General features: G+C 63.2%; 100 protein-coding genes, 2 tRNA genes and 1 riboswitch. Of the genes, 56 read left to right on the forward strand and 46 right to left on the reverse strand.

Annotated features, from left to right (window positions below; translation table 11 throughout):
* Nucleotides 1–157: 157 nt before the first annotated feature.
* Together NKH43_RS26595 and NKH43_RS26600 are read right to left on the reverse strand one after the other, a co-directional pair.
* Nucleotides 158–234: transfer RNA gene (locus tag NKH43_RS26595), tRNA-Arg, on the reverse strand.
* 47 nt (nucleotides 235–281) lie between these two features.
* A complete protein-coding gene (locus tag NKH43_RS26600; protein ID WP_023722341.1) occupies nucleotides 282–974 on the reverse strand; it encodes a winged helix-turn-helix transcriptional regulator in 693 nt (230 codons plus the stop codon).
* 337 nt (nucleotides 975–1,311) lie between these two features.
* On the opposite strand from NKH43_RS26600, the gene NKH43_RS26605 reads away from it, so the two are divergent.
* The 6 genes from NKH43_RS26605 (at nucleotide 1,312) to NKH43_RS26630 (ending at nucleotide 4,730) form a co-directional block, all read left to right on the forward strand.
* Nucleotides 1,312–1,638: a DUF1330 domain-containing protein gene (locus NKH43_RS26605; RefSeq protein ID WP_023677873.1), complete on the forward strand. Its 327-nt coding sequence runs from the start codon at nucleotides 1,312–1,314 to the stop codon at nucleotides 1,636–1,638.
* Nucleotides 1,639–1,765: 127 nt separating this feature from the next.
* Complete coding sequence (locus NKH43_RS26610) at nucleotides 1,766–2,290, forward strand: hypothetical protein (protein WP_502906516.1); 525 nt, start codon at nucleotides 1,766–1,768, stop codon at nucleotides 2,288–2,290.
* Between the two features lie 193 nt (nucleotides 2,291–2,483).
* The gene (locus tag NKH43_RS26615; RefSeq protein WP_023722343.1) at nucleotides 2,484–3,056 is read left to right on the forward strand and encodes a TetR/AcrR family transcriptional regulator; all 573 of its coding nucleotides are present in this window, start codon (nucleotides 2,484–2,486) and stop codon (nucleotides 3,054–3,056) included.
* Nucleotides 3,057–3,142: 86 nt separating this feature from the next.
* Nucleotides 3,143–4,168 carry an alpha/beta fold hydrolase gene (locus NKH43_RS26620; RefSeq protein WP_352860747.1) on the forward strand — a complete coding sequence of 342 codons (1,026 nt, stop codon included), beginning with the start codon at nucleotides 3,143–3,145 and terminating at the stop codon, nucleotides 4,166–4,168.
* A gap of 86 nt (nucleotides 4,169–4,254) precedes the next feature.
* Nucleotides 4,255–4,545: a DUF768 domain-containing protein gene (locus NKH43_RS26625; RefSeq protein WP_023722345.1), complete on the forward strand. Its 291-nt coding sequence runs from the start codon at nucleotides 4,255–4,257 to the stop codon at nucleotides 4,543–4,545.
* A 41-nt stretch (nucleotides 4,546–4,586) separates the two neighbouring features.
* Nucleotides 4,587–4,730, forward strand: a complete 144-nt coding sequence (locus NKH43_RS26630; RefSeq protein WP_198023575.1) for a glycine zipper domain-containing protein — start codon at nucleotides 4,587–4,589, stop codon at nucleotides 4,728–4,730.
* 72 nt (nucleotides 4,731–4,802) lie between these two features.
* Here the strand turns inward: NKH43_RS26630 and NKH43_RS26635 are convergent, their stop codons facing one another.
* A complete protein-coding gene (locus NKH43_RS26635; protein WP_352483482.1) occupies nucleotides 4,803–5,966 on the reverse strand; it encodes a M20 aminoacylase family protein in 1,164 nt (387 codons plus the stop codon).
* Nucleotides 5,967–6,236: 270 nt separating this feature from the next.
* Here NKH43_RS26635 and NKH43_RS26640 point away from each other — a divergent pair, with 270 nt between their 5' ends.
* Both NKH43_RS26640 and NKH43_RS26645 read left to right on the forward strand, forming a co-directional pair.
* Nucleotides 6,237–7,415: a D-alanyl-D-alanine carboxypeptidase family protein gene (locus NKH43_RS26640; protein ID WP_352548874.1), complete on the forward strand. Its 1,179-nt coding sequence runs from the start codon at nucleotides 6,237–6,239 to the stop codon at nucleotides 7,413–7,415.
* 4 nt (nucleotides 7,416–7,419) lie between these two features.
* A complete protein-coding gene (locus NKH43_RS26645) occupies nucleotides 7,420–8,538 on the forward strand; it encodes a CobW family GTP-binding protein (RefSeq protein ID WP_352860689.1) in 1,119 nt (372 codons plus the stop codon).
* Between the two features lie 210 nt (nucleotides 8,539–8,748).
* Here NKH43_RS26645 and NKH43_RS26650 read toward each other — a convergent pair whose 3' ends face one another.
* From NKH43_RS26650 to NKH43_RS26670, 5 genes are all read right to left on the reverse strand, one after another.
* Nucleotides 8,749–9,036 (reverse strand): sulfurtransferase TusA family protein, encoded by a 288-nt coding sequence (locus tag NKH43_RS26650; protein ID WP_023721143.1) that lies wholly within the window; start codon nucleotides 9,034–9,036, stop codon nucleotides 8,749–8,751.
* Nucleotides 9,037–9,041: 5 nt separating this feature from the next.
* Entirely contained in the window at nucleotides 9,042–10,367 is a 1,326-nt protein-coding gene (locus tag NKH43_RS26655; protein ID WP_352860749.1) for a L,D-transpeptidase family protein, read from the reverse strand.
* A gap of 244 nt (nucleotides 10,368–10,611) precedes the next feature.
* Complete coding sequence (locus NKH43_RS26660; protein WP_023721141.1) at nucleotides 10,612–11,562, reverse strand: acetyl-CoA carboxylase carboxyltransferase subunit alpha; 951 nt, start codon at nucleotides 11,560–11,562, stop codon at nucleotides 10,612–10,614.
* Nucleotides 11,563–11,661: 99 nt separating this feature from the next.
* Nucleotides 11,662–12,579 carry a site-specific tyrosine recombinase XerD gene (locus tag NKH43_RS26665; RefSeq protein WP_352495633.1) on the reverse strand — a complete coding sequence of 306 codons (918 nt, stop codon included), beginning with the start codon at nucleotides 12,577–12,579 and terminating at the stop codon, nucleotides 11,662–11,664.
* Nucleotides 12,576–12,725 carry a hypothetical protein gene (locus tag NKH43_RS26670; RefSeq protein WP_023721139.1) on the reverse strand — a complete coding sequence of 50 codons (150 nt, stop codon included), beginning with the start codon at nucleotides 12,723–12,725 and terminating at the stop codon, nucleotides 12,576–12,578. The genes NKH43_RS26665 and NKH43_RS26670 overlap by 4 nt, the downstream gene beginning before the upstream one ends.
* A gap of 162 nt (nucleotides 12,726–12,887) precedes the next feature.
* On the opposite strand from NKH43_RS26670, the gene NKH43_RS26675 reads away from it, so the two are divergent.
* From NKH43_RS26675 to NKH43_RS26700, 6 genes are all read left to right on the forward strand, one after another.
* The gene (locus NKH43_RS26675; RefSeq protein ID WP_352483486.1) at nucleotides 12,888–13,490 is read left to right on the forward strand and encodes a shikimate kinase; all 603 of its coding nucleotides are present in this window, start codon (nucleotides 12,888–12,890) and stop codon (nucleotides 13,488–13,490) included.
* Complete coding sequence (gene aroB / locus NKH43_RS26680; RefSeq protein ID WP_352483487.1) at nucleotides 13,487–14,608, forward strand: 3-dehydroquinate synthase; 1,122 nt, start codon at nucleotides 13,487–13,489, stop codon at nucleotides 14,606–14,608. Before NKH43_RS26675 ends, aroB begins: the two co-directional genes overlap by 4 nt.
* Entirely contained in the window at nucleotides 14,605–15,501 is an 897-nt protein-coding gene (locus NKH43_RS26685; RefSeq protein WP_023721135.1) for an HlyC/CorC family transporter, read from the forward strand. The genes aroB and NKH43_RS26685 overlap by 4 nt, the downstream gene beginning before the upstream one ends.
* A gap of 40 nt (nucleotides 15,502–15,541) precedes the next feature.
* Nucleotides 15,542–16,351, forward strand: a complete 810-nt coding sequence (locus NKH43_RS26690) for an alpha/beta hydrolase (protein ID WP_352860692.1) — start codon at nucleotides 15,542–15,544, stop codon at nucleotides 16,349–16,351.
* Nucleotides 16,352–16,505: 154 nt separating this feature from the next.
* The gene (locus tag NKH43_RS26695) at nucleotides 16,506–16,739 is read left to right on the forward strand and encodes a type II toxin-antitoxin system Phd/YefM family antitoxin (protein WP_023721134.1); all 234 of its coding nucleotides are present in this window, start codon (nucleotides 16,506–16,508) and stop codon (nucleotides 16,737–16,739) included.
* A 2-nt stretch (nucleotides 16,740–16,741) separates the two neighbouring features.
* Nucleotides 16,742–17,134, forward strand: coding sequence for a type II toxin-antitoxin system VapC family toxin (locus tag NKH43_RS26700; RefSeq protein WP_245278670.1), 393 nt, complete (start codon nucleotides 16,742–16,744; stop codon nucleotides 17,132–17,134).
* A gap of 5 nt (nucleotides 17,135–17,139) precedes the next feature.
* On the opposite strand, the gene NKH43_RS26705 is transcribed toward NKH43_RS26700, so the two are convergent.
* Entirely contained in the window at nucleotides 17,140–17,442 is a 303-nt protein-coding gene (locus NKH43_RS26705; protein WP_023721132.1) for a BolA family protein, read from the reverse strand.
* A 133-nt stretch (nucleotides 17,443–17,575) separates the two neighbouring features.
* Here NKH43_RS26705 and NKH43_RS26710 point away from each other — a divergent pair, with 133 nt between their 5' ends.
* The 6 genes from NKH43_RS26710 (at nucleotide 17,576) to NKH43_RS26735 (ending at nucleotide 23,286) form a co-directional block, all read left to right on the forward strand.
* Nucleotides 17,576–18,205 (forward strand): J domain-containing protein, encoded by a 630-nt coding sequence (locus NKH43_RS26710; RefSeq protein WP_036238769.1) that lies wholly within the window; start codon nucleotides 17,576–17,578, stop codon nucleotides 18,203–18,205.
* 123 nt (nucleotides 18,206–18,328) lie between these two features.
* Complete coding sequence (cobS, locus tag NKH43_RS26715; protein ID WP_023721131.1) at nucleotides 18,329–19,315, forward strand: cobaltochelatase subunit CobS; 987 nt, start codon at nucleotides 18,329–18,331, stop codon at nucleotides 19,313–19,315.
* A gap of 11 nt (nucleotides 19,316–19,326) precedes the next feature.
* Nucleotides 19,327–21,225, forward strand: coding sequence for a cobaltochelatase subunit CobT (cobT, locus tag NKH43_RS26720; protein ID WP_352860694.1), 1,899 nt, complete (start codon nucleotides 19,327–19,329; stop codon nucleotides 21,223–21,225).
* Nucleotides 21,222–22,247 carry an esterase-like activity of phytase family protein gene (locus NKH43_RS26725; protein WP_352860696.1) on the forward strand — a complete coding sequence of 342 codons (1,026 nt, stop codon included), beginning with the start codon at nucleotides 21,222–21,224 and terminating at the stop codon, nucleotides 22,245–22,247. Before cobT ends, NKH43_RS26725 begins: the two co-directional genes overlap by 4 nt.
* Before the next feature lie 191 nt (nucleotides 22,248–22,438).
* Nucleotides 22,439–22,807, forward strand: a complete 369-nt coding sequence (locus NKH43_RS26730; RefSeq protein ID WP_352860751.1) for an ArsR/SmtB family transcription factor — start codon at nucleotides 22,439–22,441, stop codon at nucleotides 22,805–22,807.
* Nucleotides 22,804–23,286 (forward strand): SRPBCC family protein, encoded by a 483-nt coding sequence (locus NKH43_RS26735; RefSeq protein WP_352483490.1) that lies wholly within the window; start codon nucleotides 22,804–22,806, stop codon nucleotides 23,284–23,286. Before NKH43_RS26730 ends, NKH43_RS26735 begins: the two co-directional genes overlap by 4 nt.
* A gap of 55 nt (nucleotides 23,287–23,341) precedes the next feature.
* Here NKH43_RS26735 and NKH43_RS26740 read toward each other — a convergent pair whose 3' ends face one another.
* From NKH43_RS26740 to rpmB, 3 genes are all read right to left on the reverse strand, one after another.
* Complete coding sequence (locus tag NKH43_RS26740) at nucleotides 23,342–24,013, reverse strand: spermidine synthase (RefSeq protein WP_023721126.1); 672 nt, start codon at nucleotides 24,011–24,013, stop codon at nucleotides 23,342–23,344.
* Between the two features lie 83 nt (nucleotides 24,014–24,096).
* The gene (locus NKH43_RS26745) at nucleotides 24,097–24,777 is read right to left on the reverse strand and encodes a queuosine precursor transporter (protein ID WP_023721125.1); all 681 of its coding nucleotides are present in this window, start codon (nucleotides 24,775–24,777) and stop codon (nucleotides 24,097–24,099) included.
* A gap of 82 nt (nucleotides 24,778–24,859) precedes the next feature.
* On the reverse strand, nucleotides 24,860–25,156 hold the full coding sequence (gene rpmB, locus NKH43_RS26750; RefSeq protein ID WP_352860698.1) for a 50S ribosomal protein L28: 297 nt from the start codon (nucleotides 25,154–25,156) through the stop codon (nucleotides 24,860–24,862).
* Between the two features lie 175 nt (nucleotides 25,157–25,331).
* Here rpmB and NKH43_RS26755 point away from each other — a divergent pair, with 175 nt between their 5' ends.
* From NKH43_RS26755 to NKH43_RS26780, 6 genes are all read left to right on the forward strand, one after another.
* Nucleotides 25,332–25,715 carry a hypothetical protein gene (locus tag NKH43_RS26755; protein ID WP_352860700.1) on the forward strand — a complete coding sequence of 128 codons (384 nt, stop codon included), beginning with the start codon at nucleotides 25,332–25,334 and terminating at the stop codon, nucleotides 25,713–25,715.
* A 58-nt stretch (nucleotides 25,716–25,773) separates the two neighbouring features.
* Nucleotides 25,774–26,565 carry a DUF3108 domain-containing protein gene (locus tag NKH43_RS26760; protein ID WP_352495630.1) on the forward strand — a complete coding sequence of 264 codons (792 nt, stop codon included), beginning with the start codon at nucleotides 25,774–25,776 and terminating at the stop codon, nucleotides 26,563–26,565.
* Between the two features lie 40 nt (nucleotides 26,566–26,605).
* The gene (yddG, locus tag NKH43_RS26765) at nucleotides 26,606–27,511 is read left to right on the forward strand and encodes an aromatic amino acid exporter YddG (protein WP_352495629.1); all 906 of its coding nucleotides are present in this window, start codon (nucleotides 26,606–26,608) and stop codon (nucleotides 27,509–27,511) included.
* On the forward strand, nucleotides 27,511–28,179 hold the full coding sequence (locus NKH43_RS26770) for a lysoplasmalogenase family protein (protein ID WP_352860702.1): 669 nt from the start codon (nucleotides 27,511–27,513) through the stop codon (nucleotides 28,177–28,179). The genes yddG and NKH43_RS26770 overlap by 1 nt, the downstream gene beginning before the upstream one ends.
* A 180-nt stretch (nucleotides 28,180–28,359) precedes the next feature.
* Complete coding sequence (locus NKH43_RS26775; RefSeq protein WP_352860704.1) at nucleotides 28,360–28,722, forward strand: MerR family transcriptional regulator; 363 nt, start codon at nucleotides 28,360–28,362, stop codon at nucleotides 28,720–28,722.
* Nucleotides 28,719–29,318, forward strand: a complete 600-nt coding sequence (locus NKH43_RS26780) for a short chain dehydrogenase (RefSeq protein ID WP_352495626.1) — start codon at nucleotides 28,719–28,721, stop codon at nucleotides 29,316–29,318. Before NKH43_RS26775 ends, NKH43_RS26780 begins: the two co-directional genes overlap by 4 nt.
* A gap of 170 nt (nucleotides 29,319–29,488) precedes the next feature.
* On the opposite strand, the gene NKH43_RS26785 is transcribed toward NKH43_RS26780, so the two are convergent.
* On the reverse strand, nucleotides 29,489–29,917 hold the full coding sequence (locus NKH43_RS26785; RefSeq protein ID WP_352483497.1) for a cupin domain-containing protein: 429 nt from the start codon (nucleotides 29,915–29,917) through the stop codon (nucleotides 29,489–29,491).
* 20 nt (nucleotides 29,918–29,937) lie between these two features.
* Entirely contained in the window at nucleotides 29,938–30,705 is a 768-nt protein-coding gene (gene gloB / locus NKH43_RS26790; protein WP_023721117.1) for a hydroxyacylglutathione hydrolase, read from the reverse strand.
* Between the two features lie 98 nt (nucleotides 30,706–30,803).
* On the opposite strand from gloB, the gene NKH43_RS26795 reads away from it, so the two are divergent.
* The 3 genes from NKH43_RS26795 (at nucleotide 30,804) to NKH43_RS26805 (ending at nucleotide 34,420) form a co-directional block, all read left to right on the forward strand.
* Nucleotides 30,804–31,574, forward strand: coding sequence for a class I SAM-dependent methyltransferase (locus tag NKH43_RS26795; RefSeq protein WP_352483498.1), 771 nt, complete (start codon nucleotides 30,804–30,806; stop codon nucleotides 31,572–31,574).
* A gap of 130 nt (nucleotides 31,575–31,704) precedes the next feature.
* Nucleotides 31,705–33,537, forward strand: a complete 1,833-nt coding sequence (locus NKH43_RS26800) for an ABC transporter ATP-binding protein/permease (protein ID WP_352860706.1) — start codon at nucleotides 31,705–31,707, stop codon at nucleotides 33,535–33,537.
* 76 nt (nucleotides 33,538–33,613) lie between these two features.
* Nucleotides 33,614–34,420, forward strand: coding sequence for a DUF1194 domain-containing protein (locus NKH43_RS26805; protein WP_352860708.1), 807 nt, complete (start codon nucleotides 33,614–33,616; stop codon nucleotides 34,418–34,420).
* A gap of 18 nt (nucleotides 34,421–34,438) precedes the next feature.
* Here the strand turns inward: NKH43_RS26805 and NKH43_RS26810 are convergent, their stop codons facing one another.
* Together NKH43_RS26810 and NKH43_RS26815 are read right to left on the reverse strand one after the other, a co-directional pair.
* Nucleotides 34,439–35,464 (reverse strand): RNA polymerase subunit sigma-70, encoded by a 1,026-nt coding sequence (locus NKH43_RS26810; protein ID WP_352860709.1) that lies wholly within the window; start codon nucleotides 35,462–35,464, stop codon nucleotides 34,439–34,441.
* A gap of 41 nt (nucleotides 35,465–35,505) precedes the next feature.
* Complete coding sequence (locus tag NKH43_RS26815; RefSeq protein WP_352591154.1) at nucleotides 35,506–36,252, reverse strand: SDR family NAD(P)-dependent oxidoreductase; 747 nt, start codon at nucleotides 36,250–36,252, stop codon at nucleotides 35,506–35,508.
* A gap of 235 nt (nucleotides 36,253–36,487) precedes the next feature.
* Between NKH43_RS26815 and NKH43_RS26820 the strand changes: the two genes are divergently transcribed.
* Entirely contained in the window at nucleotides 36,488–36,808 is a 321-nt protein-coding gene (locus tag NKH43_RS26820) for a DUF1330 domain-containing protein (RefSeq protein WP_352591151.1), read from the forward strand.
* Between the two features lie 28 nt (nucleotides 36,809–36,836).
* Here the strand turns inward: NKH43_RS26820 and metW are convergent, their stop codons facing one another.
* The gene (gene metW / locus NKH43_RS26825; RefSeq protein ID WP_023721109.1) at nucleotides 36,837–37,451 is read right to left on the reverse strand and encodes a methionine biosynthesis protein MetW; all 615 of its coding nucleotides are present in this window, start codon (nucleotides 37,449–37,451) and stop codon (nucleotides 36,837–36,839) included.
* A 172-nt stretch (nucleotides 37,452–37,623) separates the two neighbouring features.
* Entirely contained in the window at nucleotides 37,624–38,793 is a 1,170-nt protein-coding gene (gene metX, locus NKH43_RS26830; protein ID WP_292661143.1) for a homoserine O-acetyltransferase MetX, read from the reverse strand.
* A gap of 92 nt (nucleotides 38,794–38,885) precedes the next feature.
* Nucleotides 38,886–38,963, reverse strand: a riboswitch (SAM riboswitch).
* A gap of 138 nt (nucleotides 38,964–39,101) precedes the next feature.
* Between metX and hisC the strand changes: the two genes are divergently transcribed.
* Together hisC and NKH43_RS26840 are read left to right on the forward strand one after the other, a co-directional pair.
* The gene (gene hisC, locus NKH43_RS26835; protein ID WP_352860710.1) at nucleotides 39,102–40,211 is read left to right on the forward strand and encodes a histidinol-phosphate transaminase; all 1,110 of its coding nucleotides are present in this window, start codon (nucleotides 39,102–39,104) and stop codon (nucleotides 40,209–40,211) included.
* 6 nt (nucleotides 40,212–40,217) lie between these two features.
* Complete coding sequence (locus NKH43_RS26840; RefSeq protein ID WP_352860711.1) at nucleotides 40,218–41,153, forward strand: prephenate/arogenate dehydrogenase family protein; 936 nt, start codon at nucleotides 40,218–40,220, stop codon at nucleotides 41,151–41,153.
* 131 nt (nucleotides 41,154–41,284) lie between these two features.
* Here the strand turns inward: NKH43_RS26840 and NKH43_RS26845 are convergent, their stop codons facing one another.
* Nucleotides 41,285–42,286, reverse strand: coding sequence for a DUF2125 domain-containing protein (locus NKH43_RS26845; RefSeq protein ID WP_352860712.1), 1,002 nt, complete (start codon nucleotides 42,284–42,286; stop codon nucleotides 41,285–41,287).
* A gap of 114 nt (nucleotides 42,287–42,400) precedes the next feature.
* Here NKH43_RS26845 and NKH43_RS26850 point away from each other — a divergent pair, with 114 nt between their 5' ends.
* Entirely contained in the window at nucleotides 42,401–42,934 is a 534-nt protein-coding gene (locus NKH43_RS26850) for a gamma-glutamylcyclotransferase (protein WP_023721103.1), read from the forward strand.
* A 45-nt stretch (nucleotides 42,935–42,979) separates the two neighbouring features.
* On the opposite strand, the gene NKH43_RS26855 is transcribed toward NKH43_RS26850, so the two are convergent.
* A complete protein-coding gene (locus tag NKH43_RS26855) occupies nucleotides 42,980–43,960 on the reverse strand; it encodes a quinone oxidoreductase family protein (protein ID WP_352860713.1) in 981 nt (326 codons plus the stop codon).
* A gap of 319 nt (nucleotides 43,961–44,279) precedes the next feature.
* On the opposite strand from NKH43_RS26855, the gene NKH43_RS26860 reads away from it, so the two are divergent.
* Nucleotides 44,280–45,227: an aldo/keto reductase gene (locus NKH43_RS26860; RefSeq protein ID WP_352860714.1), complete on the forward strand. Its 948-nt coding sequence runs from the start codon at nucleotides 44,280–44,282 to the stop codon at nucleotides 45,225–45,227.
* 77 nt (nucleotides 45,228–45,304) lie between these two features.
* A complete protein-coding gene (locus NKH43_RS26865) occupies nucleotides 45,305–45,925 on the forward strand; it encodes a LysE family translocator (protein ID WP_352483509.1) in 621 nt (206 codons plus the stop codon).
* 27 nt (nucleotides 45,926–45,952) lie between these two features.
* Here the strand turns inward: NKH43_RS26865 and NKH43_RS26870 are convergent, their stop codons facing one another.
* Both NKH43_RS26870 and NKH43_RS26875 read right to left on the reverse strand, forming a co-directional pair.
* Nucleotides 45,953–46,753: a lysophospholipid acyltransferase family protein gene (locus tag NKH43_RS26870; RefSeq protein ID WP_023721099.1), complete on the reverse strand. Its 801-nt coding sequence runs from the start codon at nucleotides 46,751–46,753 to the stop codon at nucleotides 45,953–45,955.
* 108 nt (nucleotides 46,754–46,861) lie between these two features.
* Nucleotides 46,862–47,770, reverse strand: a complete 909-nt coding sequence (locus NKH43_RS26875) for a LysR family transcriptional regulator (protein ID WP_352483510.1) — start codon at nucleotides 47,768–47,770, stop codon at nucleotides 46,862–46,864.
* 134 nt (nucleotides 47,771–47,904) lie between these two features.
* Here NKH43_RS26875 and NKH43_RS26880 point away from each other — a divergent pair, with 134 nt between their 5' ends.
* Nucleotides 47,905–48,525, forward strand: coding sequence for a pyridoxamine 5'-phosphate oxidase family protein (locus tag NKH43_RS26880; RefSeq protein WP_352483511.1), 621 nt, complete (start codon nucleotides 47,905–47,907; stop codon nucleotides 48,523–48,525).
* Between the two features lie 16 nt (nucleotides 48,526–48,541).
* Here the strand turns inward: NKH43_RS26880 and NKH43_RS26885 are convergent, their stop codons facing one another.
* From NKH43_RS26885 to ftsE, 3 genes are all read right to left on the reverse strand, one after another.
* Nucleotides 48,542–49,306, reverse strand: a complete 765-nt coding sequence (locus tag NKH43_RS26885) for a YdcF family protein (protein ID WP_352483512.1) — start codon at nucleotides 49,304–49,306, stop codon at nucleotides 48,542–48,544.
* 88 nt (nucleotides 49,307–49,394) lie between these two features.
* Nucleotides 49,395–50,378, reverse strand: a complete 984-nt coding sequence (locus tag NKH43_RS26890) for a cell division protein FtsX (protein ID WP_023721095.1) — start codon at nucleotides 50,376–50,378, stop codon at nucleotides 49,395–49,397.
* Nucleotides 50,371–51,030, reverse strand: a complete 660-nt coding sequence (ftsE, locus tag NKH43_RS26895; RefSeq protein ID WP_023677923.1) for a cell division ATP-binding protein FtsE — start codon at nucleotides 51,028–51,030, stop codon at nucleotides 50,371–50,373. Before ftsE ends, NKH43_RS26890 begins: the two co-directional genes overlap by 8 nt.
* A 235-nt stretch (nucleotides 51,031–51,265) precedes the next feature.
* On the opposite strand from ftsE, the gene NKH43_RS26900 reads away from it, so the two are divergent.
* The 3 genes from NKH43_RS26900 (at nucleotide 51,266) to NKH43_RS26910 (ending at nucleotide 52,950) form a co-directional block, all read left to right on the forward strand.
* Nucleotides 51,266–51,556, forward strand: coding sequence for a hypothetical protein (locus tag NKH43_RS26900; protein WP_352860715.1), 291 nt, complete (start codon nucleotides 51,266–51,268; stop codon nucleotides 51,554–51,556).
* A gap of 180 nt (nucleotides 51,557–51,736) precedes the next feature.
* Entirely contained in the window at nucleotides 51,737–52,279 is a 543-nt protein-coding gene (hpt, locus tag NKH43_RS26905; RefSeq protein WP_023721145.1) for a hypoxanthine phosphoribosyltransferase, read from the forward strand.
* A 299-nt stretch (nucleotides 52,280–52,578) separates the two neighbouring features.
* A complete protein-coding gene (locus NKH43_RS26910; protein WP_023721093.1) occupies nucleotides 52,579–52,950 on the forward strand; it encodes a response regulator in 372 nt (123 codons plus the stop codon).
* 19 nt (nucleotides 52,951–52,969) lie between these two features.
* On the opposite strand, the gene NKH43_RS26915 is transcribed toward NKH43_RS26910, so the two are convergent.
* Nucleotides 52,970–53,920, reverse strand: coding sequence for a DMT family transporter (locus tag NKH43_RS26915; protein ID WP_352860716.1), 951 nt, complete (start codon nucleotides 53,918–53,920; stop codon nucleotides 52,970–52,972).
* A 221-nt stretch (nucleotides 53,921–54,141) separates the two neighbouring features.
* On the opposite strand from NKH43_RS26915, the gene NKH43_RS26920 reads away from it, so the two are divergent.
* Nucleotides 54,142–54,999, forward strand: a complete 858-nt coding sequence (locus tag NKH43_RS26920; protein WP_352860717.1) for a LysR substrate-binding domain-containing protein — start codon at nucleotides 54,142–54,144, stop codon at nucleotides 54,997–54,999.
* Nucleotides 55,000–55,077: 78 nt separating this feature from the next.
* Here NKH43_RS26920 and NKH43_RS26925 read toward each other — a convergent pair whose 3' ends face one another.
* Nucleotides 55,078–57,690, reverse strand: coding sequence for a TIGR02302 family protein (locus NKH43_RS26925; RefSeq protein WP_352860718.1), 2,613 nt, complete (start codon nucleotides 57,688–57,690; stop codon nucleotides 55,078–55,080).
* Nucleotides 57,691–57,902: 212 nt separating this feature from the next.
* Entirely contained in the window at nucleotides 57,903–58,844 is a 942-nt protein-coding gene (locus tag NKH43_RS26930) for a threonine/serine dehydratase (protein ID WP_023721089.1), read from the reverse strand.
* 49 nt (nucleotides 58,845–58,893) lie between these two features.
* On the opposite strand from NKH43_RS26930, the gene NKH43_RS26935 reads away from it, so the two are divergent.
* A complete protein-coding gene (locus NKH43_RS26935) occupies nucleotides 58,894–59,196 on the forward strand; it encodes an ArsR/SmtB family transcription factor (protein WP_023721088.1) in 303 nt (100 codons plus the stop codon).
* Nucleotides 59,197–59,212: 16 nt separating this feature from the next.
* On the opposite strand, the gene lysA is transcribed toward NKH43_RS26935, so the two are convergent.
* The 3 genes from lysA to argH all read right to left on the reverse strand — a co-directional run bounded on the left by lysA (nucleotide 59,213) and on the right by argH (nucleotide 62,175).
* Nucleotides 59,213–60,481 carry a diaminopimelate decarboxylase gene (gene lysA / locus NKH43_RS26940; RefSeq protein WP_352817697.1) on the reverse strand — a complete coding sequence of 423 codons (1,269 nt, stop codon included), beginning with the start codon at nucleotides 60,479–60,481 and terminating at the stop codon, nucleotides 59,213–59,215.
* Between the two features lie 16 nt (nucleotides 60,482–60,497).
* Complete coding sequence (locus NKH43_RS26945; RefSeq protein ID WP_023677931.1) at nucleotides 60,498–60,704, reverse strand: hypothetical protein; 207 nt, start codon at nucleotides 60,702–60,704, stop codon at nucleotides 60,498–60,500.
* A 70-nt stretch (nucleotides 60,705–60,774) separates the two neighbouring features.
* Nucleotides 60,775–62,175, reverse strand: coding sequence for an argininosuccinate lyase (argH, locus tag NKH43_RS26950; RefSeq protein ID WP_352860719.1), 1,401 nt, complete (start codon nucleotides 62,173–62,175; stop codon nucleotides 60,775–60,777).
* 35 nt (nucleotides 62,176–62,210) lie between these two features.
* Between argH and tlpA the strand changes: the two genes are divergently transcribed.
* On the forward strand, nucleotides 62,211–62,894 hold the full coding sequence (gene tlpA / locus NKH43_RS26955; RefSeq protein WP_352483519.1) for a thiol:disulfide interchange protein TlpA: 684 nt from the start codon (nucleotides 62,211–62,213) through the stop codon (nucleotides 62,892–62,894).
* Nucleotides 62,895–62,896: 2 nt separating this feature from the next.
* Here the strand turns inward: tlpA and NKH43_RS26960 are convergent, their stop codons facing one another.
* Nucleotides 62,897–65,329, reverse strand: coding sequence for a bifunctional diguanylate cyclase/phosphodiesterase (locus NKH43_RS26960; RefSeq protein WP_352860720.1), 2,433 nt, complete (start codon nucleotides 65,327–65,329; stop codon nucleotides 62,897–62,899).
* Between the two features lie 292 nt (nucleotides 65,330–65,621).
* Here NKH43_RS26960 and ugpB point away from each other — a divergent pair, with 292 nt between their 5' ends.
* The 4 genes from ugpB to ugpC all read left to right on the forward strand — a co-directional run bounded on the left by ugpB (nucleotide 65,622) and on the right by ugpC (nucleotide 69,934).
* Nucleotides 65,622–66,932 (forward strand): sn-glycerol-3-phosphate ABC transporter substrate-binding protein UgpB, encoded by a 1,311-nt coding sequence (gene ugpB / locus NKH43_RS26965; protein ID WP_352860721.1) that lies wholly within the window; start codon nucleotides 65,622–65,624, stop codon nucleotides 66,930–66,932.
* 185 nt (nucleotides 66,933–67,117) lie between these two features.
* Complete coding sequence (gene ugpA, locus NKH43_RS26970; RefSeq protein ID WP_352860753.1) at nucleotides 67,118–68,002, forward strand: sn-glycerol-3-phosphate ABC transporter permease UgpA; 885 nt, start codon at nucleotides 67,118–67,120, stop codon at nucleotides 68,000–68,002.
* Between the two features lie 8 nt (nucleotides 68,003–68,010).
* Entirely contained in the window at nucleotides 68,011–68,859 is an 849-nt protein-coding gene (gene ugpE / locus NKH43_RS26975; RefSeq protein WP_352860722.1) for a sn-glycerol-3-phosphate ABC transporter permease UgpE, read from the forward strand.
* Nucleotides 68,860–68,866: 7 nt separating this feature from the next.
* Entirely contained in the window at nucleotides 68,867–69,934 is a 1,068-nt protein-coding gene (ugpC, locus tag NKH43_RS26980) for a sn-glycerol-3-phosphate ABC transporter ATP-binding protein UgpC (protein ID WP_352860723.1), read from the forward strand.
* A gap of 22 nt (nucleotides 69,935–69,956) precedes the next feature.
* Here ugpC and NKH43_RS26985 read toward each other — a convergent pair whose 3' ends face one another.
* The 3 genes from NKH43_RS26985 to NKH43_RS26995 form a co-directional block, all read right to left on the reverse strand.
* Nucleotides 69,957–71,039, reverse strand: coding sequence for an ABC transporter ATP-binding protein (locus NKH43_RS26985; RefSeq protein WP_352860724.1), 1,083 nt, complete (start codon nucleotides 71,037–71,039; stop codon nucleotides 69,957–69,959).
* Nucleotides 71,036–72,619: an ABC transporter permease gene (locus NKH43_RS26990; RefSeq protein ID WP_352860726.1), complete on the reverse strand. Its 1,584-nt coding sequence runs from the start codon at nucleotides 72,617–72,619 to the stop codon at nucleotides 71,036–71,038. The genes NKH43_RS26985 and NKH43_RS26990 overlap by 4 nt, the downstream gene beginning before the upstream one ends.
* Before the next feature lie 169 nt (nucleotides 72,620–72,788).
* On the reverse strand, nucleotides 72,789–73,796 hold the full coding sequence (locus tag NKH43_RS26995; RefSeq protein WP_352860727.1) for an iron ABC transporter substrate-binding protein: 1,008 nt from the start codon (nucleotides 73,794–73,796) through the stop codon (nucleotides 72,789–72,791).
* A 202-nt stretch (nucleotides 73,797–73,998) separates the two neighbouring features.
* On the opposite strand from NKH43_RS26995, the gene NKH43_RS27000 reads away from it, so the two are divergent.
* Nucleotides 73,999–74,541: a sigma-70 family RNA polymerase sigma factor gene (locus NKH43_RS27000; protein WP_352860729.1), complete on the forward strand. Its 543-nt coding sequence runs from the start codon at nucleotides 73,999–74,001 to the stop codon at nucleotides 74,539–74,541.
* 1 nt (nucleotide 74,542) lies between these two features.
* A complete protein-coding gene (locus NKH43_RS27005; RefSeq protein WP_352847588.1) occupies nucleotides 74,543–75,181 on the forward strand; it encodes an NrsF family protein in 639 nt (212 codons plus the stop codon).
* 9 nt (nucleotides 75,182–75,190) lie between these two features.
* Here NKH43_RS27005 and NKH43_RS27010 read toward each other — a convergent pair whose 3' ends face one another.
* The 7 genes from NKH43_RS27010 to NKH43_RS27040 all read right to left on the reverse strand — a co-directional run bounded on the left by NKH43_RS27010 (nucleotide 75,191) and on the right by NKH43_RS27040 (nucleotide 80,615).
* Entirely contained in the window at nucleotides 75,191–76,069 is an 879-nt protein-coding gene (locus NKH43_RS27010) for a 3-hydroxybutyryl-CoA dehydrogenase (protein ID WP_023721073.1), read from the reverse strand.
* Nucleotides 76,070–76,183: 114 nt separating this feature from the next.
* Nucleotides 76,184–77,113 carry an electron transfer flavoprotein subunit alpha/FixB family protein gene (locus NKH43_RS27015; RefSeq protein ID WP_352817710.1) on the reverse strand — a complete coding sequence of 310 codons (930 nt, stop codon included), beginning with the start codon at nucleotides 77,111–77,113 and terminating at the stop codon, nucleotides 76,184–76,186.
* A gap of 21 nt (nucleotides 77,114–77,134) precedes the next feature.
* On the reverse strand, nucleotides 77,135–77,884 hold the full coding sequence (locus tag NKH43_RS27020) for an electron transfer flavoprotein subunit beta/FixA family protein (RefSeq protein WP_023677947.1): 750 nt from the start codon (nucleotides 77,882–77,884) through the stop codon (nucleotides 77,135–77,137).
* Nucleotides 77,885–78,093: 209 nt separating this feature from the next.
* On the reverse strand, nucleotides 78,094–78,897 hold the full coding sequence (locus NKH43_RS27025) for a rhomboid family intramembrane serine protease (RefSeq protein ID WP_352641379.1): 804 nt from the start codon (nucleotides 78,895–78,897) through the stop codon (nucleotides 78,094–78,096).
* Nucleotides 78,898–78,922: 25 nt separating this feature from the next.
* Nucleotides 78,923–79,504: a cob(I)yrinic acid a,c-diamide adenosyltransferase gene (locus tag NKH43_RS27030; RefSeq protein WP_352860731.1), complete on the reverse strand. Its 582-nt coding sequence runs from the start codon at nucleotides 79,502–79,504 to the stop codon at nucleotides 78,923–78,925.
* A gap of 29 nt (nucleotides 79,505–79,533) precedes the next feature.
* Nucleotides 79,534–79,725: a twin transmembrane helix small protein gene (locus tag NKH43_RS27035; protein WP_023677950.1), complete on the reverse strand. Its 192-nt coding sequence runs from the start codon at nucleotides 79,723–79,725 to the stop codon at nucleotides 79,534–79,536.
* 23 nt (nucleotides 79,726–79,748) lie between these two features.
* A complete protein-coding gene (locus NKH43_RS27040; protein ID WP_352860733.1) occupies nucleotides 79,749–80,615 on the reverse strand; it encodes an SDR family oxidoreductase in 867 nt (288 codons plus the stop codon).
* Nucleotides 80,616–80,672: 57 nt separating this feature from the next.
* Here NKH43_RS27040 and NKH43_RS27045 point away from each other — a divergent pair, with 57 nt between their 5' ends.
* Nucleotides 80,673–81,527: a YihY/virulence factor BrkB family protein gene (locus NKH43_RS27045; protein ID WP_031194564.1), complete on the forward strand. Its 855-nt coding sequence runs from the start codon at nucleotides 80,673–80,675 to the stop codon at nucleotides 81,525–81,527.
* On the opposite strand, the gene NKH43_RS27050 is transcribed toward NKH43_RS27045, so the two are convergent.
* On the reverse strand, nucleotides 81,494–82,384 hold the full coding sequence (locus tag NKH43_RS27050; protein WP_352860735.1) for a DMT family transporter: 891 nt from the start codon (nucleotides 82,382–82,384) through the stop codon (nucleotides 81,494–81,496). The two genes, NKH43_RS27045 and NKH43_RS27050, sit on opposite strands and share 34 nt — an antisense overlap.
* A gap of 145 nt (nucleotides 82,385–82,529) precedes the next feature.
* The gene (gluQRS, locus tag NKH43_RS27055) at nucleotides 82,530–83,405 is read right to left on the reverse strand and encodes a tRNA glutamyl-Q(34) synthetase GluQRS (protein WP_352860737.1); all 876 of its coding nucleotides are present in this window, start codon (nucleotides 83,403–83,405) and stop codon (nucleotides 82,530–82,532) included.
* 122 nt (nucleotides 83,406–83,527) lie between these two features.
* Between gluQRS and NKH43_RS27060 the strand changes: the two genes are divergently transcribed.
* Both NKH43_RS27060 and NKH43_RS27065 read left to right on the forward strand, forming a co-directional pair.
* A complete protein-coding gene (locus tag NKH43_RS27060) occupies nucleotides 83,528–84,169 on the forward strand; it encodes a DNA-3-methyladenine glycosylase family protein (RefSeq protein WP_352860739.1) in 642 nt (213 codons plus the stop codon).
* Nucleotides 84,170–84,298: 129 nt separating this feature from the next.
* Nucleotides 84,299–84,856 (forward strand): HNH endonuclease, encoded by a 558-nt coding sequence (locus tag NKH43_RS27065; RefSeq protein ID WP_023677956.1) that lies wholly within the window; start codon nucleotides 84,299–84,301, stop codon nucleotides 84,854–84,856.
* A gap of 229 nt (nucleotides 84,857–85,085) precedes the next feature.
* Here NKH43_RS27065 and NKH43_RS27070 read toward each other — a convergent pair whose 3' ends face one another.
* Both NKH43_RS27070 and NKH43_RS27075 read right to left on the reverse strand, forming a co-directional pair.
* Nucleotides 85,086–85,604 carry a disulfide bond formation protein B gene (locus NKH43_RS27070; RefSeq protein ID WP_023721064.1) on the reverse strand — a complete coding sequence of 173 codons (519 nt, stop codon included), beginning with the start codon at nucleotides 85,602–85,604 and terminating at the stop codon, nucleotides 85,086–85,088.
* Nucleotides 85,605–85,633: 29 nt separating this feature from the next.
* Nucleotides 85,634–86,221 carry a YqaA family protein gene (locus NKH43_RS27075; RefSeq protein WP_023721063.1) on the reverse strand — a complete coding sequence of 196 codons (588 nt, stop codon included), beginning with the start codon at nucleotides 86,219–86,221 and terminating at the stop codon, nucleotides 85,634–85,636.
* A gap of 369 nt (nucleotides 86,222–86,590) precedes the next feature.
* On the opposite strand from NKH43_RS27075, the gene NKH43_RS27080 reads away from it, so the two are divergent.
* From NKH43_RS27080 to NKH43_RS27100, 5 genes are all read left to right on the forward strand, one after another.
* A complete protein-coding gene (locus tag NKH43_RS27080) occupies nucleotides 86,591–88,450 on the forward strand; it encodes an ABC transporter ATP-binding protein (RefSeq protein ID WP_352860740.1) in 1,860 nt (619 codons plus the stop codon).
* A gap of 213 nt (nucleotides 88,451–88,663) precedes the next feature.
* The gene (locus NKH43_RS27085) at nucleotides 88,664–89,356 is read left to right on the forward strand and encodes a CPBP family glutamic-type intramembrane protease (RefSeq protein WP_352860742.1); all 693 of its coding nucleotides are present in this window, start codon (nucleotides 88,664–88,666) and stop codon (nucleotides 89,354–89,356) included.
* Between the two features lie 157 nt (nucleotides 89,357–89,513).
* Nucleotides 89,514–89,598, forward strand: a tRNA-Leu gene (locus tag NKH43_RS27090).
* Between the two features lie 93 nt (nucleotides 89,599–89,691).
* Nucleotides 89,692–89,910: a DUF6538 domain-containing protein gene (locus NKH43_RS27095; protein WP_352860744.1), complete on the forward strand. Its 219-nt coding sequence runs from the start codon at nucleotides 89,692–89,694 to the stop codon at nucleotides 89,908–89,910.
* A gap of 64 nt (nucleotides 89,911–89,974) precedes the next feature.
* Nucleotides 89,975–90,337, forward strand: a complete 363-nt coding sequence (locus NKH43_RS27100; RefSeq protein WP_352860746.1) for a hypothetical protein — start codon at nucleotides 89,975–89,977, stop codon at nucleotides 90,335–90,337.
* Nucleotides 90,338–90,588 lie beyond the last annotated feature (251 nt).

The raw sequence follows: 90,588 nt of genomic DNA on the forward strand, positions 1-90,588 counted from the left end.
TCACCACCGTGCCATGGCCGCTCGCCCTTCAGAGCAAGCGCCGTTCTCTCTCCAAAACTTTTTGCAGAACCTTCAGGACACTATCAGTTCATGCGAAATTCGCCGTACTAATTTACCAAAAAGTACGGCGGCTTGTTGGCTAAGTGCTTGAAAAACTTGGTGATCCCGACAGGAATCGAACCTGTGACCTACAGATTAGGAATCTGCCGCTCTATCCTACTGAGCTACGGGACCATCGCTCCCGACACATAACCGCTTCGGATCGTTTCGCCAAGAGGCAGCTAGGCTGCTCGCTTGGGTTCGACAGCGAACGGGCTCAGGCCCAGCCAAGTCTGCATTTTGCGGGCGATATCCTGATCGCCCGTCAGAATGACTTTCGGCCCGGCCTTCTCGACGGTGATCAGCCCCATCCAGATTTCGGTCATGGTGTGCAGGTCGGTCGAGACGTAGAGATCGACATCGAACCCCGGATCGTACCAGCAGAGGTCGACCTCGCCGTGCTTCTCGACGATCAGCCACCACGACCGTTTGGAGGCGGGGAGCTCCTGGTACAGAAATTGTATCACCGTGCGCCCGTCGGGCAGCGGCGACGCGTTTAGATTGCGCCGCATGTCCCACATCAGCAGCGACGGATCGAGGTTCTTCAGCGACAGCCGCGACTCGACCCATTTCTGCCCCCAAAAGCCCATCGCCTCGACCACGGACCGCAGATCCCTGCCTGCCTCGGTCATCCGGTATTCGAAGATGCCTTTCTCGCCGCGCACCTCCTTGCGCTCGACGATCCCGGCCAGCTCGAGCTCCTTGAGCCGTTGCGACAGAAGGGTCGGCGACATTTTGGGGACGCCGCGGCGCAGATCGTTGAAACGGGTCGAGCCCGCCACCAATTCGCGAAGCAGAACCATGGTCCAGCGGGTGCACAGCACCTCCGCGGCCATCGATAACGGGCAGAACTGCTTGTATCCGGCCTGGGTCATGATGTTGCCTTCCCCTCAAACTCAGCCGGGAGCATAGGCCTTTCCCAGCGGTGCGGCGAGTACAGAAACTGTACCGGCCCAAGTGTGGTGGATTTGAAGTTCCTGCTTTCTGGGTGGCATCAGCGTTAGGAACTTCAAATCCACCACACTGGAAATCCAAGCACTTGCTGGTGTGGCTTTTGAATCCGAAATTCGCTCGCTGCGTTGCTCCAAAGTGAATGCGAATTTCGAATTCGCCGCACCAGTACAGATCGCGGACTGGCTGGCGCCGGCCTTGCCATGCGACCCCTCTGCCGCTGCACGGGATACCCCTGTGCACGACCAGGAGACATGACCTATGACCGCTTACGTTATCGCAGACATCAAGGTGAGGGACCCGAAGTGGATGCCGGCCTATGCCGCGTCGGTCCACGACCTCGTTCACAAGCACGGCGGCAGATATCTGTCGCGCAGCGGCAATGTGAAGACGCTCGAAGGCAAGCCGCTCGACACGACGCTGATTGCCTTGATGGCGTTCCCGACCGAGGCCGCGGCGCGCGCCTTCACCGACGATCCCGCCTACGCACCCTTCGTTTCGGCCCGTCAGGGCGGCAGCGACAGCCGTTTCCAGCTGATCGACAACTCCGATCTGGCCGGAACCATCCCGTATCTGCCGAAGGGATGATCTTCCCCTGCATTCGTCGCATCGGGACAAGGATCTCCCAGCAACAACAGCCACAGCGCCCACCTGCCGGACCTCCTTACTTCCGGCGGCCGGCCGGGCTGTGCTTTTCAAGAAGAATGGAATGACTATGACAATCAACTTTCGCAACAAATTCCTCGCTGCCGCGGCGCTGCTGTCGGCCTGCACTGCATTGGCGCAGGCGCATCAGGCAGCGCCCGCGTCCGGTCCCAATCCGCTGGCCGACAAGGTACGCGCCGCCAACAGCCGCTTCGAGAATGTGGCGGCGGCGACCGCCGAGGGCTATGCGCCGATCCCCTGCGCCAGCGGCATCACCGGCGGCGCCATGGGCATCCACTACGTCAATCCCGGCTACCTCAAGGACGACGCGGTCGATGTCGCCAAGCCCGAAGCGGTGATGTACGAGCCGATGGCCGACGGCACGCTAAAACTGATCGCGGTCGAATACATCACCTCGAAAGGCCCGGCCTCGCTCGATGGGCATCTGTTCAACTTCAACGGCGCGCCCAACCGCTATGGCCTCGGCCCGTTTTACGAGCTGCATGTCTGGGCCTGGAAGGGCAACCCGACCGGCGCGTTCGCCGACATGAACCCGAACGTGTCGTGCGAACCGACGACTGCTGCCAGCCAGTAAGCAGCCGGGCCAGGCGGCGCCAACGCCGCCTGGTTTTTAATCTCACAGAGGGGCCAAGCTCCGGGAGATCGCGATGCAACCTGGCATCGCTAGCGTGCCTGTGTGCCCATCGAGCTGTCTTTGCAAAAAGAGTCGCTTGACTGGCGATGTAAAATGCTCATTCTAGAATGATCATTTTACATTGGGTTGCTCCATGACCAGACCGCGACTATTTGACGAAGCCACTGTGCTGGGTGACGCGATGAACGCGTTTCGACGGGCCGGTTTCGCGGGAATTTCGATCAAGGATCTGAGCGATGCCACCGGCCTGACGTCTGGCTCGATCTACAATGCCTTTGGCGACAAGGAAGGTCTCTATCGGGCGGCCTTCGGCCACTATATCGATGCCGTCATCCGACACCGTATCGAGACCTACATCGGCGAAGCAAGCGATCTGGATGGTTTGGAACAGTTGTTCCTGTCGTTGTTGCTGCCCGCCCCGGAATCCGGCGACCTCGGCTGTTTGTTAACGAACGCTGCTGTCGAGTTCGGTGCGCAACCGTCGGTCGCCTCGGAAGGTCTCGCGGAAGGCTTCGCCGTGCTGGAAGCCGCCATCCGGCAGGTCGTGGAGCGCCAGATCGGTGGAGGGCAGGTCGATCTCCACGTCGTCAGGCTTCTGCTTCTCTACCAAGGCATTCTCGTGCTGATCCGCGCCGGCCGAGACGTCTCGGCCTGCCCGGCCGTCATTCGATCAGAATTCGAGCAGCTAAGGAAACTTCTGCCATGATCACCCTTTCCCGCAGGGCGGTGCTTCTCGGCACCGCCGGCAGTCTTCTTGCGCCTTGCCTGCCGGTCTTTGGCGCGTCGCCGGCCATGCCGCCGGTCCGATACGTTCGCTCCAACGGCATCGATATGGCTGTTTATGAAGCCGGCAAGGGACCGGCGGTTGTTTTGCTGCACGGCTTTCCCGAACTCGCCTTTTCCTGGCGTCACCAGATCGCGCCGCTCGCGGCCGCCGGCTACCACGTCATTGTTCCCGACCAGCGCGGATATGGTCTGACCGACCGGCCGTCCAAGGTCGAGGATTATGACATGGTCCACCTGACCGGCGATCTCGTCGGTCTCCTCGATGCTCTCGGCGTCGAAAAGGCCGTGTTCGCGGGCCATGACTGGGGCGGCCTGGTCGCATGGCAGATGCCGCTTTTGCATCAGAGCCGGGTCACTGGCGTCATCGGTGTCAACACGCCATTCAGTCCCCATGAAATGCTGTGGCTGCATCCGAGCCTCACCAAGGGGCTGACCGCCCCGGACAAGCCGTTCGTGGCCAACCCGGCAAAAGACCCGATCGCGCAGATGCGCGAAGTCTACAATCCCGACATGTATGTGCTGATGTTCGAAGATGGTGATCTCGCGGACCGTTTGATGGCGCACGACGTGGCGCGGGTGTTCAGGAGCAATATGCGCAAGGGTGTTATCACCGCCGCGCAATACGCCAAGCTGCCGCCGCAGGCCCGACACATGACATTCCTACAGGCGCTCTCGCAGCCGGAGCCGAAGACGCTGCCCGGCGAGCTGATCCTGACGCCAGACGAGCTTGCTTTCTATGCCGAGAGCTTCGGGCGCACCGGTTTCACGCCGGGCATCAACTGGTACCGCAACTTGTCCCGCAATTGGAGAGCCGGCTTGAATGTCGACCAGACGATAAAAGTGCCTTCGCTCATGATCGGCGCTGAGGACGACGTCGTGTTATCTCCAGCGATGATGGATGGAATGGACGCCCACATCGCCGATCTCGAAAAACATGTGGTCGCCGGCTGTGGACATTGGTCACAGCAGGAGAAGCCGGGCGAAGTCACCACGCTAATGGTCGATTGGTTGAAGCGGCGGGTTCCTGCGTAGCCGACATGGCGAGCGGTGCAAAGACGGTTAAGATAGCGGAACTTTCGGGATGCCGGCGCGCTTTAGTGTCCCGAAGGAGACACCGCATGAGCGCCACAAAAGAGTTCTTTGAAACCTGGCTGCAGGAGAATGTCGGCAATCTGCCGGCCGAGAGCGAGGTGAGCGTCGCCGTCCTGGCGCAGCAATTCGAGCAGGATGCCGATGCTGCCGGCTACGGCCACGAGGTTCGCGAAGACGAGCTCGGCAACATCCAGGAGGCGATCGAGGCAGCCCTGAAGAAGGCAAGGACAGGCGAAGAGCCGCAGGCTGCCGACGACAATGAGCTGGCGCCGGTTATGGAGGCGCTGGAGGTCGAGGATCCGAAGAGCGGACCGTAGCGGTTGCGGCTCTTCCCTTCCACGCTACATGACCGGGCATAATGGATGCCAAACACCTCACACTCGGCGTCGTGATCGGCGTGGCCATCGGCGTCGTGTTGGACAACATTGTTGCGGGCATTGGTATAGGTATTGCTCTGGGCATTGCCTTCGGCCTTGCCCGGAAGTCGTCCGGCCGGAAGTGACCAGCAGAACATGTCCTGCCCGATTTTGCCGCCCAGAGGTGCGGCGGTCGCCGCACCGCCGATGCCGAACGGCTACGCCGCCAGCGCCGTCTCCGCCAGCTTCACCCAATAGCTCATGCCGTGCGGGATGACCTCGTCGTTGAAGTCGTAGGCCGGGTTGTGCAGGCCGGCGGTATCGCCATTGCCGATGAAGATGAAGGCGCCCGGCCGCGCTTCCAGCATGTAGGAGAAATCCTCGCCGCCCATCACCGGCTGGATGGCGCGGTGCACATGGCTGTCGCCGGCGACGTCGGCCGCGATGTCGCTGGCAAAGACCGTCTCTTCCGGATGGTTGAAGGTGACGGGGTAGTTGGCATTGTAATCAACCTCGATTGTCGCGCCGAAGGCAGCGCCCACGCCTTGGCAAAGCGCGCGGATGCGCTCTTCAGCCTTCTTGGCGACCTCCTTCTTCAGCGTGCGTACGGTGCCGGCGATCTCGGCGCTCTCGGGAATGATGTTATAGGCGTCGCCGGCATGGAATTTCGTCACCGAGACGACCACCGCCTCGACCGGATCGGTGCTGCGCGAGGCGATCGTCTGCAATGCGCCGACAAGCTGGCTGGTGATGACGATCGGATCGATGGTGCCGTGCGGCATCGCCGCGTGGCCGCCCCGGCCCTTGACGGTGATGGTGAATTCGGCGGTCGCCGCCATGATCGGACCCGGCCTGATGGCGAACTGGCCGACCGGCAGGCCCGGCATGTTGTGCATGCCGAACACCTTGGAGATGCCGAAGCGCTCCATCATGCCGTCCTTGACCATCTCGTTGCCGCCGCCGCCGCCCTCTTCGGCCGGCTGGAAGATAACCGCGACGGAGCCGGCGAAATTGCGTGTTTCGGCGAGGTATTTGGCGGCACCCAAAAGCATCGCGGTGTGGCCGTCATGACCGCAAGCGTGCATCTTGCCCGGGACGGTCGAGGCATAGGATTTGCCGCTGATCTCGTTGAGCGGCAGGGCGTCCATGTCGGCGCGCAGGCCGATCGTCGAGCCTTCGCCGTGGCGGCCGCGGATGATGCCGACGACGCCGGTCTTGCCCAAACCCGTCACGATGTCGTCGCAGCCGAAAGCCTTCAGCTTCTCGGTGACGAAGGCGGCGGTCTTGAAGACGTCGAAATTCAGCTCCGGCGTCTGATGCAAATGGCGGCGCCAGCCGGCCACCTCATCCTGCATTTCGGCGGCTCGGTTCAGGATCGGCATGATGGTTCCATTTCGCTGTTGGAGCAGGCGGTCTTGACCTGCTGCTGTGCAATTGTGCCTGCTGCCCTGCAACCATGCACGCTGCTTTGCATTGTGCTGCTGCTTCCACATTGTGATCGGCAGCACTTTGCCATGTTGACGTCACATAGAGTAAATAGCACCGCGACTGTGGTCCGGGAACAGAGAGCCGGACCATTATCCTGGCGATCGTGTAACGAAATCTTACGGAGCCAGGGGCGACTGCGGCAAGAGGCTATTTCGGTTTTCATGATGCGCTATAGGCATTTCCTCAAACTGTTGGTGGCGGGCGCGGTGGTGCTTGCGGCGCTGGCCGGGCCTGCCTTGGCCAATCCGACCATCCTGTTCGACCTGAACAGCGGCAAGATCCTGCAGCATCAGGAGGCGTTCAGGCGCTGGTACCCGGCATCGCTGACCAAGCTGATGACCGCCTATGTGGCGTTTCGTGCGATTGCCGCGGGCGAGGTCCAGCTCGATTCGCCGATCAAGGTGACGAAACATTCCGCCGGCGAGCCGCCGAGCAAGATGGGCTTCAAGCCGGGTTCGGTGATGCGGCTGGACAATGCGCTGAAGATGATGCTGGTCAAATCGGCCAACGATATCGCCATGGCGGTCGGCGAGAATATCGGCGGTTCGCAAGCGGCCTTTGCCGAACGCATGAATGCGGAGGCGCGGAGGCTCGGCATGAGCGGGTCCCATTTCGTCAATCCGAACGGGCTCTATTCGCCGGACCAGTATACGACAGCGCGCGATCTCGCTTTGCTGGTGATGGCGATCCGCAAGGAATTTCCGCAATATGCCCCCTGGTTCTCGATCGAAGGCCTTGCCGTCGGCAAGAAGGCGATCTCCAACTACAACCTCCTGATCGGCCGCTATCCGGGTGCCGACGGCATGAAGACCGGTTTCGTCTGCTCGTCCGGTTTCAACATGATCGGCTCGGCTACCCGCAACGGCCGCACCCTGGTCGCCGTGGTGCTCGGCGAGCAATCGGCCGTCACCCGCGCCGAGGCGGCGGCAAAACTGCTCGACCAGGGCTTTGCAACCCCGGCCCCGAGTTGGCTGACGGTCGCAGCGCTGCCTGCCTATGGCGACACCATGTCGGCCAACGACATGAACGACGAGATCTGCAAGAAGAAGCCGGTCGAGGAGCAGTCGGAAGCCGCACCCGCCGTCGGCGACAAGGGCAAGGATGTGCCGAAATCGCCCTATCAGGAAAAGCTCGACCATGTACCGACGCTGATCGCCGTCGGCCTCGGCGGCGCCACGGGGCCGAAGCCGAAGGCGATGCTCGACGCCTCCGGGCAGGAATATGCCGACGTGCCGCTGCCGACATGGCGGCCGGATCGGGCGCCGCCGGCCGGCGCCGAGCCGGCCGTGGCCGGGTCCACCACCGCCGCGCAGGTCCAACGGCCGGCCAAGGCGCTGAACTAGCCGTATGGCCGGCTTCCCGATCCCCGTTTCGGTGCTCACCGGCTTTCTCGGCGCCGGCAAGACGACGCTGCTCAACCGGCTGCTCCGGAATCCCGCGCTCGCCGACACCGCCGTCATCATCAACGAGTTCGGCGAAGTGGCGATCGACCATCTTCTGGTCGAGCAGGCGTCCGACGGCATCATCCAGCTTTCCGACGGCTGCCTCTGTTGCACGGTGCGCGGCGAGCTGGTCGACACGCTGGCCGACCTCGTCGACCGGCTGCAGACCGGCCGCATCGACCGGCTTGCCCGCGTTGTCGTCGAGACCACCGGGCTCGCCGATCCCGCCCCTGTGCTGCAGTCGATCATGGCGCACCCGGCCCTGGTCCAGGCCTTCCGGCTCGACGGCGTCATCACCCTGGTCGACGCCGTCAACGGCAATGCGACGCTCGATGCCCATGTCGAGGCGGTGAAGCAGGTGGCCGTCGCCGATCGCATCGTGCTCAGCAAGGCCGACCTGGCCACGGATGCAGGCGACGCGGAGGCGTTGCGGGCGCGGCTCAGGCAGATCAACCCGGGTGCCGTGGTGCTCGACGCGAGCCAGGCAAGCGCCGCGACCCTGTTCGATTGCGGCCTCTACAATCCGGCCACCAAATCCGTCGATGTGCAGCGTTGGCTCGGCGAAGAAGCCGGCCACGACCATGATGTTGGCAGCCATGACCACAGCGGTCATGGTCATGCCGACCACGGTCACCATGACCATGGCCACAGGCACGATTCCCGCATCCGCGCGTATTCGCTGGTTCATGACGGGCCGGTGCCGTTTTCGGCAATCGAGATGTTCCTCGATCTGTTGCGCTCGGCGCATGGCGAGCGCCTGTTGCGGATGAAAGGCGTCATCGAGCTTGCAGAAGATCCGTCGCGGCCGCTGGTTATTCATGGCGTGCAGAAGATCCTGCATCCGCCGGTGCAACTGCCGGCCTGGCCGGACGGCCAGCGCGGCACCAGGCTGGTGCTGATCACGCTCGACATGCCCGAAGACTATGTCCGCCGGCTGTTCGCCGCCTTCACCAACCGGCCGTCGATCGACACGCCGGACCGCGCGGCACTGGAAAGCAACCCGCTGGCTATTGCCGGGCGGTAGAGGCTTTCATCAGTTTTAAGTCGAACGCCGCGCTGCCCCTCATCTGCCTGCCGGCATCTTCTCAAGAAGGACGCTCTCGTCGACCATTTCGCCAATCTCCAGCGCCGCAGAAAGAGCGCCAAAGTTGCGGCCAGCCCCTTCTCCCCGTCACTATACGGGGAGAAGATGCCGGCAGGCAGATGAGGGGCAGCGCACCGTCAGCAGAACGAGCTAAGTCCAGGCTCGGCCGCCGCCGCGCTCGACCAGGAAGCGGTGGCCGCCCGATATTGCCGCCGTTTCGATCAGCCGATGGCCGCTCTCGGCGCAGAAGGCGGGGATGTCGATGACGGCGAGGGGGTCGGTGGTTTCGAGCCAGAGGCGGCTACCCGGCTGCATTGCGGCCAAGCGCTTTTTGGCCTTGAGCGCGGGCAACGGGCAGTTCAGACCTTTGAGGTCGTAGACGGCGGCGGGGCTGGTTGAGGGCCTGTCTCCTTGGCCCCCATCTTCTTGTTCAAGCATGAAGCTCAGCCGCCAAACATGCCGAGCAGCTTTTTCTTCAACCTTGTCGCCGTGCTTTCGGCGTCCGCAGCCTGCGTTTCGACTGCCGGGGCGGCCTCCGATGGCGCTACAGTGGCGGTGGCGACAGGCATCTCGGCGGCGGTCTTGGCAGCTTCCTTTTCAGCCAGTGCCTGCGCCTTGGCCGCTTCCTTCTCGGCCAGCGCCTGCGCCTTGGCTGCCTCTTTGGCGGCCTTGGCCGCTTCAATGGCGGCTAGCCTTTGTTCCTCGGCCTTCTGCTTGGCGGCCTTTTCGGCGTCGAGTGCCGCCATCTTGCGGCCGGCCGGCGAATCGACGCGGCCCATGCGCGCCGTCTCGGTCACCGTGCCGTCTGGGTTGAGCGACGGCGGCTCGATCGGCACGCGTTCGCCGCGGGCACGCCGTTTCGACCAGTCGGAAACGATGCTGGCTTCCTTGATCCCGGCGATGGTCGGCTTGGGTGCCGGCACGCTGGCCTTGACGGCGCCGTTGAAGGCCGCCTCATAGGTGCTTTGATAGGCGTTGATGGCGCTCTTCAGTGAATCGGGCTGGGTGGTCGCAGGGCAAGCGCCGGTCGGATTAAAGGTCGAGCCGTCGGCCGCAACCTGGTTGAAGACGTAGCGCTTCTCGCAGACGTCGACTTTCGGCGGCACCTTGGTGACTTCGAAATTGTCGTAGCCGACCTTCAGCATCTTCCAGAATTCGTAGTTCGGGTCGTTGCGGTAGCGCGCCATGTTGGCTGCAGTCATGCGGAACGGATAAGCCTGGATCTGGAACTCGGTCTGGCCGCCCTGGAAGGCGTCACGACCGAAAGCGTAGATCTGCTCGATCTGCGCGTCGGTCATCGAATAGCAGCCCGACGACGAGCAGGCGCCATGGACCATCAGGTTGGAACCAGTGCGGCCATTAGCGCGGTCATAGGCGTTCGGGTAGCCGATGTTGAAGGACAGGTGATAATTCGACCGCGGGTTCATCTGCGCCGGGCGGACCGTGTAAAAGCCTTCCGGCGCTTGGCGGTCGCCTTCGGTGAACTTCGGCCCGAGCTTGCCCGACCATTTGCAGATGTCGTAGCTGGCGACCAGGTCGTAGCGGCCGTTGGTCTTGGCCTTCCAGATTTCGAGCTTGCCTTCTTCCTTGAAGATGCGGGCCATCACCGAAGAGGTGCGGACCATGCCCTTGGCCCTCATCTCGGCCAGGATCTTGTCCGGCAGCGGCTTGTTGGCCTGCGGTGCAAAATCCTTCATCGAAGCATCATTGCAGCCGGCGACGCCGATCGCAGCGATCAGAACTCCGGTGCGGGCAAGCTTGGCAAACATGGATATGGCTATCGTCTTCATCTCTGCGCCGCGGATGCCGCGGCTGCTAAACTGACCACTGACGGACCTTAAGCCCGTTAACCTTGAAAATTCCTTACCGCAAGCGACCTTGCGCCAAGCAGCCCTCTTGCCCCAAACGAAATTGGCGCGTCCCCTACGGCAAGCTCACTGTGACGAACGCAGCGGCATTTTTGTGGCGAAATTGCTCCACGCCGTCACATTTCAGGCCGCGCACCTGCGTTGGCTACAGATTGCGGCCCATCGCCAGGTATTTCTCGCGGCGATGCTCGCGGAAGTCGGTGTTGGCGCCGGAAAATTCCTTCATCGTCCTGGCGATGAGGTCGCCGGTGGCGGCAATCACCGTTTCGGGGGCGCGATGGGCACCGCCGAGCGGTTCGGCGACGATGGCGTCGATGATCTTCAGCTCCAGCAGATCCTGCGCCGTGATCTTCATGTTGGTCGCAGCATCCCTGGACCGGGTGGTGTCGCGCCACAGGATCGAGGCGGCGCCCTCCGGCGAGATCACCGAATAGATGGCGTGTTCGAGCATGTAGACGCGGTTGGCGGTGGCGATCGCTATGGCGCCGCCGGAGCCGCCTTCGCCGATCACCACCGAGATCGACGGCACCTTCAGGCCAAGGCAGGCTGAGGTCGAGCGGGCGATGGCTTCCGCCTGGCCGCGCTCTTCGGCGTTGACGCCGGGATAGGCGCCGGCAGTGTCGACCAGCGTCAGCAGCGGGATTTGGAAGCGGTCGGCGAGTTCCATCAGCCGTACCGCCTTGCGGTAGCCCTCCGGCCGCACCGAGCCGAAATTATGCTTCAGCCGGCTTGCCGTGTCGGAACCTTTTTCCTGGCCGATGATCGCCACCGGCTCGCCACGGAAGCGGGCGAAGCCGCCGACGATCGCCTGGTCCTCGCCGAAATTGCGGTCGCCGGCGAGCGGCGTGAAATCGGTAAGCAGGCCCTTGATGTAGTCGATGCAATGCGGCCTGTCCGGATGGCGCGCCACCTGCACCTTCTGCCATGGCGTTAGCGCCTTATAGGCGTCGCGCAGCGCATCGCGTGAGCGCTTCTCGAGACGGGCGATCTCATCGCCGACGTCGACCGCCTCACCGTTCTCGGCAAGCTTCTTCAGCTCGAGGATCTTGCCTTCGAGATCCTGCACAGGCTTTTCGAAATCGAGGTAATTGTACATTCTTGGGCGAACCGGCAGGTCGGAAGGCAATGACTGGCGCAAGCCCGAAAATGCAGGCTGGGCGCGGTGGAACGTCGTTCTCACATAGCGACATGACGCCTAGTCGGCAAGCGGATGATGATCGTTGACCAGACGCACCAGCCGCTCCTCCAGTACATGGGTGTAGATCTGCGTCGTTGAAATATCGGCATGGCCGAGCAGCTGCTGCACGGCCCTGAGATCGGCGCCGTTCTGCAGCAGATGGCTGGCGAAAGCATGGCGCAGCACATGCGGCGATATCTTCGCCGCGGCAATGCCGGCTCGCGCGGCAAGCCCTTTCAGCTCGCGGGCAAAGACCTGTCTCGAGAGATAGCCGTTTTCGGAGGCGGCCGGAAACAGGAACGGGCTGTCGGCAAGAGCCGGCACCGCCGCCCGTGCGGCAAGCCAGGTCCGCATCGCCGTGCGCGCCTTGGCCGACAGCGGCACCATGCGTTCCTTGTTGCCCTTGCCGCGCACCATGAAGAAGCGGTCGTCGCGCTGCGCCACCGTCACCGGCAGGCTGACCAACTCCGAAACCCGCAGGCCGGTGGCGTAGAGGACCTCGACCAGTGCGTGCAGGCGCAGCGCCGCCAGGCTGTCGTCGTCGTTGAGCGAGGGGTCGATCGCCTCCTGCGTGGCGCGGTCGAGCAGCCGGCCGGTATCGGCCTCGCTCATCGTCTTCGGCAGCGGCCGGCCTTTCTTCGGGCTGTCCAGCGTGCCGGTCGGATCGTCGCCGCGCAGGCCTTCGGCGTAGAGGAACTTGAAGAACTGACGGATTGCCGACAATTTGCGCGCCTGCGAGGTGGCGGCAAAGCCGCGCGCGGCGATGTCGTCGAGATAGGCACGGATGTCGGTGCTGGTGGCAGCGGCGAGCCCGCCGCCGATCCCGGCGGAAGCGTCCTCGAGGTCGCGGCGATAGGAGGAAAGCGTGTTTTCGGCAGCGCCGCGCTCGGCGCTCATCATCTCGAGAAAGGCTTCGATGCGGGCGGCGCTGTTCATTTTTTGGGATTGAGCTTTTCCGGAGGGATACGCACGCTCATTTCCGCCTTTCTCGGCTCGACGAACATGACCAGGGCGAACATCGCGCCGTAGACAATGCCGGCCAGAATCACGAGCGTCACGACAAAGCGAAACAGTGTCGGCATTAATTTTCGCCCGTCGTCTTGTTCTGCATTTCCAACCCTGTGCCCTTATGAGACGCCAATCCCACCAATTCAAGGGTGAAGCCGATAACAGGTCCCGGGCGCGCCGCGCTTGACGCAAACAGGCTTTTGATGTCGATACGCCGGCAAAGAGGCCCTAGAAACATGAACGCGTTACCAGCAAACCCTCCGGGCGAGAGCCATGCCGCGCTGCTCGGCCGGCTGGGCGACCGTTCCATCGTCTTTGTCGGGCTGATGGGCGCCGGCAAGACGGCGATCGGCCGCAAGGTGGCGGCGATGCTGGCGCTACCCTTTATCGACAGCGACCAGGAGATCGAAAGTGTTTCGCGCATGAGCGTCCCGGACCTGTTCGAGCGCTATGGCGAGGCGGAGTTCCGGGCACTGGAGCAGCGCGTCATCCTGCGCGTGCTGGAGCACGGGCCCCAGGTGCTGTCGACCGGCGGCGGCGCCTTCATGAATGCGCAGACGCGCGAGGCGATCGCCAGCCATGGCGTTTCGGTCTGGCTGAAGGCCGAGATCGACCTGTTGATGGAGCGCGTTTCCAAGAAGCAGAACCGGCCGCTGCTGAAAAGCGCCGATCCCCGGGGGGTGCTGGAGCGGCTGATGGCGGAACGCTACCCGGTTTACGCCGCGGCCGATGTCATCGTGCCGACCCGCGACGACCGCAAGGAGATCATTGCCGCCGAAGTGGTGGACGCGCTGCGCGGCCATCTCGGCGTTGCCGACATCGACGAGGTGCGGTCGTGAGCGCTGATGCAACGGTCTCTGTCGAAGTCGGGCTTGGCGAGCGTACCTACGACATTTTGATCGGCCCCGGCCTGCTGTCACGCGCCGGCGCCGAAATTGCGCGCCGTCTGCCGGGCACAAGGGCGGCGGTCGTCACCGACGAAAACGTCGCTAGCGCGCATCTCGCAACGCTTGCGGCCGGCCTGGCAAGCGGTGGCATCCAACATGCAGTCATCACGCTGCCGCCCGGCGAAAAGACCAAGAGCTTTGCGCACCTGGAAGAGGTGGTCGACGGCGTGCTGGCCGCCAAGCTGGAGCGTGGCGATGTCGTCGTCGCGCTCGGCGGCGGCGTTATCGGCGACCTCGCCGGCTTTGCCGCCGGCATCGCGCGGCGCGGCATGAACTTCGTGCAAATCCCGACCTCGCTGCTGGCGCAGGTCGATTCCTCCGTCGGCGGCAAGACCGGCATCAACAGCAAGCGCGGCAAGAACCTGGTCGGGGTGTTTCACCAGCCGAGGCTGGTACTGGCCGACACCGAAGTGCTCGACACGCTGCCGATCCGCGAGTTTCGCGCCGGCTATGCCGAACTGGCCAAATACGGGCTGATCGACCGGCCGGAGTTCTTCGCCTGGCTGGAGGAAAACTGGTCTCGCGTGTTTGCCGGCGGGCCGGAGCGGGCAAAAGCGATTGCCGAGGCCTGTCGCGCCAAGGCCGACGTCGTTGCACGCGACGAATTCGAGACCGGCGACCGTGCGCTGCTCAATCTCGGCCACACCTTCGGTCACGCGCTCGAGGCGGCGACCGGCTATGACGGCACGCGGCTGGTGCATGGCGAGGGCGTTGCCATCGGCATGGCGCTGGCGCACCGTTTTTCTTCAAGGCTCAATTTGGCGAGCCCCGACGATGCGGCGCGCGTCGAGGCGCACCTTCGCGTCGTCGGCCTGCCGTGGTGCATGGCCGACATTCCAGGCGAATTGCCTGACGCCGAAAAGCTGTTCTCCTTCATCACCCAGGACAAAAAGGTGTCGCGCGGCGCGCTGACCTTCATCCTGACGCGCGGCATCGGTCAGGCCTTCATCGCCAGGGATGTGCCGGCCTCGGAAGTGCTGGCGTTCCTCGGGGAGAACCATCCGGGATGAGCCAGGCCGGCTGGATCGCGGCTGCTGCGCTTGCCGGCCTCGGCCTGCTGGGCTTCGTCTTGCGTCGGCACCTGTTCGCCGCCTTCGGCTACGAGTTGCAGCGTATCGAGCCGCAGCGCTCGACGCATGAGGAATTGCGTGGCGCCGTCGACGATTTCCGCCGCGACGGCCAGGTGGTGCGCGAGGATCGTGCCCGCATTGGCGGCCTGTTCGACCTTGAGGAGCTCGAAGTGTCGGACGTGATGGTCCACCGCACCAATATGCGCTCGGTCAACGCCGACGACCCGCCGGAAGCGGTGGTGCGCGAGATCCTGCAGAGCCCGCATACCCGCATGCCGCTGTGGAAGGGCTCGCTCGACAACATCGTCGGCGTGCTGCACGCGAAGGACCTGCTGCGCGCGCTGAACGAGGTCGGCAATGATTTCTCCAGGATCGACGTGATGAAGATCGCGTCGCGGCCGTGGTTCGTGCCCGACACCACGACGCTGCAGGAGCAGCTCAACGCCTTCCTGCGCCGCAAGGCGCATTTCGCCATCGTCGTCGACGAATATGGCGAGGTCGAGGGACTGGTGACGCTGGAGGACATCATCGAGGAGATCGTCGGCGAGATCGCGGACGAGCACGACATCGACATCCAGGGCGTCAAGCAGGAAGCCGACGGCTCCGTCGTCGTCGACGGCACGGTGTCGATCCGCGACCTCAACCGGGCGCTCGACTGGAACCTGCCGGACGAGGAAGCCACCACCATTGCCGGCCTTGTCATCCACGAGGCGCAGTCGATTCCGGACGAAAAGCAGGCCTTTACGTTTCACGGCAAGCGCTTCGTCGTCATGAAACGCGACAAGAATCGGATCGCGCGGCTGAGGATCAAGCCGGCGATGCTTGGCGAATGACAGTGCACGCCTTATGGCAGCCGTGGGCAGTCAGGAGTCTATGACAATCGATCGGCGAACCCTGCTTCTGGTGTCGATGGCGGCGCTGCTGCCGGGTCAGGCTGCAGCGGCATTGCAGCTGCGTCCGCCATCACCCGAAACCTTCGACTATGGGCCGGCCAAGCTCGACATTTATTCCCGCGATGGCGCAAGCGGCCTGCCGGTCGTCTTTTTCGTCCATGGCGACGCCTGGCGGGTCGGCAACCGCAACAACGTCAACTCCAAGCCGCAATTCCTGCTCGACAATGGCTTCTGCTTCGTCTCGATCGACTACCGGATGCTGCCTGAAGCCGACGTCACCACCCAGGCCGCCGATGTCGAACTGGCGTATCGCTACGTCCGCGCCAACATCGCCAGCCATGGCGGCGATCCGGACCGGATCGTCGCGATGGGCCATTCGGCCGGCTGCCATCTCGTCGCGCTGACCGGCCTGCGCGGCGGCCTGCCCGGCGTCGCGGCGCTGGTCCTCGACGATACCAGGGCCTACGATCTGGAGGCGTTGGCCAGGAGCGGCGGCATGGCAGGGGTCTATGCCCGCGCCTTTCCCGATCCGGCGCAGTGGCGGGCGCTGTCGCCGGTCACCTATGTCGACGGCCGCAAGCATCCGCCGACGTTCATCGCCTATTCGCGGGCGAAAACCCGCGCGGCGGACGCGCAGGCCTTTGCCGGGCGTCTGGGCGCCACCGGAACCAGGGTCACGCTGTTCGATGGCAGCGCCTATTCGCACATGTCGATCAATCGCGACTTCGGCACCGAAGGCGATGCGTTGACCGCCGCGGTGATGGCTTTCCTGAGGGCGAGCCTCGGCTGAGTTACAGTTTGGATGGCGGCAGGCAGGTGAGGGGCGCGCAGATGCGGGAACGAGGGCCGGCTAAAGCCGAAGCGATTTTTGTGACTATGGTCATTGGCCGTGGTCACATCTGACCCTATATGGTGAACGGCAATTTTGTTCATTGAGGTGGCGCATGACCGCGCAGGTGTCGAAATCGAAGTTCAAGGCAAAGGCTCTCGAGTATTTTCGTCAGGTTGAAACGACTGGCGAGCCAATCATTGTGACCGATCACGGCCAGCCCACATTAGAGATACGACGCTATGAATCGGTTGCGCGCGACCCTTTGGAGGTGCTGCGTGGGTCTGTCCTGCGTTACGACCGCCCGACGGATCCGGTGGCCGAAGATGATTGGGAAGCCAGCAATTGATCGTGTTGGACACGCATGTTCTCGTCCGCTGGGTCGGCGGTGAGACCGATCTGCTTTCAGAACCAGCACTTCGCGCAATCGAGCGGGAGAGGTTAGGCGGCGAGATTTTGATCTCCTCGATATCAGCATGGGAAATCGCCATGCTGGTTTCCAGGGGGCGTCTCCTGCTATCGATGGATGTGGGTGAATGGCTGGCGACGGTCAGCAAGCTTGAAAAATTGAGCTTCATTTCCGTCGACAATGAGATCGCCGTGACTAGTACCGAACTTCCGGGAGAGTTTCACAAGGATCCGGCTGATCGGATCATTGTTGCGACCAGTCGAAAATTTGCGGCACCTTTGGTGACCGCGGATCACAAGCTGCGAGACTATCGATATGTAAAGACAATCTGGTAGGGCAACTACCAGCGGGTCTTTTCGCCGGGCGCCGCCGGCTCGATCGCCAGGGCATGGACGCCGGATTTCAATTCCTCGGCCAGCAATGCGTTGACGGCGCGGTGGCGTTCGACGCGGCTCATGCCGGCAAAGGCGGGCGCGACGATGCGGACGCGGAAATGCGTCTCGCCGGTGCCGTCGAAGGTGGCGTGATGGCCGGAATCCAGATGATGATGGCCGGCATGGAGATGGCTTTCGTTGATGACGGCCAGCCGTTCCGGCGAAAACGCCTTTTTCAGCTTGTCTTCCATCGTTGCCTGTATGGACATCGCCGCTTCCCTTCACCACATCTATGTCATCGCACAAAATTCGCCGTTCGCCGGTTTTATGCCGCGATTCAGCGGTTAGGGCGATCATCGCGAAAATGTCAATTCTTGTTTCGCATCAGCGAACAGCCCATAAATGGGTGAGATGAAGCCGTACCCAAAATATTTCGAAAAGATTCGCATCCGCCCGGAGAAGGACGCGGAGCTGAAGTCGCGCTCGCCGATCTGCCAGTGGGATGGCTGCAAGGAGGCCGGCACCCACCGCGCCCCGGTCGGACGCATGAAGGAAGGCGAGTACTTCCAGTTCTGCTTCGATCATGTGCGCGAGTACAATAAGGGCTTCAATTATTTCTCGGGCGTTCCCGACACCGAGATTGCCCGCTTCCAGAAGGAGGCCATGACCGGCCACCGGCCGACCTGGAAAATGGGCGTCAACGGTGCTTCGACACGCTCCTCGCCCGACTTCGCCCAGGCGCGCTCCGGTCGCGCCGGCTACTACAACCGCATGCGCGATCCGTTCGATCTGTTCAAAGGCCCGAAGGACCCGCGCGAAGCACGCGAGCGCAAGGCCAAGCCGCTTGAGGCCAAGGCACTGGAAACGCTTGGCCTTGATACAAAGGCGACTGGCAAGGATATCAAGGCGCGCTATAAGGAACTTGTGAAACGCCACCATCCGGATGCGAATGGCGGCGACAGAGGTTCGGAAGACCGGTTCCGCGATGTGCTCCAGGCCTATCGCGTGCTCAAGCAGGCAGGTTTGTGCTGAGCGACCTTACGGTTCGTGTCGCTTTCCAACTTTCATAAGGTTGGAAAAGGCTCTAAGACCGCCCCCGAACAAAATCGATTGCCAGCGAAACGCGGCGTTTCGCTTGTGGAGACGTTGATAGAGATGAACAAGGTCGATCGCGACATCGCCAACCTGCCCGACACCACGGTGTCGGTGAAGGAGACATTCGGCTTCGACTCCAAGATGGTGGTGCCGGCCTATTCGGTGACGAGCGAGCATGTGCCCGACATCGACCCGGACTATCTGTTCGACAAGAACACGACCATGGCGATCCTCGCCGGCTTTGCCTACAACCGCCGGGTCATGGTGTCGGGCTATCACGGCACCGGCAAATCGACGCATATCGAGCAGGTCGCCGCCCGCCTCAACTGGCCCTGCGTGCGCGTTAATCTCGACAGCCATGTCAGCCGTATCGACCTCGTCGGCAAGGACGCCATCGTCGTCAAGGACGGGCTGCAGATCACCGAATTCCGCGACGGCATCCTGCCCTGGGCCTATCAGCACAATGTTGCGCTGTGCTTCGACGAATACGATGCCGGGCGTCCGGACGTGATGTTCGTCATCCAGCGCGTGCTGGAATCGTCGGGCCGGCTGACGCTGCTCGACCAGAGCCGGGTCATCCGCCCGCATCCGGCCTTCCGGCTGTTTTCGACCGCCAACACGGTTGGGCTGGGCGACACCACCGGACTCTATCACGGCACCCAGCAGATCAACCAGGCGCAGATGGACCGCTGGTCGATCGTCACCACGCTGAACTATTTGCCGCACGACAATGAGGTGAACATCGTGCTGGCCAAGGCCAAGCACTATCGCGACGGCAAGGGCAAGGAGATCGTCAACAAGATGGTGCGCGTCGCCGACATGACGCGCTCGGCCTTCATCAACGGCGATTTGTCGACGGTGATGAGCCCGCGCACGGTCATCACCTGGGCCGAGAATGCCGAGATCTTCGGCAATATCGGCATGGCGTTCCGGCTGACCTTCCTCAACAAATGCGACGAGCTGGAACGCTCGCTGGTCGCCGAGTTCTACCAGCGCGCCTTCGGCGAAGATCTGCCGGAATCGGCTGCCAATGTGGTGCTGGGCTAAGCAGAGTCTCGATGGCGGGTCCGGGCGACAACACGCGAAACAAATCCAAGACCGGCGCTGAGAACGACAGCTTCAAGCGCTCGGTTACCGTCTGCATGCGCGCCATCGCCGGCGACAAGGACCTCGAAGTCGGCTTCGCCAAGGACCGGCCGGCGCTGGCCGGCAGCCGCGCCCGGCTGCCCGAACTGCCGAAGAAGGCATCGAAAGCCGATATCGCCATCACCCGGGGGCTCGGCGATTCCATGGCGCTGAAGCGCGCCTGCCACGATGCGCGCATCCACACCAGGCTGGCGCCGGAAGGCAAGCAGGCCCGCGCCATCTATGACGCGGTCGAGCAGGCCCGGGTCGAGGCGATCGGCAGCCGCGCCATGCAGGGCGTTGCCGACAATATCGGCTCGATGCTCGAGGACAAATACGCCCGGGCCAACCTCGTCGACGTCAAGGACAAGGCCGACGCGCCGATCGAGGAGGCGCTGGCGCTGATGGTGCGCGAAAAGCTGACCGGCCGCACTGTGCCGAAGAGCGGCGAACGGCTGGTCGATCTCTGGCGGCCTTGGGTCGAGGAAAAGGCTAGCGCCGACCTCGACGGGCTGTCGGCAAAGCTCGACGACCAGCAGGCCTTTGCCCGCGTCGTGCGCGAGATGCTCGCCTCCATGGAAATGGCCGAGGAACTCGGCGACGACCAGGAGACGGAAGACTCGGAGGACAACGACGAAAACCAGCCGCAAGGCGAGGAGCAGAGCGAGGAGGGCGGCGAAGACGATTCCGGCTCCGAGCAGTCGCAGTCCGAAGATACCGAGGCATCGTCCGACGACGAGCAATCGGCCGAGACCGAGGCCTCCGACGCCACTGCCGACGACCTTTCCGACGATGACGACGCCGACGCGGAGACGCCCGGCGAGGCGCGCCGCAACGACAATCCCTTCACCAATCTGCCGAAAGAGATCGACTACAAGGTCTTCACCACGGCCTTCGACGAGACCGTAGGCGCGGAGGAACTGTGCGAGGAGGAGGAGCTCGACCGGCTGCGCGCCTTCCTCGACAAGCAGCTCGCCAACCTGTCCGGCGTCGTCGGGCGGCTGGCCAACCGGTTGCAGCGCCGCCTGATGGCGCAGCAGAACCGCTCCTGGGATTTCGACCTCGAAGAAGGTTATCTCGATCCGGCACGGCTGGTGCGCGTCGTCATCGACCCGATGCAGCCGCTGTCCTTCAAGCAGGAGCGTGATACCAAATTCCGCGACACGGTGGTGTCGCTGGTGCTCGACAATTCGGGTTCGATGCGCGGCCGGCCGATCACGGTCGCGGCGACCTGCGCCGACATCCTGGCGCGCACGCTGGAACGCTGCGGCGTCTCAGTCGAAATCCTCGGCTTCACCACCCGCGCCTGGAAGGGCGGGCAGGCGCGCGAGAAATGGCTGAAGGAAGGCAAGCCGCCGAACCCCGGCCGGCTCAACGATCTGCGCCACATCATCTATAAATCCGCCGACCATCCGTGGCGGCGGGCGCGCCGCAATCTCGGCCTGATGATGCGCGAGGGCCTGCTCAAGGAAAACATCGACGGCGAGGCGCTGCTTTGGGCGCACAACCGGCTGATCGCGCGGCCGGAGCAGCGCAAGATCCTGATGATGATCTCGGACGGCGCGCCGGTCGACGATTCAACGCTGTCGGTCAATCCGGGCAATTATCTCGAGCGGCATCTGCGCGCCATCATCGAGCTCATCGAGACGCGCTCGCCGGTCGAGCTTTTGGCCATCGGCATCGGCCACGACGTCACCCGCTACTATCGCCGCGCCGTCACCATCGTCGATGCCGAAGAACTGGCCGGCGCCATGACCGAGCAACTGGCCTCGCTGTTCGCCGAGGAAACCGTGCGCGACACGCGGCGCGGCGGCATGCGGCGCGCCGGATGATTTTTTCCCGCGGCGGCCTTTGGCAGACGCTTTTGGCCGCCATTGCGTTGTCAGGCATCAGTTTGGCGCCGGCTGTCGCTGCCGGGCCGGCCCCGGTCGAGCCGGCCGAAATCTCGGCACGGCCGATCAGCGAATTCCATATCGGCCGGCCGGACAAACAGTTCGGGCCGCTCGAATTCGTCGGCGGGCTCGAAATGACCTCGCCGACGCGCGATTTCGGCGCGCTGTCGGCGCTTCGGTTCCTCAAGCCGGGCAGCGATTTCATCGGCGTCGCCGATACCGGCTTCTGGTTCTTCGGCACCCTTGTCCACGATGCCGACAAGCGGCCTTCCGGCATTCAGAATTTTCGCATGCAGCAGATGGTCGATGCGGCCGGCCAGGCCATCGACCTGAAATGGGCGGTCGATGCCGAAGGCCTCGCGGTCCAGGACGGCATCGCCACGGTCGGCTTCGAGCGCGATCACCGTATCGCAGAGGTCAAGATCGATCCGGACGACATGAAGGCGCCGTTCAAGCAATTGGACTTCCTGATCCCGGCCTGGGAACTTCGCCGCAATCGCGGCTTTGAGACCGTCGCCCGCGCCCATCCTTACGGACAGCACGCGGGCGGGCTGGTCGTGGTGTCGGAAAGGAGCCTCGACAAGGCCGGTAACATCTTCGCGGCGATCATCGAAGGGCCGCATAAGGGCGTCTTCACCGTCAAGCGCAATGGCGACTTCGACATCACCGACGGCGCCTTCCTGCCGGATGGCGACCTGTTGCTTCTGGAGCGCAGTTTTTCGATGGCCGGCGGCGTCAAGATGCGGCTGCGGCGCATCTATGGCGAAAGCGTCGAGAAGGGCGCCGTCGCCGACGGGCCGGTGCTGCTTGAAGCCGACATGGATTACCAGATCGACAACATGGAAGCGCTCGACGTCTGGACCCGCGACGACGGCGCGCTGATCGTGTCGCTGATGTCCGACGACAACCACTCGATCCTGCAGCGCAACCTCTATCTGGAATTCATCCTGCACGAGGATTGACGCGCGATCGGCCATTGATCGGCTGTTGGCGATGCTGGCATTTCCGCGCCGTTTCGCAGCGCATGCAATTTCCCATGGCGATTTCCCCTCGCAATGACCCGCGTCGCGCGTTTCCAACCGGTTCTCACCATCTGCAAAAATACTTTAGTTGTGGCTTGACAATTTGTGTCATCGGCGAAATACTCAAGTCCATGCTTAACTATTCCGAGATCGACAGCATTCTGCGGGCTCTTGCCGAGCCGACGCGGCGGGCAATCCTGGAAAGGCTGGGCCGCGGGCCGGCCACCGTCAGCCAGCTGGCGGAGCCGTTCGGCATGACCTTCGCCGCGGTGCTCCAGCATCTCCAGGCGCTGGAAGCGTGCGGGCTGATCCGCAGCGAAAAAATCGGACGCGTGCGCACCTGCCGGATCGAGCCCGGCGGGCTCGCCCCGCTCGCCGACTGGATCGCCGCGCGCCGCACGCCGGCCGAACGCCACCTCGCCCGTCTCGGCCAGATTCTGGCGGAGACTGACCAACCGAACGCAACACTCCACGACCAGGAAAAGGACGAAGAGAAATGAACCAGATTGCGCCCGTGAACGACCACTCCGTCATCCATTCGACCTTCACGATCGAGCGGACCTATCCGCAATCGCCCGAGCGCGTCTTCTTCGCCTTTTCCGACAAGGCGACAGTGCGGCGCTGGCGCGTCGAAGGTGACGGCTTCACCATCGCCGAGTTCACCTTCGATTTCCATGTCGGCGGCGGCGAGGTTTCGCGGTTCAGCTATCAGGGCGGCCCGGAAATCAGGCTCGATGCGCAGTTCCAGGACATCGTCCCTGACCGACGCATCGTATTTTCCTACCGGATGGCGGTCGGGCCGCAGCCGCTGTCGGCGTCGCTCACCACCGTCGAGCTCGCACCCTCCGGCGACGGCACTCGCCTGACCTATACCGAACAGGGTGCGTTTTTCGATGGCATTGATTCAGCGCAAGGACGCGAAGAGGGCACGCGCGGGCTGCTGCAGGCGCTCGCGGCCGAGCTTCAGAAAGCGAAGTAGTAGGTGTCGGCATGCCGGGCGGAGCCCAAACAGCAATCCGCCCGAATTGCTTCCGCTATGCTTTACTCGCGAGCCAGACGATGTGACGAGCGCCGCGCTTGCCGTGAGCCCGCACCTTAACCTCGTCGACCGTGAAGCCCGCCTGCTTGAGCCTTCGGGTGAAACCTGCGTCAGGGCCCTGCGACCAGACCGCCAGCACACCGCCGGGCTTGAGCGCGGCGCGTGCGGCGTTGAGGCCGGTGCCGCTGTAGAGCGCATCGTTGGCCTTGTAGACGATGCCCTCGGGGCCGTTGTCGACGTCGAGCAGGATCGCGTCCCAGGCCGATGCTTGCGAACGGATGAGCTGACCGACATCGGTCTCGTGAACACTGACGCGCCGGTCGTCAAGGCAACCGTCGAAAACCTCGGCCATCGGGCCGCGCGCCCACGTCACGACTGCCGGCACCAGTTCGGCAACAGTGACCTGCGCATCGTCGCCGAGCTCGGCCAGCGCCGCGCGCAAGGTAAAGCCCATGCCCAGGCCGCCGATCAGGATGCTTGGGTTCCGGCGGCCGGCAATCCTTTGACGGGACAGTTTGGCCAGCGCCTCTTCGGAACCGCTGAGCCGACTGTTCATCAGCTCGTTGGCGCCAAGCATGATCGAGAATTCGCCGCCGCGCCGTTTCAGGCGAAGCTCCTGTCCGCCGTCAGGCGTTTTTGCCGAGTCCAGCTGAAGCCAGGGGATCATGCTCGATAGTCTTTGAGCATGATCTTGTCCGAAAATCGGTTCCCACTTTTCGCTAACGCGGACCTTCGGTTCGGGATCATGCTCTATGCCGCCAGTGCCGGCTGGCTCCAGCGGGCGGCAAGCAGCCGGTAAGGGATCAGCGCTACCACCGCTATGATCAGCTTGACGCTGAGATCGCCGAGCGCCCAGGATATCCAGCGCATCGTCTCGACTGGCAGCATGCCCATGAGCGGTGCGGTCTCCAGCGCAAAGCCATCGTTCGGCCCGGCGAAGGCGAAAGCCGCCGCGAAGGCGACGGTGAAAAACACCACCGTATCGAAAACGGAGCCGACCAGCGTGCCGACGATCGGCGCGCGCCACCAGCTCTGCCGGCGCAGTCGGTTGAACACGGTGACGTCGAGCAATTGCGCGGTGAGGAAGGCCGCACCCGACGCCGCGGCAATGCGCACCAGCCGGTCGGCGGCGGTCTCGAATTCGATCAGGCCGTGGCGAAACAGCAAGGGCGGGATGACGATCGAGCAGACCACCGCTGTCATGAACCCGACAAAGACGATCCTGCGCGCCACCGCCGGGCCGTAGCGGCGATTGGCGAGATCGGTGACCAGGAAGGAGAACGGATAGGTGAAGGCGCCCCAGGTCAGGATGTCGGCCAGCGACAACCCGCCGATTGCGCCCTGCATCGGAAACTGCACGAGGATGTTCGAGGCCACGACGACGAGCGCCATGGCGGCCACGAAGGGCAGGTATCGCGAGAGGAAAATCATTTTTTTATCCTGGGTAATGGAACCAGCGGAACGCGATCCGGAGTTCGGATCACGCCCTGGAAGGCGGCTGCCGCCGAAAAATTCAGGCGGCCGGCTGGTCGGCGAGCTTCTTGGCGATCTGCTTCTTCAACAGGCGGGCGCGCTGCGACAATTGCTTGGCGTCGGCCTTGGCCAGGAAGGCATCGAGGCCGCCGCGATGCTCGACCGAACGCAACGCGTTGGCCGAAATGCGCAGGCGCACATTCTGGTTCAGCGCTTCCGAGATCAGCGTCACATTGACCAGATTGGGCAGGAAGCGACGCTTGGTCTTGTTGTTGGCGTGGCTCACATTGTTGCCGGACATGACTGCCTTGGCAGTGAGTTCGCAAGTGCGGGACATGATACTAACCTTCGGTTCTCGGCCCTGGCCAAACATTCGACCCGCGCCGGGTGGCGCGCGGTTTCGGTCAGGCGGCCTTATGGAAAAGTTGGCGTTCCATAGTTGCATTTCGCCGATGCGTCAAGCTTGGGGTTGGTTCGGGAGAGGGAATCGCACCTTCAAGAAATGAGCACCAGTGGCGAAGCTGCCGATCTCCCCGCTTGCGGGGGAGATGGCCGGCAGGCCAGAGGGGGTGCTGTCCCTCCGACTTAGCTCCGTTGCAGCCAAAACTCTCGGCACTGGGAGGATAAAGCTGGATCTTGGCGATCCTTCCTACCCCCTCTGCTCTGCCGGGCATCTCCTCCGCAAGGGGGAGATCGGCAAATTCATCGAGCGCCACATTTTGTTCTTGCTTTGTGCCGGCAGCTATGCTACTAATTTGGGTATGGTGCTGATTCGCGCCGACGATCCGCCCGCCGAGGCGGGTTTTTCATTTCTGGCTTCCGTCACCTCCCACCGACCAGCCCCAGCGTTCCCTGCCGACGCCGCCTTCACATTAAGGCCGGAATTCAGCCTATAAGCGGTCACACAGGGACATGCCAGATCGCCCGTCTCCGGTCGACAATCAAGGACCCGCCATGCCTCGTTCTTTCCTCCATGCCCTGGTCGTGCTGTTCGCCGTCGCGCTGTCGACGACGGTTTCGGCCGCCGAGCCGCAATCCTTCACGGGCGAGTATTCGGTGTCGTTCCTCGGCCTTTCCGTGGCCAAGGCGAAATTCTCCAGCCATTACGAGGGCGACACCTATTCGATCGAGGGCAGCGTCTCCAGCGCCGGGCTCGCCACATTGTTCGACGATACGCGAGGCACGATCTCATCGAAGGGCAAGATTTCGGGCAAGCAGTTGCAGCCGCAGGCGTTTCGCGCCGACTACACGTCCGGCAAGAAGGCGTCGATGATCGACATCCAGTTTGCCAACGGCGTGGTCACCTCGACCAAGGTCGTGCCTGAGCCAAAGAAGCGCAATCCCGAGAATTGGATACCGCTGGTCGGCAGCGATCTCGTATCCGTCCTCGATCCGATGGCCGCGACCGTCATCCATGCCGACAGCCTCGACCAGGTCTGCGGGCGCACGGTGAAGCTCTATGACGGCGAAATGCGTGCCGATCTGAAACTGACCTACGAGTCGAAAGGGTCGATCTCGGTGGCCGGCTACGAGGGCGATACGGTCACCTGCAGGCTGGGTTTCGAGCCGGTGGCCGGCTACCGCAAGAACCGCAAGGCGCTGAACTACCTGAAGAAACGCAGCCGCATCATGGTGACGTTTGCACCGGTCGGCCAAAGCGGCGTATATGCGCCGATCCGCGCCACGGTCAGCACGCAAATCGGCCCGTTGACGGTCAGCGCGGAGCGGTTCGAAGCAGACGAATAGGCGTGATGGTGCGCCGCCAATGGGCCACGGGGCGACGGGTATGGCGCGCGCAACACTGATCGGCTTCTCCGCGGTCGCCATGTGGGCGCTGCTGGCGCTGTTTACGGATGCTTCGGGTTCGGTGCCGCCGTTCCTGCTTTCGGCAATCACCTTTACGATCGGCACCTGCGTCGGCCTGGTTGCCCGGCTGTTCATGCCGGCAGCCGATGGCGCCGCGAAGATACCGCGCCAAGTCAAAATACCACGCAAAGTCTGGGTGATCGGCATTGCCGGCCTGTTCGGCTACCACTTCTTCTACTTCACCGCGCTGCGCAATGCGCCGGCCGTCGAGGCCAGCCTTATCGCCTATCTGTGGCCGCTGCTGATCGTGCTGGGATCGGCGCTGATGCCTGGCGAGCGGCTGGCCTGGAACCATATCGTCGGCGCGCTGCTCGGCCTTGCCGGCACGGTCCTGATCGTCACCAAGGGCGGCGGACTTGCCTTCGATGCACGTTATGCCTTCGGCTATGCGATGGCCGCCGTCTGTGCCGTGTTGTGGTCGTCCTATTCGCTGTTATCGCGGCGCTTCCCGTCGGTGCCGACCAGCATCGTCACCTGGTTCTGCGCCGCCACCGCGGCACTTTCGCTCGTCTGCCATCTGTTGCTGGAAGAAACGGTGCTGCCCAACGGCGCCGGCCAGTGGCTGGCCGTGCTCGGCCTCGGTCTGATGCCGGTAGGGGCGGCGTTCTATGCCTGGGACATCGGTGTCAAGCGCGGCAACATCCAGGTGCTGGGGGCGGCAAGCTACGCCGCGCCGCTGCTGTCGACACTGGTGCTGATCGCCGCCGGCTTCGCCGAGCCGTCATGGCGCATCCTCGCCGCCTGCGTGCTGATCACCGGCGGCGCGGCACTGGCGGCGAAATCGCTGTTGCTGCGCAAGAGGGCCACGAGCGAGGCAAACGCTTGATGCCGTTTCCCGGCGGCATCGATGCCAATGCCAATGCGACGCTGCTGTTTTCATTGGCGGCAGCGGTGATCTATGCGTTCAGCCTCGGCATGCCGCCGCGTCTTTCGCGGTCGGCGGCAAGGACATTGGCGGTGGCGATGCTGGCGGTGCTGGTCGTGCAGCAGAGCGGCCCATGGCTGCTCGTCGCCGCACTGGGCGTCAGCGCGGTCGGCGACGCCTTCCTGTCGCGCGACGGCGAGAAGGCATTTCTTGGCGGCGCGGCCGGTTTTCTTGCCGCTCATGTGCTTTACTTCGTGCTGTTCCTGCGTGCCGGCGGCGGCCTCGGGCTGCTTCCGGCCGAGCCGTGGCGGGCAGCGATCGTGCTGGCGATGGTCGTGTTGGTGCTGGCGATGGTTTTCGCGCTCCGGCGCCGCGTCGGCCCGGCACTGCGCCTGCCGATAGGCCTTCGTGTGGCGGCAATTCTCGCCATGGGCATTGGCGCGCTTACCCTGAGTAGTGCCTGGGTCATCGGTGGCGTCGCCCTGCTCATATTGTCCGACGGGCTGCTTGCCGCGGAAAAGTTCCTGCTGCCCGCCATCTCGCCGCACCGTGCCTGGATGCGCCATGCGGTCTGGGCGCTGTATTACGCCGGCCAGCTGGCGATCACCCTGGGTTTCGTTTTAGGCTAGGCATGTCGATATTCAGATGATGCCGGCCTGCAAACGGCGAAAGATCCGACGCTTGGTGCCCATGGGCAAGCCTTTGTGACGCAATCCTCGAGGTCGTCAGATCAGAGGTAAAAATTCTCGCTTGACCTAGAGCTGCTCCAGCTTGGTAGCCTAGCGCACAATCGGCAGGGTAGGCGACACATGCGCATTTCGGAGGCGGCAGCTACAAGCGGACTGGGTATCGACACTATCCGCTATTATGAAAAATTGGGTTTGCTTCCGAAGGTCAGGCGAGGACGTGACGGGAGGCGGGACTTCTCGGCAGAGAATGTCGAATGGCTAATACTCCTGTCCTCGCTGCGCGAGACAGGTATGTCCATGGAGCAGATGCGATACTTTGCGCGGCTTTATCAGCGGGGCAGCGAGACTCTGCCCGAACGGAAAGCGGTTCTTCTTGATCACGCAGCGCATCTGGACAAGCGGCGAGCTGCGTTGGATGGCTGCGCCGAACTCCTTGCCTACAAGCTCAAACGACATGACGAGATGGCAGAAGAAATATCATGAGAATTATTGTCGTCGGCGCGGAAGGTGACATCGGCAAAGCGGTTTGCGACGAGTTGGGTTCCCGCCACGCGATCATCAAGGCCAGCCGCTCTAGTGGCGACTTTCAGGTTGATATGGCTGACCGCGCATCGCTCGATGCCATGTACGCCAAATGTGGCAAAGTGGATGCCGTCATCTCTACCGCAGGCAATGTCCATTTCGGGCCGCTTGGCAAGTACACCGAAGAGACGTTCATGCTTGGCCTGCGCCATAAGGTCATGGGCCAGGTCAATCTGGTGTTGGCAGGGTTGGCCACTGTCAGCGATGGCGGCTCGTTCACACTGACTAGCGGAGTGCTCGACCGCGATCCCATTCGGATGGGAACAGGGGCGGCAACAGCGAACGGCGCGCTCGGCGGTTTTGTCCTTGGTGCGGCGATCGAGATGCCGCGCGGTCTTCGCATCAATGTTGTGAGTCCCGGACTTCTGGACGTGTCCGTGCCGAGATATGGCGAGTGGTTCCCCGGTCACGAGCCCGTTTCGTCGAAACGGGTGGGGCTCGCCTATGCGAAGAGCGTGGAAGGGGCCATCACCGGCCAAGTGATCATCGTCGGGTAGTTTCGCAGAGATCCTAAGTGTTGGGACATATTGGTCGCCCCCTGAATATCAAGGGTAGTTTCCGTTGCAAAATTTCGGAGGTTCGAGAGTGACTCTTGCGACAACCTGAACGACGGCTTTCCATCCTGAGCGGCTGTTGTCGTTGGGTACCAAGCGTCAGGTCTTCACCACTACGGCGTGCCCGGCAGCCAGCCTGGTTCGGCCAATTCGAAGGCGGCGAAATCGAAGCCCGGCGCCACGGTGCAGCCGACCAGCGTCCATTCGCCGAGGCTGCGTGCCGACTGCCACCAGCCTGCCGGCACGACGATCTGCGGCCGCTCGCCTGCGGCAAGCGCCGTGCCAAGGATCTCCTCGATGACGGGACCGCCTTCTCGATGTATCGACAGCGCCAGCGGCGCACCGTCATAGAAGTGCCAAACCTCGGCCGCGTCCTTGACCCGGTGCCAGGCCGACAATTGGTCCTTCTCCAGAAGGAAATAGATCGCCGTCGAATGGCCGCGCGTGCCTGCCGCGCCGTCGCGAAAGGTTTCGGCATACCAGCCGCCTTCCGGATGCGGCTTCAGGCCGAGCAGGGCGATGATTTCGGCGGAACTGGTCATGCCCTAGCTCCTGGTGCCGCTCAGAAATTGTCCTTGCGCTTGCGGATCTCGGCGAACACTTCGGCGTCGGAGGCCTTTTCCAGGCCGAGATGCCTGCGGATCGCCGGATCGTGCCAGCGCAGGAACGGATTGGTCGACAGTTCCTCGCCGATCGTCGTCGGCAGCGTCGGCTTGCCGTCGGCGCGCAGCGCCTCGATCTTGGCGGCACGCTCTTTCAGCGCCGAATTGGTCGGGTCGACGGTCAGCGCGAAACGGGCGTTGGCCAGCGTATACTCATGTCCGCAATAGACGACCGTCTCGGCCGGCAGCGCTGCGAGCTTTTTCAGGGATTCGTACATCACCGGCGGCTTGCATTCGAGCAGCCGCCCACAGCCGAGCGCAAACAGCGTATCGGCGGCGAATGCCACTTTTGACGCCGGCAGGTGATAGGTGACATGGCCTGCGGTGTGGCCGGGTGTGGCGATGACCTCGATCCGCTCATCGCCGAGGTGGACGACCGAGCCTTGCTCGACGGTTTCGTCGATGCCGGGAATCTTTGCCTTTTCGGCTTCCGGCCCGACGATGCGCAGCTTGAAACGCTCCTTCAGCGCCAGATTGGCCTCGACGTGGTCGAGATGGTGGTGGGTGGTCAGGATCATCGTCGGCGTCCAGCCGGTGCGCTTGATGGCGGCCAGGATCGGCGCCTCTTCTGGTGCGTCGATGAGCGCCGTCTGGCCGCTTTTGGGGTCATGCACCAGCACGCCGAAATTGTCGCTGCGGCACATGAATTGTTCGATCTCGACCGGCATCATATCTCTCCGTTTACAGGCGCAGACATAGGGCGCCTGCCAGCCGATGTCATCTGCCTTTGTTGAACTTGGACTGCTTCGAAGCTACCGTTCCGCCCATGCATTCAGATATTGTCGACCTCCGTTCCTTCTATTCGACCACGCTCGGGCGCCTGGCCGAACGCTCGATCACCATGGCGCTGTCCTCGCTATGGGCTGTTGTGCCCAACGAGCGGCTGGTCGGCCTCGGCTACACCTTGCCATGGCTGGAGCGCTTCGGCAGCGATGCCGAGCGCGTCTTTGCCTTCATGCCGGCGACGCAGGGCGCGGTGGTCTGGCCGGCGACGGGGCCGACGGCGACCGCCCTGGTCTTCGACGAGGAGCTGCCGCTGGTCGATTCCTGCATCGACCGCATGCTGCTCGTCCATTCGCTCGAACATGTCGAGAACCCGCGCGAGACGCTGAACGAGATCTGGCGGGTGCTGTCGCCGGCCGGCCGTGTCGTCATCGTCGTGCCCAACCGGCGCGGCGTCTGGGCGCGCTTCGAGCATACGCCTTTCGGCAATGGCCGGCCGTTCTCGCGCGGCCAGCTGACCGAATTGCTGCGCGAAGCGAATTTCACGCCGGCGGCGTGGTCCGATGCGCTGTTCTTTCCGCCGTCGCCGCGACGTTTCATGATGCAGTTCCACAATGTGCTGGAGCGTGCCGGCCGGCGCTTCTGGCCGATCTTTTCGGGCGTCATCGTTGTCGAGGCGCAGAAGCGGCTCTATCAGGGCGTCCCGGTGGCGCAGCGCGCCTCCCGCCGCGTCTTCGTGCCGGTTCTCTCGCCGCATGGCGCGCCGACGCTTGGCCGGCTGTCGGGGGCCGAACGTCCGGCGTCGCCAGGATGACGCGTTCGTGATCCGACGCAGGCTTTTTCTCACCTATCTGTCGCGGACGGGTTCGCTGCCCGATTGAAGGCATATGCGGTCGATCCTATGACCGGGGTTTAGCACCGCTTCCGAATGCAAGGATCCACTCATGGCTGATCATCCGGATGTCGAGCCCAGCGCCCAGAAGCTTGCCACGTCGATCGAAGCCAGCAGCCTGCGTGAGCAGCTGGCAACAATCAAATTGGCGCTGACCACCTCGCCAGTGCGAAAACAATTGCTTTGGGCAGCGATCGGCATCGTCGCCGTCATCGTGGCGAGCTCGATCGGGCAGGTTCTGCTCAATCGCTGGAACCAGCCTTTCTACGACGCGCTGGCGCGGCGCGACATGCCGGCTTTCCTGCATCAGCTTCTGGTCTTCGCCGGCATCGCCGGCGGGCTTGTGGTGCTCAATGTCAGCCAGACCTGGCTCGACCAGATGCTTCGCCTGAAGCTGCGCGAGGCGCTGACGCTCGACCTGATCGGCGAATGGATGCGGCCGGCGCGTGCCTTCCGGCTGACCCATGCCGGCGCCATCGGCGTCAATCCCGACCAGCGCCTGCAGCAGGATGCCGGGCATCTCTCCGACCTTTCGACCGGTCTCGGCATCGGCCTGCTGCAGTCCTGCATCCTGCTTGCCTCGTTCGTCGGCGTCTTGTGGTCGCTGTCTTCCGGCTTCGTCTTCCACATAGGCGGCCATTCGCTGGCCATACCCGGTTACATGGTCTGGGCGGCGATCCTCTATGCGGGCACAGCTTCGTGGTTGAGCTGGCTGGTCGGGCGGCCGCTGATCCGCTTCAACAACGATCGCTATACGCGTGAGGCGGAACTGCGCTCCTCGGTGGTTCGCGTCAACGAGAATGTCGATGCCATCGCGCTTGCGCATGGCGAGGCCGATGCCAGGCGCCGGCTCGAATTCGACCTTGGCATGGTGCTGGGCGCCATGCGGCGCATCTACAGCGCCCAGATCAATCTTTCCTGGGTAACCGACACCTATGGCTGGATCACTGTCGTCGCGCCGATCCTCGTCGCTTCCCCGGTCTATTTTGCCGGCGATATCAGCTTTGGCGGCTTGATGATGGCGGTCGGCGCCTTCAACCAGGTCCATTCCTCGCTGCGCTGGTTCATCAACAATATCGGCGGCATCGCCGATTGGCGCGCCACGCTGATGCGGGTCGCCGACTTCCGCATCGCGCTCGGCGACACCGACGCGCTGCACGATACGGAAAGGCGCATTTCGTTCGGCGAAAATCCCGACGGCAGCCTGACATTCGAGAAGCTCGAGATCGCCTCGCCGGACGGATGCACCAAGCTTGCCGAGCCGCATGTCGAAATCCGCGCCGGCGACCGCGTCATGATCACCGGAGATCCGGGCGCCGGCAAGACGCTTTTCTTCCGCGCCATTGCCGGTCTGTGGCCATGGGGCAGCGGCCGGATCGGCATGCCGGCCGGAGAAGCGCCGATCTTCGTTCCGCGTACTCCCTATTTCCCGCTCGGCAGGCTGCGCGAGGTGCTCAACCATTCAGACGGCGCGGCGGAGGCGAGCGATGCCGAGATTTCGGAGGTGCTGGCCGATGTCGGGCTGCAACGCCTGTCGTCCTCGCTCGATCACTCGGCGCGCTGGGAGCGTGAGCTCAGCGACGACGAGCAGCGTCTGCTGGCCTTCGCCAGGCTCGCCTTGCGACGGCCGAAATGGGTGATCATCGACGAGGCGCTGGACGCGTTCGACGGCGCGACGCTGAGGCAAGTGCTGTCGATGCTGGACAAGCGCCTTCCCGACGCCGCGATCCTCAATATCGGCCGCGGCCAGCACAATACCCGCTTCTTCCCGCGAGCGTTGACCATCGTCAAGGATGCCGGCCAACCGCCCCTCAAGCCGGCCCGTGTCAGGGCAGGCGCCATGGAACCGCCCCCGATTATCGCCTCGGCTCGCCGAAAGAAATAGAAGCCAAGCTTTATTTCGCCGCGATCGCGGCGAAAAACTATCGCGATCGTTTCAGATGGGAACGTTCCGATCGGCCATGCTTGACGCTCTCGCCCTGCTCGCCTGCCTTGCCTGTGCCCCGGCAGCACCTGTGGCCGCGCCCGCCAATGCCATTGCCGTCGACGTCGAGCTGGTGCTGGCCGTCGACATCTCGCAGTCGATGGATGAAAGGGAGTTTGCCCTGCAGCGCGCCGGCTATGTCGCGGCGCTGCGCCATCCCGACTTCATCAATGCCGTGCGTGCCGGCTCTTCCGGCCGCATCGCCATCGCCTATTTCGAATGGGCCGGCACCATCCGCGACGATGCGGTCATTGCCTGGCACGTCATCGACAGCAAGGAGAGCGCCAACGCTTTCGCCGACAAGATCGCGGCCCGCCCGTTCAGGAGCTTCCGCGGCACCTCGATTTCCGGTGCCGTGGCCTTCGGCGCCGAGCTTTTCGATGGCACGGCCTTCGTGGCCAAACGCCGCGTCATCGACGTCTCTGGCGATGGCCCAAACAACACCGGCTTGCCGGTCACAACGGCACGCGATGCGGCGCTGGCGAAGGGCATCGTCATCAACGGGTTGCCGATCCTGATCAGCCCGTCACCGACCTTCAGCCATCTCGACCGGTATTATGCCGAATGCGTCACCGGCGGACCGGGCTCGTTCGTCCTGCCAATCTATGCGGTTTCCGAATTCGCCACCGCCACTCGCCGCAAACTGATCCTCGAGGTCAGCGGCGTCGAGTATCCCAAGGAGGATCCGAGGACGATCCGCATCGACGCACCGATCGACTGCCTGCAAGGCGAGCGCGACCGGCGGTTTTTCTCCGACCCGTATTTCCCGGAACTCGACCGGTAAGGCTTGCTAGGGGGTAAGCTAGGCCGGTGGCAGGCCGAAGGCCGGGAACAGAGATGGCCCGAGCGGCCCTATGAAGATCGTCAAGGAAGCGATCCCGCCCTCGGCTGGCTCGAACACATGCAGGGAATGGGCCCGCCACGCCGGGTCATCGTGGCTGCGGGAATAGACCCCGACCGCCGGCTGGCCATTGGCCGCGGTGGCCAGCGTGCGGAAGCCGCCGAACCTCGGCCAGACGGTCTCGAAGAAACCGCGGATCGCTTCGCGGCCTTGATACCATTCGCGCCAAGGCGGCATGGTATAGATGGCGTCCTCACGCAGGAGCTCGATCAAACCTTCGAGATTGGCGGCCTGCCAGGCCTGCATGTAACGTTCGAGCAGCAGGCCTTCTTCGGGGTTGGGCCGTGATCGGCTGGCCGGCCGTCCGCCAGGATAGCGCGCCGTCAGCGTTGCGCGGGCGCGCTGCAACGCGCTGTTGATCGAAGCCATCGATCCGCCCAGCAAACGCGCCGTCTCGACGGCCGACCATCCCAGGACGTCGGCAAGCAGCAGCGCGGCGCGCTGCCTGGGCGGCAGATCCTGGATAGCGGCGACGAAGGCGAGCTGGACGGCCTCGCGGCTCTCGTAACGGGCTTCCGGACCTGGCTCGCTGCCGGCAATGTCTGGAAGCTCGGCGTCGGGGTAGGGCTCCAGCCACGCGACGTCAGCTACGGGCCCGCCTATGGCCGCCCCGTGCGACGGCGGCCGTCCGGGTTCCCGGAGAATGCGACGCGCCCTCGACCTCGCCTTGATGGCGTTAAGGCAAGCATTGGTCGCGATCATATAGAGCCAACCGCGAACCGAACCCCGCCCGTCGAACTCCGACCTTGCGCGCCAGGCGCGAAGCAACGTGTCCTGGACGAGGTCGTCGGCCTCGTGCAGCGAACCCATCATGCGATAGCAATGCAGCTTGAGTTCGCGGCGATGCGCGGCCGTGACCTTCTCGAAGGCCAGCCGATCGAGGATCGGCTGGCGTGCTGGCTCCAGAGGTGGCTCAGCGTCTGTCATGCTACTTTCGGGTTCCGGGTCAGGTTTGCATTACGCGCGCCTCAGGCGGCCGGGGCAAGCCCGCTCCCGCTCACCATGAAGGAACTGCCTTGCGGCTGGCCGGTGGCGAGTGCGACCACCGCCCGTCCGACATCGGCCGGCGTCTGCATGTCGGTCATGGCGGCGATGAAGTCCGCCGGCTGGATGCCCATATAGGCCGCGATGCTGTCGACGCCGGCCTTGCCCACGCCGGTCTCCGGCATGATCCGCATCGGCGCGAGCGCCATGAAGCGCAGGCCGAGGCCAAGCCGGTCCGACTCCTTCTGGCTATGACCGGCCAGGAACATCTGCATGCGTTTTGCGCCGGCATAGCCGCCGGCATTGGGTGGTCCGCCGGTCAAGGCCGCGCCGCTGGAGATCAGAACGATCCGGGTTCCCGGCTTGAGCGGACGGCGCAGAGCGGCCCGGCAAAACAGGAACGACGCCTTGACGTCGGTGTCCCAATTTGCCGAGAAGGCCTTCCAGTTCTGTTCATGCACCGGCGCGGAAGGGGCCAGCGCGCCTGCGCAGATCACCAGCACGTCCGGCTCAAGCGCGGCGAAGACCTTATCGGGGGCGGAGTCCACCGTCGCATCGATCGCGAGCGTCTTCACGCCGGAGACCTCCCAGGCAAATTGCGCCAGGGCCTGTTTTCCGCGGGCGACGGCCAGCACCGTCGCTTTCTCCTTGAGGGCGACCTCCGCAATGGAGCGGCCGACACCCCGGCTGCCTCCGACGACGACGACATTCTGATTTTGCAACGATCCCATAGATCACCTCTCTGTTCCCGGCCGCCGGACCATCCAGGCGCGCCCATCGATAAGGACAGCGCAGGTGGGCGGAAATCATCGGTGCCAGGCAGAAATATCTTTCAGGTGACGGCAGCGGCGCGCCAGTTTTGTATTCGGTGTCATTACCTCGGGGGTAATCGACCAGCGCGCAACGTCCCGGCAAACTGCTCCCATCAAGCCGGTTGTCCGGCTTTCGACCACAAGGAGTTACACCATGACCGCCTACGCCGTCGCCCATATGCGCCAGGTCACGCCGGGGCCGCCGATCGTCGAGTACCTGCAGAAGATCGATGCCACGCTGGAGCCGTTTGGCGGGCGCTTCATTGTGCATGGCAGCGAGGTGGACGTGGTTGAAAACAATTGGCCGGGGCACCTCGTCATGATCGAGTTTCCAGACATGCAGCAGGCGCGCGGATGGTACCGCTCGCCCGCCTATCAGGAGATCTTGCCGCTGCGCACCGCGAATTCTCAGTCCGACGTGGTCTTCGTCGACGGCGTCGAGCACCCGCACAAGGCCACCGACGTGCTTGAATAAGGGGAATGATCGGCTCGCGGGCGGCCTGCTACCGTTTCAGCAGAAATACCGCCTGCTGGCCGAAAAAGTTCCAGAACCACCACGGCATCGAGAAGCCGATCCGCTGGCCGTTGGCGTCGAGCGCGGTTGCCTTTTCCACCGTCGCGCCCAGCTCGTCGCATAGATTGACGAAATCGCGAATGGTGCAGAAATGGATGTTGGGGGTGTCGTACCAGTAATAGGGCAGGTCCTTGGTCACCGGCATGCGGCCGTTGAAGAGCAGCGAAAAGCGCACCCGCCAGTGGCCGAAATTGGGAAATGAGACGATGGCGCGGTTGCCGATCCGGAGCAGTTCGTCGAGCACCAGCTTCGGATTGCGGGTCGCCTGCAAGGTCTGCGACAAGACGACAAAGTCGAAGCCCTTGTCGGGATAGAATTGGAGGTCCTTGTCGGCATCGCCTTGAATGACCGACAGGCCGCGCGCCACGCATTCGTTGACGCCGCGCTGCGACAGTTCCAGCCCGCGGCCGTCGACCTTCTTGGTCGCCTGCAGCAATTCGAGCAGCAGGCCGTCGCCGGAACCGACGTCCAGCACCCGCGACTGCGGCGGGATGAGATCGGCGACGACTTCGAGGTCGACGCGCTGGGCGCGGTTGACGCTCATGGGCTCGGCTCCTGCCTGGCGCATGGTCCTGATCCGAAAAGTCTGCAACTTTTCGGGGCCATGCGCTGATGCCTGGCGCATGATCCTGATCCGAAAAGTCTGCTACTTTTCGGGGCCATGCGCTGATGCCTGGCGCATGATCCTGATCCGAAAAGCGTGCAACTTTTCGAGGTCATGCGCCGAGCCCTCTAGCCCGGGCCGCCGAGGCGATGAAGCCTTTGATGGCGGCGAACAGTTCCGGCTCGTCGAGCAGGAAGGCGTCGTGGCCGCGGTCGGTCTCGATTTCGACGAACGATACCGAGGCGCCGGCCGCGTTCAGCGCGTGAACGACCGAGCGGCTCTCCTCGGTCGGGAACAGCCAGTCGCTGGTGAAGGAGACCAGGCAAAAACGGGTCTTGGTGCCGGCGAAGGCATCGGCCAGCCGGCCGCCATGGTCGGCGGCGAGATCGAAATAGTCCATCGCCCGGGTCATGTAGAGATAGGAGTTGGCATCGAAGCGATCGACGAAGGTCATGCCCTGATGGCGCAGATAGCTCTCGATCTGGAAGTCGGCATCGAAACCGAAGGTCAGCGCTTCGCGGTCCTGCAGGTTGCGGCCGAACTTGCGGTGCAGCGCTGCTTCCGACAGATAGGTGATGTGGGCGGCCATGCGCGCCACCGCCAGCCCCTTTTCCGGTCGCTTGCCGTGCTCGAAATATTTGCCGCCATGCCAGTCGGGGTCGGCCATCACCGCTTGCCTGCCGACCTCGTGGAAAGCGATGTTCTGCGAGGAATGGCGGGCGCCGGTGGCGATCGGCAGGGCCGAGAAGACGCGCTCGGGATAGCTGGAGGCCCATTGCAGCACCTGCATGCCGCCCATCGAGCCGCCCAGCACGCTGAACAGCTGTTCGATGCCGAAATGCTCGACCAGCATCAGCTGCGCCCGCACCATGTCGCGGATGGTGATGATCGGCAGGTCGAGCCCGTAAGGCTTGGCGGTTGCGGGATTTGTCGAGGCGGGGCCGGTGGAACCGAGGCAGCCGCCGATGACGTTGGACGAGATGACGAAGAAACGGTCGGTATCGATGATCTTGCCGGGGCCGATCAGCACTTCCCACCAGCCCGGCTTGCCGGTCACCGGATTGGTGTTGGCGACATGCTGGTCACCGGTCAGCGCATGGCAGACGAGGATGGCGTTGGAGCGCGCGTCGTTGAGCGTGCCATAGGTCTGGTAGGCGATCTGGAACGGCGACAGCAGCGTGCCGGCGTCGAGCTTGAGCGGCTTGTCGGCGCCGAAACGCAACACCGGGCTCGACGGCTGGTCGGCCTCGTTGTTGGTTTTTCGCGCGCGCAAAGCGACCATCACATCTCCTTGCCCGGCCTTCAGTTGTCCGCCGGTCCGGGCAACAACCAGTCAGGGCAACAAAAAACCGGCCATGCCTTCGCAAAGCCGGTTACAAGATGCAAACGGCCCTTTAGCAAGTTGTTTAACGTGGCTGCAAGCCGACCGGCCAAATCACCACGGAACTGTCGCTGCTCTTCTAGGACTGACGCATGGCTTCGTCAACGGCAAGTTATTGATCCCGAATTGCCGCCCCTCGACATTCCGGGCCACGGCTTGTATTTCCGCTGCGGCTTCCGGATGGAGGCTTCCTCGACGGATTTCATGGAATGAGCCAGACACCGGATCAGACACGTCCAACGCCCCGCGCCGGCATCATGGACATCGAAGCCTATGTGCCCGGCAAGAGCGCGGCGCCTGAAGGTGTCGTCAAAGTCCACAAACTGTCGGCGAACGAGAACCCGCTCGGTCCTTCGCCAAAGGCGATAGAGGCCGCGCGCGCGGTCGCCGACAAGCTCGCGGTCTATCCCGACGGCAGCGCCAGGCGCCTGCGGGAGGCGATCGCCGACGTGCACGGGCTCAATCCGGCGAACATCGTCTGCTCCAACGGTTCCGACGAGATCCTGGGCCTGCTTGCGCAGACCTACCTCGCGCCCGGCGATGAAGCCATCATCACCGAACACGGCTTCATGGTCTACAAGATCTACATCCAGTCGGCCGGTGCCGTCCCGGTAACGGTCAAGGAGACCGATGAACGCGCCGACATCGATGCGATCCTCGCCGCGGTGACGCCGCGTACCAGGATCATCTTCCTTGCCAATCCGAACAACCCGACCGGCACTTACGTGCCGTTCCAGGAGGTGCGCCGCCTGCATGCGGGCCTGCCGCGAAACGTGCTTCTGGTGCTGGATGCCGCCTACGCCGAATATGTCCGGCGCAACGACTATGAAGCTGGCGTCGAGTTGGTGGGCAGCGCGGAAAACGTGGTCATGACCCGCACCTTCTCGAAATTGGGCCTCGGTGGCGCGCGGATCGGCTGGATCTATGCGCCAATGCACGTCATCGACGCGATCAACCGCGTGCGCGGGCCTTTCAACGTCAATGCGACGGCGATCGAGGCCGGCATCGCGGCGATCCGCGACCGGGCTCATATCGAGCGCAGCGTCGCGCATAACGAGACCTGGCTGGCCTGGCTGAGCGAGCAATTGACCGGGCTCGGGCTGCGGGTGACCCCGAGCGTCGGCAATTTCATCCTGATCCACTTTCCCGAGGACAAAAAGCATTCGGCGGCGGCCGCCGACGACTACCTCAGTGCGCGCGGCTACATATTGCGGCGCGTTTCCGGCTACGGTTTTCCCAACGCGCTGCGCATGAGCATCGGCACCGAAGAGGCCAATCGCGGCGTTGTCGCAGCACTCGCGACATTCCTGAAAAGCTAGGGCACCATGACCTCACCGATGTTCGAAAAGATCGCGCTGGTCGGCATCGGCCTGATCGGTTCGTCGCTGGCCCGCGTCATCCGCCGCGAGGGACTTGCCGGCCAAGTCGCGATTTCGACGCGCAGCGAAGCGACGCTGGAGCGGGCGAGCCAACTCGGCCTTGGCGACACCTACACGACAGATGCGAAAGAAGCGGTTCGCGATGCCGATCTGGTCATCGTTTCGGTGCCGGTCGGCTCTTCAGGCACGGTCGCCCAGGAGATCGCACCGGCGCTGAAGAAGGGCGCCATCCTCACCGATGTCGGCTCGACCAAGGCATCGGTGATCGCGCAGATGCAGCCGCATGTGCCTGATGGCGTGCACTTCATCCCCGGCCATCCTTTGGCCGGCACCGAAAAATCGGGACCGGATGCCGGTTTTGCCGAACTGTTCGAGAACCGCTGGTGCATCTTCACGCCGCTGGCCGGCACCGATGCCGCGGCGCTGGAAAAGCTCTCGGAATTCTGGCGCCGCTGCGGCTCCAACATCGACACGATGGACCCGCAGCATCACGACATGACGCTGGCCATCGTTTCGCACCTGCCGCACATCATCGCCTATAACATCGTCGGTACCGCCGACGATTTGGAGTCGGTGACCAAGTCCGAGGTCATCAAATACTCGGCTTCCGGCTTTCGCGACTTCACCCGTCTCGCGGCGTCCGACCCGACCATGTGGCGCGACGTCTGCCTGCACAACAAGGACGCCATCCTCGAAATGCTGGCGCGGTTCTCGGAAGATCTATCCTCGCTGCAGCGGGCGATCCGCTGGGGCGACGGCGAAAAGCTGTTCGACCTGTTCACCCGCACCCGCGCTGTCCGCCGCTCGATTATCGAGGCCGGCCAGGACATCGACGTACCGGATTTCGGCCGCCAGGCAGTCGAACACCCGCCGAAGGGATAAGCCGCGGCAAGCCGATCGCAGGCCGTACCGCCCCAGAACGGTTCATCGTTTCACGGAAACGCCGAACCGGTCTATCTTTTTGTTTGACGCAATCCGGACGGAAAACCGTTCACAATTTTCCTGGAATTGCTCTAGTCGAGCGGCTTGATCTTGCCGAGCGGGATGAAGCCGAGCGAGGCCTTGCCCTTGACGATCTTCAGCGGCATCGACGGTGCGTTGCCGAGCAGCGCCAGTCCGGCGAAGCCGGTCTGGATTTCTTTCTTCTGCTCGGGGATGGCGGTGGCGAGGATTGCCGCCACGGCCTTCGGGTCAGTGAGCTTGATCATCAGGTCGGCATTTATGAGACCGTCGTCATCGACCGACAGCGGTCCGGAAACGGTGATGCGCGCGGTTCCTGAAGACAGATCGAGCTCGTGGATTTCGGCCGCCTGGCCGCGCAGGCTCTTCGGATTTGCCTTGATCAGCGTCACACCATTCTTCAATGTCACGTCGCCGCTGCCGTCGAGTGGCGGCAAGACGCGCCCGCCGATGGCCTCTGCGTCGATTTCGAGATCGGTGAAATTGCCGGCATAGTCGATGTCCGGGCCGTTTGGGCGCAATTGTCCGGTGGCGGTTCCGGCGCTGAACAGCGAGACAGGATCGGTGTCGTCCGCCGGATCGGTCTGGCCGGACAGGCCTTCTGCCTGCAGCGAGAGGCGCCCCGGCAGCGGCCAGGACAGCTTCATGTCGGCCCGCAGATCATCCCAGTCGATCCACAGCGGCGTCATGCCGGGAACAGAGGTCCTGAGCGGCCCCCTGAACTCGGCGGCAGGCGACAGAAGCCGCGTGATCTGCGTGGCGGCGTTGATTTTGCCTGTCGATGCAGCGACGTTGCGGCTGTCGTCCTCGTAAGCCAGACTTTCGCAAGAAAGCGTGAAGGTGAAGGGATAGCCGCTGACCGCGAGATTGGCGCAGTCGGCCTTGATGCCTTTGTCGTCGAGATCGGCGACCGCCTTGTCGGTTGCACTCTCGACCAGGTCCGCCAGGTAGAACCAGCCGGCGCTGTAGATGCCGAACAGCACGAGGACGAAAGCGGCAAGCCACAACAGGCGGCGACGTTGGCTGGGCGGCGGGCGCTCGTCACTTGACGTCATGCTGCGGCTTTCGTTAACGCGGGTGGCACGGGCGGGCTGTCGCTTGCGGCAACAACAGGTAGACGGACTGAAACACCACCGGTGGAGTGGTTCGTCACAATCAGGCTTGGCGATATGGGCGATTTTTGGGTTTTTGGCTACGGCTCACTGATCTGGCGGCCGGGATTCGCGCATGTCGAGACGCGGCGTGCCCGCCTGCATGGCTATCGCCGTTCGCTCTGCGTCTATTCTTTCGTGCATCGCGGCTCGCGCGAACGGCCGGGCCTGGTGCTCGGCCTCGACCGCGGCGGCTCCTGCATCGGGCTGGCGTTCCGGGTTCCAGGCGAGCTGCGCAACGAGGTCGTCACCTATCTGCGCGAACGCGAGCTGGTCACCAACGTCTATCTCGAGCGTGTGCTCAGCGTCCGCCTCGACAAGCGTGAAACGGATGGGGGCGAGACGGTCGAAGCCATCGCCTATGTCGTGGACCGCAGCCATGAGCAATACGCCGGTGCGCTCGACGCCGCCGAGGCAGCAGCCGTCGTTCGCGGCGCCGTCGGCCAGTCGGGGAGGAATGAGGATTACGTGCTCAGCACGCTGGAGCACCTCGAAGCACTGGGTATAAGCGATCGCTGGCTGGAAGAGGTGACAAGACGGGTCGCGACGTAGCTTCTTTGGTCGTTGACCATGATGCTTTCGGCGTCGTGGTCCGGGCTACATCCTGAAAATCTGTTTGCCAAGATCGGCGCGATCCAGGCTGTTTGCCACGGCGAGCTTGAACTCGGTCAACGGGCGGAGACCGCCGACAGGAACGTGGAAGCCGGGCTGGCCGAAGATGTCGATGATCTCGCGTAGCACAGGTCGGTCGGCTTCGACCGGCGGCGAAAAGAAGTAGCGATAGATATTCGCCCTGATCTCCACGCCGCTCAGCAACACATCGAAATTGTGAAGTTCGAAGCGCTCGGCACTCATGCCGCCATTGATCACCATCTGCCCGCCGAGCGCCAGGGTGCGGATCAATTCGCCGCTGACAGGTCCGCCGACATTGTCGATAATCCCGTTCAATCCGGCGCCACCGGTGATATCCATCACGGCTTCCCGGATACTTGCCTTCAAGTCCGAAAGGTCAAGAATGGCGGCGACGCCAAGCGTCTTCAGATCGAAGCTTTGGTGCGAGCGCCGCACCAGCGCGATGACGTTGATGCCGCGTCGTTGGGCGAACTGCATCACCATTGTCGAAATCGACGAATAGCCGGCCGTGACAGCCAGCCACTGGCCAGGCCGCACACGGGAATCCACCATCAGATCCCACGCGGTAATGGGGTTCACCATCTGCCCGGCGCGTTCGACCGGATAGCCGGCAGGCAACGGGATCAGCCATCCGGCGGGAATGGCCGCGTACTCGGCCCAACTGCCATAATAGCTGAACGCGACGAGCGTGCCCGGTTCCAGCAAAACGTTCGCGCCAACGGCTTCGACGATGCCGGCGCCATGGTTTCCCGCGATCTGCTGGGGAAAATGCGGCTTCTTCGGTTCGGGATAGAGGTTCTGGACAAACAGGAAGTCGCCCGGATTGATCGAGGCCGAGACCATCCTGACCAGCACCTCGCCATCGCCGATCCGCGGCATCGGCAGGTCGTCAACGTAGAGCACGTCGCGCGGCGAGCCGATGGCGTCAAATACAATTGCTTTCATGCCGGTCTCCATAACAAACGATCCGGGGCAAACAGTCTGGGCTTGGCCAGACCGTGCCGAAATTTGCGTCGGCGCCGCGGAACTTATGGCCAGCCGGCAAAGGCCAGAATTGGCAGATTTGACAATCTATGTGCTAAACTTGCCAATTTCCTCAGAGGGGCTGGTTTGGAAGCCGGACACGGCGCGGCGGGTCGCGGTTTTGTGAAGCGCCAGCGGGTTGGAAAAGAGGCTATGCGTTTGACGTTGCCATGGCGCGACATAGGTTAGCCCGGTCGGCGGCTCCCACCCGCCTCAGCATGAATCACCATGGAGATCAGCCTTGCAGAAACGTCGTCTCGGTCGCACCGACTTATCCATCGCGCCATTGGTTCTGGGCGGCAATGTGTTCGGCTGGACCGCCGATGAGAAAACCTCGTTCGACTTGCTCGACCGCTTTGTCGACGCCGGTCTCAACGCCATCGACACGGCCGATTCCTATTCGCGCTGGATTGCCGGCCACCAGGGCGGCGAATCCGAAACCATCATCGGCAAATGGATGAAGAGCCGCGGCAACCGCGACAGGGTTGTCGTCATCACCAAGCTCGGTTCGGACATGGGGCAGGGCAAAAGGGATCTGTCCGCCGCCTATATCGAAAAGGCCATTGATGCCTCGCTGAAGCGGCTGCAGGTCGATACCGTCGATCTCTATCTGTCGCACTGGCCCGACCCTGCGACCCCGTATGAGGAAACGCTCGGTGCTTACCAGAAACTGCTCGACAAGGGCAAAATCCGCTATGCCGGCGCTTCCAACCTCGACGCCGCCCAATTGCGCGCCGCACTCGACGTAGCAAGCCTGCGCGGCCTGCCGCGCTACGAGGTGCTGCAGCCGGAATACAACCTCTACGACCGCTCGTTCTTCGATGGTCCGCTGCGTGATCTGTGCGTGGCCGAGGACATCGGCGTCATCACCTATTTCAGCCTCGCCAAAGGGTTTTTGAGCGGCAAGTACCGCAGCGAAGCCGATCTCGGCAAAAGCCCGCGCGGCGGCGGTGTGAAAGGGTATCTCAACGCGCGTGGCATGCGCATTCTCTCAGCGCTCGACGCCGTGTCGGCCAGACATTCGGCCAAGCCGGCGGAAGCGGCGCTGGCCTGGATCATGGCGCGCGCCGGCGTCACCGCTCCGATCGCCAGCGCGACGACGCTCGGCCAGCTCGACAGCCTGGTGCGTGCGGCGTCGTTGCAGCTCAGTCCGGACGATATCGCCGAGCTCGACAAGGCCAGCGCATAGCCGCGCACGATCGTTCAAGACCCGCACCGCTGCCTTGCCTACCGTCCTACATCGTCACAGGAATGCAGGGACGCCGCATGGCCGGACAGGTTCTTCTCGATCAGCAGCTATGGCAGCAATTGCTGGCGCTTGTGCTGGCATCGGCCATCGTCATGGGCAGCCCGGGGCCGGCGACGATAAGCGTCACCGCGATCGGCGCCGCGTTCGGCCTGCGGGATTCGCTCCGCTATGCCTCGGGGATCGTTGTTGGCACGATCCTCGTGCTCGTGGTGGTGGCGACGGGCATCATGGCCGTTCTCGCCGCGTTGCCGAAGCTCGCGGCGCTGCTGGCGGTCGCCTCGGCAGCCTACATCCTTTACCTGGCGTTCAAGATAGCGACGGCGCCGCCACTGACGGCACGCGTCCGTGGAGCGGCGCTTCCCACTTTCCTTGGCGGGTTTCTTCTGGCTGTTGCCAACCCGAAAGCCTATGTGGCGATTGCCGCCGTGTTCGCCGGCGCGTCTTCCGGCGCCGGCGGTCTCGGTATTTCAGCCAAGCTGGGGGTTCTCACCTTGATGATCGTTGCCATTCATCTCTTGTGGCTTCTCGCCGGCGCAGCCTTTGCACGTTTGCTGCGCAAACCGCTGGCGTCGCGGATCATCAATCTGGTGTTTGCCGTGACGCTGGTTGCAACAGCCGCCCTGGCTGCCCTGCCGTGAGCCCTTGTGGCATCTGAGGCCGTTGCCTCAGCCTTTCAATTCAGGTTTCGCGTCCAGCTCACCAAGCCTTTTCACCGCAGTCGGCGGCATCGGCGGCGGGTTCGGCGTTTGCGACGCCTCGACGAGGAGCTGGTCGCAGGCGGCCTCCGTCTCGCCGATCAGCCGTTGCATGAATTCGTCCTTGCCGAGGCCGGGCGGGATCGGCGACAGGAAGCGCGCCTTGATCGTGCCGGGATAGCGCAGGAATTTGCGGCGCGGCCAATAGAGGCCGGCGACGTGAGCGACCGGCACCACCGGAATGCCAAGTTGCGCATAGAGTTCGACGATGCCGTATTTGTAGACCGGCTCGTCGCCCGGCGCCCGGCGCGTGCCCTCGGGATAGATGATGAGCTGGCGGGGATTGCGCGCCAATTCCTGTTTGGTCGCGGCGATCACCATCTTCAATGCCTTCGAGCGGCTGCCGCGGTCGACCGGAATCATCCGCATCTTCAAGATGTACCAGCCGAAGAACGGGATCCAGGTCAGCTCCCGCTTCAATATGTAAACGGGATCGTCGAGGAACGGCAGGAAAGCGATCGTGTCCCAGAAGGACTGGTGCTTCGGCGCCAGGATGAAGGAGCCTTCAGGCAGGTTCTCCTGGCCGGTGATCTCGCTTCTGGTGCCGGCGATCTTGTCGTAGAGCCACATGCTGGTGCGCGACCAGAATTTCGGCACGAACCAGGCGCGGTGGCGCGGCGACAGGAAATAATACGGGGTCCAGAGGATCATCTGGACGATCAGATTGAGGTAAAAGGCGAGATTGAACGCCAGCGAGCGGAAATAGAGCATACAGCAAGTGCCCGGTGAGGAGGTGTGCGTTGGTTACACCAAGCGCCGGCAAAAAGGAAACGGTGCGAGGCCGGCGATCGGCCCGGTTTTGCGGTAGGCCGTCTTTCGTCACGCCTGCCACGCCGCCTGCAGCAGGCGCTGCTTCAGGCGTGGGGCGGCGAAGTCGAGGAACGCGCGCAGCTTCACCGGCAGCAGGCCCTGGCCGGCATGGACGAGGCTCACCGGCCATGGTTCGGGCTCGAACTCCTGCAGCACGGGGCGCAGCGTACCCGACCGAACCGCGGCGGCGATCTGGTAGGAAAGCAGCCTCGTCACGCCGACGCCAGCAATCGCCGCATCGATTGCCGCCTCAGCGGTGTTGACCCGTAACCTGGAGCGGACCGGTACGGTGAATTCGGCCTTGCCGGTGGCGAAACTCCAGGCGGAGGCGTTGAGCCCTTCGAAGGTGATCGCACTGTGTGCCGCAAGCTCCTGCGGCTTTTTCGGCGTGCCGTGCTCGGCGAGATAGGCCGGGCTCGCGCAAACGACGCGGCGGATCGAACCGAGGCGGATGGCGACCAGGCTCGAATCGGCAAGGGCGCCGATGCGGATGGCGAGATCGATGTGCTCTTCGACCAACTGGGTTATCCGGTCGGCGAGTGTCAGCCGCACACTTACGTCGGGGTAGGCGGCGAGAAAGGCGGTGACGACCGGCAGCACATGCAGGCGGCCGAAGACGATCGGCGCGGTGACGATCAGTTCGCCGGTCGGGGCGCTGTACTCGCCGGCGGCTATTCGCTCGGCCTCGCCGACCTCGTCGAGAATGCGACGACAGGCGGCGAGATAGGCGTGGCCGGCATCGGTCAGCGACAGCTGCCGCGCCGAGCGGTTCAACAGCCGTGTCTTCAGGTGCCTTTCCAGGTCCGAAACCTTGCGGCTGACCGTCGTCAGCGGAATGCCGAAGCGACGCCCGGCAGCCGAAAGGCTGCCTGTCTCCGCCGCGGCAACGAAAAGCGACATGGAGTGGAGGCGATCCATAACTTTCCCGAAAAAATTGGCCCTTCCGAAGAATGGAAGGACGCATCGCAGATATGGCATCTGCTTCTCGAAGATGGAAGTATCTACTTTTCGGTGAGTAATGCAGCGTAGCTCGGCAGTTGAGGAGGGTCTTCATGAACGCTCACACCAGCGATGTTGCCTTCACACCGACGGTGAAGGCGATCCAAGCCCGCAAGGGCTCGCGCCAGGCCTATGCCCGTGTTGAGGAGCGTGGTGGCTGGCAGGCGGCAATCACGCCCGATCTCGCCGCCTTCATCGAGGCGCAGACCAGCGTCTTCCTGTCGACCGCCAATGCTGACGGGCAGCCTTACATCCAGCATCGCGGCGGGCCTGCCGGTTTCCTCAAGGTGCTCGACGAACGGACGATCGGCTTTGCCGATTTTTCCGGCAACAGGCAGTTCATCACCCAAGGCAATCTCAGCGACAACCCACAGGCTTTCCTGTTCCTCATCGATTATGCCCACCGGCAGCGCATCAAGATCTGGGGCACAGCGCAGGTCGTCGAGGGCGATGCCGAACTGATGGCAAAGCTGGTGCCGCAAGACTACAAAGCGCGACCCGAACAGGTCATCCTGTTTACCGTTTCTGCCTGGGATTCCAATTGCTCACAGCACATCCCGCAGCGTTTCGAAGCGGCCGATGTGGCGGCGGCTCTGGCCGAACGCGACAGGCGTATAGAACGGCTCGAGCAGGAGATCGCGCGCTTGCGCTCGGGTGCAACAGCCAGGGAATAAAAACTGCCGGTGCCGTTCAGTTTCCGCCCGCGGCGTCGGCCAGCGTGACGCTGTTGGGCGGTTGCTTCACCGGCATGATGCCACGCGCCAGCGCCAGCAGGTATTTGCTGTATTCGGTGAACAGCACGCGCAGCGCTTCCGGCTTGGTCAGCCAGCCGCCATTCCCAAGGTTGGTGTTGACCACCGGATAGGGTTCAAGCCTGGCGCCGTGCAGCAGCCGTCCCATTTCCAGCAGGCTGCGCGGCATGTGATAATTGTTGGTGACGAGGATGACGGTGCCGTAGGCGTGGTCCTCGACCCATTTGGCGCTTTCCTCGGCATTGCCGATCGTGTCGAGCGCGGCGCGGTCGATGTCGACGCAGCAGGAAAACAGCCTCTTGTCGCCGCCGGTCGCGGCCTGAAGCTGGCGGCGGCTGGCGGAGGGATGGACGCCGCTGATCAGCAGCCGCTCGCCCTTGCCTGACGCAAGCAGCCCCATTGCGGCGTCGAGGCGCGACTGACCGCCGGTCAGCACGATGATAGCGTCGGCCCTTGCCGGATTGGCGGGCGTCGTCAGACGGCTGACGGTATTGGCGAACCAGCCGAAGCCGGCGACAAACAACGCCACAAGACCGAGCAGAAGGAGAGCCGAGAGGCGTAAGGAGCGGGCTGCCAGCAGCCGCCCGTGTTTGGCGAACTGATCCGGCTTGGCAAATTCATCAGGCCCGGCGAATTCATGCGGACGCGCAACCAGCACTGGCATGCACCCAGCGGTATCGGTCGAGTCCCGAACGTCCATCATGAAATGGTTAACCCCGAAATACGGCCTTTGGTAGGAAAAAAATGCAATTTTCGTGACGATGCGTTTTCATCCGTGATCGATCTTTCCTTTAGCCGGCGTCCGGCTGGCGAATGTCGATGTCGCTGAGATAGGTAACCACGGTGAAATGGGAGGTTGCCGCGGTCAGCGCGCCGATCACCAGCACCATGACAGCGACCCCGAGATAACCCGCCGAGCCGATGGCGAAATTGCCGAACAGGGCGGTCGCCTGGTCGGCCTGCGGCGTTGCCATGTTGCGTGACGACCACCAGGAGAAGACGATGAAGACGAGGATTGCCGCGGCGCCGCCCGCCGCGGCGCCCTTCATGCCGGTGACCAGAAAATGCCGGCGGAATTCGCGCGCGATGAAGCGCGCCTCGGCGCCGACGAAATGCAGCACCTCGATGATGTGGCCGTTGCCGGCCATGGCGCCGCGCGTCGCGAACACCACGGTCAGCACCGTCGCCGACAGCATCAGCGCCAGCACTGCGAGACCGATCGTTACCGTGGTGCGGGCCATGGTGACCAGCCGGTCGACCCAGGTGCGATGATCGTCGAGCGATGCACTCGGCAGCTTCGGCGTGATCGCCGCGCGCAGTGCGGCGAAATCGGGCGGACTGTTCTCGTCGATGGTGATGATGATCAGGCGCGGCACCGGCAGCTCATCGATGTTCAGGCCCGAGCCCAACCAAGGCTCGAGCAGCCGGGCCGTTGCTTCGCGGTCGACGATCCTGGCGCTTTTCACGCCAGGGAATTCGCCGGCGATCTGCGAGGCCAGCGCAAGCGCGGCCTCCATGTCGAGGCCGTCGACCGGCTTGATCTGGATGGTCGCCTCGCGCGAGATCTGGTTCTCCCAGACCGAGGCGGTGTCACGCACCAGCGTGACTGCGCCAAACGTCAGGCAGGACAGAAACGTCATGATGGCGATGACCAGCACCAGCGCCCGGCCGGCGATGTTCTGCGCCGGCACGATCGGCGCCATCTTGCGCTGGACGCGGGGCTTGGCCGCTGCGGCGTCGTGACCCTCGAAATGTTCGACGGAGAGCTCAGTCATAGATGTCCAGCCTTCCGCCGGCCAGGATCATGCGCCGTGCGTCGACCTGTTCCATCAGGCCGAGGTCGTGCGTGGCGATCACCACGGCAGTGCCCAGCCGGTTGAGCTCGATGAACAGCCGCAGCAAGCGTCGTGCCAGCGGTGGATCGACATTGCCGGTCGGCTCATCGGCGAGCAGGATCTCGGGCTGCTCGATCAACGCACGGGCGATCGCGGCGCGCTGCTTCTCGCCGCCAGACAGCACCGGCGGCAGCACATGCATGCGTTCGCCGAGGCCGACCCATTTCAGCAGCTCGGTGACGTCGGTGCGGTAGGTCGCCTCCTCGCGGCCGCGCACGCGCAGCGGCAATGCCACGTTCTCGTAGGTGGTCATATGGTCGAGCAGGCGAAAATCCTGGAACACCACCCCGATGCGGCGCCTCAGATGCGGCAATTCGGTGCGCGAGATGCGCGAGCGGTCCTTGCCGAAGATGGTGATCAGGCCGCGCGTCGGCTTCAGCGACATGAACAAAAGCCGCAGCAACGTCGTCTTGCCGGCGCCTGAAGGTCCGCTCAGGAACTGAAAGGAGCGCTCCGGAATGTGCAAGGAGATGTCGCGGAGGATCTCCGGACCCATGCCATAGCGGAGGCCGACATTTTCGAAGCGGATCACTTTCGACGACCTGAAATTCTCGGCGGCAAGATGCCAGCCCTTTCTGTGGAAAGACCATCGGCCGGCATGGTTAACCGACGGTTAATTTGGGGGCTTTTCAAACGAGTCACAGGGGTTCCGGTGGGGAAGCGTTAACCATTTCCGTTTACCCAAAGAAACGAACAGCGAACAGGTGCCGTAGTGTTGGGCCACGATGGCTGAGGATCGAACCGCGCGCCCGGTTTCCGGCGAAATCATGACCGATCCGGCCGCCGAGCCGGAACGCATCATGCGCGACGTGACCGCCGACGTCATCGATGCCGATTATGAGGTGCTGCCCCGCCATTTTACGCGTCCAGACTTTACACCGCCGCCTGCGCGCATGATTTCTACGCCTTCGATCGAAGGCATGGACATGTTGCGCAAGCTCGAAACCGCCGTCGAACGGCCGTTGTGGGTGCACGGTGGGCCGATCTTCTGGATTGCCGGCGTCGGTGCCGCCTTGGCCGCCTTCTGGATTTCGGGCGGCCATGCGCTGGTTCGTTAGAACGGCGCCAGAAAATCAACAGGTCACCAGATAAACGATTTGCGACGCGCAGGGGACGGTTCGCGGGCGCCCTGCCAAAGATTTGGCCTTGCCAGACGGCTCGACATGCCTAGAAACGGGGTTGAAGACCGTTTTCGGTCAGCTTCGCCTACAAGGCGATCATTTCTGGAAAGGCGGCCAATGCCAGTTGTGCGCGGCAAGGACATCGAAGTCCTGTTTTCGGCGTCCGCCATCGCGCGGCGGAATCTGGAACTTGCCAAGGAGATCGCCGGGCACGACTACCACGACCTTCTGGTAATCTCGGTGCTGAAGGGATCATTCATCTTCGCCGCCGATCTTATCCGTGCCATGCACGATGTCGGCCTGTCGCCGGAGGTCGAGTTCATCTTCATCTCGAGCTATGGCGCCGGGACAACCAGCGGTGAGGTGAGGGTGCTGCGCGACATCGACAACGAGGTCGCCGGCCGCGATGTGCTTCTCATCGACGACATTCTCGAATCCGGCAAGACGCTGAGCTTCACCCGCGACCTCATGCTGTCGCGCGGCGCGAGGAGCTGTGCCATCGCCGTGCTGCTCGACAAGCGCATGCGCCGCCAAACCACGCTCAACGCCGACTATGTCGGCTTCGACTGCCCCGATTATTTCGTCGTCGGTTATGGCATGGACGTCGCCCACGCGTTTCGCGAATTGCCGTTCGTCGGCATGGTCAAGGGCGACGCTTGAGGCCTTTTTGATAATTCTACTCCGGCGGCCACCTGACGCAGTGTTCTGCGCTTCCTGCAGCGCAGCGCGTCCTTTGGACGCGCAAAGGACGCTGTAGCACTTTTGATTTTGCGCATGATGCTTTCCGAAATCGAAACCGAGTTCGGGATCAAGCGCGAAGCTCCCGGACTCGAACGTCCGCTCCGCTCCGGTTCTCGAAAACCACGCCATCTGACTCGCCGGAGCGAATTCTGAAAAGGCCTCATCGACACTCAGCGCCTTCAGGAAACATCAACTTTTCCTCGCCAAATATCCTGCCCATGGCAAAGCTCTTGATCGTCGAGGACGATGAATCCGTCCGCACCCTCGCCGCCCGTGCGCTCGAACGCGCCGGGCATAATGTCACTATTGCCGCCGACGGCGCGCACGGTCTTTCTCTGATCCGGGCGGCGCAAGGGGGCTACGACCTTGTGCTGTCCGACATCCGCATGCCGGAGATGGACGGCATCGAGATGGCCAAGGCGGCAGCGGCGCTGTTCCCGGCGATGAAGATCATGCTGATGACCGGCTTTGCCGATCAGCGCGAGCGCGCCGAGGAATTGGACGGCGTTATTCTCGATGTCGTGCAAAAGCCGTTCACGCTGGCTGAAATTCGCGCCCGCGTCGAACAGGCGCTCGCCTGTTTCGCCTAAAGCCCAAGGCCGACCGCCTTCACGCAGGGTCGCAGGTCGCAGCGATGGCTGGCGCGCCGCTCCGGCGCCGGCTGGCATTGAGCGCAAACAGGCCGGCGCCGATGATGAGCGCTGCGCCGGCCGCCGTCGCCGGTCGCGGCACTTCGGCAAAGAACAGAAAACCCCATAGCGGCGACCAGATGATACCGGTGTATTCGAAGGTGGCGACGCTGTTGGCGGGCGCCAACCGGTAGGCCTGCGACAACAGGATCATGCCGGCCGAGGCAACGAAGCCGCATGCCCCCATCTTCAGCAGATCCGACGTCGTCGGCCAGACCCATGGCCGGACGAGGAATTCGAGGCTCGGATGCACGGCATGGTCGATGTCTGCCAGCCAAAACAGCCCCGCCACCAGGGCAGCACCGGCCAGATAGGCGCCGTTCTGGTAAAACGCCATGACGGTCGAGGATTCGGTGTCGCCGATCTTGCGTGCCATCAGCTGCGAAAAACCGTAGAGCAGAGCCGAGCCTAGCGACAGCAGCGCCGCCCAGTCGAACACGCCGGCACCCGGGCGCGCCATCACCAGCACGCCGAGCATGCCGACCAGGACGGTGGCGAGCGCCTGCCAGGACACGCGTTCGCCGAGATAGGGGCCGGCCAGCGCCATGATGAACAGTGGCGCCATGAAATAGAGCGCCACCGCGTCGGCCAGCGGCAGGGCGGCGATTGCTAGATAGTAGGCCGTGTAGGAGGTGAACTGGATGAAGGCGCGCATCGTCAGCATGCCGAACCGCCTCGACAGGATCGCCTGCAATCCGACGTCGGCGTGGACGAGGAAAACCAGGATCGGCAGGGCTACGATCGAGCGGATCGCCATCACCTCGGTGACGGGATAGCGGCTCGACACCGCCTTGACCAGCGGGTCCTGCAGTGAAAAGACCAGCACGCCGAGACAGAGGCTGAGGATGCCGAGCACAAGCCGATTCTGCATGGGCGCTCCGGTCTCCTGCGCGCCGGCCGGAAGCAGGCCTGCATCCGGGTAAAAAGAACCCGCCACCGTTTCGGGCAGCGGGTACGAGTGAGGACTTTGATTGGTCCGCGGCCGATTTCGCGGCCGCATATCCAATGGGTGAGGCGACTATCGTCCGCCGTTTGACATGTTGCAAACGAATTGGAATGATGCCAGCAATCAGATTTTCTTATGGCGGGCACATGCGACCCAATCTCGACAGCGACCTCTTGCGCACCTTCGTCGCGATCGCCGACACCGGCAATTTCACCAAGGCGGCGGAGCGGGCCGGCCGCACCCAGTCGGCGGTCTCGATGCAGATGAAGAAGCTCGAAAGCATGGTCGGCGACAGCCTGTTCGAGCGCGGCTCGCGTGGTGTGGCGCTGACGCGGCGCGGCGGCGAGCTCATCGCCAACGCCAGGCGCATCGTTTCGCTGCTCGACGAGACGGCGGCATCGATGGTCGCGGCGCCGCTTGGCGGGCCGGTGCGCATCGGTATCCCGGAGGAATATGGCCACGCGATCCTGTCGCGCGCGCTCGGTGCCTTTGCCAAGCGCCATCCTCAGGTCGACATCACCGTCCGCTACGCGCATTCCGGTGCGCAGATCGCGGCGCTCGCCGCCGGCGAGCTCGATCTGGCGGTGGTGTTCGAATGGCAGGATCTCTCGGGCGGTGAGGTGCTGATGCATGATCCGACCGTATGGGTGACGTCGGAGCTGCATCACATGCATGAGGACCGGCCGGTGCCGATCGCGCTCTACAACCGCGCCGGCTGGTGCAAGGATTTCGCGATAAAGTCGCTGGAACAGCGCGGTCTCGCCTATCGTGTCGCCTACACCAGCGATACCAATGGCGGCCTGCGGCTCGCCGTCACCTCCGGGCTGGCGATTGCGCCGATCTCGCGCAGCAACATTCCGGCCGGCTGCCGCGAACTTACGGCCGCCGACGGCTTCGGCGACATCGATTCCTCGAACGTAGTGCTGCGGCGCAATCCGAACGCTTCCGGCGAGGCGATCGACGGCATGGAAGAGGCGATCCGCGAGGCGTTCACCAACCGTTAAACACGTCGCTCGGTCCGGCGATAGCTGCCACCACGGAGGACCGCGCACGGCGATCTTCCAAAAATGTAGAGTGCAGCCTTACTTCAGCTCCAGCAACCGCTCCAGATAGCTGCGCTCGATATCGGGGCTGAGCGCGTTGCCGAGCCGCTTGCGGATTGCCTCGAGGATCTGGCGCGCGCGCTGCACGTCGATCTCGTCAGGCACTCTCACCGAACTTCCGTCATCGGGACCCTCGCTGGTGCGGGGCCGCCCGAGCGGGTCACGGTCGGCATTCTGCTGGCGTCCGCCCTGCCCGTTGCCGCCCTGGTCGCCTTGCATCGCTTGCAATTGCTTCATCATATCCTTGGCGCCCCTGCGCAAGGCTTCCAATGCGCGGCCCTGGTGGCCGACGGCTTGGTCGCCCTCGCCCTCGCCGAGCGCCTGTTCGGCATTGCCCATGGATTTGCCGGCTTCGCCAAACCCCTCATTGGGGTCGAGGCCCATGCCTTCGAGGCCCTTCCTCAATTGATCGAGCTCGCTCTGCAGCTTGCCCTGGCCTTCCTGCAATTGCTTCAGCGCATCGGCAAATTCCTGCGGCGTCATCGGCTTCGGCCGGCCGAGCGGATCGCGGTCGTCGCCCGGGCTGGGCTTGCCCTCTTCGCCCATCGGGCCTTGCTCACCGTTCTCGCCGAGTTGCTCGTCGCGGTTCTGCCCGCGCTGTTGCTGGCCGCGCTGCATCTGGTCCATACGGAAGGTGTCGTTCATCATCTCCTGCTGGCGCCGCATGATCTCGCCCAGCTTGTCCATCTGCTGGCGCATCTCGCTGTCCTGCTGGCCGCCTTGCTGCTGGCGGCCTGCCTGCAGATTGTTCATCATGTCCTGCAGCTCCGACAGCAATTGCTGCGCCTGGTCGCGATTGCCGGATTTCGCCAGGTTCTCGATTTGGTCCATCATGCGGTCGATGTCGCTCTGGCGCAGTTCCTGGCCGTTTTGCTGCATCTGTGGCGCATTCGGATTCTGCTGCGCCCGCGCCGCGAATTCCTGCAGGAACTGGTTCATCGCCTCGCGCAGTTCCTTCATCGCCTTCTCGATCTCTTGGTCGCTAGCGCCGTTCTTGATCGCATCCTGCAGCGCCTGCTGCGCCTGGCGCAGCCGCTTCTCGGCCGCCGACAGATTGCCTTCCTCGATGCCGAGCGCGATCTCCCAGAGGTAAGCGACCTCGTCGCGCAACTGGTCGTCGCTGTCGGCCATCTTCAGCCGGGTGCGGGCGCTCATGATGGCGAGGTAGTGCGCCATATTGTCGAACGTGTCTTCGGGCCTGAGCGTGATCGCATCCATCAGGTCGAGGACGCGGTCCTTGGCATAGGCGTCGAGCGCCAGCATGCGGCGCTGCTCGACCACGGCCCGCGCCAAGGGATTGGAGAATGGCCGCTCCGGCATCACCAGCGTCTTGGTTTCGCTGGTCGCCGTGTGTCCGGCGCCGTCGGTGGCGACAAGCGACAGCTTGACGTTGCCACCGGCCCAGACATGGTCGGTCAGATCCTTCGTCGTTTTGGCGGCATTGGCCTTGCCGCCGCGGCGCGGCAACGTCAGCGGCATATCCGGCGGGCCATAGAGCGGATGCGCGTTGGGCACCTGCGGATCGGCCAATGCGAAAACCGCCTTGGCGGAGGCCGCGCCATAGTCGTCGTCGATCTGGTAGTTGAGCTCGAAGGCGCCGTTGACGGCGCGTTTCGGCTCACCGACAAAGCGAATCTGCGGCGGCTTGTCGGGGATTATGGCGAAGGCCCAGCGGCCGAGCTCGCCGTCGCCGGATTGCAGCGTCAGCATGCCGTCGGCCGTCAACTTGCCGCTGAACTGGCGCACGGTGGAAGGCGTTGCAGTATTTGCCTCTGGCTTGGCTTGCGGCCCGGTCGGATCGATGGCGCGGGTGTTGCCGCCGGCGTCGGCGTAGCTCAGCGTTTCCTCGCCCGAACCGCCCGTGACGCGCAGCGACACGTCGCTGCCCTCCGGAACGGTGAAGGTCGGCGCCGCTTGATTGGCATTGTTGGCAAGGACAGGGGCGTTGAGGAATACTGGTGGCCTGCCGGTATAGGCCGGTGGCGTCACCCAGGCATCAATGCGCGGCGGCACGACGTCGCGCGCGGCACGGGCAACAAACCCGTCACTCAGCTTGCCGCCCGACGGCCCGAAGGAGAAGGCAAAGGCGGTGACCAACAAAAGCGCCGCAACGGCGCGCAACGCCCACGGGTCATGCTCGGGGACGCGCGTGCGCGGCACGTCGCCGCCAAGCTCGCCCAGCCGGTCCGCCATGCGCCGCTGATGCTCGCGCCACAGGGCTCGCGAAAAAATGCTTTCCTTGCCGCTCGGGCGATCGGTCTGGACCTGCACCGGGCTGTGCAGCAACCGGTTGGCCGCCTCGATGCGGCGGTCGACTTCGGCACTGGATGGCGTGCGGAAGAAACGCAATGGATAGAGTGCGGCAAGCGCTGCGACGCCGAATGCCGTGATGAGACCGAATCGCACTAAATCGGGCAAAAGCGGGAACAGACCGAGCCACGAGATACTGAGAAACAGGCTGGCGACGATGATCAGCGGCAGCAGCAACGGCCAGCCGCGCTCGACGATTATCGAGACCTGCGTCGCCAGCCGGCTCAAGGCAAGGCGCCCGGCCAGGCTGCGATCGCTGGTAAAGACGGGTCGTTGCGTCATCGGCCCTTCCTGGCCGGGCGGGATAGCCCGGACCTCACGAGTCTATCGCATGGGCCCGAAAAGTCGATTTTCGGGAAGCACGATGCGAAGACCCAAAATCTTAGCGCATACGTCGTGCATTCAGGCGGCTGCACGTCGCCCTAAGGATACCAACAAACACGGCGAAGGCGAGGCGGTTCCCCAAAACGTGAACAATAATGCCCCGGATATTGTCAAAATTTCGCTGGATTGGCGTTTGCGCCGCAGACCAGAACGGCAACGCGCTCGCCCACAGCCGGCCTGTAGCGGCCGGACAGGAGCGCCGCGAAGGCCGCCGCACCGCCCGGCTCGGAGATGATTCGCACCCGGTCCCACAGCGCCGCCTGGGCGGCGATAATGTCGTCGTCGCCGACGAGGATCGAGCGCTCGACGAACGCCTCGGCGATAGGAAACATCATTTCGCCGACACGCTTCGGCGCGAGCGAATCGGCGGCGATGCCCTCGGTCGGGGCATCGACAGGCCGGCCCGCCTCGAAAGCGCGGTGTAGCGTCGGCGCACCCTCTGGCTCGACGGCAATGATCCTGATGCGGCCGGAAAACCAAGCGGCGATGCCGCCGATCAAGCCGCCGCCGCCGACAGCGACCAGCAGCGTGTCGAGCTTCGGCAGGTCGGCCTCGATCTCGAGGCCCAGCGTGCCTTGCCCGACCAGCGTCTCCTCCTGGTTGAAGGCGTGGATCTGCAGCGCGCCGGATTTTTCGGCGAAGCTCTCGCTGGCGGCCAGCGCCTCGGCATAACGGGCGCCGCCGACGATCAGCTCGGCGCCGTAGCCGCGGATGCGGCCCAGCTTGGCCGGCGGGCTCACTTCGGGAACAAAGATGGTCGCCTTATGGCCGAGCCGCATGGCGGCATAGGCGACCGCGGCGCCGTGGTTGCCGCCCGATGCGGCGACGACGCCAACTGCGGGAACCGGCCGTTCGAGGAGATTGGTGAACGCGCCACGCGCCTTGAACGAGCCGGAATGCTGCAGGCATTCGAGCTTCAGGTCGACAGGCAGAGGCGGGCGGCCGAAATCGGCCATGTCGACGCGCAGCACCGGCGTGTGGCGCACGAAGGGCCGGATGCGGGGTTCCATCGCCGCAATGCGCTCGCGGGTGATCGTGTGGCCATGCAGCATGCTTCACTCCCAGAGTTGACATTACTTAGTAACTTGGCAAAGTGCCTAAATGCAAGAGGTCGACGTCTTCAAAGCGATTGCCAGCGAGCGCAGACTGCAGATCCTCGATTGGCTCAAGGACCCGCGCGCGCATTTTCCGCCGCAGGCGGACGGTGATCTGGTCGAGGACGGGGTCTGCGCGCTGCTGATCGCGGAAAAGCTGGGGATCACGCAGGCGACGCTCAGCGAGCATATGCGCGTGCTCACCCAGGCAGGGCTTTTGCGCAGCAAGCGTATCAAGCAGTGGATATTCTATCGCCGGAACGAGGACAGGATCGCCGAGGCCAGGGTGCTCATTCAGCACCGGCTGTAGCGCTGCAAGGTATCTCTCAGGTCAACCAATCAGGCACCGAATCCAGCCCGATCAATTCGTCATAGGTCTGGCGCGGGCGCACGATGTGGAAGCGGTCGCCGTCGACCAGCACTTCCGGCACCAGCGGCCTGGTGTTGTAGGTGCCGGCCTGGACGGCGCCATAGGCGCCGGCGGTGGCGACAGCGATCAGGTCGCCGGCTTTCAGCCTGGGCAGGTCACGGTCGAGCCCGAGATAGTCGCCGGTCTCGCAGACCGGGCCGACGACGTCGACCTTCATGCGCGGTGCCGCGACCGGCTGCTGCACCACCGGCCTGATGTCGTGGAAGGCGTCGTAAAGGGTCGGCCGGATCAGATCGTTCATCGCGGCGTCGACGACGAGGAAGTTCTTGGCGTCGCCCTCTTTCACGAAGATGACCTCCGAGACCAGGATTCCGGCATTGCCGACGATCAGCCGGCCCGGCTCGAACATCACTTTCAGCCCGAGCTTGGCGACATGCTTCCTGACGATCTGGGCATAGGCTTCGGGCAAAGGCGGCGGGTTGTTGTCGACGCGGTAGGGAATGCCGAGGCCACCACCGACATCGATATGCTCAATGGCATGCCCGTCGGCACGCAACGCGCCGACCAGTTCCACCAGCAGCGCGAAGGCGTCGTCGAAGGGCTGCAATTCGGTGATCTGGCTGCCGATATGGGTATCTATGCCGGTGATCCTGATGCCCGGCAACTCAGCCGCGCGGGCATAAACCTTCCGCGCCTGCTGCCAGGGAATGCCGAACTTGTTCTCGGCCTTCCCAGTCGAAATCTTCTTGTGCGTCCTGGCGTCGACATCCGGGTTGATGCGCAGCGAGATCGGCGCGATCTTGCCCAGCGCGGTGGCGCGGGCCGACAGCAGCTCCAGCTCCGGTTCGGATTCGACGTTGAAACAGAGAATGCCGGCCGAGAGCGCAAAATCCATTTCGCGCGCGGTCTTGCCGACGCCTGAAAACAGGATCTTGCTTGCCGGAATGCCGGCGGCCAAAGCGCGGCGCAGTTCGCCTTCCGAGACCACGTCGGCGCCGGCGCCGAGCCTTGCCAGCACCTTCAACACAGCCTGGTTGGAATTCGCCTTCATGGCATAGCAGACGAGGGCGTCGAGCCCGGCAAAAGCTTCGGCAAAGACGCGAAAATGCCTGGTCAGCGTCGCCGTCGAATAGCAATAAAACGGCGTGCCGACACTGGCGGCGATATCTGATATTGCCACGTCCTCGGCATGCAGTACGCCGTCGCGGTAGTCGAAATGGTTCACGAGATCGGTCCGAAAATCAGAGCAGCGGGTCGAGGATGAATTTCTTGTCCTCGACAGGTTTTTCCGGCTCCGGCGGCAAAGGTTGCTTGGCCTTCTCGGCGTCCTTGCGCGCCTGCACGGCTGCCGCGTAGGGCGTATCGAGCGCAGCCTTCCTGCCGCAGGCCGCAACGGTCGCCATCGCCGCTAGCAGCGTCAGCGTCACCAAAATCCTGCTTCCGGTCATCGCGTCATCCGTCCGAAACTGTTGCCCGCAGCGCTTCTAGCCGAGTTTTGCGGCCATTGCACCCCGCGTCTTACGCCTTGGCGAGCCGCTTTTTCCAGTAGCGGATCTGCTTGCGCACCTCGGACGGCGCGGTGCCGCCGAAGCTTGTGCGGCTCTTTACAGAATTCTGCACGGCCAGAACCGAAAACACGTCTGCGCTGATACCGAGGTGAATGGACTGCAAATCCTGCAGCGAAAGCCTGTCGAGCCCGACCTTCTTGTCCTCGGCCAGCGCCACCGCCCGGCCAGTGATATGGTGCGCCTCGCGGAACGGCAGGCCGAGCGTGCGTACCAGCCAGTCGGCGAGGTCGGTCGCAGTCGAATAGCCGGCGCCCGCCGCCTTTTTCATCGCGGCAGTGTTCACCGTCATGTCGCGCATCATGCCGGTCATCGCCGCCAGCATCAGGTCGAGCGTCTCTGCCGCGTCGAAGACGGATTCCTTGTCTTCCTGCATGTCCTTGCCATAGGTCAGCGGCATGCCCTTCATTACCGTCAGCAGGCCGACCAGATGGCCGGTGACACGGCCGGTCTTGCCGCGCACCAGTTCGGCGGCGTCGGGGTTCTTCTTCTGCGGCATGATCGACGAACCCGTCGAGAAGCTATCCGACAGCCTGACGAAACCGAATTGCGGCGTCGACCAGATGATGATCTCTTCGGCCAGCCGCGACAGATGTGTCGCGCAGATCGCCGCCAGCCCCAAGAATTCCAGCGCGAAATCGCGGTCCGAAACGCTGTCGAGCGAATTGCGCATCGGTTCGCGAAAACCAAGCGCCGTTGCCGTCTGGTGCCGGTCGATCGGAAAGCTGGTGCCGGCGAGGGCGGCCGCACCGAGCGGGCTTTCGTCCATCCGCTCGATCGCGTCGCGGGCGCGCGACAGGTCGCGCGCAAACATCTCGACATAGGCCATGCAGTGGTGGCCGAAGGTCACCGGCTGCGCCGCTTGCATGTGGGTGAAGCCCGGCATCACCGTTGCCGCATGCTCCTCGGCCCGGGCGAGGAACGCTGTGATCAGGCCTTTCAGCGCCTCGGCGACACGAAAGCACTCGTCTTTGACCCAGAGCCTGAGGTCGACCGCCACCTGGTCGTTGCGCGAGCGGGCAGTGTGCAGGCGGCCGGCGGCGGGGCCGATCAAATCGGCGAGGCGGGCCTCGACATTCATGTGGATGTCTTCCAGCCTGGTCGAGAACTCGAATGTGCCGGCCCCGATCTCTGCCAGGATCGTGTTCAGCCCGTGACTGATTTTTTCTTGATCGGCCGCCGAAATAATGCCCGTTTGCGCCAGCATCTCGCTATGGGCGATCGAGCCGCGAATGTCCTGGGCATAGAGTTTGCGGTCGAACGAGATCGACGCGTTGATCGCTTCCATGATTGCGGCCGGACCCGAGGCAAAACGTCCGCCCCACATCTGGTTGCTGGCCTTCTTGTCGCTCATCGCTATAACCCGTGCTCCGGAGCAGTTTTTGAAAAATGGCAGACGGCAATAGATTTTTCCCGGCTTTGCGTCTCATCCTCGCCGCTTTGGTTGCGGGCGTGCTGGCCGGCGCGGTCGCGGTATATGTCAGGGAAAGCGGTTCTGGCAACAACGCGCCCGCGCAAGTGGCCGCCGGCGGCGGCAAGGACGACGTCGCCTGCGCCGCCAGGACCGACCATGCCAAGAAGATCGCCGCGGCCGCTACCGGTCAAGTCGCCGCGCTTTTGCCGGCGGATCCGCCGCAATCGCTGAAAAGCCTCGCCTTCAACGGCCCCGACGGCAAGCCGACGACGATCGCCGATCATGCCGGCAAGACGGTGCTGCTCAATCTGTGGGCAACATGGTGCGCACCTTGCCGCGCCGAAATGCCGGCGCTCGATGCACTGCAGAAGGAGATGGGCAGCGACGCGTTTCAGGTTGTTGCAGTCAACGTCGATGCCGGCGACGATACCAAGCCGAAGAAGTTCCTCGAGGACACCGGCGTCAAGGCGCTCGGCTATTATCGCGATGCCACCATGGCGCTGTTCAACGACGTCAAGACGCGCGGCCTGGCGCTCGGTCTGCCGGTCACCATGCTGATCGATGGGCAAGGCTGCCTGATCGCCCATATGAACGGCCCGGCCGAATGGTCGGGGCCGGATGCCAAGCGTCTGGTCGAGGCAGCGCTTCAGCCGGGATAGGCTCAGACCGTGCGCAGGCGCGGCTTGAGCACGGCGATGCTTGCGCCGCGCCGGCTGGCGGTGCGGACTGCCGGAGCCGTGACGCCCGTCAACTCGCCGAATGTCTCGATCGGAGCCGGTTTGCCGAGGTAATAGCCTTGCCCGATCTCGCAAGCCTCGGCGTCAAGGAACTGCAATTCGCCCGGCGTCTCGATGCCCTCCGCCAGGACCGGCAGGCCGAGACCGCGTCCAAGCCCCAGCACGGCGCGGACGATCGCCGCGAACTGGCCGTTCTTGTCGACCGATTTGATGAACGACCCGTCGATCTTGATCTTGTCGAAGGGAAAGGCGCTAAGGTTGGACAGCGAAGAATAGCCGGTGCCAAAATCGTCCATCGCCACATGCACGCCAAGCGCCTTGACCTGCCTCAAGGTTGCCAATGCGCGGGGCATGTCCTTCACCAGGGCCGTTTCGGTGATCTCCAGTTCGAGCCTGCCGGGTGCGAGGCCGGATCTCGACAGTGCGTCGTGCACCTTGCGGCTGAAGTTCGGATTGTGAAGCTGCACGGCGGAGACGTTGACGGCGACCATCAGCGGATTCGTCCAGCGAACAGCATCGTTACAAGCCGTCATCAGCACCCAGTCGCCGATCTGCGCGATGGCGCCACTGTCCTCGGCCACGGGGACGAAAACGGCCGGGGAAATGTCGCCCCGCTCCGGATGCTGCCAACGGACCAGGGCTTCGAAGCCGATCATCTTGCCGCTGCGGATTTCCTTCTGCGGCTGGTAGACGAGGTGGAACTCCTTGCGGGCGATCGCCTGGCGCAGTTCATGCTCCATCACGCGCTTGTCGCGGGCCGCGGTGCCCATGGCTATCTCGAAAAAACGATAGGTGTCCCTGCCCTCGGTCTTGGCGCGATGGAGTGCCGTGTCGGCATGGCCGATCAGGCCGGCCTGATCTTCGGCATCCAGCGGAAAGAAGGCGATGCCGATGCTGGCCGAAACAAGGCCGGAGCCGACTGAAACCCTGTTTTCCTCCCGGATCGCCGCCAGCAAGTCCTCGGCTATGCGGCCTGCGGCCAGGGGGTCGGGGAGGTTCGGAGCTAAGACGGCAAACTCGTCGCCGCCGAGACGCGCGAGCATCTGTCCGTGGCGCGGAATGCCGGAAATGCAGTGCGCCAGCTTCTGCAGCATGGCGTCACCGGCGCTGTGGCCGTAGAGGTCGTTGACTTGCTTGAATCGGTCGAGGTCAAGCAGCAGGAGCGCCAGATATCCATCCTTGCTGCCACGCTCCATCGAAGCGATTTCTGCTTCGAGCCGGGAAGAAAAGCTCCGCCGATTGGCAAGCCCGGTAAGTGGATCGAAATGCGCGAGACGGAGGATCTCTTCTTCCGCCTTCTTGCGCTCACGGATGTCGCGAACGGCAAGCACCGTATGAGGCCTGCCGCAGTAGGCGATCTTCCTGGCGATCAGCTCGACAGGAATTCTCGTGCCGTCGCTGCCCCTCAATTTCGTTTCTTGTGCCTGTTCGCCGAAGCCGGATACATCGGCTGCGCTCTGTCCATCGAACAGCTCGCCGAGTTGCATCGTGTTCAGGGTGGCTGTCGCCGTGCCCGTCAGTTTCGCCATGCTGTCATTGGCGCTGACTATGCGTGTGCCATCGCAAACGATCAGCCCTTCGACCGCGGCATTGGCGAGATCGTGCATGCGATCGGCCTCGAGCCTCTGCCGGCGAAAGCGCAGGTCGATCCACAGCGCGGCGCCTGACAGCACAAGGATTACCAGGCTGGCGACCGCTGCGGCAAAGGCCTGGGAAATGGGCTCGATGGAATGTTCGGATATTTCAATCGAGGAATCCGGAATGATCGACACCGCGCCCATCGCGATGAAATGCAAGCTGCAAATCGCCAGCGTCAAAAGCGCGGCGCCGCCAAGTGTTGCGAGCGCGGACGGGCGGCGCAAGACGACAAGGAGCGCCATTGCCGCGAGCGTCCCGCCGGCCAGAAGCGATATCGCGACAAGGAGCAGGTTCCATACGATCCGGCCCTCGACCTCGAACGCCGCCATGCCGATGTAGTGCATCGTCGCGATGGCACCACCGAGAATGGCACCGCCGACGAGGAAATGGTCGATGCCGCGGCGCAAGGTGGCAACCCACATCCCAAGCGCGGTCAGGATGACGGCGGCGGCAAGCGAAAAGGCGGATAATCCCGGATTATATGCGTTTGGTATTCCCGGCGTAAACGCAGTCATGGCGATGAAATGCGTCGCCCATATGCCGAACCCGGTCGAAGTTGCGGCGATCATTAGCCAGACAAGCCGGTTTCGGTTGGTCGATCGGCCGACGTGCTTAAGGAGATTTACTGCAGAGAAGCAAGAAATGCCGCAGACGAGGGCGGCAAGTGCGACCAGTCTCAGGTCGTGCTGACTTACAATACAATTATAGACCGTCAGCATCCTGGGTTCACTCGGTCTGCCAAATAACAGGGGAGGTGTGACTGATTAGCTCTTGGAGATTTTAACGAATGGTTAACCCGCGGGCCATGAGGCGGGCCTTTTCGGGGAAAACCGATGCGCTCCGCCGAGAAGGCGGTGATGTAGTTCCTGGCGACGCTTTCGGTAGCGAGCGCACTTTAGCCGGAAGCGATGTTCATTGACCCGCAACAAAACCGTTGTCCGATTGTCATCAGCGCCACATATTGGCTTTGCGAGAGTGCCCCTTTCGCCAATGACAAACGGGAGATGAAACATGAAGTTCTTCGGCTTCGCGGCCGGTGTTGCCGCCACCTTGACCCTGCTTTCCACCACCTCCGCCTTCGCCGTCACGCAGATCAGCTGGTGGCACGCCATGACCGGCGCCAACGCCGAGGTCGTCGCCAAGATCTCCAAGGATTTCAACGCCAGCCAGAGCGACTATGAGCTCGTTCCGGTGTTCAAGGGCACCTATCCGGAGACGCTGAATGCCGGCATCGCCGCTTTCCGCGCCGGCCAGGCGCCCGATATCCTCCAGGTGTTCGACGTCGGCACCGGCGTGATGATGGCGGCCGAGGGTGCGATCAAGCCGGCGGCCGATGTGCTGACCAGTGCCGGGATGACCTTTGACAAGAGCCAGTATCTGCCCGGCATCGTCGGCTATTATTCGAAGCCGGACGGCACCATGCTGTCGTTCCCTTACAACTCCTCGTCGCCGATCCTCTACTACAACAAGGACATTTTCCAGAAGGCGGGCCTCGACGTGAACAGCCCGCCCCAGACCTGGAACGAGGTGTGGGAAGCTGCCAGGAAGATCAAGACGAGCGGCGCCGCCCCTTGCGGCTATACCTCGACCTGGCTGACCTGGATCCATCTGGAGAATTTCGCGGCGTGGAATGACGTGCCTTGGGCCACTCAGCAGAACGGCCTGGCCGGCGGCGATGTCGAACTCAAGATCAATGCGCCGATTTTCGTCAACCACTTCCAGGCACTCGCGGACCTAGCCAAGGACGGCACGTTCAAGTATGGCGGGCGCACCTCCGAAGCCAAGCAGATATTCCTCGCTGGCGAATGCGGCATCTTCACCGAATCGTCGGGCGGCCTCGGCGATATCGTCAAGTCCGGCATGAACTATGGCATCGGCCAGCTTCCTTACGATAGCGACGCCAAGGGCGCACCACAGAACACCACGCCGGGCGGTGCCAGCCTGTGGGTGTTCGGCAACAAGTCGGACGAGGAATATAAGGGTGTTGCCGCCTTCTTTGCCTATCTGTCCAAGACCGATGTGCAGAAATATCTGCACCAGAAGTCGGGATACCTGCCTGTGACGCTCGCCGCGTATGAGGCGACCAAGAAATCAGGCTTCTATGACAAAAACCCCGGCCGCGAGACACCCATCCTGCAGATGACGGGCAAGGCGCCGACCGACAACTCGAAGGGCGTGCGCCTGCCGAATCTGCCGCAGGTGCGTGATATCCAGAATGAGGAGTTGGAGAAGCTGCTGGCCGGCCAGCAAACCGCCCAGCAGGCGCTCGACAATGCGGTCACACGCGGCAACGCCGCGATCAAGGAAGCGCTGGAGAACTGACGAGATTATCTCGGTTAAAGCGCGTCGCGTTTGAATGGCCACATGCGACGCGCTTTAAGCTCTTGTTCTTATGCATGTCGTTATCCCAAAATCGCTGCGCACTTTTGGGCGACATGCATTAGTCGGTTGGAATATCGCCCACGCGAGCTCGCGTGGGCGATACCTGGATAGCGAGGGAAATCAGCCTGTCTCCACGCGTCGTATTTCCCAACAAGATCCTGCCGTACCTGCTGGTGGCGCCACAACTCGCCATCACCCTGGTTTTCTTCTACTGGCCGGCCGGTCAGGCGCTTTACCAGTCGATGCTCAGACAAGACCCGTTCGGGCTAAAGAGCAGGTTTGTCTGGTTTGCCAATTTCCGGAAGGTGCTGGCCGATCCGGCCTACCTCAACTCGATCAAGGTCACCGTGGTGTTCTCGCTTGCGACCGCGATCGTTGCCATGGTTGTGGCCCTGCTGCTCGCGGTCATGGCCGAGAAGGCCGTGCGCGGCAAAGGCCTCTACCGCACACTGTTGATATGGCCTTATGCCGTCGCGCCGGCGATTGCCGGCATGCTGTGGCTTTTCTTGTTCAATCCTTCGATCGGCTCGTTGGCCTATTTGCTGAGAAGCCTCGGCATCGCATGGGACCCGCTGCTCAACGGCACCCACGCCATGATCCTGCTGGTGTCGGCGGCTGCCTGGAAGCAGATCAGTTACAATTTCCTGTTCTTCGTCGCCGGCCTGCAGGCGGTGCCGAAAACGCTGATCGAGGCGGCGGCCATGGATGGCGCCGGCGAGACCAAGCGCTTCTGGACCGTCGTCTTCCCGCTGCTTGCGCCGACAACCTTTTTCCTGCTGGTCGTCAACACCGTCTATGCCCTGTTCGACACGTTCGGCATCGTTCATGCCGTCACCGGGGGCGGCCCGGGCAAGACGACCGAGACGCTGGTCTACAAGGTCTACAATGACGGCTTCGTCAATCTGATCCTGGGTGACTCGGCGGCGCAGTCGGTCATCCTGATGGCCATCGTCATCGCCCTGACAGCTATCCAGTTCCGCTATGTGGAACGCAAAGTCCATTACGGCTGAGGGCAGCGATGATCGGCCAATCCCCGCTCCGCACCGTCATCGCCCATGCCGTGCTTATCCTTGGCATATTGATCGTGGTTTTTCCGATCTACTACACCTTCGTTGCCTCGACGCACACGCTGCAAACGATCCTCAGGCCGCCGCTGCCGCTGTTGCCCGGCGACCAGCTATGGAACAATTACAGCGAGGCGCTGTTCGGCGGCATCGGTCGTATCGGCGGTGTCAGCGTGGGCAGACTGCTCCTCAACACCACGATCATGGCGCTCGGCGTCGCGGTGGGAAAGATCTTCATCTCGATCCTGTCGGCCTACGCGATCGTGTTCTTCCGCTTTCCGCTGCGCATGACCTTCTTCTGGCTGATCTTCATCACCTTGATGCTTCCGGTCGAGGTGCGCATTCTGCCGACCTACAAGGTGATGGTCGATCTCGGCATGATCGACACCTATGCCGGCCTGATTATCCCGCTGATCGCCTCGGCCACCGCAACGCTGCTGTTTCGCCAGTTCTTCATGACCATCCCGGGCGAACTGGTCGAGGCGGCGCGTGTCGACGGTGCCGGTCCATGGCGCTTCTTTTTCGATATTCTGGTACCGCTGTCGCAGACAAACATCGCCGCGCTGTTCGTGATCCTCTTCATCTACGGCTGGACGCAGTATCTTTGGCCGCTGCTCGTCACCAACAGCAACGACATGAACACCATCGTCATCGCGCTGCGAAAGATGGTTTCCTTCGCCGATGCCGACACCCAATGGCACCTGGTCATGGTCACCGCGATGCTGGCCATCGTGCCGCCGATCCTGGTCGTGGTGCTGATGCAACGCTGGTTCGTGCGCGGCCTGGTCGAATCCGAAAAGTGAGAAGCCGATGGCGACCGTCGATCTGAAGGATGTCAAGAAGATCTATCCCGGCGGCGTCGAGGCCGTGAAGGGCGTTTCCATCGCCATTCCCGACAAGGAGCTTTGCGTGCTGGTCGGCCCGTCCGGCTGCGGCAAGTCCACGCTGCTGAGGATGATCGCCGGGCTCGAGACGATTTCGGTCGGTACAGTCGCCATCGACGGCAAGGTGGTCAACGCCATTGGCCCGACCGAGCGCGACATCGCCATGGTGTTCCAGAACTACGCGCTCTATCCGCATATGAAGGTCTACGACAACATGGCCTATGGTCTGCGCAACCGCGGCACGCCGAAGGACGAGATAGACAGCAGGGTGCGCTCGACCGCCAAGGTGCTGGGGCTTTCGGGGCTGCTCGACCGGCGCCCGCGCGAGCTTTCCGGCGGTCAGCGCCAGCGTGTCGCCATGGGCCGCGCCATCGTGCGCAACCCGAAAGTCTTCCTGTTCGACGAACCGCTGTCCAACCTCGATGCGAAATTGCGCGGGCAGATGCGCGTCGAGATCAAGAATTTGCAGCGCTCGCTTGGCGTCACCTCGGTTTATGTCACCCACGACCAACTTGAGGCGATGACGCTGGCCGACATCCTTGTCGTCATGAACTCCGGCCTGGTCGAGCAGATCGGCGCGCCGCTCGACGTGTACGAGAAGCCGGCCTCGACCTTCGTTGCTTCCTTCATCGGCGCGCCGCCGATGAATCTGCTGGCCCTCACGGGGGCCTCTCCAGGCTCGGTACTGACGGACGGGACGGTGATTGGCTCGGCGCCTGGACAAAGCAAGGCGGTGACACTCGGCTTTCGTCCGGAGGATGCCGATATCACCTTCACGGCAGAGGCGCCGGCCGGCGCGCTCGCGTTGCCGGCGACAGTGGAAGCAGTCGAGCCGGTCGGTGCCGAAAGCTTTCTCCACTGCGCGGCAGCCGGCAGCCGTATCGTCGTGCGCGTCTCAGGCCGCGCCAGCGCCAAGCCAGGCGACAAATTGCGCGTCGTGGCCAGGTCTGAAAAGCTGCACTGGTTCGATCATGCCGGTAAACGGGTCGATTGAGGTCGGCCTTGCGCAAAACCGTTCAGGCAAACACATGCGCCTTGCCCGACACGGTCAGCCGGACGATCTCGCCGATCGCCGGCGCGTCCATTCCCGGCTTGCGCAGGATCAACGGCGTGTTGCCGATGGCGGCGGCATCGGGCGGATCGGGGCTGTTCAAGAGACGCACCGCGATCGTGCACATCGAGCCGGCGAATTCGGATTCCGTCACCTCGCCGAACAGCATGTCCGGCGTGCCGGACATGCCTTCACGCGATGTCCGTTTCAGCAGCACCTGCTCCGGCCGTAGCATGATGCGCGCGACGTCGCGCCGCTCCGTGCTGTCGACGGCAATGCGGCCGAGCGGCGAGGTGGCAACGCCATCGGCGATCCTGGCCGGCAGGACGATGGCGTCACCGAGGAACTCGGCGATCATCCGGTCCTTCGGCTTGAAATAGAGCTCGCGCGGCGTGCCGACCTGCGAGAATTTGCCGTCGCGCATCACCGCGACCTGGCTGGCGAATGACAGCGCCTCGGCCTGATCATGGGTGACCAGGATGGTGGTGATGCCGGCCGTTTCGAGGAGCTCGGCCACGGCCTTGCGCATTGAGGCGCGCAAGCCGGTGTCGAGCGCCGAGAACGGCTCGTCGAGCAGCATCAGCCGCGGCTTCATGGCCATGGCGCGGGCGAGCGCGACGCGCTGCTGCTGGCCGCCGGAGAGTTCGTGCGGGCGGCGCTTCAGGATCCCTTTGTCCAGCCCGACGACATAGGCGAGCTCGGCGATGCGATCGCTCCGCTTTTCCTCGTGACGGCCCATGCCGAACCCGATATTGGCGGCGATGCTCAGATGCGGGAACAGAGCGCCGTCCTGCGCCACCAGCCCGATGCCGCGGCGATGCGCCGGCACGGCCGTGTCGCCATCGGCCAGCACCTCGCCATCGAGCACGATGCGGCCCTGGTCGGGCGCCTCGAAGCCGGCGATCAGCCGCAGCAAGGTGGTCTTGCCACAACCGGATGGCCCGACGATCGCCGTACGGCTGCCGCTGGCCACGCTGAGGTCGACGCCGGCAAGTGCTGCCACGGGGCCGTAGTGCTTGTGGATGCCGCTCAGCTCGAGAAAGCTCATCGCCCGGCCATCCGCTTCGACTGGACGTAGAGCAGCCAGGTCAAAGGCAGCGACATCGCCACCATGATCAAGGCATAAGGCGCCGCCGACGCATAGTCGATCTCGCCGCTATAGGACCAGAACGCCATGGCCAGCGTGCGGGTGCCGTTGGGCGCCAGCATCTGGGTTGCGGTCAACTCGTTCATGATGCCGAGCGCGACCAATGCCATGCCGGCCGCGGCGCCCGGCGCCGACAGGCGGATCGTCGTCGACCACAGTGCCTTGAGGGGCGACCGGCCGAGGTTGGAGGCGGCGCGTTCGAGCTCGACCGGCGCCTGTGCGATTGACGCCCTGAGGCTTATCAGGGCGCGCGGCAGGAACATCAGCGCATAGGCGACCAGGATCGTGAACAAGGTCTGGTAGAGCGGCATGGCGATACGCACGGTGATGGTGACCAGCGCCAGCGCGATGACGACGCCGGGCAACGCGCCGACGATATAGTTGCAGCCTTCCAGGACGCGTTGCAGCCGCCCCGGCGCGCGGATCGAAATCCACGCCATCGGCATTGCCGCGACGGTGGCGAGCAGCGCGCCTGCAATCGCCAGGAACAGTGTCTGACCAAGCGCCAGGCCGATCTCGTCGAGCCGCCAGATATCGGCGCCGCCGGCCATGAGCCAGCGACCGATAGTGACGAACGGCACCCCGAGCGCCAGCAGCGTGGTAACAGCGGGCAGCAGCAGGCAAGGAATGGTGGCGCGCCCAAGGCTCGTGCGCTGCTGGTGGCGCGCAGCACCCGAGCCGACGCGGGCATAGCGCTCCTCGCCGCGCACCAGCACCTCCAGCCCGAGCAGCACGAAGCAGCAGGTCACCAGTACGCCGGCCAGCATGTTGGCGGCGGGACCGTTGAAGGTCGACTGAAACTGGTCGACGATCGCGGTGGTGAATGTATCGAAGCGGATGAACACGTAGAGCCCGTATTCGGCCAGGAGATGCAGGCCGACCAGCAGGGAGCCACCGCAAATGGCGAGCCGGAGCTGCGGCAGCACGACACGCCTGAACACGCGCCACGGGCCGAGACCAAGGGCTGCCGCTGCATCTTCGAGAGCGGGATCGAGCCGGCGCAATGCCGCCGCCACCGGCAGATAAAGGAAGGGGAAATAGGCGATGACGGACACAAGCACGCCGGCCCACAGGCCGTGCAGTCTGGGCACCATGGTGATCCAGGCGTAACTGTGGACGAAGGCGGGAATGGCGAGCGGCGCCACCGACAGCCAGGCCCATAAGCGGGCACCCGGCAGATCGCTGCGCTCCGTCAGCCAAGCCAGCGCCACCGACAGCACGATCGAGATCGGCACCGCCAGCACCACCAGCAGGCTGGTGTTGACCAGAAGCTCGCCGACGCGCGGCCTGAACACCAGCGCCGCCACCGTTTCCCAGCCGGTCTGCACCGCCACCCAGACGATGAAGGCAAGCGGCAGCAGCGCGAAAAGCGAGACAAAGACGGCAGCCAACGCAATCCATGAGACCGACCAACGACGTGCCCGCACGCCCGTGGTGTCGGCCGGCAAGCCTGAAGGTGCGAGATCGATCGCAGACTGCATCAGATCAGACGTTGCGCCGGGTCCGCCCGGAGGCGGAAACGATCGGCGGCCGACAATGTGGCGAGCAGCTTGTGGTCATGGGCAAATGCCATTTTGAAAACAGAGCGCTCCCGCGGAAAGCGAATTCCCACAGGAGCGCAGTCGGTTGCCCTTTTAGGACGAACGCCGACTAAAGCAAGCCGGCCGCCGTCATCAGGTCGGTCACCTTTTTCGAGTTCAGCGCCGTCGGGTCGACTTTCGGCGCCTGCAGATCGGCCAGCGGCACCAGCTTCGGATTGGACTCGGCGCCCTTGCCGACTGCGTATTCGAACGAATCGCCGGTTTTCAGCACGTCCTGGCCGCCCTTGCCGGTGACCCATTTCAGGAAAGCCTGGGCTTCCTTCGGGTGCTTGCTCGAGGCCAGCACACCGCCGCCGGAAACCGAGACGAAAGCGCCGGGGTCCTCGTGCTTGAAATAGTGCAACTCGACATTCTTGCTGTTCTCGCCGGTCTTGGCCTGATCGCCGTAGTAGTAGTAGTGATAGATCACGCCGCCTTCGACCTCGCCGGCATTGACCGCCTTCATCACCGTGCTGTTGCCCTTGTAGGCGGTAAAATTCTCTTTCATCGCCTTCAGCCAGTCGGCCGTGGCAGTCTCACCCTTGAGCTGCAGCAAGGCGCTGACGATCGCCTGGAAATCGGCGCCGGAGGGCGAAGCGGCCCAACGGCCCTTCCAGCTCGGATCGGCGAGATCGAGCAGCGATTTGGGCAGCTGGTCGGCGGTCAGCTTGGTCTTGTTGTAGGCAAAGACGGTGCTGCGCGCGGCAACGCCGACCCATTTGCCGCTCACCGGCTGGTACTCCTGCGGAACCTGGGCCAGCGTCTCGGCGTTGACCGGCGCGAACAGGCCGGCTGTCTCGACCAGCACCATGGCCGGTGAGTTTTCCGTCAGGAACACATCAGCTGGCGAAGAGGACCCCTCAGCAACGATCTGATTGGAGAAATCGCTGTCGCCGCCGTTCCGGACGGTGACCTTGATGCCGGTTTCCTTGGTGAATCCTTCCGCCCAGGCCTTGGTCAGGTTTTCGTGCTGGGCGTTGTAGACGACGATGCCCTCGTCCTCGGCTAACGCCGGGCCGGCGATCAGGCTGATTGCAAGTGCTGTCGCACCGGCAAGGGCGGAAAGAGCATATTTCATGGCATCGTCCTCGATTTCGATGGTCTTTGGCTTGGTATGCTGCACCTATCAATACATGACTAGCGCAGTCAACATTGCTCGGCCGCTCAATCGCTCAAAAGGAGCAAACTTTCGTGATGCCCAGCTAATTTGCCTTGGACATTATTTCGCCGGCCACGTAACAAACCAGCGCCGAGACGCGAATATCGGGGAGTGAACTCTTGTGAGCGGCAAGGACGAAGCCGAGCTTTCCCGGCTGCTGCGGGCCGCAATCGCCGGAGACGAAAGGGCCTATGCCGACTTTCTGCACCGGATCGCCGCCCTCGTTCGTGGCTTTGCCCGGCGCAAGATCGTGCAGGGCGGGGTCGATCCCGAGGACGTCGTGCAGGAAACCTTGCTGGCCATTCATGTGAAACGACATACCTGGCGCCATGATGCGCCGGTGCTGCCTTGGGTTTATGCAATAGCCCGCTTCAAGCTGATCGATGCGTTCCGGCGGCGCGGCCGGCGGATCGAGATCGAGATCGACGAAATCGCCGAGACCTTTGCCGAGCCGGAATCGGAGGCGATCAGCGAGCGCGACGTCAACCGGGCACTCGACTGCCTGTCGCCGGCGCAGCGTTCGGTCGTCTCGGCCGTGTCGGTCGAAGGCTGTTCGATCGGCGAGACGGCGGCGAAATTCGGCATCAGCGAGACGGCTGTGCGGGTGTCACTACACCGCGGGCTTGCCGCCATTGCCAAACGGTTCGGGGCGGGGCGGGAATAGCATGAGGACCGAAGATCTTATCAAGGCGCTCGATGCCGATGTCCGCAGCAAGGCGCTGCCGCTGGGCGCCGCCTGGTTGCTTGCAACCGGCGCGGCCATCGTGATCGCGGCCGCGGTTTTCTGGCTGACGATCGGCCCACGTCCCGACATCGCATTTGCCATGCACACGATGCGGTTCCTGTCCAAATTCGTCTTCACGATTGCTCTAGCCGTCAGCGCCTTTGCCCTCGTCCGCGCGCTGTCGACGCCCGGTGCATCGACAGGGCGGGCGGCGAGCTGGATGATCGCCGCGCCGCTGCTGGTGATTATGGCCGTGATTCTCGAACTCCTCGTCGTGCCTGCGTCCGACTGGGGCACGCGCCTGGTCGGCACGAACATGGTCATCTGCCTGACCTTCATTCCGTTGATCGGCATCGGCCCGCTTGCCGTCTTTCTCGCGGTGCTGCGCCATGGCGCGCCAACAAGGCCGGTGCTTGCCGGTGCGACCGCGGGCCTGCTTGCCGGCGGGCTGGCGGCGACCTTCTATGCAGCGCATTGCTTCGACGATTCGCCGCTTTTCGTCGGCACCTGGTATACGATCGCGATCGCCGGCCTTGCCGCGCTCGGGGCGGTCGGCGGACGGCTTTTCGTGCGCTGGTAGCGATGGCGATCAGCGCGTCGGAACGGGATGCTCGCCGCGATAGTCGTAGAAGCCGCGCCCGGTCTTGCGGCCGAGCCAACCGGCCTCGACATATTTGACCAGCAGCGGGCAGGGGCGGTATTTCGAATCCGACAGGCCGTCATGCAGCACCTGCATGATCGACAAGCAGGTATCCAGCCCGATGAAGTCGGCAAGCTGCAGCGGCCCCATCGGATGGTTGGCGCCGAGCTTCATGGCGGTATCGATGGCGTCGACCGAGCCGACACCTTCATAGAGCGTGTAGATCGCCTCGTTGATCATCGGCAGCAGGATGCGGTTGACGATGAAGGCCGGGAAATCCTCCGAGACGGTGATCGTCTTGTCGAGCTGCTTCACATAGGTTTTTGCTGCCTCGAAGGTCTGGTCCTCGGTGGCGATGCCGCGCACCAGCTCGACCAGCTTCATCACCGGAACCGGGTTCATGAAATGTATGCCGATGAAGCGTTCCGGGCGGTCGGTCTGCGAAGCCAGCCGGGTGATCGAGATCGACGAGGTGTTCGTCGCCAGGATGGCCTCGGGGTTGAGCTGCGGGCAGAGCTGAGCATAGATCTTGCGTTTGACTGTCTCGTCTTCGGTCGCCGCTTCGATCACCAGATCGGCGCCCGCAAGGTCGGCCATGGCCGGCGCCGCGGAAATGCGCGCCATCGCCTCGTTGCGCAGCTTTTCCTCAAGTTTGCCGGAGCCGACCTGACGGGCCATGTTGCCGCTGACCGTAGCAATGCCCTTTTCGATGCGGTCGGGCGAAATGTCGTAAACCAGCACCTTGTAGCCCGCCAGCGCCGATACATGGGCGATGCCGCCACCCATCTGGCCCGCGCCGATGATGCCGATCGTCTCGATCTTGCTCATTACCCGATCCCGTCAAGGCCTTTGCGGCCTGCTTTTTGTGCAGTGCAAACTAAAAGGGCGGGGCGACTTCGTCTACCCCACCCCGCAGAATTTAATACGCTTTGGCAGAGGGCGTCAAAGCGCCTTTTGCAGTTCCGGCAGAATGACGAAGAGGTCGCCGACGAGGCCGTAGTCGGCGACCTGGAAGATCGGCGCTTCCTCGTCCTTGTTGATGGCGACGATGACCTTTGAATCCTTCATGCCGGCAAGGTGCTGGATGGCGCCGGAGATGCCGACGGCAATATAGAGATCGGGCGCCACCACCTTGCCGGTCTGGCCGACCTGCCAGTCGTTCGGCGCATAGCCGGCATCGACCGCGGCGCGAGATGCGCCGACAGCCGCACCGAGCTTGTCTGCGACCGGCAGGATGACCTCCTGGAACTTCTCGGAGGAGCCCAGCGCACGGCCGCCCGAAATGATGATCCTGGCCGAGGTCAGCTCCGGACGGTCGGTCTCGGACAGCTTGTTTTCGACAAAAATCGACAGGCCGGGATTGGCTGCCGCCTGAACCGTCTCGACCGGCGCGGAACCGCCCTCGGGTGCTGCCTGAAAGGAAGCAGTGCGCACGGTGATGACCTTCTTGGCGTCGCTCGACTGCACGGTCTGGATGGCGTTGCCGGCATAGATCGGTCGCTTGAAGGTGTCGGGCGACACGACTTCGATGATTTCCGATATCTGGGCGACATCGAGCAGGGCCGCGACGCGCGGCGAGACGTTCTTGCCCGACGAGGTCGCCGGCGCAATGATCGTGTCGTATGGCTCAGCAAGCGAAATGACGAGCGCCGCCAGCGGTTCGGCGAGACGCTCGGTCAGTTCGTCGGCGTCGGCGAGCAGCACCTTGGTGACGCCCTTGAGCTTGGCGGCGGCGTCCGCTGCCGGCTTGGCGCCCTTGCCGGCAACCAGCACATGCACGTCCGAACCGATCTGCAGCGCCGCCGAAAGCGCCTTGGCAGTCTGGTCGGAAAGCGCCGCGTTGTCGTGTTCGGCAATCAGAAGAATTGTCATTTTTGTTGTCCCTTCCTGGCCTTACAGCACGCCGGCTTCGTTTTTCAGCTTGTCCACCAGTTCGGCGACGCTCTTGACCTTGACGCCCGCCTTGCGGCCGCCCGGCTCCTCGGTCTTGATCACTTTCAGCCGCGGCTTGACGTCGGCGCCGTAGTCGGCAGGGCTCTTCTCGTCGAGCGGCTTCTTCTTGGCCTTCATGATGTTCGGCAGCGACGCATAGCGTGGCTGGTTCAGCCGCAAATCGGCCGTGACGATTGCCGGCATCTTCAGTTCCAGCGTCTGCAGGCCGCCATCGACCTCGCGCGTCACCGTGGCCTTGTCACCGTCGAGCACGATCTTGGAGGCGAAGGTGCCCTGCGCCCAGCCGAGAAGTGCGGCCAGCATCTGGCCGGTCTGGTTGGAATCGTCGTCGATCGCCTGCTTGCCGAGAATGACCAGGCCGGGCTGTTCTGCCTCTACGACCCCCTTCAGCACCTTGGCGACGCCCAGCGGCTCAGTCTGCTCGTCGGTCTTGACCAGGATGGCGCGGTCGGCGCCCATGGCGAGCGCCGTGCGCAAGGTCTCCTGTGCCTGCTGCGGCCCGATCGACACGACGATGATCTCTTCGGCCTTGCCCGCTTCCTTCAGCCGGATCGCCTCTTCCACCGCGATCTCGTCGAACGGGTTCATCGCCATCTTGACGTTGGCGAGTTCCACCGCCGAACCGTCCGCCTTCACCCGGACCTTGACGTTTGCATCCACAACCCGCTTCACGGGCACAAGGATCTTCATTTGCCTGTCACCTCTTTCACGATAGTCTCTTCACGCTCGTCGGGCGCGCTATAGCAGCGTGCACCTCTTCAGAGTTGTCGAAAGCCGACATTCCGGACGGAATTCTGGTCTTCGCCACGCCAGTAGGTTGGCGCTTCCGTAGTTGCGGCGACCCCGCCCGTCAATATCCCGGGTGCACTCGGATCCTCGGCGAAAGCACTCAAATCGGTTCAGTCCGGACCGGAAACGCTTCCCCGGCCCCAGCGCGGCGCCGGCTGCGCAGGTTGTGGGTCGCTTGGCGCCGGCTCCACGGCTACGGGCACCGGACCGGCGACCACGGCCGGCTCCTCGTCTGCGCCGGCGAGTAGCGGCACGCCGCGGCTGCGCAAGACAAGCACCAGCACGGCTCCGGCGATGATGCCGCCGATGTGGCAGGCCCAGGAGACCTGGTCCTCGCCACCCTGGGCAAACATGAAGATCTGGAACAGGATCCACAGGATGAGCGGGATGAAGGCCGGGATGCGCAACGGGATGCGGGCGAAGACCAGCACCCATACCTTCACACGCGGATAAAGGATCAGATAGGCGGCGACGACGCCGGCGATGGCGCCCGACGCGCCGATCAGCGGCACTTCCGAATCCCAGGCCACCAAGCCCTGGAAGAAAGCGCCGGCAATGGCGCAAAGCAGGTAGAAGACGAGATAGCGGACATGGCCGAGCGCATCCTCGACATTGTCGCCGAACACCCACAGGAACAGCATGTTGCCGCCGAGGTGGAAGATATCCGCGTGCAGGAAGGAATAGGTCAGATAGCTCAGGCTCTCCGGAATGACGACAAATTGCGGAGCGAGCTCGACGCTGTCATGCACAACCGACGGGATGAAGCCGAGGCCCAATACCGCGGCGTTGGCGAAGTCCTCGCCGCCAAGTGTTGTTACAAAATAGATCAACACATTGAGCGCGATCAGGCTGATCGTCACATATTGCAGCTTGATGTGCCGCAGCCGGTTGGTGTCGTAGAGCGGAATGAACATCGGGCCTCTCCCGCTTCCGGCGGATTCAGCGGTTCTTGCCGGGAATCCATAGCACGTCGGCATTTCCATTGTCATTGACCGCGCGTGCGGCGACGAACAGAAAGTCCGAGACCCGGTTGATGTATCTTATCGCCTCGCGATTGACGTGCTCGTCTGGATCTTGCGACAGCGCCACCATGATGCGCTCGGCGCGGCGGGCCACCGTGCGGGCGAGGTGAAGGGCGGCGGCGGCCGGCGTACCGCCGTTGAGTACGAAGGATTTTAGCGGCTCAAGGTCCTTGTTGAGGAGGTCGATGTCCTGTTCGATGCGCTCGGTCTGCGAGGCGATGATGCGCAGCGGCTCGTAGTCGAGCGGCTTGCCATTATCGGGGACTGCCAGATCGGTGCCGAGATCGAAAAGATCGTTCTGGATGCGGCCGAGCATCGCATCGATCGCCGGATTTACCGCCGCTGTATGGATGCGAGCCATGCCGATGCAGGCATTTGCCTCGTCGACCGTGCCGTAGGCGTCGATGCGAAGGTCGGATTTCAGCCGCCGCTCACCAGAGCCGAGGCCGGTGGTGCCATCGTCGCCGGTGCGCGTGTAGATCTTGTTGAGCTTGACCACGGGTTACCTCCCGGCTGCTGGCTGGTGCGTCACTTACGGGTGAAATACACCGCCAGCATGATCAGCACCAAGGCCACGAACTGCAACAGCACGCGCGTCTGCATCAGCTTGTTGGAGGTCATGCTGGAGCCGCCGCGCATCATGTTGATGAGGCCGCGGATCAGCACGATCACCACGGCGACCATGACGAGAACAGCGAGGATGTTGAAGACGGTTGCCATGGTGTGTTCCAGTTGGATTGCGTTCAGGCGCGTTTGGCGAGCAGACGATAGAGTACCGAAGACGGCAGGATGCGTTTAAGGATCGCGCCGATCCTGGCCGGCACAGTTACCACATAATGGGGGCGCGGGCGCCGCGACAGAAGCGCATGGCGCAAGGCGGCATAAACCACCTCCGGCCCGGGCTTCAGCCGCGATGTGCTGCCGCCGGCCCGCAGCCGTTTGAGTTGCACAGCATAGGCGAGGCGATGGACTGAGTTCTCGTGATCGATGTTCGCAAGGAACCAGGGGAGGCTGTTGCTGGCGATCTTCGATTTCACCGCCCCCGGCTCGATCAGCGAAACATGGATGCCGCTGCCGAGGAGTTCTTGATAAAGGGACAGCATCAGCCCCTCGACGGCGTGCTTCGATGCCGAGTAAGCGCCACGGAAAGGCAGCGGCGCGAGGCCGAGGATCGATGAGCAATGAACGAGACGACCATGGCCCTGGCGGCGCATCACCGGTACGACACGGCGAGTGAGATCGTGCCAGCCAAAGACATTGGCCTCGAACTGCTGCCGCAAAGCTTCGACCGGCAGGTCCTCGACGGCACCGGGCTGCCCGTAGGCGCCGTTGTTGAAAAGGGCATCGAGCCGGCCGCCGGTCCGCTCCAGCACCGACGCCACCAGCGCCTCGATCGATCCGGGCTCGGTGTAGTCCAGATAAAAGGCCTCGATGCCGTCGGCCTCGAGCGTAGCGACATCTTCCGGCTTTCGGGCCGTTGCGAACACCCGCCAGCCTTCCTTCTTAAGAGCATGGGCGCAATAGGCGCCTATTCCGGAAGAGGCACCGGTGACAATGATGGTGCGCAACTCTTCTTCGGGAGGAATGGTGGTTTGACCGAGGGTTGTCATTTACCGCAAACCCTTCCCATATTCGCGGCGTCGGGACAATCGAAGGGAACGCGGTTCTTGTTGCGGAAGATCGTAGCCCTCAAACGCGTGCTCTACGACGCGCTCGGCCATTTCAACACCGACGACGGCTGGGCAATGGCCAGCCATCTGGCGATCACCGCGCTGATGGCGCTTTTTCCTTTCCTGATCTTCGCCACGACGCTGGCGAGTTTTTTCGGCGCGCAGGCTTTCGCAGACACCGCCGTGCACCTTGTGTTCGACACATGGCCCGAGCAGATCGCCAAACCGATCGCGCGCGAAGTGCTCAACGTACTTACCGTCAGGCGCAGCGACCTGTTGACCTACGGTATCGTGCTTGCCGGATACTTCGCCTCGAACGGCATCGAGGCGCTGCGCACCTCGCTCAACCGCGCCTATCGTGTCTCAGAAACGCGCGGCATCATCTACCGGCGGGTGCAGAGCATCATCTTCGTGCTGATCGCGACGGCCGGGTTTTTGGCGATCAGCGTGCTGCTGGTCTTTGCGCCATTGCTGGCGCGGCTGGCCGAATCTCATCTTGAATGGATAAAACCCTATATGGGCACGATCACCCTCTGGCGTTACGTCATCGCCTCGGTCGTCATCATCGGCGGCCTGTTCGCCGTGCATTTCTGGTTGCCGGCCGGCAAGCGCCGGTTCGTTTCGATCGTGCCTGGCATCATCTTCACGCTGGTCGGCTGGCTCATCGGGTCGACCATCTTCGCCGCCTATCTCGACCATTTCTCGTCCTATGTGACGACCTATGCCGGCCTCGCCTCGATCATGATCGCCGTTGTCTTCCTCTACATCGTCTCGGCGATCTTCATCCTCGGCGGCGAGCTCAACGCCGCGATCAGCCGCTATTTGGAGGCGCGCGCCCGCGTCGGTGGCTGAGCCGTCGCCAGCCCGACGCCGAGCGTCGCGATCGCCATGCCGGCGATCTGGAGCGGGCTCAATTGCTCGCCGAACAATGCCCAGGCGATGACCGCGGTGACGGCCGGCACGAGGTAAAACAGCGAGGCGACCTTCGACATCTCGCCGTCGCGGATCATCACCATCAACAGGAAGATGGCGCCGATCGACAGCACCAGCACGAGCCAGGCCATGGCGAAGATCAATTCGCCATTGACGATCACCGTCCGGGTCTCGAAGGCAAGCGAGGCCAGAGCCATCACCGATGCGCCGCCGACATATTGCCAGAACGTGGCAGCCACCAGATCGCCGCCGGAGGCGAAACGCTTCTGCCAGATCGTGCCGGCGCTCATGCCGAGTACGGAGACCAGCGAGGCGCCCAATGTTTCGGCGGTCACGCCGCCGCCGAGCGCGCCGAGCTTCGGCCAGAGCACGATTACCACGCCGATCAACCCGAGGCCGAGACCGGCCCAGTGGCGCGGCAGGATGGCCTCGCCCAGAAGCCGGCCGGCGAGCACTGCCGTGATCAGCGGCTGCAGGCCGACGATCAGGGCTGAAAGCCCTGCGGGCATGCCCCGGTGGATGGCCCAGAACACGCCGCCGAGATAGACCCCATGCATCAGGATGCCGGCGCCGGCCGCGTGCAGCGCCTCGTCGCGGGTGGCGCGGCTCGAACCAAGCGCGGCCATCAACGCGACAAGCAGGATTGCGGCCAGGACAAAGCGCGCAGCCAGGAAAGTAAAAGGCTCCGCCCACGGCATGGCATAGCGCGCGCCGATGAAGCCGGTCGCCCACAGGACGACGAAAGAGGCGGGGATGAACCGCTTGAGGCTGTGCATTTTCCGGACGCCGCGGTGAATTCGGGTGAGGGATCGACTGCGGCGATTGCTTAATGCCGTTCGGGCCGGCAAGCAAAACCAAACGGTTGATCCATAGAGTCATTTGAATTGAAGGAGCGCCGTTGATGGCCGTCGGCTCACCGGTCTAAAGACCGACCAGCCGCCTGACATCGTCGGGCGAGGCGCCTGCCTCACGCTGGGTGGCAAGGCCGGTATCGCCAAGACTCTTCGACAGTTTTCGTCCATCCGGGCCGAGGATCAGGCGATGGTGGAAATAGGCTGGCTGCGGCAGGCCAAGCAGTTGCTGAAGCAGCCGCTGCACGCCGGTTGCGGAATAAAGGTCATGGCCGCGTACGACATGGCTGACGCCCTGCAGCGCGTCGTCCATGGTGACGGCGAGATGATAGCTGGTCGGGATTTCGCGACGCGCCACGATCACGTCGCCCCAATCCTGCGGTCGGGCCTCGACATGACGCGTCCCAGAGAGCGTCTCGTCCGTGTATTCGGCCCATGTCAGATCCCTGCCGACCCGCGCCATTGCCGCATCGACGTCTAGCCGCCAGGCAAATGGTGCACCTTCGACGATGCGCCGCTTACGCTCGCTCGCCGGCAGCGCCTTGTCGGCGGCGGGATAGAGCGGCACGCCGTCCGGGTCGCGAGGCCAGTCGCGGCCGCGCTTTTCGCTGTCGGTGATGAAGGCGCGGATCTCACTTCTGCTCATGAAGGCTGGATAGACAAGCTCTTCCTCGATCAGCCGCTCGAGCATAGCCCGATATTCGGCAAAGTGCTCGGACTGGCGGCGCACCGGTTCCTCCCAGCCAAGCCCCAACCATTTCAGGTCGCGAAAAATGCCCGCCTCGAATTCCGGCGTGCAGCGTGTCGTGTCGATGTCCTCGATGCGCAGCAGCAGGCGTCCGCCCGCCGCCTTGGCCATTTTCTGGTTGAGCAGCGCCGAATAGGCGTGGCCGAGATGCAATTCGCCATTCGGGCTCGGCGCGAAGCGGAATGTCAGCAGTGTCATTGTCCGGCGGCAATCGGGTTGTGCGGCAGTTTCGCCAATTGCTACTTTGCGCCGGCAGCGTCGCGCGTCCAGAGGGGCGCGCAACGGAGCGTGCGGCACTTTTGATTTTGGAACAAGCAGACATGCAACGCATCGCCAGTCTCGACGACATTGCGCAAGGCCTGGACGCGCTGTGCCTGCTAGATCCGCGCCTGGACAAGGTGCGCGGCATGGCCGGCGAGGTGCCGCTCAGGCTGTCGGAGCCGGGCTTCAGGAGCCTTGCCTCGATCGTCGTTTCGCAACAAGTGTCCCGCGCGAGCGCCGATGCCATCTTCGGCCGGCTGACGAAACTGCTCGATCCGCTGACGCCGCAGGCGATACTAGCCGCCGATGAGGCGGTCTTCCGCGAGGTCGGGCTGTCGCGGCCCAAGCAGCGCGGCCTGATTGCCGTGGCCCAGGCGGTGGCCGACGGGCTCGACCTCGATCACCTCTGCCAGCTCGATGCGACGGAGGCGATCGCAGCCATGACCAAGGTGCCAGGCATCGGCCCGTGGACGGCTGAAGTCTACCTTTTGTTTGCCGCCGGACACCCAGATATCTTTCCGGCGCGCGACGTTGCTTTGCAGAGCGCGGTCGGCCATGCGCTCGGCATCGACCCGCGTCCGCCGGAGAAAATGCTGATCCAGCTTGCCGAATCATGGAGCCCGTGGCGCGGTGTCGCATCGCGGCTTTTCTGGGCTTATTATCGCGAATTGAAGGGCAGGGATGCCGCGCCTCCGGCCTGAATCCGCAAAAGAGCATTGAAATCATGCGTTTTTGAGACCCGGCATGATCGACAATCCGCTTCACATCCCTGTCATGTCGGGCTTACAGTATCCGCGTCGACCGGTTCTAGGGTGAAGGAGGTCAACGACGTGACGGTTGCCGTATCTCCGGATGGGCTTCCAGCGCTGGTGCTGAATGCGGATTACCGTCCGCTCAGCTATTACCCCCTGTCGCTCTGGTCCTGGCAGGATGCCATCAAGGCGGTGTTCCTCGAGAGGGTGAACATCGTCGCCGAATACGAACACGCCGTCTCTTCGCCGACCTTTTCGATGAAGCTGCCGAGTGTCGTCAGCCTGAAGGCCTACGTGAAGCCGTCGAGGCATCCGGCGTTTACCCGGTTCAACGTCTTCCTGCGCGACCGTTTCCAGTGCCAATATTGCGGCACGCCGGACGATCTGACGTTCGACCATGTCATTCCGCGCCATCGCGGCGGCGCCACGACCTGGGAGAATGTCGTCGCTGCCTGCTCGCCCTGCAATCTGAGGAAGGGCGGCATGATGCCGGCCCACGCCAAGATGTGGCCGCTGCAGAAGCCCTACCAGCCGACGGTGCATGATTTGCATAACAACGGCCGGCTGTTCCCGCCCAACCATCTGCACGAAAGCTGGATGGATTATCTGTACTGGGATGTCGAACTGGAGCCTTGAGATCATCCGATATTCGGGAGGCTAGCCGTCTGAAGCGATTTTCTGCGCTTCCGGCCTTCGCCGGCCGAAGCATTTATGAGCGGTCGTGGTGTGGTAGTTAAGGCTACGGCTGGCGTAGGCTGGTGCTCACGTACTTTAGTACGCTCCGCTCCGGTTCTCGATAATCACTTGATACGACTCAGCCTGCCGAATTCTTGAATAATCTCACGTCGGCGCAAGGGTGAACCGCTCAATCGCGGGCAAAGGCGCTGCGGAAGGCGACGACTGCCAGGACAAAGCTGGCGATGGCGTTCCAGCCGGCCAAGGACAGGCCGAGGATGCGGAGCGCCGCCTTGTCGCAGGAGGGCGGGACGAATTTGTCGAGCGCGTCGAGCACGCCCTTGCCGCCGGTGTCCACCGGTCCGGCGGCTGCGGTGCAATCGGTCGGGCCCGGCCACCACGCCCATTCGACGCCGGAGTGATAAACGCTGAGATAGAGGCCGTAGAGCATCAGCAGGCCGCCAATGGCCAGCAGGCCACGGCTTATCCAGGCGGGCGCCTTAAGGGCCGACGCAAGCACCGCCAGCAGCATCAAGGGCACGCCGACATAGTAAGGGGTGCGCTGCTCGAGGCAGAGCTTGCAAGGGATGTAGCCGCCAACATACTGGAAGGCCAGCGCCGAGCCGACTGTGGCGGCCATGGCGACGGCGAGGAACAGGGCGGTGCGCAGCCGCTGGCGTCCGGTATCGGCATTCACGGTCGCTGTCATCGGACTCAGTCCATTCGGTTCGATGCCGTTCAGACGGCGTATTTGACGACGATATAGAGCAAAATCAGGGCAGCGGCGCCGGCGCCCGCAATCTGGCCAAGGCGCTTTTCGATGAAGTGGCGGATCGGCTCGCCATAGCGGCGCAAGAGCCAGGCGAGAAACAGGAAGCGAGCTCCGCGCGCAACGATTGCCAGCACGATGAACAGCAGCAAAGGAACGCCGATGACGCCGGACAGGATTGTCACCACCTTGATCGGCGGCAGATGGGCGAGGCCGGAGGTGACCAGCATCAGGATGATGAAGCCGACACCCGACGAGACGCGCATCGCCTCGAACTCGTCATATTTGCCGTAAAATTCGAGGATCGGCCGCGCCACCGCGTCATAGGCGTAGTGCCCGATGAACCAGCCGGCGATGCCGCCCAGCACCGAGGCGACGGTGGCGACCAGCGCGTAACGATAGGCGCGATCCGGCCGCGACAGCGCCATCGGGAGATAGAGGACGTCGGCCGGCACCAGGAACACCGAACTCTCGACGAAGGCGATGAACGCCAGCCACCATTCGGCGGATTTGCTCGCCGCCAGCGACAAGGTCCAGTCGTAAAGTCCGCGAAGCATCGGCACTCCTAATGCACGCCCAAACCGGTAGTGGTCTTGGGTCACGACATGTACAAACAAGACTTGGAAGCGCGCCGCATCAATCTCGTCGGACAAGGTGCGCTTCAATGACATGCGCCGCCTGTCTAGAAAGATTTTCCGCGCTGCACAATGGCAGCTGCTTCACGAAATCGAAAGGCTGAGGCTTGAGCGAGCCCAGATGTCGGGATTGGCCAGTTGACGACCAGGCTATGGCATCGAGCACCTGCCCGCCTGAAGTGCGTCAAGGCAATATCTAATAGATCGTGGGTTTTCCCGTCGAACACGATCCGTGTTTAAATACGGCGATTTTTGTCACATCCTGTCTTTCCATCCGCCCTTTGCGCCGCCATGACGTTCTCCGATTTCATTTACCGCCCCTTTGAGACGTTCATCCGTCCGCTGGATATTCCACCCGGGCCGCTGCCAGCGAGCGGGCCGTTTGCGCTGCTCCTGCATTTCGCGAGGATGTTCCGCGGCACTCTTGCGGCCATTACCGTCTTGATGATGGCGATCGAGGGGATCAACCTTGCGACGATCTGGGGGGCCTCGTTCGTCGTCGACGGGGTGAGCGCGAAGGGCGCGGCGGTTTTCCTGCACGAGGACTGGCCGACGCTGGTCGTGCTCGGCGTGCTGGTTTTCCCCGTGCTGCCGTTGCTCATCTTCCTGGGCAATGCGCTGAACTCGCAGACGGTGGCCGTATGCATGCCGGCGGCGATGCAATGGCAGGGCCACAAGGCGGTGGAACGCCAGGACCTTGCCTTCTTCCACGATCTCTTCGCAGGTCAGGTTGCGTCGCGCATTTCGCAAGTCGCATCCGCCGTGCAGCAGCAGATCGTCGTGGCCTTTTACAGAATACCGCTGTTTCTGGTGCAACTCGTCGGTTCGCTCGTTCTGCTTGGCGCGTTGTCCTGGCCGCTGGCGCTTCCGGTTTTCGTCTGGATCGCCGCCAACATCGCGATTGCGGTGGTGGCGGTACCCCAATATTCCGAGCGGTCGCGCCGCTCGGCGCGGGGGCGAAGCCTCGTGGTCGGCGCCATGACCGACCTCTACAGCAACATCCAGATGGTCAAGCTGTTTGCGGCGGAAGACAGCGAGGCGGGCGCGATGCGGACCGTCATGGAAAACGCCATCGAGACCCAGCAGCGCGAAAGGCGCATCTATCTGACGACCGACATGGCCGTCGTCCTGCTCAACGTTGCCCTCTTTCTCACCAACGTTGCCATAGGGATCTGGGGATTTGTCGCCGGCTTCGTCACGATTGGCCAGTTCGCCGCTTCGATCGCCATCGTGCAGCGGCTCAATGCCAACTCCCGTGCCTTCCTGCAGATGGGCCAGCAGATTTTCCAGGCGGTGGGCACCATCCGCGACGCAATGCCGGTCGTGACGACGCCGCCGACCATAAAAGACGCGCCGAACGCCAAGCCGCTCGACGTCACTGCCGGCGAAGTCGAATTCAAGAACATCCAGTTCGAATACCGCGAGGGCCAAAGGGTGATCGAAGACCTGTCGCTCACCGTGCGCGCCGGCGAGAAGGTCGGGCTCGTCGGCCTCTCCGGGGCCGGCAAGTCGACCCTTGTCAGCCTGCTCCTAAGGTTCTTCGAGCTGAAGGGCGGCGCGATCCTGATCGATGGGCAGGATCTCCGCAGCGTGACCCAGGCCAGCCTTCGGGAGAGCATCGGCGTCGTCACCCAGGACGTCTCGCTGCTGCATCGCTCCGTCGGCGACAACATCCGCTACGGCCGGCCCGATGCCTCGCCGGAGGCGTTGGAGCACGCCGCGATGCTGGCCGAGGCCGACGGCTTCATCGCCGATCTCAGAGATGGTGAAGGCCGCACCCGCTACGACGCTTTCGTCGGCGACCGCGGCGTGAAACTTTCCGGCGGCCAGCGCCAGCGCGTTGCGATCGCCCGGGTGTTGCTCAAGGACGCGCCAATCCTGGTTCTCGATGAGGCGACGTCTGCATTGGACAGCGAAGCCGAGGCGGCGGTCCAGGACAAGCTCGCTCTTCTGATGGAAGGCAAAACTGTGATCGCCATCGCCCATCGCCTGTCGACGATTGCCAGGATGGACCGGATCGTCGTCCTCGACAAAGGCCGCATCGTCGAGGAGGGAAAACCATCGGCGCTGCTGGAGCGCGACGGGCTCTATGCCCGACTGTGGAAGCTTCAGACCGGCGGCTATATTGCCGACGCCCTCGAGGAGATGTGAGCCGCCCTCGGTGATGATGTTTTGCTCATGGCCGGCTCGATACATTCTGCTTTCACTCCGGAAACCGGACTTGGCTGAACTCGTTTCCACCATAACGTTCGGAAGCCGATCCCAACTTCATCGATCATGAGCGAAGCCATAATCCCGAACTCCCGTGCCGCCATTCTCGAGCGGCGATCTGCCGGCGCGCTGACATGGTCCGGCCCCGCCCTGATGTTGTTCGCGCGGTCGGCTTTCGCTGTTGCCGCGCAGGGCCTGGTTGCGGCCGTGTACGCTGCGCACGGTTCGGCGACGCCCTGGCGCTACGCAGGGGCTTGGCTGCCGGTATACGGCAGCTTGATCGACGCGGGCTGCCTTGGACTCCTTTGGTGCCTTGCGCGGCGCGAGGGCATCACGTTGCTCGATTTGGTCGGTTTCGATCGCAAACGCTTGGGGCGCGATCTGTTGTTGGGCGTTGCGCTCATCCTCCCGAGCCTCGTTTTCATCTACGCTGGGATCACCGCCAGCAGCCTGTTGGTCTATGGCAACCCTGACGCACCGCAAATATACGGACCTTTGCCGCTCTTGCCTGCGCTCTACGGGGTGCTGATCTTTCCGTTGGTCTGGGGCATTACGGAGCAGACCACCTATAACGGCTATCTTCTGCCGCGTTTCCAAGTCTTGTCGGGAAGCACGGGATTTGCCGTTGCCGTCGTAGCGTTTTCCTGGTCGTTTCAGCATGCGGTGATGCCGCTGACGTTCGACCCACACTTCATGCTCTACCGGCTCTTGGCACCCATCGCGCATTCGACATTCATCACCCTCGTGTACCTGCGCGTGCGCCGCATCCTGCCGCTGGCGACGGCGCATTGGCTCATGGATGGGGCGTCGGTATTCATCGGCATTCTGTGGCCGCTGTTGCGGTAGAAGGGTTCAAACGGGCTGAGATGCCCACTATGGACCGAAGCCTCCAACGACGAAATCGAAAGCCTAGGCTTGGGCTAGATAGGTTCTCGGGAATTGGCCAGTTGACGAACAGGCCTCCAACCGTATAGTCCGCGCCCATCCAGGCCGCCCGGCCTGAGCCCCTATGGCGGAATTGGTAGACGCGCTCGACTCAAAATCGAGTTCCGCAAGGAGTGCTGGTTCGATCCCGGCTAGGGGCACCACTTCCCACCCGAGACGCCTTGAAAGATAACGATTGCAAGGGTCTCCGCTTTCCCCGAGGTACACTTTTAGGTACACCAAGGGGTACAAATCGAATGAGACTGGTCTTGAAACACGTCCAGAAGCGCGGCCAGACATGGCGCCATAGGCGCAAGGTCCCCAACCCGCTTCGGGAGATATTAGGCAAGGGTGAGCTGGTCGCGCCTCTAGGCGGAAGCGAGCAGGAGGCCATTAAGCGGTACGGCCGAGTGCATGGGCTTGCCGAGCAGACGTTGGCTGACGCAAAGCGGCGGCTGGCCGAGCCGTGCGAGTAAGCACTTGCTGTGGGGGCCGCGAAACTCTAGGGACTTGTTTGTGGCTTGGTTGGGGTGGGAAGCTATGACTGCGGATGATGCGCCTGCGTGGGTAAAGGCGGTCAGGAACGATGTTCAGTCGATCCTGACGTATGTTTACTACCTACAGTATGTTGGCATCGGATGGCTTGCTTTCTACGGCGTCGTCGTGCTTTCGGCTCAGACGTACCGCTACCTACGCGAAGCCATATGGGTTCCTTTCTCAGTCGCCGAATTGGTGCTCCGGCTGGATATCTTTGACATGAGCAACTGGCTGGGCCTTTACGCAGTGCTTAACCAGATACCGGCCTCGACCGCCTTTTTCGTCCTAGCGCTCGTTTGGGCAGGCGTGTGGTCCTTGGTTGCGTGGCGTAGAGAGTTGCTCCGCCTACGCAGCGGCGCAATCTGATGCGGCCAAATTGGCGGCGTGACAGGCCCTTGACCGGCTGCAAGGGTTAGATATCCTGTGCCGCGTGCCTAGAGAGAAGCGGCCCTTGGCACCTGTTGGACAAGCCGCGTGATAACCGACGATGGGTGAGCCCTTACGTCGAAGAGAAACAAGAAGCAGCACCTAGGGGAACTGTCAGGAATTCTGTGCGCGAGGCCGGTTTCGTCATTGGCTGACGAACCTTTCGCCGAAGACGACGGCGAACTGGGTCT

Origin of the sequence: Mesorhizobium sp. M1163 (genome assembly GCF_040318415.1) — a bacterium.
In the GTDB taxonomy this organism is placed as follows: Bacteria; Pseudomonadota; Alphaproteobacteria; order Rhizobiales; family Rhizobiaceae; genus Mesorhizobium.

What these genes read in the sequence shown, in the direction of transcription:
- NKH43_RS26600 (WP_023722341.1), bottom strand. Translation starts at nt 974, where the DNA reads ATGACCCAGGCCGGATACAAGCAGTTCTGCCCGTTATCGATGGCCGCG.
- NKH43_RS26605 (WP_023677873.1), top strand. Translation starts at nt 1,312, where the DNA reads ATGACCGCTTACGTTATCGCAGACATCAAGGTGAGGGACCCGAAGTGG.
- NKH43_RS26610 (WP_502906516.1), top strand. Translation starts at nt 1,766, where the DNA reads ATGACAATCAACTTTCGCAACAAATTCCTCGCTGCCGCGGCGCTGCTG.
- NKH43_RS26615 (WP_023722343.1), top strand. Translation starts at nt 2,484, where the DNA reads ATGACCAGACCGCGACTATTTGACGAAGCCACTGTGCTGGGTGACGCG.
- NKH43_RS26620 (WP_352860747.1), top strand. Translation starts at nt 3,143, where the DNA reads ATGCCGCCGGTCCGATACGTTCGCTCCAACGGCATCGATATGGCTGTT.
- NKH43_RS26625 (WP_023722345.1), top strand. Translation starts at nt 4,255, where the DNA reads ATGAGCGCCACAAAAGAGTTCTTTGAAACCTGGCTGCAGGAGAATGTC.
- NKH43_RS26630 (WP_198023575.1), top strand. Translation starts at nt 4,587, where the DNA reads ATGGATGCCAAACACCTCACACTCGGCGTCGTGATCGGCGTGGCCATC.
- NKH43_RS26635 (WP_352483482.1), bottom strand. Translation starts at nt 5,966, where the DNA reads ATGCCGATCCTGAACCGAGCCGCCGAAATGCAGGATGAGGTGGCCGGC.
- NKH43_RS26640 (WP_352548874.1), top strand. Translation starts at nt 6,237, where the DNA reads ATGCGCTATAGGCATTTCCTCAAACTGTTGGTGGCGGGCGCGGTGGTG.
- NKH43_RS26645 (WP_352860689.1), top strand. Translation starts at nt 7,420, where the DNA reads ATGGCCGGCTTCCCGATCCCCGTTTCGGTGCTCACCGGCTTTCTCGGC.
- NKH43_RS26650 (WP_023721143.1), bottom strand. Translation starts at nt 9,036, where the DNA reads ATGCTTGAACAAGAAGATGGGGGCCAAGGAGACAGGCCCTCAACCAGC.
- NKH43_RS26655 (WP_352860749.1), bottom strand. Translation starts at nt 10,367, where the DNA reads ATGTTTGCCAAGCTTGCCCGCACCGGAGTTCTGATCGCTGCGATCGGC.
- NKH43_RS26660 (WP_023721141.1), bottom strand. Translation starts at nt 11,562, where the DNA reads ATGTACAATTACCTCGATTTCGAAAAGCCTGTGCAGGATCTCGAAGGC.
- NKH43_RS26665 (WP_352495633.1), bottom strand. Translation starts at nt 12,579, where the DNA reads ATGAACAGCGCCGCCCGCATCGAAGCCTTTCTCGAGATGATGAGCGCC.
- NKH43_RS26670 (WP_023721139.1), bottom strand. Translation starts at nt 12,725, where the DNA reads ATGCCGACACTGTTTCGCTTTGTCGTGACGCTCGTGATTCTGGCCGGC.
- NKH43_RS26675 (WP_352483486.1), top strand. Translation starts at nt 12,888, where the DNA reads ATGAACGCGTTACCAGCAAACCCTCCGGGCGAGAGCCATGCCGCGCTG.
- NKH43_RS26685 (WP_023721135.1), top strand. Translation starts at nt 14,605, where the DNA reads ATGAGCCAGGCCGGCTGGATCGCGGCTGCTGCGCTTGCCGGCCTCGGC.
- NKH43_RS26690 (WP_352860692.1), top strand. Translation starts at nt 15,542, where the DNA reads ATGACAATCGATCGGCGAACCCTGCTTCTGGTGTCGATGGCGGCGCTG.
- NKH43_RS26695 (WP_023721134.1), top strand. Translation starts at nt 16,506, where the DNA reads ATGACCGCGCAGGTGTCGAAATCGAAGTTCAAGGCAAAGGCTCTCGAG.
- NKH43_RS26705 (WP_023721132.1), bottom strand. Translation starts at nt 17,442, where the DNA reads ATGTCCATACAGGCAACGATGGAAGACAAGCTGAAAAAGGCGTTTTCG.
- NKH43_RS26710 (WP_036238769.1), top strand. Translation starts at nt 17,576, where the DNA reads ATGGGTGAGATGAAGCCGTACCCAAAATATTTCGAAAAGATTCGCATC.
- cobS (WP_023721131.1), top strand. Translation starts at nt 18,329, where the DNA reads ATGAACAAGGTCGATCGCGACATCGCCAACCTGCCCGACACCACGGTG.
- cobT (WP_352860694.1), top strand. Translation starts at nt 19,327, where the DNA reads ATGGCGGGTCCGGGCGACAACACGCGAAACAAATCCAAGACCGGCGCT.
- NKH43_RS26725 (WP_352860696.1), top strand. Translation starts at nt 21,222, where the DNA reads ATGATTTTTTCCCGCGGCGGCCTTTGGCAGACGCTTTTGGCCGCCATT.
- NKH43_RS26730 (WP_352860751.1), top strand. Translation starts at nt 22,439, where the DNA reads ATGCTTAACTATTCCGAGATCGACAGCATTCTGCGGGCTCTTGCCGAG.
- NKH43_RS26735 (WP_352483490.1), top strand. Translation starts at nt 22,804, where the DNA reads ATGAACCAGATTGCGCCCGTGAACGACCACTCCGTCATCCATTCGACC.
- NKH43_RS26740 (WP_023721126.1), bottom strand. Translation starts at nt 24,013, where the DNA reads ATGATCCCCTGGCTTCAGCTGGACTCGGCAAAAACGCCTGACGGCGGA.
- NKH43_RS26745 (WP_023721125.1), bottom strand. Translation starts at nt 24,777, where the DNA reads ATGATTTTCCTCTCGCGATACCTGCCCTTCGTGGCCGCCATGGCGCTC.
- rpmB (WP_352860698.1), bottom strand. Translation starts at nt 25,156, where the DNA reads ATGTCCCGCACTTGCGAACTCACTGCCAAGGCAGTCATGTCCGGCAAC.
- NKH43_RS26760 (WP_352495630.1), top strand. Translation starts at nt 25,774, where the DNA reads ATGCCTCGTTCTTTCCTCCATGCCCTGGTCGTGCTGTTCGCCGTCGCG.
- yddG (WP_352495629.1), top strand. Translation starts at nt 26,606, where the DNA reads ATGGCGCGCGCAACACTGATCGGCTTCTCCGCGGTCGCCATGTGGGCG.
- NKH43_RS26770 (WP_352860702.1), top strand. Translation starts at nt 27,511, where the DNA reads ATGCCGTTTCCCGGCGGCATCGATGCCAATGCCAATGCGACGCTGCTG.
- NKH43_RS26775 (WP_352860704.1), top strand. Translation starts at nt 28,360, where the DNA reads ATGCGCATTTCGGAGGCGGCAGCTACAAGCGGACTGGGTATCGACACT.
- NKH43_RS26780 (WP_352495626.1), top strand. Translation starts at nt 28,719, where the DNA reads ATGAGAATTATTGTCGTCGGCGCGGAAGGTGACATCGGCAAAGCGGTT.
- NKH43_RS26785 (WP_352483497.1), bottom strand. Translation starts at nt 29,917, where the DNA reads ATGACCAGTTCCGCCGAAATCATCGCCCTGCTCGGCCTGAAGCCGCAT.
- gloB (WP_023721117.1), bottom strand. Translation starts at nt 30,705, where the DNA reads ATGCCGGTCGAGATCGAACAATTCATGTGCCGCAGCGACAATTTCGGC.
- NKH43_RS26795 (WP_352483498.1), top strand. Translation starts at nt 30,804, where the DNA reads ATGCATTCAGATATTGTCGACCTCCGTTCCTTCTATTCGACCACGCTC.
- NKH43_RS26800 (WP_352860706.1), top strand. Translation starts at nt 31,705, where the DNA reads ATGGCTGATCATCCGGATGTCGAGCCCAGCGCCCAGAAGCTTGCCACG.
- NKH43_RS26805 (WP_352860708.1), top strand. Translation starts at nt 33,614, where the DNA reads ATGCTTGACGCTCTCGCCCTGCTCGCCTGCCTTGCCTGTGCCCCGGCA.
- NKH43_RS26810 (WP_352860709.1), bottom strand. Translation starts at nt 35,464, where the DNA reads ATGACAGACGCTGAGCCACCTCTGGAGCCAGCACGCCAGCCGATCCTC.
- NKH43_RS26815 (WP_352591154.1), bottom strand. Translation starts at nt 36,252, where the DNA reads ATGGGATCGTTGCAAAATCAGAATGTCGTCGTCGTCGGAGGCAGCCGG.
- NKH43_RS26820 (WP_352591151.1), top strand. Translation starts at nt 36,488, where the DNA reads ATGACCGCCTACGCCGTCGCCCATATGCGCCAGGTCACGCCGGGGCCG.
- metW (WP_023721109.1), bottom strand. Translation starts at nt 37,451, where the DNA reads ATGAGCGTCAACCGCGCCCAGCGCGTCGACCTCGAAGTCGTCGCCGAT.
- metX (WP_292661143.1), bottom strand. Translation starts at nt 38,793, where the DNA reads ATGGTCGCTTTGCGCGCGCGAAAAACCAACAACGAGGCCGACCAGCCG.
- hisC (WP_352860710.1), top strand. Translation starts at nt 39,102, where the DNA reads ATGAGCCAGACACCGGATCAGACACGTCCAACGCCCCGCGCCGGCATC.
- NKH43_RS26840 (WP_352860711.1), top strand. Translation starts at nt 40,218, where the DNA reads ATGACCTCACCGATGTTCGAAAAGATCGCGCTGGTCGGCATCGGCCTG.
- NKH43_RS26845 (WP_352860712.1), bottom strand. Translation starts at nt 42,286, where the DNA reads ATGACGTCAAGTGACGAGCGCCCGCCGCCCAGCCAACGTCGCCGCCTG.
- NKH43_RS26850 (WP_023721103.1), top strand. Translation starts at nt 42,401, where the DNA reads ATGGGCGATTTTTGGGTTTTTGGCTACGGCTCACTGATCTGGCGGCCG.
- NKH43_RS26855 (WP_352860713.1), bottom strand. Translation starts at nt 43,960, where the DNA reads ATGAAAGCAATTGTATTTGACGCCATCGGCTCGCCGCGCGACGTGCTC.
- NKH43_RS26865 (WP_352483509.1), top strand. Translation starts at nt 45,305, where the DNA reads ATGGCCGGACAGGTTCTTCTCGATCAGCAGCTATGGCAGCAATTGCTG.
- NKH43_RS26870 (WP_023721099.1), bottom strand. Translation starts at nt 46,753, where the DNA reads ATGCTCTATTTCCGCTCGCTGGCGTTCAATCTCGCCTTTTACCTCAAT.
- NKH43_RS26875 (WP_352483510.1), bottom strand. Translation starts at nt 47,770, where the DNA reads ATGGATCGCCTCCACTCCATGTCGCTTTTCGTTGCCGCGGCGGAGACA.
- NKH43_RS26880 (WP_352483511.1), top strand. Translation starts at nt 47,905, where the DNA reads ATGAACGCTCACACCAGCGATGTTGCCTTCACACCGACGGTGAAGGCG.
- NKH43_RS26885 (WP_352483512.1), bottom strand. Translation starts at nt 49,306, where the DNA reads ATGATGGACGTTCGGGACTCGACCGATACCGCTGGGTGCATGCCAGTG.
- NKH43_RS26890 (WP_023721095.1), bottom strand. Translation starts at nt 50,378, where the DNA reads ATGACTGAGCTCTCCGTCGAACATTTCGAGGGTCACGACGCCGCAGCG.
- NKH43_RS26900 (WP_352860715.1), top strand. Translation starts at nt 51,266, where the DNA reads ATGACCGATCCGGCCGCCGAGCCGGAACGCATCATGCGCGACGTGACC.
- hpt (WP_023721145.1), top strand. Translation starts at nt 51,737, where the DNA reads ATGCCAGTTGTGCGCGGCAAGGACATCGAAGTCCTGTTTTCGGCGTCC.
- NKH43_RS26910 (WP_023721093.1), top strand. Translation starts at nt 52,579, where the DNA reads ATGGCAAAGCTCTTGATCGTCGAGGACGATGAATCCGTCCGCACCCTC.
- NKH43_RS26915 (WP_352860716.1), bottom strand. Translation starts at nt 53,920, where the DNA reads ATGCAGAATCGGCTTGTGCTCGGCATCCTCAGCCTCTGTCTCGGCGTG.
- NKH43_RS26920 (WP_352860717.1), top strand. Translation starts at nt 54,142, where the DNA reads ATGCGACCCAATCTCGACAGCGACCTCTTGCGCACCTTCGTCGCGATC.
- NKH43_RS26925 (WP_352860718.1), bottom strand. Translation starts at nt 57,690, where the DNA reads ATGACGCAACGACCCGTCTTTACCAGCGATCGCAGCCTGGCCGGGCGC.
- NKH43_RS26930 (WP_023721089.1), bottom strand. Translation starts at nt 58,844, where the DNA reads ATGCTGCATGGCCACACGATCACCCGCGAGCGCATTGCGGCGATGGAA.
- NKH43_RS26935 (WP_023721088.1), top strand. Translation starts at nt 58,894, where the DNA reads ATGCAAGAGGTCGACGTCTTCAAAGCGATTGCCAGCGAGCGCAGACTG.
- NKH43_RS26945 (WP_023677931.1), bottom strand. Translation starts at nt 60,704, where the DNA reads ATGACCGGAAGCAGGATTTTGGTGACGCTGACGCTGCTAGCGGCGATG.
- argH (WP_352860719.1), bottom strand. Translation starts at nt 62,175, where the DNA reads ATGAGCGACAAGAAGGCCAGCAACCAGATGTGGGGCGGACGTTTTGCC.
- tlpA (WP_352483519.1), top strand. Translation starts at nt 62,211, where the DNA reads ATGGCAGACGGCAATAGATTTTTCCCGGCTTTGCGTCTCATCCTCGCC.
- NKH43_RS26960 (WP_352860720.1), bottom strand. Translation starts at nt 65,329, where the DNA reads ATGCTGACGGTCTATAATTGTATTGTAAGTCAGCACGACCTGAGACTG.
- ugpB (WP_352860721.1), top strand. Translation starts at nt 65,622, where the DNA reads ATGAAGTTCTTCGGCTTCGCGGCCGGTGTTGCCGCCACCTTGACCCTG.
- ugpE (WP_352860722.1), top strand. Translation starts at nt 68,011, where the DNA reads ATGATCGGCCAATCCCCGCTCCGCACCGTCATCGCCCATGCCGTGCTT.
- ugpC (WP_352860723.1), top strand. Translation starts at nt 68,867, where the DNA reads ATGGCGACCGTCGATCTGAAGGATGTCAAGAAGATCTATCCCGGCGGC.
- NKH43_RS26985 (WP_352860724.1), bottom strand. Translation starts at nt 71,039, where the DNA reads ATGAGCTTTCTCGAGCTGAGCGGCATCCACAAGCACTACGGCCCCGTG.
- NKH43_RS26990 (WP_352860726.1), bottom strand. Translation starts at nt 72,619, where the DNA reads ATGCAGTCTGCGATCGATCTCGCACCTTCAGGCTTGCCGGCCGACACC.
- NKH43_RS26995 (WP_352860727.1), bottom strand. Translation starts at nt 73,796, where the DNA reads ATGAAATATGCTCTTTCCGCCCTTGCCGGTGCGACAGCACTTGCAATC.
- NKH43_RS27005 (WP_352847588.1), top strand. Translation starts at nt 74,543, where the DNA reads ATGAGGACCGAAGATCTTATCAAGGCGCTCGATGCCGATGTCCGCAGC.
- NKH43_RS27010 (WP_023721073.1), bottom strand. Translation starts at nt 76,069, where the DNA reads ATGAGCAAGATCGAGACGATCGGCATCATCGGCGCGGGCCAGATGGGT.
- NKH43_RS27015 (WP_352817710.1), bottom strand. Translation starts at nt 77,113, where the DNA reads ATGACAATTCTTCTGATTGCCGAACACGACAACGCGGCGCTTTCCGAC.
- NKH43_RS27020 (WP_023677947.1), bottom strand. Translation starts at nt 77,884, where the DNA reads ATGAAGATCCTTGTGCCCGTGAAGCGGGTTGTGGATGCAAACGTCAAG.
- NKH43_RS27025 (WP_352641379.1), bottom strand. Translation starts at nt 78,897, where the DNA reads ATGTTCATTCCGCTCTACGACACCAACCGGCTGCGGCACATCAAGCTG.
- NKH43_RS27035 (WP_023677950.1), bottom strand. Translation starts at nt 79,725, where the DNA reads ATGGCAACCGTCTTCAACATCCTCGCTGTTCTCGTCATGGTCGCCGTG.
- NKH43_RS27040 (WP_352860733.1), bottom strand. Translation starts at nt 80,615, where the DNA reads ATGACAACCCTCGGTCAAACCACCATTCCTCCCGAAGAAGAGTTGCGC.
- NKH43_RS27050 (WP_352860735.1), bottom strand. Translation starts at nt 82,384, where the DNA reads ATGCACAGCCTCAAGCGGTTCATCCCCGCCTCTTTCGTCGTCCTGTGG.
- gluQRS (WP_352860737.1), bottom strand. Translation starts at nt 83,405, where the DNA reads ATGACACTGCTGACATTCCGCTTCGCGCCGAGCCCGAATGGCGAATTG.
- NKH43_RS27060 (WP_352860739.1), top strand. Translation starts at nt 83,528, where the DNA reads ATGCAACGCATCGCCAGTCTCGACGACATTGCGCAAGGCCTGGACGCG.
- NKH43_RS27070 (WP_023721064.1), bottom strand. Translation starts at nt 85,604, where the DNA reads ATGACAGCGACCGTGAATGCCGATACCGGACGCCAGCGGCTGCGCACC.
- NKH43_RS27075 (WP_023721063.1), bottom strand. Translation starts at nt 86,221, where the DNA reads ATGCTTCGCGGACTTTACGACTGGACCTTGTCGCTGGCGGCGAGCAAA.
- NKH43_RS27080 (WP_352860740.1), top strand. Translation starts at nt 86,591, where the DNA reads ATGACGTTCTCCGATTTCATTTACCGCCCCTTTGAGACGTTCATCCGT.
- NKH43_RS27085 (WP_352860742.1), top strand. Translation starts at nt 88,664, where the DNA reads ATGTTGTTCGCGCGGTCGGCTTTCGCTGTTGCCGCGCAGGGCCTGGTT.
- NKH43_RS27095 (WP_352860744.1), top strand. Translation starts at nt 89,692, where the DNA reads ATGAGACTGGTCTTGAAACACGTCCAGAAGCGCGGCCAGACATGGCGC.
- NKH43_RS27100 (WP_352860746.1), top strand. Translation starts at nt 89,975, where the DNA reads ATGACTGCGGATGATGCGCCTGCGTGGGTAAAGGCGGTCAGGAACGAT.